This window comes from Pantoea ananatis LMG 2665, from assembly GCF_000710035.2.
Lineage (GTDB): Bacteria > Pseudomonadota > Gammaproteobacteria > Enterobacterales > Enterobacteriaceae > Pantoea > Pantoea ananatis.
The window spans coordinates 57,672-173,014 of sequence record NZ_JMJJ01000017.1 but is presented as its reverse complement, the minus strand read 5'-3'; the positions used below and the strand labels follow the sequence as shown (position 1 = coordinate 173,014).

97 protein-coding genes and 5 pseudogenes (2 of these 102 cut by a window edge) are annotated in these 115,343 nt (G+C 51.4%); 56 read left to right on the top strand and 46 right to left on the bottom strand.

Going from position 1 to position 115,343, the window contains the following annotated elements; all coding sequences use genetic code 11:
• Positions 1-234, bottom strand: partial view of a hypothetical protein gene (locus EL29_RS22375; RefSeq protein WP_013028026.1) — the 5' portion only. 99 nt of this gene lie to the left of the window's left edge; the window shows 234 of its 333 coding nt (coding positions 1-234); the start codon lies at positions 232-234; its stop codon lies beyond the left edge, outside the window.
• A 335-nt stretch (positions 235-569) separates the two neighbouring features.
• Here EL29_RS22375 and EL29_RS22370 point away from each other — a divergent pair, with 335 nt between their 5' ends.
• Both EL29_RS22370 and EL29_RS22365 read left to right on the top strand, forming a co-directional pair.
• Positions 570-1,298 carry a YoaK family protein gene (locus EL29_RS22370; protein ID WP_014598206.1) on the top strand — a complete coding sequence of 243 codons (729 nt, stop codon included), beginning with the start codon at positions 570-572 and terminating at the stop codon, positions 1,296-1,298.
• Positions 1,299-1,667: 369 nt separating this feature from the next.
• On the top strand, positions 1,668-1,862 hold the full coding sequence (locus EL29_RS22365) for a hypothetical protein (RefSeq protein WP_013028028.1): 195 nt from the start codon (positions 1,668-1,670) through the stop codon (positions 1,860-1,862).
• A gap of 88 nt (positions 1,863-1,950) precedes the next feature.
• Here EL29_RS22365 and EL29_RS22360 read toward each other — a convergent pair whose 3' ends face one another.
• The 4 genes from EL29_RS22360 to EL29_RS22345 form a co-directional block, all read right to left on the bottom strand.
• The gene (locus EL29_RS22360; protein WP_014604571.1) at positions 1,951-2,205 is read right to left on the bottom strand and encodes a biofilm/acid-resistance regulator YmgB/AriR; all 255 of its coding nucleotides are present in this window, start codon (positions 2,203-2,205) and stop codon (positions 1,951-1,953) included.
• A 142-nt stretch (positions 2,206-2,347) separates the two neighbouring features.
• Positions 2,348-2,635: a hypothetical protein gene (locus EL29_RS22355; protein ID WP_013028030.1), complete on the bottom strand. Its 288-nt coding sequence runs from the start codon at positions 2,633-2,635 to the stop codon at positions 2,348-2,350.
• Between the two features lie 169 nt (positions 2,636-2,804).
• Positions 2,805-3,050, bottom strand: a complete 246-nt coding sequence (gene ycgZ / locus EL29_RS22350; protein ID WP_019105874.1) for a regulatory protein YcgZ — start codon at positions 3,048-3,050, stop codon at positions 2,805-2,807.
• A gap of 229 nt (positions 3,051-3,279) precedes the next feature.
• Positions 3,280-3,570, bottom strand: a complete 291-nt coding sequence (locus EL29_RS22345; protein WP_013028032.1) for a hypothetical protein — start codon at positions 3,568-3,570, stop codon at positions 3,280-3,282.
• Positions 3,571-3,928: 358 nt separating this feature from the next.
• Here EL29_RS22345 and EL29_RS22340 point away from each other — a divergent pair, with 358 nt between their 5' ends.
• The 9 genes from EL29_RS22340 to EL29_RS22300 all read left to right on the top strand — a co-directional run bounded on the left by EL29_RS22340 (position 3,929) and on the right by EL29_RS22300 (position 12,903).
• Positions 3,929-4,804: a metal ABC transporter substrate-binding protein gene (locus EL29_RS22340; protein WP_227008753.1), complete on the top strand. Its 876-nt coding sequence runs from the start codon at positions 3,929-3,931 to the stop codon at positions 4,802-4,804.
• The gene (locus tag EL29_RS22335; RefSeq protein ID WP_028716059.1) at positions 4,801-5,619 is read left to right on the top strand and encodes a manganese/iron ABC transporter ATP-binding protein; all 819 of its coding nucleotides are present in this window, start codon (positions 4,801-4,803) and stop codon (positions 5,617-5,619) included. The genes EL29_RS22340 and EL29_RS22335 overlap by 4 nt, the downstream gene beginning before the upstream one ends.
• Complete coding sequence (gene sitC, locus EL29_RS22330; RefSeq protein ID WP_019105871.1) at positions 5,619-6,479, top strand: iron/manganese ABC transporter permease subunit SitC; 861 nt, start codon at positions 5,619-5,621, stop codon at positions 6,477-6,479. Before EL29_RS22335 ends, sitC begins: the two co-directional genes overlap by 1 nt.
• A complete protein-coding gene (locus EL29_RS22325; RefSeq protein WP_033766321.1) occupies positions 6,479-7,306 on the top strand; it encodes a metal ABC transporter permease in 828 nt (275 codons plus the stop codon). The genes sitC and EL29_RS22325 overlap by 1 nt, the downstream gene beginning before the upstream one ends.
• Before the next feature lie 216 nt (positions 7,307-7,522).
• Positions 7,523-8,011 (top strand): (2Fe-2S)-binding protein, encoded by a 489-nt coding sequence (locus tag EL29_RS22320; RefSeq protein WP_024471490.1) that lies wholly within the window; start codon positions 7,523-7,525, stop codon positions 8,009-8,011.
• Positions 8,008-9,000 (top strand): FAD binding domain-containing protein, encoded by a 993-nt coding sequence (locus tag EL29_RS22315; RefSeq protein WP_024471489.1) that lies wholly within the window; start codon positions 8,008-8,010, stop codon positions 8,998-9,000. Before EL29_RS22320 ends, EL29_RS22315 begins: the two co-directional genes overlap by 4 nt.
• Entirely contained in the window at positions 8,997-11,333 is a 2,337-nt protein-coding gene (locus EL29_RS22310; protein ID WP_024471488.1) for a xanthine dehydrogenase family protein molybdopterin-binding subunit, read from the top strand. The genes EL29_RS22315 and EL29_RS22310 overlap by 4 nt, the downstream gene beginning before the upstream one ends.
• A 2-nt stretch (positions 11,334-11,335) precedes the next feature.
• Positions 11,336-11,935 carry a nucleotidyltransferase family protein gene (locus tag EL29_RS22305; protein ID WP_024471487.1) on the top strand — a complete coding sequence of 200 codons (600 nt, stop codon included), beginning with the start codon at positions 11,336-11,338 and terminating at the stop codon, positions 11,933-11,935.
• Positions 11,932-12,903 carry an XdhC family protein gene (locus tag EL29_RS22300; protein WP_014333023.1) on the top strand — a complete coding sequence of 324 codons (972 nt, stop codon included), beginning with the start codon at positions 11,932-11,934 and terminating at the stop codon, positions 12,901-12,903. The genes EL29_RS22305 and EL29_RS22300 overlap by 4 nt, the downstream gene beginning before the upstream one ends.
• Positions 12,904-12,958: 55 nt before the next feature.
• On the opposite strand, the gene EL29_RS22295 is transcribed toward EL29_RS22300, so the two are convergent.
• Both EL29_RS22295 and EL29_RS22290 read right to left on the bottom strand, forming a co-directional pair.
• Entirely contained in the window at positions 12,959-14,095 is a 1,137-nt protein-coding gene (locus EL29_RS22295; protein WP_028716058.1) for an ABC transporter substrate-binding protein, read from the bottom strand.
• On the bottom strand, positions 14,082-16,211 hold the full coding sequence (locus EL29_RS22290; protein ID WP_050442562.1) for a TonB-dependent siderophore receptor: 2,130 nt from the start codon (positions 16,209-16,211) through the stop codon (positions 14,082-14,084). Before EL29_RS22290 ends, EL29_RS22295 begins: the two co-directional genes overlap by 14 nt.
• Before the next feature lie 500 nt (positions 16,212-16,711).
• On the opposite strand from EL29_RS22290, the gene EL29_RS22285 reads away from it, so the two are divergent.
• From EL29_RS22285 to EL29_RS22265, 5 genes are all read left to right on the top strand, one after another.
• Positions 16,712-17,590 carry a MurR/RpiR family transcriptional regulator gene (locus EL29_RS22285; protein ID WP_014598196.1) on the top strand — a complete coding sequence of 293 codons (879 nt, stop codon included), beginning with the start codon at positions 16,712-16,714 and terminating at the stop codon, positions 17,588-17,590.
• A 289-nt stretch (positions 17,591-17,879) separates the two neighbouring features.
• Positions 17,880-19,856 (top strand): autotransporter domain-containing esterase, encoded by a 1,977-nt coding sequence (locus tag EL29_RS22280; RefSeq protein WP_028716057.1) that lies wholly within the window; start codon positions 17,880-17,882, stop codon positions 19,854-19,856.
• A gap of 208 nt (positions 19,857-20,064) precedes the next feature.
• Complete coding sequence (gene rluF / locus EL29_RS22275; RefSeq protein ID WP_014598194.1) at positions 20,065-20,937, top strand: 23S rRNA pseudouridine(2604) synthase RluF; 873 nt, start codon at positions 20,065-20,067, stop codon at positions 20,935-20,937.
• A 15-nt stretch (positions 20,938-20,952) separates the two neighbouring features.
• Complete coding sequence (locus EL29_RS22270) at positions 20,953-21,468, top strand: GrpB family protein (protein ID WP_028716056.1); 516 nt, start codon at positions 20,953-20,955, stop codon at positions 21,466-21,468.
• A 260-nt stretch (positions 21,469-21,728) separates the two neighbouring features.
• Positions 21,729-22,400, top strand: coding sequence for a hypothetical protein (locus tag EL29_RS22265; protein ID WP_014333033.1), 672 nt, complete (start codon positions 21,729-21,731; stop codon positions 22,398-22,400).
• Positions 22,401-22,447: 47 nt separating this feature from the next.
• Here EL29_RS22265 and EL29_RS22260 read toward each other — a convergent pair whose 3' ends face one another.
• Entirely contained in the window at positions 22,448-24,244 is a 1,797-nt protein-coding gene (locus EL29_RS22260) for a sensor domain-containing phosphodiesterase (RefSeq protein WP_028716055.1), read from the bottom strand.
• Between the two features lie 690 nt (positions 24,245-24,934).
• On the opposite strand from EL29_RS22260, the gene EL29_RS22255 reads away from it, so the two are divergent.
• Positions 24,935-26,128 (top strand): diguanylate phosphodiesterase, encoded by a 1,194-nt coding sequence (locus EL29_RS22255; RefSeq protein WP_013028050.1) that lies wholly within the window; start codon positions 24,935-24,937, stop codon positions 26,126-26,128.
• A gap of 486 nt (positions 26,129-26,614) precedes the next feature.
• The gene (locus EL29_RS22250; protein ID WP_014333036.1) at positions 26,615-27,385 is read left to right on the top strand and encodes a DeoR/GlpR family DNA-binding transcription regulator; all 771 of its coding nucleotides are present in this window, start codon (positions 26,615-26,617) and stop codon (positions 27,383-27,385) included.
• Between the two features lie 267 nt (positions 27,386-27,652).
• On the opposite strand, the gene EL29_RS22245 is transcribed toward EL29_RS22250, so the two are convergent.
• Positions 27,653-27,892 (bottom strand): hypothetical protein, encoded by a 240-nt coding sequence (locus EL29_RS22245; RefSeq protein WP_014598192.1) that lies wholly within the window; start codon positions 27,890-27,892, stop codon positions 27,653-27,655.
• Positions 27,893-28,715: 823 nt separating this feature from the next.
• Here EL29_RS22245 and EL29_RS22240 point away from each other — a divergent pair.
• Positions 28,716-30,482: a sensor domain-containing phosphodiesterase gene (locus EL29_RS22240; protein WP_013028054.1), complete on the top strand. Its 1,767-nt coding sequence runs from the start codon at positions 28,716-28,718 to the stop codon at positions 30,480-30,482.
• A 108-nt stretch (positions 30,483-30,590) separates the two neighbouring features.
• On the opposite strand, the gene EL29_RS22235 is transcribed toward EL29_RS22240, so the two are convergent.
• A complete protein-coding gene (locus tag EL29_RS22235) occupies positions 30,591-32,021 on the bottom strand; it encodes a 6-phospho-beta-glucosidase (protein WP_028716054.1) in 1,431 nt (476 codons plus the stop codon).
• Positions 32,022-32,050: 29 nt separating this feature from the next.
• Positions 32,051-33,499 carry a PTS cellobiose/arbutin/salicin transporter subunit IIBC gene (gene ascF, locus EL29_RS22230; protein ID WP_028716053.1) on the bottom strand — a complete coding sequence of 483 codons (1,449 nt, stop codon included), beginning with the start codon at positions 33,497-33,499 and terminating at the stop codon, positions 32,051-32,053.
• Positions 33,500-33,811: 312 nt separating this feature from the next.
• On the opposite strand from ascF, the gene EL29_RS22225 reads away from it, so the two are divergent.
• Positions 33,812-34,819: a LacI family DNA-binding transcriptional regulator gene (locus EL29_RS22225; RefSeq protein ID WP_013028057.1), complete on the top strand. Its 1,008-nt coding sequence runs from the start codon at positions 33,812-33,814 to the stop codon at positions 34,817-34,819.
• 5 nt (positions 34,820-34,824) lie between these two features.
• On the opposite strand, the gene EL29_RS22220 is transcribed toward EL29_RS22225, so the two are convergent.
• Together EL29_RS22220 and EL29_RS22215 are read right to left on the bottom strand one after the other, a co-directional pair.
• Positions 34,825-35,583: a DeoR/GlpR family DNA-binding transcription regulator gene (locus EL29_RS22220; RefSeq protein ID WP_033766318.1), complete on the bottom strand. Its 759-nt coding sequence runs from the start codon at positions 35,581-35,583 to the stop codon at positions 34,825-34,827.
• A 36-nt stretch (positions 35,584-35,619) separates the two neighbouring features.
• On the bottom strand, positions 35,620-36,879 hold the full coding sequence (locus EL29_RS22215) for a DUF1479 domain-containing protein (RefSeq protein WP_028716051.1): 1,260 nt from the start codon (positions 36,877-36,879) through the stop codon (positions 35,620-35,622).
• Positions 36,880-37,102: 223 nt separating this feature from the next.
• Between EL29_RS22215 and EL29_RS22210 the strand changes: the two genes are divergently transcribed.
• Entirely contained in the window at positions 37,103-37,924 is an 822-nt protein-coding gene (locus tag EL29_RS22210) for a Cof-type HAD-IIB family hydrolase (RefSeq protein WP_014604586.1), read from the top strand.
• 289 nt (positions 37,925-38,213) lie between these two features.
• Here EL29_RS22210 and EL29_RS22205 read toward each other — a convergent pair whose 3' ends face one another.
• The gene (locus tag EL29_RS22205) at positions 38,214-38,900 is read right to left on the bottom strand and encodes a RipA family octameric membrane protein (protein WP_014598185.1); all 687 of its coding nucleotides are present in this window, start codon (positions 38,898-38,900) and stop codon (positions 38,214-38,216) included.
• A 170-nt stretch (positions 38,901-39,070) separates the two neighbouring features.
• Here EL29_RS22205 and EL29_RS22200 point away from each other — a divergent pair, with 170 nt between their 5' ends.
• Together EL29_RS22200 and EL29_RS22195 are read left to right on the top strand one after the other, a co-directional pair.
• Positions 39,071-39,382 (top strand): hypothetical protein, encoded by a 312-nt coding sequence (locus tag EL29_RS22200; RefSeq protein WP_014333049.1) that lies wholly within the window; start codon positions 39,071-39,073, stop codon positions 39,380-39,382.
• Between the two features lie 189 nt (positions 39,383-39,571).
• Positions 39,572-40,630 (top strand): diguanylate cyclase, encoded by a 1,059-nt coding sequence (locus EL29_RS22195; protein WP_028716050.1) that lies wholly within the window; start codon positions 39,572-39,574, stop codon positions 40,628-40,630.
• A 98-nt stretch (positions 40,631-40,728) separates the two neighbouring features.
• On the opposite strand, the gene map is transcribed toward EL29_RS22195, so the two are convergent.
• A complete protein-coding gene (gene map / locus EL29_RS22190) occupies positions 40,729-41,514 on the bottom strand; it encodes a type I methionyl aminopeptidase (RefSeq protein ID WP_013028064.1) in 786 nt (261 codons plus the stop codon).
• Positions 41,514-41,756: a ParD-like family protein gene (locus EL29_RS22185; protein ID WP_013028065.1), complete on the bottom strand. Its 243-nt coding sequence runs from the start codon at positions 41,754-41,756 to the stop codon at positions 41,514-41,516. Before EL29_RS22185 ends, map begins: the two co-directional genes overlap by 1 nt.
• Before the next feature lie 637 nt (positions 41,757-42,393).
• Between EL29_RS22185 and EL29_RS22180 the strand changes: the two genes are divergently transcribed.
• The 3 genes and pseudogenes from EL29_RS22180 (at position 42,394) to EL29_RS22170 (ending at position 44,555) form a co-directional block, all read left to right on the top strand.
• Positions 42,394-42,687, top strand: a complete 294-nt coding sequence (locus EL29_RS22180) for a hypothetical protein (RefSeq protein WP_033766331.1) — start codon at positions 42,394-42,396, stop codon at positions 42,685-42,687.
• Positions 42,688-42,817: 130 nt separating this feature from the next.
• Positions 42,818-43,019, top strand: a pseudogene (locus EL29_RS22175) (methyl-accepting chemotaxis protein); the annotation flags it as partial.
• Positions 43,020-43,454: 435 nt separating this feature from the next.
• Complete coding sequence (locus EL29_RS22170; protein WP_028716049.1) at positions 43,455-44,555, top strand: tyrosine-type recombinase/integrase; 1,101 nt, start codon at positions 43,455-43,457, stop codon at positions 44,553-44,555.
• Between the two features lie 61 nt (positions 44,556-44,616).
• Here the strand turns inward: EL29_RS22170 and EL29_RS22165 are convergent, their stop codons facing one another.
• A complete protein-coding gene (locus tag EL29_RS22165) occupies positions 44,617-45,012 on the bottom strand; it encodes an H-NS family histone-like protein (RefSeq protein WP_013028069.1) in 396 nt (131 codons plus the stop codon).
• Positions 45,013-46,189: 1,177 nt separating this feature from the next.
• Here EL29_RS22165 and fhuE point away from each other — a divergent pair.
• From fhuE to EL29_RS22145, 4 genes are all read left to right on the top strand, one after another.
• The gene (gene fhuE, locus EL29_RS22160) at positions 46,190-48,403 is read left to right on the top strand and encodes a ferric-rhodotorulic acid/ferric-coprogen receptor FhuE (RefSeq protein ID WP_028716048.1); all 2,214 of its coding nucleotides are present in this window, start codon (positions 46,190-46,192) and stop codon (positions 48,401-48,403) included.
• 213 nt (positions 48,404-48,616) lie between these two features.
• Positions 48,617-49,177, top strand: coding sequence for a non-canonical purine NTP pyrophosphatase (locus tag EL29_RS22155; RefSeq protein ID WP_013027794.1), 561 nt, complete (start codon positions 48,617-48,619; stop codon positions 49,175-49,177).
• On the top strand, positions 49,174-49,968 hold the full coding sequence (locus EL29_RS22150) for an SIR2 family protein (protein ID WP_013027795.1): 795 nt from the start codon (positions 49,174-49,176) through the stop codon (positions 49,966-49,968). The genes EL29_RS22155 and EL29_RS22150 overlap by 4 nt, the downstream gene beginning before the upstream one ends.
• A 136-nt stretch (positions 49,969-50,104) precedes the next feature.
• Positions 50,105-50,431: a YebG family protein gene (locus EL29_RS22145; protein ID WP_014333057.1), complete on the top strand. Its 327-nt coding sequence runs from the start codon at positions 50,105-50,107 to the stop codon at positions 50,429-50,431.
• Between the two features lie 333 nt (positions 50,432-50,764).
• Here EL29_RS22145 and EL29_RS22140 read toward each other — a convergent pair whose 3' ends face one another.
• Positions 50,765-51,103, bottom strand: coding sequence for a cupin domain-containing protein (locus tag EL29_RS22140; RefSeq protein ID WP_019105854.1), 339 nt, complete (start codon positions 51,101-51,103; stop codon positions 50,765-50,767).
• Between the two features lie 159 nt (positions 51,104-51,262).
• On the opposite strand from EL29_RS22140, the gene EL29_RS22135 reads away from it, so the two are divergent.
• Positions 51,263-53,194, top strand: coding sequence for a methyl-accepting chemotaxis protein (locus tag EL29_RS22135; RefSeq protein ID WP_019105853.1), 1,932 nt, complete (start codon positions 51,263-51,265; stop codon positions 53,192-53,194).
• 55 nt (positions 53,195-53,249) lie between these two features.
• Here EL29_RS22135 and EL29_RS22130 read toward each other — a convergent pair whose 3' ends face one another.
• Entirely contained in the window at positions 53,250-54,524 is a 1,275-nt protein-coding gene (locus EL29_RS22130; RefSeq protein ID WP_028716047.1) for a Glu/Leu/Phe/Val family dehydrogenase, read from the bottom strand.
• Positions 54,525-55,054: 530 nt separating this feature from the next.
• On the bottom strand, positions 55,055-55,948 hold the full coding sequence (locus tag EL29_RS22125; protein ID WP_013027800.1) for a LysR family transcriptional regulator: 894 nt from the start codon (positions 55,946-55,948) through the stop codon (positions 55,055-55,057).
• A 104-nt stretch (positions 55,949-56,052) separates the two neighbouring features.
• Between EL29_RS22125 and budA the strand changes: the two genes are divergently transcribed.
• The 4 genes from budA (at position 56,053) to EL29_RS22105 (ending at position 59,990) form a co-directional block, all read left to right on the top strand.
• A complete protein-coding gene (gene budA / locus EL29_RS22120; protein WP_028716046.1) occupies positions 56,053-56,835 on the top strand; it encodes an acetolactate decarboxylase in 783 nt (260 codons plus the stop codon).
• Positions 56,836-56,851: 16 nt separating this feature from the next.
• Complete coding sequence (gene alsS, locus EL29_RS22115) at positions 56,852-58,531, top strand: acetolactate synthase AlsS (RefSeq protein ID WP_014604595.1); 1,680 nt, start codon at positions 56,852-56,854, stop codon at positions 58,529-58,531.
• Between the two features lie 24 nt (positions 58,532-58,555).
• Positions 58,556-59,329: a (S)-acetoin forming diacetyl reductase gene (locus EL29_RS22110; RefSeq protein ID WP_028716045.1), complete on the top strand. Its 774-nt coding sequence runs from the start codon at positions 58,556-58,558 to the stop codon at positions 59,327-59,329.
• Between the two features lie 223 nt (positions 59,330-59,552).
• Positions 59,553-59,990, top strand: a complete 438-nt coding sequence (locus EL29_RS22105) for a hypothetical protein (protein ID WP_019105848.1) — start codon at positions 59,553-59,555, stop codon at positions 59,988-59,990.
• 226 nt (positions 59,991-60,216) lie between these two features.
• On the opposite strand, the gene EL29_RS22100 is transcribed toward EL29_RS22105, so the two are convergent.
• Both EL29_RS22100 and EL29_RS22095 read right to left on the bottom strand, forming a co-directional pair.
• Complete coding sequence (locus tag EL29_RS22100) at positions 60,217-60,690, bottom strand: nuclear transport factor 2 family protein (protein WP_014333065.1); 474 nt, start codon at positions 60,688-60,690, stop codon at positions 60,217-60,219.
• Positions 60,691-60,771: 81 nt separating this feature from the next.
• Positions 60,772-61,206 carry a 6,7-dimethyl-8-ribityllumazine synthase gene (locus EL29_RS22095; RefSeq protein ID WP_013027806.1) on the bottom strand — a complete coding sequence of 145 codons (435 nt, stop codon included), beginning with the start codon at positions 61,204-61,206 and terminating at the stop codon, positions 60,772-60,774.
• A gap of 435 nt (positions 61,207-61,641) precedes the next feature.
• Between EL29_RS22095 and EL29_RS22090 the strand changes: the two genes are divergently transcribed.
• Entirely contained in the window at positions 61,642-62,349 is a 708-nt protein-coding gene (locus EL29_RS22090; protein WP_014333068.1) for a phage antirepressor KilAC domain-containing protein, read from the top strand.
• Positions 62,350-62,405: 56 nt separating this feature from the next.
• Here EL29_RS22090 and EL29_RS22085 read toward each other — a convergent pair whose 3' ends face one another.
• On the bottom strand, positions 62,406-63,203 hold the full coding sequence (locus EL29_RS22085; protein ID WP_013027808.1) for a MetQ/NlpA family ABC transporter substrate-binding protein: 798 nt from the start codon (positions 63,201-63,203) through the stop codon (positions 62,406-62,408).
• Between the two features lie 248 nt (positions 63,204-63,451).
• Between EL29_RS22085 and EL29_RS22080 the strand changes: the two genes are divergently transcribed.
• The gene (locus tag EL29_RS22080) at positions 63,452-63,853 is read left to right on the top strand and encodes a cupin domain-containing protein (RefSeq protein ID WP_028716044.1); all 402 of its coding nucleotides are present in this window, start codon (positions 63,452-63,454) and stop codon (positions 63,851-63,853) included.
• Between the two features lie 185 nt (positions 63,854-64,038).
• On the opposite strand, the gene EL29_RS22075 is transcribed toward EL29_RS22080, so the two are convergent.
• The 6 genes from EL29_RS22075 to EL29_RS22050 form a co-directional block, all read right to left on the bottom strand.
• On the bottom strand, positions 64,039-64,719 hold the full coding sequence (locus EL29_RS22075) for an SDR family NAD(P)-dependent oxidoreductase (RefSeq protein WP_014333071.1): 681 nt from the start codon (positions 64,717-64,719) through the stop codon (positions 64,039-64,041).
• Position 64,720: 1 nt separating this feature from the next.
• Positions 64,721-65,191 carry a NanQ anomerase/TabA/YiaL family protein gene (locus tag EL29_RS22070; protein ID WP_013027811.1) on the bottom strand — a complete coding sequence of 157 codons (471 nt, stop codon included), beginning with the start codon at positions 65,189-65,191 and terminating at the stop codon, positions 64,721-64,723.
• 4 nt (positions 65,192-65,195) lie between these two features.
• Positions 65,196-66,353 carry a sialidase family protein gene (locus EL29_RS22065; RefSeq protein ID WP_028716043.1) on the bottom strand — a complete coding sequence of 386 codons (1,158 nt, stop codon included), beginning with the start codon at positions 66,351-66,353 and terminating at the stop codon, positions 65,196-65,198.
• Position 66,354: 1 nt separating this feature from the next.
• Complete coding sequence (locus EL29_RS22060) at positions 66,355-67,776, bottom strand: sodium:solute symporter family protein (protein WP_028716042.1); 1,422 nt, start codon at positions 67,774-67,776, stop codon at positions 66,355-66,357.
• A 76-nt stretch (positions 67,777-67,852) separates the two neighbouring features.
• Positions 67,853-68,737 carry a dihydrodipicolinate synthase family protein gene (locus EL29_RS22055; RefSeq protein WP_013027814.1) on the bottom strand — a complete coding sequence of 295 codons (885 nt, stop codon included), beginning with the start codon at positions 68,735-68,737 and terminating at the stop codon, positions 67,853-67,855.
• A 19-nt stretch (positions 68,738-68,756) separates the two neighbouring features.
• A complete protein-coding gene (locus EL29_RS22050; RefSeq protein WP_013027815.1) occupies positions 68,757-69,902 on the bottom strand; it encodes an iron-containing alcohol dehydrogenase in 1,146 nt (381 codons plus the stop codon).
• Positions 69,903-70,391: 489 nt separating this feature from the next.
• On the opposite strand from EL29_RS22050, the gene EL29_RS22045 reads away from it, so the two are divergent.
• The 3 genes from EL29_RS22045 (at position 70,392) to EL29_RS22035 (ending at position 74,874) form a co-directional block, all read left to right on the top strand.
• A complete protein-coding gene (locus EL29_RS22045; protein WP_029571511.1) occupies positions 70,392-71,354 on the top strand; it encodes a D-threonate 4-phosphate dehydrogenase in 963 nt (320 codons plus the stop codon).
• Between the two features lie 743 nt (positions 71,355-72,097).
• Positions 72,098-73,468: a tyrosine phenol-lyase gene (locus tag EL29_RS22040; protein WP_028716041.1), complete on the top strand. Its 1,371-nt coding sequence runs from the start codon at positions 72,098-72,100 to the stop codon at positions 73,466-73,468.
• 155 nt (positions 73,469-73,623) lie between these two features.
• Positions 73,624-74,874 (top strand): aromatic amino acid transporter, encoded by a 1,251-nt coding sequence (locus EL29_RS22035; protein WP_014598168.1) that lies wholly within the window; start codon positions 73,624-73,626, stop codon positions 74,872-74,874.
• A 418-nt stretch (positions 74,875-75,292) separates the two neighbouring features.
• On the opposite strand, the gene EL29_RS22030 is transcribed toward EL29_RS22035, so the two are convergent.
• Entirely contained in the window at positions 75,293-75,487 is a 195-nt protein-coding gene (locus EL29_RS22030) for a hypothetical protein (protein ID WP_013027819.1), read from the bottom strand.
• Between the two features lie 740 nt (positions 75,488-76,227).
• On the opposite strand from EL29_RS22030, the gene EL29_RS22025 reads away from it, so the two are divergent.
• On the top strand, positions 76,228-77,685 hold the full coding sequence (locus EL29_RS22025) for a mannitol dehydrogenase family protein (protein WP_029571510.1): 1,458 nt from the start codon (positions 76,228-76,230) through the stop codon (positions 77,683-77,685).
• A 41-nt stretch (positions 77,686-77,726) separates the two neighbouring features.
• Here EL29_RS22025 and EL29_RS22020 read toward each other — a convergent pair whose 3' ends face one another.
• Positions 77,727-78,761 carry an alpha/beta hydrolase gene (locus EL29_RS22020; RefSeq protein ID WP_019105845.1) on the bottom strand — a complete coding sequence of 345 codons (1,035 nt, stop codon included), beginning with the start codon at positions 78,759-78,761 and terminating at the stop codon, positions 77,727-77,729.
• A 193-nt stretch (positions 78,762-78,954) separates the two neighbouring features.
• Here EL29_RS22020 and EL29_RS22015 point away from each other — a divergent pair, with 193 nt between their 5' ends.
• Positions 78,955-79,110, top strand: coding sequence for a hypothetical protein (locus EL29_RS22015; protein WP_014333085.1), 156 nt, complete (start codon positions 78,955-78,957; stop codon positions 79,108-79,110).
• A 288-nt stretch (positions 79,111-79,398) separates the two neighbouring features.
• On the opposite strand, the gene EL29_RS22010 is transcribed toward EL29_RS22015, so the two are convergent.
• Complete coding sequence (locus EL29_RS22010; protein ID WP_013027822.1) at positions 79,399-79,680, bottom strand: hypothetical protein; 282 nt, start codon at positions 79,678-79,680, stop codon at positions 79,399-79,401.
• A 166-nt stretch (positions 79,681-79,846) separates the two neighbouring features.
• Positions 79,847-80,731, bottom strand: a complete 885-nt coding sequence (locus EL29_RS22005; RefSeq protein ID WP_014598165.1) for a helix-turn-helix domain-containing protein — start codon at positions 80,729-80,731, stop codon at positions 79,847-79,849.
• Positions 80,732-80,900: 169 nt separating this feature from the next.
• Between EL29_RS22005 and EL29_RS22000 the strand changes: the two genes are divergently transcribed.
• Complete coding sequence (locus EL29_RS22000) at positions 80,901-81,806, top strand: DMT family transporter (protein ID WP_013027824.1); 906 nt, start codon at positions 80,901-80,903, stop codon at positions 81,804-81,806.
• A gap of 20 nt (positions 81,807-81,826) precedes the next feature.
• Here EL29_RS22000 and EL29_RS21995 read toward each other — a convergent pair whose 3' ends face one another.
• Positions 81,827-82,174 carry a gamma-glutamylcyclotransferase family protein gene (locus EL29_RS21995; protein WP_014333089.1) on the bottom strand — a complete coding sequence of 116 codons (348 nt, stop codon included), beginning with the start codon at positions 82,172-82,174 and terminating at the stop codon, positions 81,827-81,829.
• A 332-nt stretch (positions 82,175-82,506) separates the two neighbouring features.
• On the opposite strand from EL29_RS21995, the gene EL29_RS21990 reads away from it, so the two are divergent.
• Complete coding sequence (locus EL29_RS21990) at positions 82,507-84,165, top strand: methyl-accepting chemotaxis protein (RefSeq protein WP_014333091.1); 1,659 nt, start codon at positions 82,507-82,509, stop codon at positions 84,163-84,165.
• Between the two features lie 180 nt (positions 84,166-84,345).
• Here the strand turns inward: EL29_RS21990 and EL29_RS21985 are convergent, their stop codons facing one another.
• The 4 genes from EL29_RS21985 to EL29_RS21970 form a co-directional block, all read right to left on the bottom strand.
• The gene (locus tag EL29_RS21985) at positions 84,346-87,423 is read right to left on the bottom strand and encodes an efflux RND transporter permease subunit (RefSeq protein ID WP_014598164.1); all 3,078 of its coding nucleotides are present in this window, start codon (positions 87,421-87,423) and stop codon (positions 84,346-84,348) included.
• A complete protein-coding gene (locus EL29_RS21980; RefSeq protein ID WP_014333093.1) occupies positions 87,420-88,550 on the bottom strand; it encodes an efflux RND transporter periplasmic adaptor subunit in 1,131 nt (376 codons plus the stop codon). Before EL29_RS21980 ends, EL29_RS21985 begins: the two co-directional genes overlap by 4 nt.
• Before the next feature lie 133 nt (positions 88,551-88,683).
• On the bottom strand, positions 88,684-89,871 hold the full coding sequence (locus tag EL29_RS21975; RefSeq protein WP_013027829.1) for a sensor histidine kinase: 1,188 nt from the start codon (positions 89,869-89,871) through the stop codon (positions 88,684-88,686).
• Complete coding sequence (locus EL29_RS21970; protein WP_014604612.1) at positions 89,868-90,560, bottom strand: response regulator; 693 nt, start codon at positions 90,558-90,560, stop codon at positions 89,868-89,870. The genes EL29_RS21975 and EL29_RS21970 overlap by 4 nt, the downstream gene beginning before the upstream one ends.
• A gap of 105 nt (positions 90,561-90,665) precedes the next feature.
• Here EL29_RS21970 and EL29_RS21965 point away from each other — a divergent pair, with 105 nt between their 5' ends.
• Entirely contained in the window at positions 90,666-91,472 is an 807-nt protein-coding gene (locus EL29_RS21965; RefSeq protein WP_014598162.1) for a MipA/OmpV family protein, read from the top strand.
• Between the two features lie 88 nt (positions 91,473-91,560).
• Here EL29_RS21965 and EL29_RS21960 read toward each other — a convergent pair whose 3' ends face one another.
• Positions 91,561-91,980 carry a hypothetical protein gene (locus tag EL29_RS21960; RefSeq protein ID WP_235193346.1) on the bottom strand — a complete coding sequence of 140 codons (420 nt, stop codon included), beginning with the start codon at positions 91,978-91,980 and terminating at the stop codon, positions 91,561-91,563.
• Positions 91,981-92,023: 43 nt separating this feature from the next.
• Here EL29_RS21960 and EL29_RS21955 point away from each other — a divergent pair, with 43 nt between their 5' ends.
• Positions 92,024-92,332 (top strand): hypothetical protein, encoded by a 309-nt coding sequence (locus EL29_RS21955; RefSeq protein ID WP_028716039.1) that lies wholly within the window; start codon positions 92,024-92,026, stop codon positions 92,330-92,332.
• Between the two features lie 35 nt (positions 92,333-92,367).
• Here the strand turns inward: EL29_RS21955 and EL29_RS21950 are convergent, their stop codons facing one another.
• Complete coding sequence (locus tag EL29_RS21950; RefSeq protein ID WP_014598159.1) at positions 92,368-92,754, bottom strand: bleomycin resistance protein; 387 nt, start codon at positions 92,752-92,754, stop codon at positions 92,368-92,370.
• Positions 92,755-93,290: 536 nt separating this feature from the next.
• Between EL29_RS21950 and arnB the strand changes: the two genes are divergently transcribed.
• From arnB to arnF, 7 genes and pseudogenes are all read left to right on the top strand, one after another.
• The gene (gene arnB, locus EL29_RS21945) at positions 93,291-94,427 is read left to right on the top strand and encodes a UDP-4-amino-4-deoxy-L-arabinose aminotransferase (protein ID WP_014333101.1); all 1,137 of its coding nucleotides are present in this window, start codon (positions 93,291-93,293) and stop codon (positions 94,425-94,427) included.
• A pseudogene (gene arnC / locus EL29_RS21940) lies at positions 94,428-95,407 on the top strand (undecaprenyl-phosphate 4-deoxy-4-formamido-L-arabinose transferase). It begins immediately after the preceding gene.
• Positions 95,407-97,389, top strand: coding sequence for a bifunctional UDP-4-amino-4-deoxy-L-arabinose formyltransferase/UDP-glucuronic acid oxidase ArnA (arnA, locus tag EL29_RS21935; RefSeq protein ID WP_014598157.1), 1,983 nt, complete (start codon positions 95,407-95,409; stop codon positions 97,387-97,389). The pseudogene arnC and the gene arnA overlap by 1 nt, the downstream one beginning before the upstream one ends.
• Positions 97,386-98,279, top strand: coding sequence for a 4-deoxy-4-formamido-L-arabinose-phosphoundecaprenol deformylase (gene arnD, locus EL29_RS21930; RefSeq protein ID WP_013027838.1), 894 nt, complete (start codon positions 97,386-97,388; stop codon positions 98,277-98,279). The genes arnA and arnD overlap by 4 nt, the downstream gene beginning before the upstream one ends.
• A gap of 5 nt (positions 98,280-98,284) precedes the next feature.
• Positions 98,285-99,946 (top strand): lipid IV(A) 4-amino-4-deoxy-L-arabinosyltransferase, encoded by a 1,662-nt coding sequence (gene arnT / locus EL29_RS21925; RefSeq protein ID WP_014598156.1) that lies wholly within the window; start codon positions 98,285-98,287, stop codon positions 99,944-99,946.
• Positions 99,946-100,269, top strand: coding sequence for a 4-amino-4-deoxy-L-arabinose-phosphoundecaprenol flippase subunit ArnE (arnE, locus tag EL29_RS21920; RefSeq protein ID WP_014333104.1), 324 nt, complete (start codon positions 99,946-99,948; stop codon positions 100,267-100,269). The genes arnT and arnE overlap by 1 nt, the downstream gene beginning before the upstream one ends.
• On the top strand, positions 100,266-100,643 hold the full coding sequence (gene arnF, locus EL29_RS21915) for a 4-amino-4-deoxy-L-arabinose-phosphoundecaprenol flippase subunit ArnF (RefSeq protein ID WP_013027841.1): 378 nt from the start codon (positions 100,266-100,268) through the stop codon (positions 100,641-100,643). Before arnE ends, arnF begins: the two co-directional genes overlap by 4 nt.
• 138 nt (positions 100,644-100,781) lie before the next feature.
• Here the strand turns inward: arnF and EL29_RS21910 are convergent, their stop codons facing one another.
• Positions 100,782-102,710, bottom strand: a complete 1,929-nt coding sequence (locus EL29_RS21910; protein ID WP_028716038.1) for a methyl-accepting chemotaxis protein — start codon at positions 102,708-102,710, stop codon at positions 100,782-100,784.
• A gap of 569 nt (positions 102,711-103,279) precedes the next feature.
• On the opposite strand from EL29_RS21910, the gene EL29_RS21905 reads away from it, so the two are divergent.
• Entirely contained in the window at positions 103,280-103,819 is a 540-nt protein-coding gene (locus EL29_RS21905; protein WP_013027843.1) for a chorismate mutase, read from the top strand.
• Positions 103,820-104,247: 428 nt separating this feature from the next.
• On the opposite strand, the pseudogene EL29_RS21900 reads toward EL29_RS21905, so the two are convergent.
• Positions 104,248-104,507: pseudogene (locus tag EL29_RS21900) on the bottom strand (IS30 family transposase); the annotation flags it as partial.
• Between the two features lie 304 nt (positions 104,508-104,811).
• On the opposite strand from EL29_RS21900, the gene EL29_RS23250 reads away from it, so the two are divergent.
• Positions 104,812-104,970, top strand: coding sequence for a YnfU family zinc-binding protein (locus EL29_RS23250; protein WP_217267919.1), 159 nt, complete (start codon positions 104,812-104,814; stop codon positions 104,968-104,970).
• 157 nt (positions 104,971-105,127) lie between these two features.
• Positions 105,128-113,710, top strand: a complete 8,583-nt coding sequence (locus tag EL29_RS21895) for a glycoside hydrolase family 94 protein (RefSeq protein WP_028716037.1) — start codon at positions 105,128-105,130, stop codon at positions 113,708-113,710.
• 165 nt (positions 113,711-113,875) lie between these two features.
• Here the strand turns inward: EL29_RS21895 and EL29_RS23245 are convergent.
• The 4 genes and pseudogenes from EL29_RS23245 to EL29_RS21880 form a co-directional block, all read right to left on the bottom strand.
• Positions 113,876-114,028 (bottom strand): annotated as a pseudogene (locus EL29_RS23245) (SMP-30/gluconolactonase/LRE family protein); the annotation flags it as partial.
• Positions 114,029-114,127: 99 nt separating this feature from the next.
• Positions 114,128-114,591 (bottom strand): annotated as a pseudogene (locus tag EL29_RS21890) (DMT family transporter).
• A 14-nt stretch (positions 114,592-114,605) separates the two neighbouring features.
• Positions 114,606-114,824: a hypothetical protein gene (locus EL29_RS23495; protein ID WP_029571509.1), complete on the bottom strand. Its 219-nt coding sequence runs from the start codon at positions 114,822-114,824 to the stop codon at positions 114,606-114,608.
• Between the two features lie 414 nt (positions 114,825-115,238).
• Positions 115,239-115,343 carry the final stretch of an ROK family protein gene (locus EL29_RS21880; RefSeq protein ID WP_013027850.1) on the bottom strand. 591 nt of this gene lie beyond the right edge of the window, so the window shows 105 of its 696 coding nt (coding positions 592-696); the start codon falls outside the window, past its right edge; it ends in the stop codon at positions 115,239-115,241.

Here is a 115,343-nt window from a genome sequence, read left to right as displayed (position 1 = left end):
AGCGGCCAGGCCAGGAACAAAATGTATTTTTTGCAACGCATAGTCTGAATTACTGCCTTCTATAACGTTTTTCATGTCTTTCTGCAGCTGTTGCTCATTTTGCTGAGGTACGGCGCAGAGCACAGAAATGTAGTAGTTTTCATCTTCAGCGTCATAATGAGGTGTCAGCCACCACCCCAGGAACCCAACGACAAGGGCGGCAGGGATAAGAAAAGCGGGTTTTAGTACTGTCATCTATCCATCCAGAGTCATTCTTCTCACTGGCCAACAGGGGCATCAGTCCGGTCGCATATCCTGCCATAAATAGCGCTATTAGTTAAATCCTCTGCCTGGATTAGGCTATCAGGTGACACCAAGCACCAGCCCTGGTCATGCGCAGCATAAAAAATATGACCGGCATTGACGTTTTATGAAATCAGTCAATGAAACTATAAAAATCAATAAAATTAACAGGTTACAGACCCAGACTTATCTGTATTCCCCGCTGAGTTTTTAAAAGCATACTACTATTAGTTGTCTGGAGCCTCAGGATCCAGACTGATATTTATGCACATTTATAGGGGAACCGCGTGCTGATAAAGAAGAAGAAAATACGGTCACATACCGAGGATAGATATCTGGCTCTGGCACTGGCAACGACTGCCGGGATACTCAACGCAATGGCTTTAGGCGCGTTTGGTTTTTTTCCGTCACACATGAGCGGTAATACTTCTCAGATTTCTAACGAAGTTTTCACTTCTGACTTTGATAGTCTGGTTTTCCTTGCGGGTCTGATTTCTGCGTTTGTGATCGGTTGTACTACCGCGAGATTGTTCATTATTGCCGGCGAAAGACGGAAAATCAGAACCATCTTCTGCCTGATCATTCTGGCTGAAGGGTTTGCACTGACGGCAGCCTCACTCTTCGAAAAATGGTTTTATTCACCCAGCTACAACGGTGAAGTATTGTTGATGCTGGGCTTCCTGATGGGCTTACATAATGCGACTTCTACGCAACTGTCGAACGGCCGTGTCAGATCAACCCATATTACCGGTACGCTAACTGACGCAGGCATCGCCTTAGGTTCCTATTTATCATCTTTTATATCCCGGGCAGAACCTTGCGACAGACGATTTGCCCAGAAGCAGCTCTATACACATTTAACAACGGTATTATCTTTTTTAACGGGGTGCATTGTCGGACTATTACTGTTTAAAACCTATGCATTTAACGCTATGATTGGACTGGGAATTTTCCTCATCGCCCTTGCAGCTGGCGCGATTGTTATTACATTGTATAATGCAAAAAAGCTTTACTAGTTGATTTTTATAAATGGCGGTTTCGTGAGATTTTATTTCAGGTGCCGCCATTACTAGCAGGAATAATTAATTTAAGACTGTATTTTAAAAGTGGTATAGCAAATTAAATAGAGGGATTAACTTCCAGAATATGACCGGTGAACAAGTCCATAAAACTGACAAAAAGTAATAGAAATTTACGTTTTATCCGATTTAGAAAAGAATTACCATTTCACTAGATTGGTCGTGGAAAAATAAAATTATTGTATAACTAAATCAATAATATAAGTAGATTCTACCGCTTCGCTTAAGGTTTATTTCCTCTGCTGGCTTTGTTTTCCTGACCACAAAAGTGTTAGTCTGTATATACATACACCGGTTGGAGGTTATGTGAATAACCATGAAGACAACGACATTCGTGCGCTGATTGGGGCGGTGGTGAGTGAACTTCTGAAGGTAGGTGAGCCCGTGCAGTTTCACCAGATCACAGATGCATTGTTTCGTTTAAGTCAGGACAGCCGAGACAAAAGATTTAAAGTACTTTGCCAGCGCGCAATCCATTTTTTCTCACGCAAAATGCATTAAGAGTGACCTGCAATCTGGCTGCGTTGCAGGTCAACAAACTCACGCTGACTTAGGATAAACGCCCTCACCACAGATGTCAGATGCGAAACTACACACCTGCATCGTCTGGCGTACGTCCTACCACGATTTCAAGAGTTCTGCGTAACAGTTCGATGTGGAACTCATCATCCGTCGATTCGAGTTCTGCGATGAGGTACAGGATGATCGCTTTATTGGTTACGCGTTTTTCGTCACTGACAATATTTCTGATAACTCTGCCAAGCAGCTCAGTCTCCTGAGCAAGATGCTCTCCCTCACTGCGAAAAAACTCGATGATGGCTAAATCTGATGTGCTCTGTTGCATAGTTATCATTCTCTAAGAATCGTCAGTTGCGTCTTAAGGAGTCAGCCGACAAGGTCATTAAGTAGTAAGGGTTACCAGGCATAACACACTTTGATGCCCATCTTTTCTCTCGCTGGCACAGCTTAAATCTTAGACGCCAGCGTCAGTGTTTTTTAGAGCCTTCTGGTGGGCCGTCGTTGTTCAAACGGTGTTTATCGCGCTCGGGAAGATCCACCCGGCGGCGACTATTCGCTGTGGCCATGCCTTTTTGTACTTCAACAATCGCAACTTTGATGGCTTTCAGCCTGGTTGCGTCCTCGGTTTCACTTGCCATTGCTTCAAGTTGAGCAATAAGTGCATTGCTGGATATCGGACTTTCTGATTTCAGTAAGATCAGAACGGCCTCACCAATCATGACATCCGTTATTTTTTCTTCTTCACTTCTGTACATACTGGCTTCTCTGATTACGAATTTGTAGCCACGCTCCGGCTACGATGACGGGGGACAGCTAACCTTCCCGCGTCAGCTGTGGGCAGTACTATCCCTGTGAGTAAACATGGTACTGCCCGATCAGAAATTACTTCAGGTAACGAATTAATTTTAAAGCGTTAAATTTATATTAGCTTTCGCGACTAAACAGTAATCCAATCAGCTCCTGGTAATGACTTTGCTGCTCTGTGGCATCACAACCGTCAAGACGATGGAGCAATTTACTGCAAATTGCTTTGCGTGAAAGTGTTTGGCCTGCGCGCAGTAGCTCAACAACAATCTCACCCAGCGTTTCCTGCTGAGAGGGCAAATTTGCCTGGCTGAAGTAACGGGCGATGTCGCTGGTATTATCCGGTGCATGTCCGTTCTGACGCATACTATTATCCTCAGGTGGTTAAAATGTACTTTGCCATAGAGCGAAAGTTATACATCTTTCAAAAACTTGTACAGAATTTTGATGGTCTTAACGGGAGTTTTTTGTGCAAAAAATGCTAATTGATTAAAAACAGAGAGTTACAGAGGTGTGAAGTAGGGCGGATGTTATCAAGCATTGTGCCAAAATTAAGCTTAAAAGTTAACACAATGCGTAAAAAATGAGCATAGAACTATTTTATGACAATGTCATCGCCGTCGTTGTCTGAAGATCCTGAAAACGCTGATTTGCGTGCAGACCAGCCTCTGCCTGAAGTCAGGCGCGAACCAATTTGCCTGAAACCCATCAGCCATTTGGTTGCATCATCAAGTTGTGACAGCCTGGCTTCATCCACTTCAGACCGGGTCATTACTTTAAGCTCATCGACAAGAGACTCCACACTGACGTCCTGATTGATGGCGATCAGGTTCAGAGCGGCTTCTCCGATGATCGTGTTTGTCAGGTGCTGCTGGGAAAGTAACAAAATGACCTCCTTTGCCTTTCATACGACAAGTTTATTTTAGCAAAGCATAGCGTTCCTGTTTTACCCTGCGCGCGCTCAGCGTTGATCCATCCACTTTATGGACCTGCATCAGGAAGGTTTCTTCATTATTCGATGGCGCTACACTGCTGGACTTTTACTTTCAGAATAACTAGTTAGCCACTCTGCATTACAAAACTTAAAACTTCCATTCATTTCATTAAAAAACTTCACAAAGTGTTTCTGTGTGAATTTTATAGCCTGTGCTATAAAATTTAGCACGGGCTAAATTATTGGCGCTTTCTTCATTAATCTCAGGATGACGAACATGGTGAGTAAATTATCGGTTTCAACACTTGGCATGATGTTGAGTGTTTTTATTAGCCTCAACAGCTATGCGGCTGATAAATTTAAGGTCGTCACGACCTTCACCGTTATTGCTGACATGGCAAAAAATGTGGCAGGGGAGGCGGCTGAGGTCACGTCAATCACCAAACCTGGTGCCGAAATTCATGAGTATCAACCGACCCCAGGCGATATTAAACGTGCACAGGGTGCACAGCTGGTGATGGCTAATGGTTTGAATCTGGAATTGTGGTTTCAACGTTTTTATCAACATCTCAAAGGCGTTCCTGAAGTTGTTGTTTCAACGGGCGTTTCTCCGATAGGAATAGGGGAAGGACCTTATAATGGCAAACCCAATCCTCACGCATGGATGTCACCGGATAACGCACTGATCTATGTGGATAATATTCGTGATGCGCTTGTAAAGCACGATCCGGCCAATGCCAGCACCTATCAGCAGAACGCAGCCGCCTATAAGCAAAAGATCGTTGCAGCACTCGAACCTGTTCGTAAGCAACTCGCCGCCATACCAGAAAACAAACGCTGGATAGTGACCAGCGAAGGCGCTTTTTCCTATCTGGCACGTGATTTAGGGCTTAAAGAACTTTATCTCTGGCCAATCAATGCCGATCAGCAGGGAACGCCACAGCAGGTTCGGAACGTCATCGATCAGATGAAAAAGAATGCCATTCCCGTCATCTTCAGTGAAAGCACCGTCTCCGATAAACCTGCACGCCAGGTCGCGCGCGAAACGCACTCACATTATGGCGGTGTGTTATACGTTGACTCATTAAGCGCGGCCAGGGGGCCTGTGCCAACGTATCTTGACCTGTTGAAAGTTACCACCCAGACGCTGGTTAACGGCATTCAGGACGGGATGAAAACACCATGAACCCCACAATTGTCGTTTCGGACCTCTCGGTAACCTACCGTAACGGGCATACAGCGTTGCACAACGCCAGCTTTAGCGTGCCAGCCGGGTCAATTGCTGCACTCGTCGGGGTAAATGGTTCGGGTAAATCTACGCTTTTCAAAGCGCTTATGGGATTTGTACCTGCGCGATCGGGCCATATCAGCGTACTGGGATTGCCAACGCGTAAGGCGCTTCGCCGTAGCCTGGTCGCCTATGTGCCGCAGGCCGAGGAGGTTGACTGGTCTTTTCCGGTTCTGGTGGATGATGTGGTTATGATGGGGCGCTATGGACATATGGGCCTGATGCGTATCCCTAAACGGCAGGATCGCGATCGGGTGACTGACGCGCTGGCACGCGTTGACATGCTGGATTTTCGCCATCGCCAAATCGGTGAGCTTTCCGGCGGTCAGAAGAAACGCGTTTTCCTTGCGCGGGCCATTGCGCAACAGGGCGAGGTGATTTTACTGGATGAACCCTTCACCGGCGTTGATGTTCATACCGAGGCCAAAATCATCAGCTTGTTGCGTGAGCTAAAGGAGGAAGGAAAAACTATGCTGGTTTCGACCCATAATCTTGGCTCCGTGACCGAGTTTTGTGATTACACCGTCATGGTTAAAGGCACGGTTCTTGCCAGCGGCCCCACGGCGACGACGTTTACGCAGCAGAATCTGGAGCGCACATTCAGTGGCGTACTGCGCCATGTCATGAATGAGGGCGGTATCACGCAGGTTATCGCCGATCATGAACGGCCGGTTAATGCATCCACGGACACGCATTCATCATGGGGTAAATGATGACCGCGCTCGTTGAACCTTTTGGTTATCAATATATGTTGAACGCCATGTGGATTTCAGCCATGGTCGGCGGGCTGTGCGCCTTTCTGTCCTGTTATCTGATGTTAAAGGGCTGGTCGCTTATTGGTGATGCGCTGTCACACTCTATTGTTCCCGGTGTCGCGGGCGCTTACATGCTCGGACTGCCGTTTGCGTTGGGCGCTTTTTTATCAGGGGGCTTAGCGGCAGGGAGCATGCTGTTGCTCAACCAGCGCACGCGGCTGAAAGAAGATACCATCATCGGCCTGATTTTTTCTTCGTTCTTCGGCCTTGGGCTGTTTATGGTTTCCCTCAATCCCACTTCGGTAAATATTCAGACTATCGTGCTGGGCAATATTCTGGCTATTGCGCCTTCCGATATCATTCAGCTGCTTATTATCGGACTGACTTCTGTCGCCATTTTGTTTTTCAAATGGAAAGATTTAATGGTCACCTTTTTCGATGAAAACCATGCTCGCGCCGTTGGTTTAAATCCGGTGCGTCTTAAGATCTTATTTTTCACTTTGTTGGCCGTTTCGACCGTGGCTGCGTTACAAACTGTGGGCGCGTTTCTGGTTATCTGTCTGGTTGTCACGCCAGGGGCAACGGCCTGGTTGCTGACCGATCGCTTTCCCCGGCTACTTGCCATCGCGGTTGCCATTGGCAGCATCACGAGCTTTATGGGCGCGTGGGCAAGTTATTATCTTGATGGCGCAACGGGCGGCATTATTGTCGTTGCGCAAACGTTACTTTTTTTACTGGCCTTCATCTTTGCGCCTAAGCACGGTGTGCTGGCGAATCGTCGTCGTGCCCAGGCGCATGCTGTGCGGGAGACAAGATGATGTGGCTGGAACCTTTTCAGTTTGGTTTTATGAATCATGCTTTACTCATCGCGGCGGTGGTTGCCGTGCCTTGTGCGCTGCTGTCAGTCTTTTTGGTCCTGAAGGGCTGGGCGTTGATGGGTGATGCGATGAGCCATGCTGTCTTTCCAGGCATAGTGCTGGCGTGGATGATGGCATTACCTCTGGCAGTGGGCGCATTCAGTGCCGGTTTGTTTTGTGCTGTCGCCAGTGGCTACCTTAAAGAGAACAGCAGAATCAAGCAGGACACGGTTCTGGGTATTGTTTTTTCCGGGATGTTTGCGGTTGGCCTGATTTTGTACATCGCCCTGAAACCGGAGATCCACCTCGACCATATTTTATTCGGCGATATGCTGGGGATCAGCCAAAGCGATATTTTTCAGACGTTAGGCATTGCCGCTGTGATTGTCGCTGTCGTCGGCCTGAAATGGCGCGATTTCATGCTGTTTAGCTTTGATCCTCAACAGGCTCAGGTGTGCGGGCTTTCGGTGCGCTGGCTGCATTATAGCCTGTTGTGTATGGTGTCTCTGACCATTGTGGCAACGCTTAAGGCAGTAGGGATTATTTTATCGATTTCATTGCTTATTGCACCCGGAGCGATTGCCGTTTTGCTGACGGATCGGTTTTCCCATGCGTTGATACTGGCGACGTTTGTTTCGCTGTTTGTCTCACTCTGCGGCGTTTATCTCTCATTTTTTATTGACAGTGCTCCCGCACCAACCATTGTGGTGCTTTTCGCTCTGGTCTTTATCGTCAGCTTTATCACCACTCACTATAAACTTTCTCGTCTGTCTAAATCCTCCTGCTGATTACTGTGATGGTCGCCTGAATGAACAGGGCGACCAGCCGTGTTAATTAACGCAATCATCGTCTTTTTACCTCTTACCCTGAAAATAAGTGCTAAACCTAATGACGTACATACGCATGTAAACATCAGGGTTATCCGGCTTTCCCCGTTCTTATCTCGCCCGTTATGTATAAGTAACCGATCACCTAACTGGCCCTGCAACCATGGGAAAAAGACAATGTCAGAAACAATACCGTTAACGATGCAGGTCAATGGTCAGACCCGACAGATCAGCATCGATCCTCGCGTAACCTTATTAGATGCGCTGCGCGATCATCTAAACCTGACCGGTACCAAGAAAGGGTGCGATCAGGGGCAGTGCGGTGCCTGTACCGTACTGGTAAACGAGCAGCGGGTACTGAGTTGTCTGACACTGGCCGTGCAGACGCAAGGTAAAGCCGTGACCACAATTGAAGGTCTGGAACAGTCCTCGGGTGAACTGCACCCGGTGCAACGCTGTTTTATTGAGCATGATGGTTTTCAGTGCGGCTACTGTACGCCAGGTCAGATTATGTCTGCGGTGGCCTGCATTAAAGAAGGCCATACCGGTTCTGACGACGAAATTCGGGAATATATGAGTGGCAACCTCTGCCGCTGCGGTGCTTATCCTTTCATTCTTGATGCCATTAAACAGGCCGCGGCGGAAATGGCGGAGGAGGCACGATGAATGAATTTCACTGGCAGGTTGCGCAGTCCGTTGAGGATGCTGCTGGCGCCAAACAACATCCCCAAAATCATCTTATCGCGGGTGGGACGACACAACTCGATTTAATGAAATGTGGTGTCTTTACGCCGTCCCGGCTCACTGATATCGCTGGATTACCCAACCTGTCTGCGATTGATTTTGGTCAGGATAACATCACCATTGGTGCTCTGGTCACTATGAGTGAGCTGACGAATCATCCGGCCTGTGAACGCGAAGCGCCGGCTTTGTACGGCAGCTTATGGCAGGCGGCGTCGCCTCAGATTCGCAACATGGCTACTATCGGCGGCAATTTATGCCAGCGCACACGCTGCGCGTATTATCGCGATCCGGCCACCTTCTCTGCGTGCAATAAACGCGTGCCTGGCTCCGGCTGCGCTGCGCGGCATGGTGTGAATACCAACCACGCTATTCTGGGAAACAGCGACCACTGTGTGGCGGTTTATCCCGGCGACCTGGCGGTCGCTCTGACGGCATTCGATGCAACGGTTGTGGTGCAAAACAGCCAGCAGCAGAGCCGACGCATTCAGATTGAAGATTTCTTTCTTCTGCCAGGTGATACACCCCATCATGAACATGCGTTGCTGGCGGATGAAATCATCGTAGCCATTGAGATCCCATGCTCCCCGGCGCTTAAGCAGTCTCACTATTTAAAAGTCCGCGATCGCACCTCCTACGAATTCGCCAGCGCCAGTGCAGCCGTTGGACTCACGCTTAATCAGGGAATGATCGAAACGGTCCATATTGCTTTAGGTGGTGTGGCAACAAAACCCTGGCGCGCGCGCCGCATTGAACAGGCACTGACAGGACAGCCTTTTGAGCACCAAACGCTGTATGAGGCTGCAGAGCTGATTAACCAGGAAACACAGGCGCTCTCCGGGAATGCACATAAAATACAGCTTACACCGCGGGTAATCGCACGCGCCTTGATGGCGGCAGGAGAAATCGTATGACCCATGACCAAAACGACCTGCTTCACAGTGGGAACGCCGTGGATTCCACAGGCGATCACAACGAACGCTATCGCCGCGAACCTGCAAGCCTGTCAGGACTGGGAACGCCGCGCACCCGGGGTGATGGTGAGGTTAAAGTGACAGGAAAAGCGCGTTACGCGATCGAACATACACCCGAGAATGCTGTGCACGGCGTGGTCATCCAGTCCACCGTCGCCAGCGGTCGCATCAGAAACATGGATACCACTAAAGCAGAAAGCGCAGCGGGTGTTATTGCCGTTTATACGCATCTCAATTCACTGAAAATTCATCAGCCGACGGCAATCGCTGACGGGGGCGCCGCGCAGACAACCTATACGCCGATCCAGGATGACGTGATTATTCACAACGGTCAGAACATTGGCCTGGTGGTGGCCGAAACCTTCGAACAGGCAACTTACGCAGCTTCGCTGGTAGAGATTGACTATGACACCACGCCTGCGCTGATATCACCGACAGATGAAGGGGTGGAACCCAAGCCGCTCCCACCTCAGGATATTGAGATGGGTGATGCGCAGAGCGCCATGAACCAGTCTGAAGTCCGCATCAATCAGCGTTACACGACCCCGCGTGAATACAATATGCCCATGGAACCCCATGGCTGTATTGCACAGTGGGAGAACGATCATATGACCGTCTGGGAACCCAGCCAGTGGGTGATGGGCGCCCAGGTCGAAATTGCGGAATGGATGGGCATCTCACCCAAACAGGTGCGTATCATTTCGCCCTATGTGGGGGGCGGCTTCGGTTCTAAGCCCGTGCCTTACACACATGTTGCGCTGGCCTGTGTGGCCTCGCGCGCGCTCAATCGTCCGGTTCGTGTGTCACTGACGCGACCGCAAACCTTCACGGGTTTGGGCGGACGTCCGGCAACCTCACAACAGCTGGAAATGGGGGCGACGCGGGAAGGAAAGATTCAGTCCGTTATCCTGCGCAGTTTTAGTGAGACATCACTTATTGACGTGTTCGCCGAAAACTGCAGCAAGGTCACTGGCCGCATGTATGCCATCGAAAACCTCTCTGCCCAACATCAGGTCAGACCTATTAATACGGTGACGCCTGGCTGGATGCGCGCACCGGGTGAAAACCCCAGCGCGTTCGGTCTTGAAGTGGCGATGGATGAGATGGCTTACGCACTGGATCTTGATCCCCTGGCTTTTCGGCTACTTAACTGGGCCGATCGTGATTACCAAAAAGATCTTCCCTGGAGTTCGCGTCGGCTTAAAGAGGCCTACCAAAAAGGGGCTGAGGCGTTTGGTTGGGATAAACGCGTCATGGCGCCCCGATCGATGCGTGAAGGACGCGAACTGATTGGCTGGGGAATGGCCTCGGGGACCTATCCGGTCAACACCATGCCAGCGGAAGCTAAAATCCTGCTTTCTCCGCAAGGTCAGTTCGTTGTGCAGTGCGCAGGAGCGGATATTGGTACCGGTACTTACACCATACTGGCGCAAACCGCCGCAGATATTCTGGGCGTTGATTCACAGCGCATTGATGTTGAATTAGGCGATACGCAACTGCCCCGGGCTGGCGTTGCGGGCGGCTCCCAGCTGGCAGGGAATCTGACCGCTGCCGTAGACGTTACCGCGAAAAAGCTGCGCGCCCGTTTACTGGCGTTGGCCAGTCAGACCTCAGGTTCCCCTCTTGCCGGCATTTCGCATGACCAACTCACTCTGGCCCAGGGTGGCATCCATCTCACGGCTAAACCGTCTCAGGCCATTGATTTGGGGGCGCTGCTTAAGCTGGCTAACCTTAATGGGCTCAGCGTTGAAGGCGGCACGTTTTCACCGGACATGTCTGCGCAGGAACGGGACAGCGTTACCGGTAGCCTGAATGAAATGAGCCGACCGGATACGGTCTCGGCCCACAGCTGGAGCGCACAGTTTGTTGAGGTGCGGGTGGACGAAGACTTTGGCACCATACGGTTGAAACGTATGGTCGCGGCCTTCGACAGTGGCCGACTTTATAATCCTAAACTCGCCCGAAGTCAGTGGGTGGGCGGCATGATCATGGGGGTAGGTCAGGCATTACTCGAAGGTGGCATTATCGATCCGCGTAATGGTCGGGTGATTAACAACAATCTTGCCGATTATCTGATTCCAGTGAATGCGGATATTCCCGAGATCACCACCATTGATGTCGGCGAACCTGATTATCAGGCCACCAGCATGGGCGGAAAAACGGTCGGTGAACTGGGCATCGTGGGCGTGGCTGCGGCTATCAGCAATGCGGTTTATCACGCGACCGGTAAGCGCGTCAGGGATTTACCCATCACGCTGGATAAAATCCTTTAAATATGGGCAGCGAGGTTGCCGGGACGGCGGATGTGAAGACGGCGATTTTGCTCACGGCGGCGGGGATGAGCCGCCGGTTTCGACAGGCAAGCGGCCAGCATAAACTGCTGGCGGTACTGCAAGGAAAAGCCGTCCTCCGGCATTCGCTGGAACAGGCAAGGGCAAGCGGTATGGATATCATTGTTGTGACGCGCCCGGAAGATAAGGCTATTCATGTGCTGCTGGACAACGTGCGTGCTGTTTTCTGTGTCAGTCAGGGGCTGGGAGATTCCATAGCAGCAGGCGTCAGCGCCTGCCTGGACTATGATGCCGTCATTATCGCGCTCGGTGATATGCCTTTTGTCACGACTGACAGCTATCAGGCGGTGGAGCAGGCGTTGCATGCTTCACCGCTTGTACGCCCGTGGGTAAAAGGACAGCCAGGCCATCCGGTTGGCTTCCAGCGAGCATTTTTTCCCGCGCTGCAACAGCTTTCAGGCGATACGGGGGCACAACATTTGCTGTTAAACCAGCAAATCCGCTATGTGCCGCTCAGCGATCGGGGCTGCCTGGAGGATATTGATTACCCGGAAGACTTACTGCGAGTAAGGAGCAGCTCATGATTACGCTGGATCAGCGGGTTATCGAAACGGCCTTGAACTGGCATCAGGCGGGACAGGCGATTTGGCTGTGCACCGTGCTTCGCACCTGGGGTTCGTCCCCACGCGCGCCGGGGACAATGATGGCGATTAACGCCTGCGGTGATTGCTGTGGCTCGCTTTCTGGCGGCTGCATCGAAGAAGATTTCCTGGCACGTCTGGCGGAAGGGCATTACCGGATAAGCAGCCAGGTTGTCCGATATGGTGATGGCGGACGGCAAACCCGGGTGCAGTTGCCTTGTGGCGGCCGTCTGGACGTGCTGGTGGAACATCTGCTTCCTGACATGCTCAGCGGCGCGTTGTTAAGTGCGATGCATCAGGCGCTTATCGGCCAAACCCGGATGATCAAAAAGTTGTCCGTGGGCGAGCGCGCATCGTGGGAGAGGGTTGCAACGTCGGCCGCGTTACCCGTGCTTAGCTATCAGGACCCCGACATCGTGTTGCCAGTCGGCGCGATTCCTGAACTGTTGGTGGCAGGGTATTCCACGGTTGCGTTTGAATGCATTCGTCTTGGGCAACTTCTGGGTTTTCATGTGCGCGTCTGTGAGCACCGTTCGGCAATGTTAAGTGAACTGGAGCGTCATTTTTCGGGTGAAGACAACGTGACGATTGTGCCGCAGCATCCTGCGCGCTGGCTGGAGTTAAACGGTGCCCATGCTGCTGTTGCCATTGTGTCGTTAACACACGATCCCCGTATTGATGAGTTAACCATGATGGAAGCGGTCAATACGCACGCTTTTTATATCGGCATCATGGGATCGGTAAAAAACAGCGCTAAGCGTAAGGCACGCTTAACGACGATAGCCGGATTGGCTGAGGATGAGCTGGCCAGGATTCAGGCACCGATAGGTTTGGCCATTGGCAGTAAAACGCCTGCGGAGATAGCGTTATCAGTGATGGCCGATATCGTAAGGGTCAAAAACCAACACTGATATTATACCAGCCGGTTCTGGCGGCGCGATGTTCAGTCTGCCGCCAGACCGCGCTTTAAGGCGATGCTTTCTCCAGCGAATAAAAGTAGGTTCCTGAATAGGGAACAGGCAGGAACGTGGTGAATATCTGCTGCAGGGTGTGTTCCGGATCAACGTCTTTAAACCGATCCGGATAAAGGGTTTTAGCAAAAAATTCCGCTGCCGCAACGTGCCACGGGCTGAGATAAAAGTTGTGCCACAGCGCGGCAGCATGACCGTTATGAAGGGCCCGAAGCTGCTTAAGGCCATTTTGTTGCGCAGTCAGCTGGATCAGGGACGCGCGTGTTTCAGCCGAACTGATGGCGGGACCGATCTTCAGATCCGATGAATCGCCGCTGTCTCCGCTACCTGTCGCAAAATAAAAATCCGGATGCGCGACAATCACGGCTTCTTCATTCAGTCGGCCAAAAACGCCAGCCAGGGTTTTACCGGCAATGTTATCTCCCCCTGCCAGCGACAACACCTCGCCGAGACTGCCATTCACAGCGGTGACGCAACATTCATTGCGGCGGCCCAGGTGGAGCTGTAGCAGCACGGTAGGTTTAGGGCCTTGATAACGGGCAAGGCGCTGCTGAATAACCTGCATATGTTGCTGATAAAACTGGTTGAACGCCGATGCACGCTGTGGCTGATCCAGTACATCCCCAAGGATGGCAACACTCCGCGTGGTGTTTTGCAGTAAATGGACCCGCAAATCGATTTTAACCACGGGAATGTTTGCCGCTTTCAACGCCTTTTCCAGCCGTTGCCCGGCATCACTGCTGCGGGCGAACTCGGGCAGGATCACCACGTCTGGTTTTAACGCAATCACCTGTTCAGGATTAATATCATTTATTCCATCAAAACCTAACGACGGTATGTTGAGCATCTCTGGAAATTTGTGCGCGAAAATATTCCATGTTTGCCGGTCATACTTCTTCAGATCCTGGGGCCAGCCGACCAGCCTTTTGAATGGGTTGCCGGGTTCCAGCATGGCGAAGGTGTACAACATTCTGCTTTCGCCAAGAACAATACGCTGAGGACGATCGGGAATATCAACCCGATCGCCATTAATATCAGTAATCGTCTTGCCCCAGGCGACGCTGCTGACTGTCATGGAGAGCAGCAGGAGCAGGAGCCGCCAGATTGTTTTGCAGGGATTAGAATTCAACACGGGCTTGCACCATCAGGTTACGGGTTTCACCTTCACGTACGCGCAGGTTACCGCCGCTCGACGTGTAGTAGTGTTTGTTAAACAGGTTATTAAGATTCAGTCTTAACTGCGTTTTTGTACCCAGTAGCTGATTGTTCCAGGCAATAAAGCCGTCAGCGACAACGTAATCCGGCAAAGAGAAGCTGTTATCCGGATCGCCGGCGCGACTGCCAACATAGCGTGCGCCACCACCTACACGAAAATCACCGGGTAAACTGCGTATCACCAGGTTATGACTCAGGTAAAGCGCCCCGGCATGTTCAGGTGCATTCTGTAGGCGATGGCCGTTGTTGGCCGGATTAATTCTGTCATCGACGATTTCGGCATTGTCATAACTGTAATTGGCACTGATGTCCCAGTCGGGCGCCACTTCACCATTAACCTCAAGCTCAACCCCTTGAGACCGCGCCTTGTTAATAGGGCGGGTGGTGCCGTTAATGCTCAACGACATCTGCCTTTCATCAATGTTGTAGAAGGCGACCGAGGCGAAAAGGCGAGGGGTGATTTGCCATTTGCTCCCTGCTTCCCATGTCGTTCCCTGTTCGGGTTGACTCACATTGCCCGCATCATCAACATCGGTTGACGGGGTAAAGGATTTACTTATGCTGGTGTAGAGCGAAATATCTGGCGTGATTTTATAAATCAGCCCGGCCTGCGGCAGGAATTTATTCCCTTCATCATCCAGTGTCTGAACGACCGGGTTAAAACCTTTTGAAGCCCGTTGCTCATAATGTTGGTAACGCCCGCCCACGACGGCGATCCAGTCGGATGTCAGCGAAATGCTGTCTTTGACATAAACCGAGCGGCTGTGGATACGGTTTAAGTTGTTGGCATTCGCCGTATTCTCTGTCGTGCTGTCGGTGACGGGAGAAAACATGTCATAAACCGGATTGAAATAGTTGAAGCGCCTGTCATTCTTGCCCTGATACTGATGCGCCCGATAGGTTTGGTTCATTTCATAATCGGTGCCAAACACCAGCGCATGCGTCATGCCAAAAAGTTCCGGATTGCCCAGAACATCCCAGGAAACGTATTTGGTTTTTTGATTAAAGCCGCGATTGGCATCCGCGCGCCGGGTGACAACGCCGCTGGCAGGATCAATGGCCGTTACCCGCACCTCATTATTGTCATAACGGCGCTGATTCCAGCCAAGCGTCAGGCGCGTGCTCCAGCTGTCGTTGAACTGCCAGTCATAATGGGCGTTCAGCGCCTGATTGCGTCCCCAGGCATGATTGGCTTTATCGTCCAGCCGCTGTTTGTAGGGCAGTGAGAGGGGTGAGCCGTTGATAAACGCTGTGCCGCGATCGTAGGGAATATCGTAACGATAATCGCTGTAACTGATTAACAGGCTGGCCTTCTCCCCATACCACTGAAGAGAGGGAGCCAGCAGCGAGTGTTCATCACTGCCAAAGTTACGCCAGTAATCCTGGCGTTGTTTTTCCGCGATGAGCCTGAAGGCAACGCCGTTGCCCAGTGGGCCCGTAACATCCAGCGTACCTGCACCGCCGCCTTCGCTTGCGTAGCGGCCACTGACCGCTGAGTGCCAGGAATATTGCGGCTTTTTGCTGATCACGTTGATGATCCCACCGGGATTCTGAATACCGTAGAGTAACGAAGCCGAACCCTTTAGCACCTCGACGCGTTCCGTGGTGGCATCCAGATTGAGTCCCTGGCTGCTGCGGATGCCGTCGCGATAAACAGACCCATCAGAATTACTCCCAAAACCGCGCCGCACAAAGCCATCTTCCGTGCCTGCCAGGGTGTTTGCTTCAGACACGCCACTGACAAAACGCATTGCATCACTCAGGCTGCTGGCCTGGTAGTCATCAAGCTGTTGTTGTGTCACGGTACTGACAGACTGTGCCTCATCCAGACGCGCCACCGGGGCTTTGCTGGCCACGCTGGTGGTGGGGATGGTGTAGCCATCGTGACGATCTGCGTCACTGGTTACCGTCACCGTATTATCACTGACCGCCGCCAGGCCTTTACCCGAGGCAAGCAGCGCGCCAGAACACATCGCCAGCATGACTGCCTGCTGAATCCCCAGGTTTTTAATCTCGTTGGAACGTTTTTTCATTATTTTTTCGCTGATCATCAATGACAGAAATAAAGGGAATAACCCTGTGTATTGCGTGTATTTATTCAGCGACGGGCAGATAACCTCATCACCTCGCCCTCGCTTTTTTGTAATTGATAATCATTCAATCATTGGCTGATGTAGTAGTAAACAGAAAAGAGAGGGTTTTCACTACATTCTGAAATGTTACCTGGCATGCAGTAAAAGCGGTGCATGAAGGACTTTATATATTGAATTTAATGATTTTTTTAATTCATACTAGGCGAGTGAACGCGTAAGCTGTCCCAGGAGGAGGATCCTGTGGGCGATGAAATTGCTTGCTGACTACATTGTGCAGGGCCATTATCTGCAGGCGGGAAATGAGAAACATTATCCTTTATCCGGCTTATTGGGGCCTCCTGCATTCAGGTTTCCGGCACTCATGTCGCTTCAGGATCAATACGTGCGGGAATAACATCACATGTTTACTAGTGAAAATGATAAGGCGGACGATCATCGCAATGCAGACTAAAAGCCGCGTTGATATCGTGGGTGAGCGTATCCGGTCACGTGAGCATCAACTCTCTCCACGCCTTCTGGCTGTCGCGCATTACATCAATAGCAACCGGGAAACGGTGCTTGACAGCACGGCGATGGATATTGCTGACGCCAATCATACCTCTGACGCCACCGTTATCCGCGCAATCCAGGCGCTGGGGTTTTCGGGCTTACGCGATCTGAAAAAAGTGCTGCAGGCCTGGTTCGGCCCTGGCATGTCTTCAGAGGAGAAGATGACAACCACGGTCAACGACGTAACGCGTGATGTCACCTCGTCAATAGACTTTGTTTTGCAGGGGCATCTTCATGCCTGCCATGTTTTATCCTCTGAGCAAAACCGTCAGGCGCTGGCCGAGGCTACCGGATTGATGATCGAAGCCCGTCAGGTTGCCATTTTTGGCATCAATGCCTCAGGCATCCTTGCGGACTACAGCGCCCGCCTGTTAAACCGAATCGGCCTGGCGTCATTCTCACTTAATCGGGCAGGGATAGCGCTGGCGGAGCAAATGCTGGCCTTGCAGCGCGGCGATGTGCTGATCATGATGGCGCAGAAGTCTGCCCACCGTGAGGGAAGCACCGTGGTGCGTGAAGCCAAAAGACTCGGCGTGCCCATTATTTTACTCACGAATGCCACTGACTCCTTTTTTGCCCGCGAAGCGGATGTGGTAATCAACGTTCCACGCGGTGGAGAGAAGGGGCGAATTCCGCTCCATGGCACCGTAATGGTTTGCCTGGAGATGATGATTTTGTCGGTTGCCTCCTCCCTGCCTGACCGCACCGTGAAAACCATGAAAAGACTGCAGGACCTTTACCGCGGGCTTAAGCCTGCGGCTAAAAAATAGCGCCTTCGTTGGGTGTCACACAGCTCCAACCTGATGATGCCTGTCCACGGCCGCCAGGGTTGACGACATTGCCTCCGTCCTGGCCTCGCCGGGCACGTTTTTCGCGCTCCGGGCTCAGGTGCGGCTGTGGCTGGCACTTTTCGGAATTTTAAAAAAAGTTTTCGTTTTTGCGAGCGCACCCCAGCTCTCACCTGGAGCCTTTTACTCTCAACGGCTATTACTGAGCCGTGATGTTATTTGCTGTTCTTCGATTTATCCATCCTTGTTACATCCCTGAGCGGAGCAAATGATGAAGAGAGCGCGCGTGTGGTTTCCTGTATCCTTAGTGGCGCTGGCCACGGTGAGTGCCCTGACAACACCGCTGCCGGCCATGGCATGGGACAGTCTTACCGTATTCGGTGACAGCCTGAGCGATACCGGAAATGTGGGTCGGTTTACCTATAATTCTGCAACCAATCCGCTGTATGACGAAATCCTTGCGCGGCAGGCAGGGCTTACGCTCCAGCCTTCTTCCCAGGGCGGCAGCAACTACGCGGCAGGCGGGGCCGTTGCCGTACCCGCTATTAATCCGCAGTTTAATACTCAGGATCAGGTGGCGCGTTACCTCGCATCGACCAACGGTCGGGCCGATCCCAACGGATTATATATTCACTGGATAGGCGGTAACGACCTGGCCGCAGCCGTTGCGCTTCCTCCGCTGGCAACCACCCTCATTGACAACAGTGCCGGTGCGGCCGCCAGTCAGGTGAAAGCGCTGCTCAATGCTGGCGCAGGCACCGTGATTGTGCCGACAGTCCCTAACGTAGGCGCCACGCCCGCGCTGATCGAGGCGATTCTTCAGCCGTTTAGTGCCGCAGCCGTGTCCGCTGCCTTTCAGTCACTGGATGCTGCCGCAACGCCCAACAGTGCCGCCAGACAGCAGGCTATTCAGGCTGCGTTCAATCAGGCAGCCGGACAACTCTCCGGTGTCCCGGCGGTTCGCGATCTGATTGCACAGCAGTTATTCGCCGCCTGGCAACAGCTGAGCGCTCAGGCGGCAGTCTTGACGGCGCGGTACAATCAGCTGGAGGAAAACGCGCTGGCAAATACCCAGGGAAATATCGTCCGGGTTGATATTAATGGGCTCTTTAGTGAAGTCATCGACAACCCCGCGGTTTATGGATTGAGTAATACCGCAGGCATGGCCTGTCCGCCCGGAACCTCCTCCGTTGACTGTACCTCATCAACGGCAGGTTTTTCGTCCCAGCAAAATTATCTGTTCGCCGATCGCCTTCATCCCAGTCCGGCGGTACATGCCATCATTGCCGACTACATTCAGTCGATTCTGGATGCACCCGCGCAGGTTGCGGTGCTGACGCAGGCCCCACTCGCCATGCTGCATGACATGCACAACACACTGGATGGCCATCTTCAGCAGCAGCGCAAGCAACCCGCTGAGTCCGGTCAGTTCACCGTATTTGGCGGTTATGCCGGTCAGCATGCCCGCAATAAAAACGATGTTTTCAATGATGGCGACACCGATACCGCCAACCTGTCTGTGGGCATCGGTTATCAACTGAGCGATAACTGGCAGGCCGGTGCATTGCTGTCGACCGCCAGTCAACGCCAGCATCCCTCTGATCGGTATGATTACCGGCTGCGTGGCAATATGGTTGCGCTCTGGAGCCAGTTGCAGCTGGTGGATCGGCTCTGGCTTAACGCCGACGTCCACTATGCGGATCTGGATTACGACGCAATAGAACGGCGGATAAAACTTGGACCTGCAACGCGAACGGAGCAGGGAAGCAGCGGGGGTAAACTGATGGGGCTGCGCGTCCAGACAGGCTGGGATTTACCGTTAGGCGAGGTTATCACTACCGGTCCGGTAGCCAGCTATGCACTGGACTACGTGCAGGCAGATGCTTATCAGGAACGGGGCGACAGCAGCAGCGCCATGCGTTTCTCCGATCAAACGCGGCACTCACAGATTGGCGCAGCGGGCTGGCGTATCGACACCCAAGGATTATGGATAAACCCCTGGGCACAGGTCAGCTATAACCACCAGTTTGGCGACACCGACTCAGCCGTGAGCGCGGGGTTAAAATCTACCCGCACCACCTTCCGGCGCACCAGCGCAGGCCAGGATAAAGACTGGGTGGATATGGCCGTTGGCGCCAATGTGCCCTTGGGCGAGGCGGTGACCGCATTTGCCGCTGTTTCGACGGTGGTGGGTGACCGTGATTATCGCGACGTCACATGGAACCTGGGCCTGAGCGCTCGTTTTTAAGAGGATGTTGTCGCAGGGACGCGATAAAGGTTTGCTTGCTCATGAACCCGGGCGCTGGACTGCCGGATACCCCGGCCTGTGTCCTGAGGTCATCGCCACGAGATAAATCGTTACCTGGCTGAGGGAGGGTGAACGGCTCAGAAAGTTTGACGGATCCCGCTTCGCAAGCGGGTTTCGGTAAGGTATAGTGCGCGTTTTTGGAGGAACCATGCTGACCCAATCATCTACACGGCTCAATAAATACATCAGTGAGAGCGGAATATGCTCCCGCCGCGATGCCGATCGCTTTATCGAACAAGGCAACGTTTTCATCAATGGCAAGCGCGCGGCGGTAGGTGCCCAGGTCTTTGCAGGCGATGTCGTAAAAGTGAATGGTCAGTTAATTGAGCCACGTGATGAAGATGATTTGGTGCTGATTGCGCTGAACAAGCCAACCGGCATTATTACCACTATGGAAGAAGGCGAGCGCGATAACATCAGTGATTTTGTCAATCACAGCAAGCGCGTTTTCCCTATTGGTCGGCTTGATAAAGATTCTCAGGGCCTAATTTTCCTGACCAACCATGGCGATCTGGTCAATAAAATTTTGCGTGCCGGCAACAACCACGAAAAGGAATATGTGGTGACCGTCGATAAGCCTGTTACCGACGAATTCATCGCGGGCATGGCGTCAGGTGTTCCCATGTTGGGTACGGTAACCAAAAAATGCAAAGTAAAGAAAGAAGCGCCTTACGTGTTTCGTATTACGCTGGTTCAGGGGCTTAACCGGCAAATCCGTCGCATGTGCAAACACTTTGGCTATGAAGTGACTAAGCTTGAACGCACGCGCATCATGAACGTCAATCTTAAAGGCATCCCTTTAGGAGAATGGCGCGATCTCACGGATGATGAACGGGTTGAACTGTTTAAGTTACTCGAAAATTCCTCTTCAGAAGACAAGCCAGCGAAGAAAACACCACAGAAGAGTCCGGCGGCAAAGAAACCGGCAAAAAATGCCGTTAAACAGGGCGAAAAGTCAGAGGATAAACCGGCGTCACGCAAGCGCTTTACCCAGCCGGGTCGTAAGAAAAAAGGGCGCTAGAACGGATGCGCATCAATGAGTCGTTTCCCTTTGATTATCCGTGAATACCGGCCCGAATGGGCGGATCACTTTTCTACCGAAGCTGCTGTTATCGCGGCGGCATTGGGTGAGCATCTTGTGGCTATCCACCACATTGGCCGTACGGCTGTTGAAGGGTTATCAGCCAAACCTGTCATCGATATTCTGGCAGAAGTGATGAATCCTGATGCGCCAACAGCAGAGTCTGGGCTAATACAGGCAGGCTATCAACCGCGCGGAGAAAACGGTATTCCGGGAAGACGCTATTTTACTAAAGGTGTTCAGGCGCGTACCCACCAGATTCATGCTTTTCTCCCGGGGAGTCCGCATATCATACAGCACCTGGCGTTCCGGGATTATTTGCGACACTTTCCCGCGATTCGCCATGAATATGCTGCGGTCAAATACGCCGCACAACGTGCCTGCCAGGGCGATATGAAGATCTATTGCGCATTGAAACATGATTTTATTCAGTTTCATCAGCAACGCGCACTGGCGCTCTTTCCCTTCTGATTTCTTCCACAGCCTCGCTCTCCATTATCCGCAACTTTTCTGGAATTGTGTTTCTGCCCTCTACACTTTTTCATTCAGCAGCAAGCGCGTACTGGCGTTTGGCGAAAGTGCCTGAAACGATGAGATAAAGCATGTGGGAACAGCCAATGCGTGCGAGAAAGCGTCAGGCCAGTGCCTCAGGCCGCATAATCAGAAGACGCCACCTTTTCAGGATGAAAACGACATGGCAGGATAAGCCAAATTACTAAGGAGTGGGCCTGATGTTACTGAAAGGTATGAATGATCCGTTACTTAAAGCGTATCAGCATCCAAAATCAAGGTTGATGATCAGTCGTTTCAGAGGGTTAGCGGGGGATCGTCGTCTCAGTGACTGGCAGGTTTTTTGTATTCTGGTCAATGGATTTACTAATTACTGGTACGTATTATCCGGTAATTTCAACATCCATGTTGAATATACTAAAACGCGGCAGTTCGATTTCATGCAGGATTTTTTGCATTTTTCTGTCACGCTCGATGGCTTATTAAGCGACGCGCACTTTCGCTGCCCCGATTTTATTTTGCCGCATTATGATGTTCCTTATGAATTTTGCCGCTGGCGCAGCAAGCGCGGTTATGATTCTCCGGTGACGTATGTTGGCAACCACGGTGTTAAATCCCATAAAGGTCTGTTTATTGCCAGCCACGATGCGACGCGAGATGAGTACCTGATGAAATGGGAAGGAACAGTCACGGTTTTTGATAAAGCCTTTTTTAAAATGGGAAGTTTTCAGACTACCTGTGACTTTTTAGTGAATGATATGACAAAAACCATTCGTGAAGGCGTGATCAAGCATTTGAGCCTGTATCGTGACCTGTATAATTATATTTTTCCCTCGCCCGTGGAAGCGCGTATTCAGGCGCGTGACAATAAACGTTATTTGGCAAAGAAATAAACAATCGGCCAGACCTCTCCTCGCAATCCGTTCAGAAGGGTAAACCGTTAGTGTCCGGAAGGCTCGCCAGGTAACTTCCAACGCAGCCAGGCATCCAGTTCAGTTTCGGCCATGGGCTTGATATTGAAATATTCATATGCGACATCATTATCTTGCGGGGGAGCGGCAAGGGGTGACGTCGCAGCGGGAAAGCCGGTTTCATCCGCTAAGACGATCGTATTAAACTCTTTTAAGGTGCTAAAAATACTGTGCGCTATCAGACGTGAAGTGATTTTTGCATTGATCGCGTTTGCCAGGACGTTATTAAGCTTGATGATGACAGGCGGGCTTTGGCGAAGGTAGCGTATTTTGCTATAGCCTTTAGCGGCATCCTCCCACGTCATACTGAATCCCAGACGTCTGAGCATTTCCAGCCCCAGCATGGCGGCCGGACTGTCAATGATATGCTCCGTTTTCACTATCTTGATGATGAGCAGTGAGACCGGCAGCCCTGCCTTTAGCATTTTCTCCGCCAGCTTTTCTGCAAAAGCGACGTCAGCAACATCTCGCTCGTGAAGACTTATCGTTACAGGTAACTGAATAGGGTGATGCCGGAGACGCTTAAGGCGGCAAATAGCGCGGTCGACCAGCCAGGCTGTGAGCTGTTTGTCCAGCTCTGTTCCCTCAGCCAGCGTGACAAAATTATCTGCCGGCAGGTCGCCGCGCAACGGATGGTGCCAGCGCATCTGTGCTTCAAGGCCCACAGGTTTGCCGCTTTTCAGGCATACCTTGGGCTGGAAAACTAAATATAAACCGTGATTGTGTCGTAAGGCTTCTGCCAGTTCGCTCATCAGGGTAAAATCTGGCGCACAGCCTGAATCGCTTAATTCATCAAGACGAAACGGCGAGACCTTTTGGTCACTCTCATATTCCAGCGCATTGACTGCTCGTCGGAGAACCTCATGGGCGGGGGCATCACCGGCAACAAAATCTGTTTGCCCGACGCAGGTGGTCAGGGCCATAGTCAGACCATCACCGACATCAGCACTGATTCCATTAAGACGCTCGACCACCCAGCGCGCACTGATGTGGCTGTCAGTATGGGTTAAAATCGCAAAACGCCCGGTGGCGATAGTATAAAGCATGCCGCCACTGATTGGTCGAAGGCGTAAAGGCAGAAGCGTCGCCACATCTTTAAGCAACGACTCCAGCGATGCCATACCTAACGATCGGGATAATTCGAACGCGCGTGACATATCGATACAGTCAATCAGCACCAGACGGCGAAAAGCCGTGTCGTTCAGATTAGCAAGGAGCTGTATATCACGAACAAGACGTTCCCGATTCGCCAGGCCAGTAACCGGTTCGACAAAAGCCGCAGAGTGCCAGGCGTCAAGGAATGCGATAACTAACGCTGCCAGGGATTCAAAGATATTTTTTTGCTGGTTGTCGAAAGGGCGCGGTACCGTATCCGTTACGCACAGCGTCCCCAGCATCAGGCCATTTTTGTTTTTTAGCGGCGTGCCGACATAAAAGCGGATGAAAGGCGCATGCGTTATTAACGGATGATGAGCAAAACGTGCATCACGGCAGGTATCCGTGACAACGACCGTTGCGCCGCCTTCGACCACGTGCCGGCACAAGGCCTGCTCGCGAGATGAATCTTGCAGCTCAATATTATAACTGGCGCGAACAATATGCTGTTCATCGGTCAGAACGGTAATATAACTTCCATGGGTGCCCAGCAGCTGGCTGGCCAGACGCAGAAATTTCTTCAGACCTTCATCCCGGCCGCGATCGGAAATGCTGAGTGCATTTTTTTCACTGGTGCGGTGAGGTTCCTTTTTAGTGTATTCCATAGACATTCCCGCTCCTGCCCGTTTGCTGAATAGAACTGCAAAAAAAGAGTGTACGACAAATGCTGGAAATAAAACCCAATCAATATAAAAGGCAAAAGCAATTAATTTATTTCTTGTGGAGAGTGAGGGTAGGAATTATAAAGTTTTCATGTCTTTTTACTTAATGCAAATTGTATCCGTTTTTTTGGCGTTGTTTTTTGGTTAAGAAGTTTGACGCTGAAATATTATAAATAATAGTGCGGCCATTTTAATCAAACGATTCACTTTTATTTTATCATTCAGCCCTAAATTAAATTTCAGGTATTGTTCGTTTTTTTTAATGTATACATGCCGGGTCTTATGTCATTTATGCGTTGTGCATTACGCCGCCTGACGGGATGGCACTCAATGGTTACGTCTGCAATGTCAGCTAATACAAGGCATTATCTTGTCTCAATGGCGGGCGGTAACGAGGCGTTAAAGTCAACCAATAAGCCATGTCGGGATCTTTACGGTGAATAGGCATTTTTAAATAAATAACCTTAATGAATAGGTTTCACGACGCCACAAGATTAATCCGGATCGTGCCGCGATGAAGCGTCGTCACCGTAGTATATTAATGTAAATTATTGTGCCTGTTCGCGAACCGATACCTGCATGTTTGGACAATAACTGATAAGCTATCTTCTACAATCACGACGACGTTGGAGCTGCCCTTTGCTGACCACCATTATTTACCGCAGCCACATTTCGGATGACGTTCCTGTTAAGACGCTTCCAGGAATGGTGGATGATGCCAGCATACTTAATGCTTCCCATGAAGTGACAGGCATTTTGTTGTTTAATGGCACACATTTCTTCCAGTTGCTGGAAGGCCCGGAAGAGGGCGTTCTTGCTATTTACCAACGTATCTGTGCCGATCGCCGACATCACAACGTGGTAGAACTGATGCGTGACTACGCGCCATCCCGTCGCTTCGGTAACGCCGGAATGGAGTTGTTCGATTTGCGTGAACACGATCGTTCAACCGTGCTTCAGGCGGTTCTCGATAAAGGCACCTCCAAATATCAGCTGACCTATGCTGACAGAGCGCTGCAGTTCCTGCGTACCTTCGTAGAAGCACGTGAAAAAGAAAACTACTACGAGGTATTACCGTCAGAATACTGGGAATTCATTCCTGAAGCGCCTGCCTCAAGCGCGGCAAAATCCTCTCCTTCGGGTATCACCTTCCGACCGGTTGTTGATCCCCTTGCCAGGCAGGTGACGGCTATTGAGGCGATTACGGATACGCGCCACAGCGGCAGCGATCCCAACGGGTCGGATAAAAAGTTACATGATGCCGACCTCGATGCCGTGATTAAAGCTTTCGAGATGGCAGGCAGGGCCTGTCCGGATGAAATGACCCTGTATGTCAGCCTGCTTCCTATGACGCTGGTGGTCGTGCCGGACGCCGTTGCCAGAATTGTTGCAACCATCAACGCCTCAGGTCTGGTGCCGGAGCAGGTGGTCATTGGCGTCAGTGAAACCGAAGTTATTTCACGGCTGGAAGCGTTTTCCGTGGCTGTCAGGGAGCTTAAAGCCGCCGGTATCAGCCTGTCCGTTGATAACTTCGGTGCGGGCTCGGCAGGATTGTCATTGCTGACCCACATTCAGCCCGATCGCATTCGTATTGATTCCAGTATCACCACGGATGTTCATCGAAGCGGCCCGAAACAGGCAGTTGTTCAGGCGATCATCAAATGCTGTTCAGCATTAGAAATCACGGTAATTGCCGCAGGCATCGTGAAAGCGGAAGAGTGGATGTGGCTGGAAGCCGCGGGCGTGATCAACTTTCAGGGCAGTCTGTTTGCGTCGCCAGATTCGGGGCAGTCCGATGCGGTTGCCTGGCCAGAATATCGTGACGCAATGTAAGTATGCTCATGCCGTTATAACATCATAGTCTGAACGTTTATCGGTAATCTATTCCTGGCAGCACGGAACGCTGCTGTTATTCCACTTATGCTCTACGTACCCGCCCTGTATTATCCTTCTCTCCTGCTACGCATTTTGAATTCAGCCTGAATATTGCCATTTTTACCGATCCGCTATCTTCTATCGCGAGTCATTGTTAATCGTCAGGCAGCCAGCAAGAGTGCGGGTGTGGTGTTGCGAAAGGGATGAATAACGATTCCTCGTACTCCGCGACAATATTTAATGTCTCCACTTTTCGTCAGAGAAATTAAAACGATTTTACCTGAACAGTCTGAGCAGGGTGGTCAGGAGGCGGGCGCATAAAGCGGTATTACTCACCAGTGAGCTGAGTTAATCACCTTTCCAGAGATTACCTGGACACAAAAAGCACAGTTTGCGATCATGGCAGCATTACGGAAAATAAAAACCTGTTCAGGTACACATAACATGAAAGAAAACAGTCGCTTAGAATCGATCATGAATTATCTTAAAGGCAACAATCTGGTCACGGTTGAACAGCTTGTTACGGTGACCGGTGCGTCACCTGCGACCATAAGACGCGATCTGATTAAACTCGATCACGAAGGTGTCGTCAGTCGCACGCATGGCGGCGTTACCCTGAACCGGTTTATCCCTTCTCAGCCCACGACGCTGGAAAAGTCGTCGCGCAATCTGGCTGAGAAACACGCGATTGCCCGCGTTGCGGCCAGTTTTATCAAAGCCGGTGATGCGGTGATACTGGACGCCGGTACTACCATGTTTGAGCTGGCGCGACAGATTACCCATATGCCTTTGCGTGTGATCACCAACGATCTCCATATCGCGCTGTTTTTGTCTGAGTTCAAACAGATTGAAGTGACAATTATTGGCGGTCGCATTGATGAAAGCAGCCAGTCGTGCATTGGTGACCACGGGCGAAAACTGCTTAATAATATTCATCCGGACATTGCCTTCCTGAGCGGTAACGGATGGGATGGGGTTAAGGGCGTGACGTCGCCTACAGAAGAAAAGGCCGCGCTCAAACGGGACCTGATCAGGAACGCCCAGCGCCGAATTTTACTGGCAGACAGCTCAAAATACGGCGCATGGTCGCTGTTCAACGTGGTGCATTTGAAGGAGCTTACGGATATTGTCACCGATGCCAACCTGGATAATGAGATCCGGCAAAGGTTGCTGTCAAACCCACTCCCTGCGCTGACGATCGCGGAACCCGTGTAACACGCCGTTGCCTATGGCGGTGTTGCAGACCCATCGGGTGCGGATGAGTGCGTGGCGGAACAGCGCGTTAACCGCGTGGCACAGATTATTGCCCGGGCATGGCATCAAGATTTGCCCAGAGGAGCGCGCGGCTGAGAAAGGATTAAGGGTTTGCGACAGGATAAATGCGTCAGGCAGGTACCAGGGTTGGCGCCAGAACACGACATCGCTGAACCGGCTGATAAAATACGCGCCTGGGTCACGCAACCGTTATCCCGCCAGCGAGCGTTACTCGTCTATCAGGGGTTTGAGATACAAGCGTGTATCGCCGTCTTCACCATGTTTTGGGTGCCAGACCATGGCTGCATTTTCATCGCCGATGTAGGTCATCCCCAAAGGTTCTATGACTGCATAGGGCCGCGCGAAAGCGGCCCGGTAGGCCAGTAACTCTTTTGCCATTGCCACAACCTGATGAGAAACGTCGTCGGGGTGGGTGACAATGTGATTCAACTGTTCTTCAGTCAGCATACTTCCATTCCTGAACACCCAGCCCATAAACGAAGCCATCTGGCAGGGGTTTTAAATCTGTTAATTATAGTCAAACGGGTTACCGTCAGCTTTCGTCATTGCTCAACGCTCAACGCTCAACGCTCAACGCTCAATGGACATGACCCATATTGGCTGTAGGGCGTAGCTTACTACGGGAAGGACAGATTTCGAAGGCCTGTTGACAGCCGTGCAGAAGAAAGGAAAGGGCAGCAGGACAGGCGTTACCTTATGCGTCGATAAATCAGACAGAAAAGACGCGACAGGTGGCCTGCGACATCTTGACTATTTATAGCCATATGATCGCGGTTGGTGTTGTTGGCTTCAGCAACAGGGTAGCGCGCGTTTTACGCTTGTGTATGAGCCGCCATTTTCGCTTCCGCCCCGTCAGGCCCAGAGAAGGAGGCGGTAACGCGTTACACAAAACGATCTGAAGATATTGCTGAAAGAGCGGTAAGCGCAACAGCTGAACGCATTTCATGTTATAGCCTGCGGTTATTCAGGCAGGCAGCTGCGCTTTTGATGAGGTGAATGATAAATATGCCCGGAATAATCAGGTCGTTTATTGGCGCGATTGCTTCACTTTGGCTTGCAGTCATGTGTGATATCGACATAGCTGAAAACGCCAGGCGCGAGGCTGACGGCGCGGTTTCTCGTTAAAAATCTTAGAAAAAAGTTCCGGTCATGTTATACAGTCTCGCATAGCCCTTGTTTGCGATAAATCGTCCTTTAACAGGGCGCTAAATATTTAAATTTAGGCTAAATTAGTTTCTGCGTTTTTGCACCCGCACAAGGGGAGGCTGTTGTGCACAATAATCAAAGTGGCAATGACGAAAATCGTCTCAAAGCGGTTAAAGCACTTTTGTCACCTGATGTTACCAGGGATGAGGTGCTGGAAAAGTTTGTTCATCTTGCCGCGCAGGTACTGGGCATTTCAGGCAGTTTTATTTCTATTATTGATGATAAAAATCAATATATTAAGGTTTCCCGTAATTTCAATCTTAAAGAATCCGCACGAGAAGTTTCCCTTTGTCGTCACGTGATTGACGGTGACGGACAGCTCGTTGTGCAGGACACATTACAGGATAACCGCTTTACCTTTCATCCACTTGTTGAGGGTGAGCCGCACATTCGGTTTTATGCAGGCGTGTCGTTATCTAATCTGGAAGGGCTGGTTTTAGGCACGCTTTGCGTGACCGACACAAAGCCTCATACGTTTAGTGATGAGCAACTGGACACCTTAAAGTCGCTGGCAAAACTGGTTAGTTCTTTTCTGGATGCCTGGAATCTTGCCAGTTTCACGGACCTGATCACGCTTTTACCCAACCGGCCCCGACTTATTCGCGACATGCAGCAGTTGGCCGTCAATAATCCCGATCGTCGTTTTCGCCTGATCCTCATCGACTGCCTTGATATTCCACAGGCGTATGAGTTATCCCGTACTTTTGGCATTGCGCCGGTAGAAAACCTGCTCAGACAAATTGCCGGACTGGTCGGTGTTCGTCTTCAACTGCAGTCAGATGACATGCTGTATTCATTTGCGCCCGGCCGGTTTGCGTTAATACAACCTTATCTTGGTGGTTATAATGCGCAAAGCACCGTTGAGGTATTAACCAGCCTTAAAGCAGATTTAGCGGATAACATTACGATTGATATTGATGTTTATACGGGTGAGACAGAGTTTGTTTCCCGCGACATCGATGCGAATGAAGTGGTGCGCCAGGCGGTCAGTGCATTACACGAATGTATCCATCAAAACATGGGCGCCATGACGTTCGATCATGCTTATGATTCGCGTCGCACTGAAGATTTTTTGATTATGAACGATCTGGCTCAGGCGCTTAAAAAAGATGAAGGCCTGTACCTCGCTTATCAGCCAAAGGTCTGTTTAAAAACGGGAAAAACCGTAGGGCTTGAGGCTTTGATCCGCTGGCACCACCCAGAGAGAGGCGAACTGTTTCCGGCCGACTTTATACCGCTGGCCATTAAAACCAACCTGATTTCTGTCCTCACTGACTGGGTTATCGATCGCGTCATTATTCAGCTTAAGCAATGGAACAACGAGTTTGAACTTATCCCGGTATCCGTGAACGTCAGCGAGCGTGACTTTTCCAGACCAGAGTTTGCTTCTGGCTTAGCCAGTAAAATGCAGGCGGCAGCCTTGCCGACAGCACTACTGGGCATTGAGTGTCTGGAAAACGAGCTCATTACGGAGAGTGATATCGCCATTAACGGGCTGGAGGCGCTTAAAGCTCAGGGATTTGTTATTTCGCTGGACGACTTCGGTACGGGCTACAGTAATATCAGTTATCTGCAGGAAATACCGCTAGATGTCATTAAGGTCGATATGTCTTTAATTGGCCGAATGGATGGCGATCATGCGTCAAGAATCATCGTGCGGAGTATTATCATGATGTTGAAAGAGCTGAACTATACGGTACTGGCAGAAGGCGTTGAAACTGAAGCCACGTTGAGTTTGCTGAAGCAATACGGTTGTGACCAGATACAGGGTTACTTCTTTTCGAAGCCGCTCCCGGCCAGCGATATCGAACACTGGTTGCTGCAGAAGTAAATGCCCTGAAGGCGACAGTCAGTGTCGCCTGAAAAGCAGGACAGCCTGCTTCAGGGGGTTTTGCCAGCAGCGCTTCAGTCGGTTAAGAGGCTGAAGCGCGCTGTGCGATTAATCCAAATCCCTGCCGTTACTTTCTATCACCTTTTTATACCACCAGAAGGACTTTTTCCGCCGCCGGGCCAGCGTGCCTTCTCCACGATCGTCACGATCCACATAAACGAACCCGTAACGTTTGCTCATTTCGCCGGTTGATGCGGCAATCAAATCGATACAGCCCCATGTGGTATAGCCGATAACATGAATACCGTCTCCGATCGCATCGGCCATCGCCCGGATATGTTCGCGCAGGTAGCTGATACGATAATCGTCAATAATTTCGCCTTTCTCCGTTAACTCATCGCGTGCGCCCAGGCCATTCTCGACCAGGAAAAGCGGCTTCTGATAACGGTCATACATCATATTCATGGTTATGCGCAGGCCAAGCGGATCGATGCCCCAGCCCCATTCACTCCGCTGAATATGCGGGTTGGTGAGGGATTTCACCACGTTTGCCGCGCTGCTATTGTTGTCATTCATCTCGGCCGAAGCACATCGGGATGCATAATAGCTGAACGACACGAAATCGACGGTATGCTTGAGTATATCCGCATCACCGTCTGCCATTTCAATCTGAATCCCTTTTTCGCGGAAAAGGCGCGCAGCGTAGGCGGGATAAGCACCTCGCGCCTGAATATCAATGAAAAACAGGTTTTCACGATCTTTTTGTAGCGCCGCCCAGACATCTTCAGGTTTGCTCGACCAGGGATAAAAATTGCCACCAGCCAGCATGCATCCCACCTGATTATCAGGGTTGATTTCATGCGCGATTTTTGTCACCAGGGCGCTCGCGACCAGTTCGTGGTGAGCTGCCTGATATTTAACCTGCTCACTGTTTTCACCGGGTTCAAACACTAATCCGGCACCCGAAAATGGGCTGTGCAGCATGATGTTAATTTCGTTAAAGGTCAGCCAGTACTTCACTAAACTATCAAATGCGTCAAAACAGGTGCGGGCATAGCGGGTAAAAAACTCAATCATTTTACGATTACGCCACGAACCGTATTGCGTAACCAAATGCATGGGAACGTCAAAATGGCAGAGCGTCACTAAAGGTTCAATGCCATGTTTACGACATTCGGTGAACATATCACGATAAAAAGCCAGGCCCTGTTCATTCGGCGTGCTTTCATCGCCACGCGGAAAGATACGGCTCCACGCAATTGAGGTGCGAAAGACGGTAAAGCCCATTTCTGCCATCAAGGCAATGTCTTCCCGATAACGATGATAAAAATCGATCGCAGTATGGCTGGGATAGAATTCGTCATCGCGCAACTCAACGCGTTTTTCCTGCCCCAGCTTTACTGGCATACGCGTGGTGCCAATGGGGATCATGTCAACGGTAGTGAGTCCTTTCCCGCCTTCAAGAAAAGCGCCTTCTGACTGATTGGCGGATAAGGCACCGCCCCATAAAAAGCCTTCAGGGAATGTTGCTTCAGACATGAAATCCTCTTTAACAGGGTCATTAATGATCAGCTGGCGTTAGCCGCTTTCGTTTGTTCGGGGGATGCGCCAGGTTGTGATGGCGCCGGAGGGGTGGTTTCTGGAATATCTTCAAAACCCAGAATCAGGGTAAGAATGAACGACAGCACCACGGAAAGTACCATTACCGCGACAACCCAGACAATCGACAGGGGATTGGTCGGGTCAAAAAACTGGACGCTGGTAAATAAACCCGGTGAGGCCATTGAATGGCTGGCCAGACCGCCTATGCCGGCCACGGCACCGCAGATGAATCCACTGATCAAACTGGCAATTAAGGGGCGTTTTAATCGCACTGCCACGCCGTATAGAGCAGGTTCGGAAATGCCAGCCACAATAGCGGAGGCCGCCGCCGCCAGCGCGGTTTGACGTAATTCGCGGTTTTTTGTTTTAAAGGCCACCGCCAGCGACGAGCCGCCAAGCGATAAATTGGCGCCAATCTCAGAAGGCATCACCATGCCTTCTTTACCCGTTTCGGCAATGGTCTGGATGATGGTGGGAGTAAAAACCCGATGCATACCTGTCATGACCAGCAACGGCCACAGCCCACCCATAATGGCCACAGAAAGCCAGCCCAGATAACCGTGAATGGTGTAAACCAGAGCGGAAATCCCGCTGCCGATCCAGATACCAATCGGGCCTATCAATACAATGGCGATCGGCGCGGCGATTAACACGATCAACATAGGCTTAAGGAAGTTTTTTGTCACTGCAGGGGTGATACGATCCACCCCGCGTTCAATGTGAGACAAAATCCAGGTCATCACCAGCGCCGGTATCACCGTATAGGTATACTTCACCGCCGTGACCGGGATAAAAGCAAAGTCGACGTGTTGTCCCTGTGCGGCTTTAGCCATGAGGTCAATAAAGTTGGGATGCACCAGCACGCCAGCAATGGCGATAGCCAGTGACATATTGGTTTTGAATTTCAGCGCGGCAGACGCCGCCACCATAATGGGCAAAAAGAAGAAGGCACCATCACCCATCACGTTAAGTATGATTAGGGTTGATGAGCCTTTCTCAAATACGCCAGCCATATCCAGTATCATGGCCAGTAGCTTGACCATTGAACCGCCGATAATAGCCGGAATCAGCGGTGACATGGTGCCAACCAGCGCATCCAGAATGCCGGCGCCTACGCTTTTAAGCGTCATTTTGCGTTTTACGGGCGCGGCGCCGTCCGACTGCGGTTCGCCTAATGCCAGCACGGCCTGATAAGCCTTTGCTACCTCATTACCAATAATCACCTGTAACTGAGTATCGGTATGAACAACGCCCATGATGCCGTTAATGGCTTTCAGGCCGGCAAGGTCAACCAGATGGTCGTCCTTCACCACAAAACGCAGGCGGGTCATGCAATGGGTTACCGCACTGATATTAGTCAGGCCACCCAGCTTACTGACGATAGCCTGTGAAATCTCTGCATAATTTCCTGGCATGATTTTATCTCGTAGGGAAGAGGAAAGTGCGCTCGGGTTTCCGCTCTCACCGTCGTGTTGTTGTTTTACTTCGCCAGTCAGCCTGCCTTACTCTGCATCTGACCCACGGTGCGGCTAAATAGGAAACCGGTTTCACAAAATCATGAAGAGATTTCACCTTTTAAACAAGAGTGTAAAATAGGCTGATGTTATTTTTGTGATGATAATCACTTTGAGTGGCGAAGCACGCGGCACGACATTAAGGCTAAATATTTCAAATAATGAAAGGCTTAGGTAAACTCCATTTACTCAGAAGATTCTGGCAGCGATAACATGACAACCATTTCACAAGTAGCAAAACGCGCCGGCGTCTCAAAAGCGACAGTTTCGCGGGTGTTGTCAGGTAAGGGTTATGTAGGGCAGGAGAAGCGGGAACGGGTTTTGCTGGCCATTGCGGAGACAGGCTATCGACCTAATCTGCTGGCACGTAATCTGGCAAATAAAAGTACCCAAACCATCGGGCTGGTTGTAACCAATACACTGTACAGTGGCAACATTTTCAGTGAGTTAATGTCTCACTCTGCCAGAATTATGGAGCAGCAAAATCGGCAGTTGATCCTGGCCGATGGCAAACATACCGCTGAGCAGGAGCGCGCTGCCATCCAGTTTCTGCTCGATTTACGTTGCGATGGCGTTATCATCTATCCGCGTTTTCTCAGCATCGACGAGCTGGATGCGATTATTTCGCAGCACAAGCAGCCTGTGCTGGTCATTAATCGTCGTCTGCGAATTAATGACAGCTTCTGTATTTACAGCGATCAGCAGGCAACCAGCCAGAGGGCCGTCAGTTACCTGATTGAACAGGGCCATCGCAATATTGCATTTATTACGGGATCACTGGATTCGCCGACCAGTCAGGAGCGACTTGCGGGCTATAAAACCGCGCTTCACACTCAGGGAATCGCAGCGAATCAGCAGCTAATTGTGCAGGGCAAATGGACGGCGCAAAGTGGGATGCTGGCGGTGAAAACATTGCTGGCGAGCGGACAGCCCTTTAGTGCTATCGTCGCCAGCAATGATGAAATGGCTATCGGGGCGATCAAACAGCTTACAGAAAATAATATTGCTGTACCTGGAACCGTCTCGGTCATTGGCTTTGATGACATTCCGCTGGCCCCTTATATAACGCCTGCGCTCTCCAGTGTTAAATTTCCCGTTACCGATATGATCAATGACACCATTAATCGACTGGTCTTTATGCTGGATGGCGGTGAATTAACGCCGTTTACTCCCTATCAGGGCAGCCTCGTTGTGCGTGATTCCATTACCGGCATCACCTGATGCCTTTACTGTGCTGAGTCGATCGCGACCTGTATTAACCCGATACCTTGCGCCGCGAGTCCGGCCACCACGTCCTGAGAAAGCCCCTTTTCCGTAATGACGTGACCGGGCTGAAAACCGGAAGACAGAGGATAAGGATGGATCTGCCCGAATTTAGAACTATCGGTCAGAACGTAGCTTTCTGCACCTTTAGCCAGCACGGCGTCCACGACATCACATCGCAGCATATCCCGCCCGGTGAAGCCGGTTTCCGGGTGCCAGCCATCTGCACCAATAAAGGCCTTATGGAAGTGCATTTGCTGTACGCAATACCGGGTTAAGGGCCCCGTCATTGATTCGCTGCGCTTTTGCAACATGCCGCCCAGAATAATGACTTCACAGGCCGCGTCTTTAAGCAGATGGCCGATATAATGGCTTACGGTGATTAACGTCAAATTTTTGCGGCTGGCCAGCATACGTGCCAGCAGGGCGTTGGTGCTGCCGCCTTCGATCAATACAGATTCGCCATCGTTAATCCGCCCGGCTGCATAACGGGCGAGCGCCAGTTTTATCCCATAGCGGGTATGCATTCGCACGCCAACGTCGTCGCTGTCTAATGCCTGAGCCGCACCGTGAACCCGACGTAAAACCCGCTTTTCTTCCAGCAGGTTGAGGTCCTGGCGAATGGTAACCTCCGACACACCGGCCAGCCCAGCCAGTTCGCTGACGGCGACATTGCCTCGGGTATTAACCAGTTCAATAATTTTCTGCTGACGCGTATTCATCATGGTTCTCTGCTCTGACGTTGAGTCTCACTGGTTTCAGGCTAAACCCAGTCCACGTTTACCCACCGAATTGAGATCGGCGAGGGTAAACCGGTTCTTCCAGCCGGCCTCGTAATGTTCAGGCGGAAAATCAGCAGGGGAATGACCCTGCTCAAGTGCACTCGCCACCTGATGCGCATAAGCGCGGTTTTTATCACACATTGGCGCCGCGGGAATATACATAACGTTTCCCCATCCCTGTTGATTTTCAACCGGTGCGACCGCATGAATCAGGTCACAGTGCCACCATACCGAATCGCCTGCGGTGATCGCCGGTACGGAGCATAATCCTTTTACCAAATGCGGGTGCCATTTTTCACTAATCGGGAGTACGCGCCCCGGTTTAACACCACATAATTCATCGTCAGCGACATCCGATAACAATGGGCGCAGCAGCACATATGCAATGGCCTCCGGTACGGGAACCACGTGCAGTAAGCCCTGACCCGGCATCATATCGGACAGCGCCGTCCAGCCCTGAAACGTCCGGAAAGCCGAGCATTTTGTGGTATCAGGAACATCAAACTCATCCACTTCGCTGCGATGTGCGGCATGCCATGGGTCGTAATGCTCAAGATTGCCGTCAAAAATCGATCGAAAAACGCATTGGTAAGCGGGCAACAGCCAGCGTTCCAGCGCGCCGGAGTCAGTGTGTGCGCCCAACCCTTTCGAGGTCGTTCCTGGCGGTCGCCGACGAATGCGATCCGGATAGATAAGATTCACGTCCGGATCGAACCATTGCTGGCCCCCGGATTCAAACGTCCACAGGCGATTTAAACATGACTGCACCTGGGCCATTTCAGGACTCTGACGCGCCTCCATTTGTGCGTGAGACCAGTAAATGGGATAGATTTCAGGGCGGGATGCTTCCAGGCTGCCGAAGAAATTATCGCCCGGGCCGCGGTACTGTGCATCAAACTGATTTTCGTCCAGGTAACGCAGCATGGAGGTATCCCATGCCAGCGCCTGTTCCCGAGGGAAATGCTGCTTAACCACTACACAGCCACGGCGCTTGATGCTTTCTCGGGTTTCAGGCGTCAGCCCTTGGGTGATCTCCTCGGGTGAAATAACCGGCCAGGCGCTGCCGTTTAGCCGCTCTTCCGCTTTTGCGTCGCTTATCGCCTGCTCGGTTCTCTGGCAAACCTGCCTGAATAAGCCTTCAACATCGCCAATCTGCTGACGGATCTGCTGTTTAAACTGGCGGATGGCGGCTGAAATATCCGTGGGTAACGCTGTGTGCTGAAGCTTTACATTCATGACTGCGCCCTTAACAGTGTTTTCATTTTACATATGAAGGTTTATTTCATTTCATTCGAAAGTCAGCACTATGTTTAACAGATTGCTGTTGGTGAAAACCGGAACTGGCGCACAATATGAGCGAACAGAAGGATTTTTGATGACTGGAATTCTCATTATCCCCTTCAACGAGTAAGCTTAAAAATGAGTGAGCCTGTTCAGGCCGGGAAAAAGGGGGATGACAATGGCAGTAAGGATGATTGCAGTGGATATGGATGGGACGTTTCTGGACGAAAACAAGCAGTACAACGTCCAGCGCTTTTCACGCCAGTACGCCCTGCTAAAGCAAAAAGGTATTCACTTTGTTGTCGCCAGTGGCAATCAATATTATCAGCTACAGCGCTACTTTCCTGACATCAAAAACGACATTGCGTTTGTTGCCGAAAATGGTGCGTGGGTATCAGAAGGCGATGATGAAATTTTTTGTGGTGAGCTGGCAAAGGAAAGCGTGCACCGCGTGTTGGATATCCTGGCAAAAGAGCCGGATATCAGCACTGTCGTTTGTGGACGCAAAGGCGCTTATGTCCATTCTTCAATGCCAGACAGCGTTATTCAGATGCTTAACAATCATTATTACCGACTTGAAAAGCGCGATAATCTTTATGATATCGATGACACCATTTTTAAGTTTTCGCTTAACCTGGCCAACGAAGGCATAGACAGCCTGATGGATCGTCTGCATAACCAGCTCGGTGAAATCGATCATATTATGCACCCCGTATCGAGCGGCTATGGCTTTATTGACCTGATTATTCCAGGCTGTCACAAGGCACATGGTATTGCTTTGCTGCAACAAAAATGGGGCATCAGCGATTGTGAGGTGGTGGCCATCGGCGACAGTGCAAACGATATCGAAATGTTGCGCCAGGCCTGTTTCAGTTTTGCAATGGCCAATGCTGTTGAGTCGGTTTCAGCCGTTGCGCGGTTTAAAACGGAAAGCAATCAGGATGAAGGGGCGCTAAACGTCATTGCCAGAGTGCTGGCGCGCGAATTCCCTTTTGATTAACGCCGCAATGGCGGCTTTTCAATCATGAGCGCGGAAGGGGAGCCTCTTCAAAAACAAACTTAACGTGACGATGTCACTTATTTTGCCTGCTTCTGATCTTTTCGGACTGTATAAGGTGCTGGCAGGGGATGTCAGTGCCGCGCAAAGAAACCGCATGCAAAGACAGGTTAATGGTAATAGTTACAACATACTTTAAATGATTTTCTTAACACCGTTCGGTTAGATCGACGTCGTCTTTGTCTGGGCAAGAAAATCACGAAAAGCCCGGTCCAGGCCGGGCGGGCAGGCATTATTTATCCGCTTTCTTCTCATCCTCAGCGCCTGACGGCTCCGCTTCAGCAACGGACAGCCAGGGCTTGAGGAGTTGAATATCCAGAATGACGTAAACCATCGTGCTAATAAATAACGAAATCACGCTACCGAATACGCCGCTGGTGGTGAAGGTCAGATAGTTATAGATAATCAACCAGGTCAGGCAAATGAACAGGGAAAGGGCAAGCATAATCGATGAGAGTGAATAGTTGCTGGTGCCGGCGCCTTGTTGGTGCGTCAGTTTAAACAGGTTCCCGAGGGTGTATTTTTCCAGCATCAAAATCGTTTTTTGCCAGTTACGGCGTTGGCGTGAACCTGCGCGAACAATAAACAGATACAGTACGGAGATAAAAAAGCCTGAAAAGGCAATCAGTACCGGAACAGCCTCCAGAGCATACTCAATGCTTTTGTGGCTTGCGCCAGCCGGGCTCAGGTCCAGCGTTAATGAGGCACCCAGTGCGGCATACAGAAAAACGAATAGCGCCAAAAAGGTTATCGTGCGCTTCCAGTCCGCCTCTGCTTCGCGGTTCTGTTGCTGGAGGGCGACGGTAAAGGCGCGTTCGATATGTTCAGCCTGAGGTGAGTGCATTTCAATCGCCTCTACCGTTTCATCCAGCAGGGCAGTGATAAAAGGTTTGTGGTCGTTGTGCAGGGGAATTTTCATGACGTCGATTCTCGTTGAAATTTCCGCTTATTTTAGTCTGCCTGAAGGGAAATGATACCTGCTTAACGTGATTAACCTTGTCAGACTGAGCCACTTAACTCGCAGGTAATGCGCTTTGCGAGCACGGCATGATGTACACTGCTTATGAACTCACCACGAGGAAAGCGATTATGAATGACAAGAAAATGATTTCCATCGATCAGTTCAGTGATGAAGAGCGACTCGCCGTTAATGAAGTTCTTCAAAACCTGATGCAGAAGCACCGTCAACGCACCGGCAAAGAACCTGATGCAAAAAAAGAGAAAGAGTTAAACAGCGAAGCTCGTCAGCAGGTCATGGCCGATAAACTTCTTAATGAAAAGTTAAAAGCAGAAAAAGAAAGTAAAAAACCGCTCAGGAAAAAGAAACCCTCTTCGCTAACGGCCAGTGAAGTCGGCGATTTCAACTGGTCCGCCTCAGTGGCTAAAGGCCGCAGAAGATAAAGTAACGCCCAGTCGCGCTAAGGCCTGACGATATAACATGGATCGTTGGGCCATGTGGACCCGGCCAAATCATCGGCATAAGTCATCATAACGGCAATAACAAATAAAGGGTAAAAGTCTTAAAAATTAAAGCGCAGGACGTTTTTTGTGGATAAACTGCGCTAAATATATTGTCAATTACGCGTGCGAATGACCTATTACTCACCTGATGATCATCATCTTAAAATGCGATCCACGCGATTTGTCCGTCGCATGTTTGCCATGCGCCAGCTTGGCACGCTTTTATGTTTTTTGCCGATTGCATCCGTTCTCCTGGAACTGGGGAAAGAACCAGCGATATTGGTATTACTGATTAGCAACGTTCTTATCTGGCCTTATCTGGCATACCGCCTTGCCGTAAAATCACGGGACTCCACCGCGCGGGAGCGTTCAAATTTAACGCTGGATGCCGCATTTGGCGGTATCTGGATTGCGCTGATGGCCGTGAGTCCTATGCCGTCCTTTGTCATCATCGCGGTTTTGATGGCCGACCGTTACGCCGCAGGAGGCTGGCCTCAGTTGCTCTCTGCTACGCAGGCATTTCTGTTTGCCTTTATTCTGGTATGGACGATTGAAGGCGCGCCGGTTTTGATGGAGTTTAGTACGCGCACAGCATGGCTTACCCTTCCACTGGCCACATTCTATATGTTGGCACTCAGCGTTGTATCACACAATTTGACGTTGAGCCTGCGTCAGAAGAACCGTGAGCTGGAGAGAATTGCGCTGATGGATCCCGGTCTGGAAATCCCTAATCGTCGTTTGTTCGAACGCCGGCTTGAAAGCGAGCTTTTGCGCACCTTGCGGGGTGACACCAGAGCGTATCTGATACTGATAGATGTCGACCATTTTAAAAACGTTAACGATACGTTCGGTCACGAAGCCGGGGATTTTTTGCTGGCTGAAATTTCCGGCCTGTTACGTGACAGCGTAGGTATGAAAGACATTCCGGCACGCTTTGGCGGAGATGAACTTGGCGTTATCATTCGTGATTCGAATGACGTTGACATCATCAGACTGGCCGAATCGCTTCAAAGAAATATTGGGCAATTACGCCTGCCTGCTTCTGTAACGTTCAGGTGTTCAGTCAGTATTGGCATTGCCAGTGCTGATAAAGCCGACTCAATACATGAGTGGCTGCGGCGCGCTGATAAAGCGTTATATGAAGTGAAACGATCAGGGCGGGATGGCCTGAAATTATGGCGGGCCTGATCCCCAGCGGAACAACGCATCGCGGAGTTCGGTAACGTCCACCCGTAGTGCATCACCAGACCGTCATCAATGCCGCCTCCTCTGAGGCGGCATAAGTATCAGATAGCCGGATAGTCGCCAGTGCCTTCAGGCCAGGGCGTGAGCAGGTCAAAGCCCGTCTCGGTGACGGCGACGGTATGCTCCCACTGGGCAGACAGCGAGCGATCTTTTGTAACCACCGTCCAGCCATCAGAAAGCACACTGGTCCCTGCTTTTCCAGCATTGATCATGGGTTCGATGGTAAAAATCATCCCTGCCTGTAAAGGCATTCCTTCGCCCGGCGTGCCGTAGTGAAGAATTTGAGGTTCGGTATGATAAATCTCGCCGACGCCATGACCGCAATATTCCCTAACCACGGAAAAACCCGCGCTCTCAGCAAGGCGCTGAATAGCGGCGCCAATATCGCCCAGTGTCGCGCCCGGGCGAACCGTTTTAATGCCTGCAACCATGGACTGATAGGTAATATCCACCAGCCGTTTTGCACGCACGGATGGCGTCCCCACAAAATACATTCGGCTGGTATCGCCATACCAGCCATCTTTAATAATGGCGACATCGATATTCACAATATCACCTTCTTTTAATGTTTTGGCCGCCGGGATCCCGTGGCAAACAACATGGTTAACGGAAGTACAGGTGGTACGGGTGTAACCGTGATAACCGATATTGGCGGGCGTAACGTTGAGTTCATTGACAATAAAATCATGACAGATATCGTCCAGTTGCTCTGTCGTGATCCCCGGGCGTACATGAGGGGTGATCATCGCCAGCACCTGGGCGGCAGCATGCCCGGCAGCACGGGCTTTTTCAATTTCTTCTGCAGAATGGATCTTAACGTTCCCCATTACACTTCTCCTTGTGGGGTTAAATCGGCATGATGTAGTACCTGGCGAATATCGGCACCGCCGTTCATTTCGATGCGGATTAATGTTTGAGCAAGCTCGTGTTGTGTCAGCTGGGGATACAGCTCGGCCAGCATGCCCAGTTTTAACCAGTGCTCAGCCTGCGCATTTATTGAGCGGCTCATCGCCTGGCTGGCGATGCGTAAGTTTTCATGCATCAGATCGGATATTTTAACAATGCCCATGCGAAGCCTATATGGAATGTATACGTTTTATATATAGATTATGCTTTTTGGGGTGACAGTGAAAGCTGAATTAACCGGTCATAAAATGCTTAGAGCGCCATTCTTACGGTAGCGCGATGAATTTCTAACTTCATGGCACAGTCTGAGTGCGTATTTAATCTGTTCTGATCCCGCGCCTTTTATTGGCGTGCCGGGCAGAGTTAGTCTTTGATGTGACCGATCAGCAAAGTCGAACACCATTCTTTGACCGAGTTAAACTTCATAAACCTATGCGGTATTAACCAGGTTAACTTTTCATGTTACTTCGCAGATCATGAACCATAATCTACTGTTGAAAATCTGCGATATTGACGCATCACGCCTGTTCCGTCCTGGCCATCGCGCTAAGGTCTGCAATTCATGGGTTGGGTACAATCAGACAAAGATTTGTCTTTGTCTGATTGTTGCCGCTGCTTCAGTTACACGCCGGTTGCGGATGTCCGTTGACAAGACGCGGTGTGGATTGTGCAGAGTGGCGGTAATGTGCGGGAGGTTTAACGCAGGCGGTGGTATTTTATCCGGGGCTCTTACGCCTTAAAACAGCATCATAAAAGGATTACGCGTGTTCACGTTGCACTTAACCACCGGGATTAACCTTATGAGAGCACTCTTCGTCACAGGCCTGATCTTTGCGCTAGCCGCATGCTCCAGCTCAGTGGGTCGCAATGTTGATACAGCAACCGTTCAGAAAATCAGGCCAGGCCTGACAACCCGAGCGGATCTGATCGCGATGTTTGGCCCGCCTGACACGGAATCCCCGTATCCCAACGGACAACAGTTACTGATGTGGAAATACAGTAAAGCCCGAGCGCTGGCTACCTCGGCAGGTGAAACGCTCACGGTACAGACAAAAAATGGCAAAGTGTTTAACTACACCTTCAGTAAAAGCTGACGTTTTATCCCGATATCTCTGCGCACAATAAAAAACGTGATTGTATTGCCAGGTTAACACAATCGCGGATCTGTGCAGGGAGTTAACGTATTCCTCTTCGTTCAGGAGGGATGTGATGAATAAGCCCATCGTGGCAACCGGCACCGGAAAACGTATTCTGAAAATTGTCGGTATGGCCGGTGAGCTGGCCGATGCCATGGATAATATTTCGCTGTCCTTATCAATACAGGCAGGACATTTTTCAGGTCAGTATTGCCGTTAGCCAGATGGATGCTGCCACGCAAACGCACGCTGTATTTGTCGAAGAATCCTCTCCAGTCTCGCAATCTTAATCTGAGCAGATGTACGCTATGGTGAAAACCTCCGCTTAGCGCGCCCGCCCCGTCATTAACGTGTTTCCCGTTGTCTCGTCAGCGATGACGGGGCAACGCCATGTTGCGCTTGCTGCACAGCGCCGCGTAAAGCCCCCACATCCTTCGGCGTGTTAAGTGCCGGGCAATCCAGTGAACACCTTATTCCTCTCTGAAAATACCGACGGCAATGCCGGCGTGTAGAAAAACGTCTCTCCTGGCGAATGTCACGGGGAAGGGCAGTCTCTCTGCGTAGCGTCGAGGCGTTAACACAGTCATTGCCGTTTTGCTCTTTGCCTTGATTCCTTTTCAGAATCAGCGTAGCGACGTCTTTGTGACTCCAGACTTAACAGGTCTGGAGTCACAGTCGGCAGAAAGGTAGAATCTGCAATACGGCTTTATTATCTGGGAAGGGCAGTGGCTGAAATCAGCATAAATACAAGGTCGCCCCATGTCGGCCATCACGTTATGGTATGGCTGGAGCAGATCAGAAAGGCTTCGCTGTCTGAAGTCGATAATTTTGGTGACGAGGGCACGGTCGAGCAGGTCATTAAGGTCTGGGTAAAGCTGTCATTACTCGTTACGCGTCGCCGTCCTGAAATCGCGATTTCCTCCCTTCTCCGGCATGTCTTACCGAATATTGGCTCACTCCCGCTGAAGAATCTGACGCGATTACGACTAAACAGACTATATAACATACTGATTTCAGAGGGTAAAAAGGAAGAGGCGCGGCGCGTATTCGCGTTGACAAAACAGTTTTTATCCTGGGCAGAAATGCAGGGTTATCTTGAGCATTCCCCTGTTGCTTCAATAAAAAAACGTGACATTGCAGGCCGTGCGGCCTCACCGCGCAGTCGACAGTTGTCGGATGCTGAGATTTGGGTGTTCTGGCATGGGCTGGACAACTGGGCGCTTTCTGAACAGGCCCGTTGGGCACTGCGGCTTTGCCTGGTGAGCGCGCGACGACCAGACGAGATCGTTCAGGCTCGTAAAGCAGAATTTAATTTACAGTCAGGACTGTGGAAACAAGGTACGCGAAACAAATCGCAACGTGAACATACGTTGCCGGTCTCTTCCCTGATGCGCCTGTGTATCGAGTCATTGTTAAAGGCCAGCGATCCTGCTTCGCCCTGGCTGGTACCGGCACCACGCGATGTGATGCAACCGCTGTCAAAAGGTGCGCTTAATCAGGCTCTGCGACGCATGTTGCGCGCACCGCGCGGCCTGGGACTGGAACATTTTACACCACGAGACCTGCGGCGAACGGCACGCTCAAAGTTATCTGCACTGGACACGCCAAACGACGTGGCAAGAAAAATCATGAATCATGCATTAGAAGGGATAGATCGTGTTTACGATACGCACGACTATGTCGTGCAGATGCGCGCTGCACTGGAAAAGTATTCGGAATCATTACAGGTAATTATCAACAGTGATAGTTACCATTTTCTACATCATCGTTATGAAGGCGAAAGGCTGAAATTAGACAGTTCCTCTGTCATGGTCATGAGCCTTTAACGGGACAGTCAGGCTGTTTCCAATAAAAAAGCGGTGTCCTCATCAACACCGCTTAATTATGTCAGATCAGGAAGTCATCGAGAGAACCGCCTGCATCCAGGGCCTTTTTAATAGGCGATGGTGTACGGCCCTGACCTGTCCATGATTTCTTTTCACCGTTTTCGTCGGTATATTGATATTTAGCCGGGCGCGGGGCACGTTTAGCTTTTGTTTTAGTTTCTGTAGGTAAATCCATCAGCTCAGAAATATCGATGCCGTCATTCATCAGCATTTCTTTATATTTAGCCAGCTTGTCTGCTTTTTCACGCAGCAGGGCTTGCTCAGCTTCTTCTTCTTCACGGCGTTCAGCGACAACGACAGAAAGCTTTTCGAGCATCTCATTTAACACATCAAGCTCAATTTCCCGGGCTTGTGCGCGTAAAATACGAAGGTTATTTAATGCTTTGAGCGCATCCATTGATTAATCCTTAAATTACAGCGAATATTTTAAACAGAGCCATTCTACGAAAAATATTCCCAGAAGGAAATATCTCTTCAGTCCGAAATGTACAAATTTGTTACTGTAAAGATTATTACTGACTTTCAGAACCTGAGAAACGGCATAAAGTTTAGGAATACATTGATGTTTTAAACATATTTAAACCGCCTCATGCCAATGAAAGGCGAGCAGGTTCTACACAACATGAATTATAGAATCTCTTTTTTAAGTTAAAAAATCAATGAAAATCAAAACCTAATACCTGGCTATCTTGATTTGTCGTCACGTTGTAAACCTGGAATGATGTGATTTGTCTCGTCAGAGAGAAATGATAACGTATAGTTAATAATAGCCACCCTTAAATAAAAGCTGGTCTGAGCGGACGAAATGCCTTACTAAAAAAACCGCTATTGAGGATAACGTTTTGTTATATGTAAACCCTGATTTTGATGCCAGACATCCCTCGAACCTTCCATAACCCGACCGTTGCAGCTGTTGGCTGCTTTGCAAAGATGAGAAACGGCTTTACCCGATCTGAGAAAAATAGCATTCCGGATTTCGCAATTACACAAACTCGATAAAGCAACCTGTAACCTGTGCCAGGCTTCATGCCAGGCTGAACGTTTTCTCTGTCAACCCAACGGCCATAAGTCTGTATTATCTGAACATAAGCGAAGCGTCAATAAGGGCAATAACGTTCACATCACCGTTGTCAATAACAGCCTTTACCCATTTTTTCCATATTGTTTAAACCTGCAGTTCACCTGTCTCAGATAATGACCGCATTATATATAAGGAAAAAAGACATAAGCGAGTGTGAGAAATAATTCTGTTCACACAGGGGTAAAACGGATGGCTCAAAAATATCCAGGCCAGCTAATTTCAGCGTTACGTCACGCGCTCGGGTTCAGAAGTACTGTGCCCGACTTGCGCTAAAACATCTGCATTATCAACAGAATACACACATCGGCTTTTCTGACGCTTTTAAAGATAAATGTTAACAATAACTTGCAATGATAATCTAAATGAGTATATTTCTCATTTGTTTTTACATGTTGTTGTTTTTGTCCTTATTCCTGATGGCCAGCCCGCACGGTAGTTAACTGGGACTGATGCAGGGCAGTGGCAGCTAAAAAAAAGAAAACGAGGCGTTAGAATGTTTCTGAATATCCCCCTCCTGAACAGGGATCGCGTGAAGCCCACTTTTCCTCTGGTTCCCTCACGCTTATCACTTTTGGCAACCCTTGTGGCAGGCGTATCTTCACATAATGCGTTTGCAGAGACGCCATCGGATGTGAATACGAGCAACCCGACGCTTATCGTTACTGCGGCTGAACAGCCGGTTTCCGAAAATACTTCCTCGGACTACAGCGTACCTGTTACCCGCGCGGGCAATAAGTTACTTTCGACCGTGCGCGATATTCCTCAGTCTGTAAGCATCATCAGCGCGCAGCGCATGAAAGACCAACAGCTACAGTCGTTAAATGATGTTCTGGACAACACCACGGCTATTCAGACCAGCACAGCGGATATGGATCGTAAGACCTATTATTCTCGCGGGTTTTTAATCGACAATTACCTGATTGACGGTATTCCTACTGTATTCGAAGAACGCTGGAATTTGGGTGATGCACAGACGGATAGCGCATTATATGAACGCATTGAAGTGGTCAGGGGTGCAAACGGGTTATTGACCGGTGCCGGTAATCCTTCCGCTGCCGTTAACATGGTACGTAAACATGCCGACAGTCACCAGCCAGAAGGCGAGATATCCGCCAGCTATGGCAGCTGGAATAAACAGCGTTACGTTATGGATGTGCAGTCCCCGTTGAATGCTGCAGGAAATGTTCGAGGCAGAGTGATTGCGGGTTATCAGGATAATAATAGCTTTATTGAGCGTTATGGTGCTGAAAAGAAATTTGTTTATGGGGTGATTGATGCCGATCTCAATGACGCCACCACATTATCTGCAGGCTATGAATTTCAGCAGCTGAATACTGACAGCCCAATGTGGGGCGGTTTACCGCGTTGGTACACAGACGGTAGTAAAACCCATTTTCGTCGCGGCTTTAATACCGCCCCTGACTGGACTTATAACGATAAAGAGAGCAGAAAACTCTTTGCCCGGCTCAAACACACTTTTGCAAGTGGATGGCAATGGACCCTTAACGGCACCCATGATCGGTCAACGCTTAACAGCAAAATGATGTATATCGCCGGCTATTTTGACAAAAATACGGGTGCAGGCGTTTCTCCCTATGCGGATTATCCTGTCGTTGCGGGCACGGGATATAATGCAGCCAAACGTCAAGTCGATGCTGTGGATACTTTTGCCAGTGGCCCTTATCAACTCTTCGGGCGCACCCATGAATTAATGGTCGGTGTTAGCTACAGCAAACAAAAAAACACTTACTACGGTACTTTTGCGAATATCTCGCCAGAAGAATTGGGGAATTTTAACCTTTTTGACGGCCAGTTCCCGGAAACGGATTGGGCGGCGCGCACCCTGTCCCAGCAGGATATTACCCGACAAAGCTCGGGCTACCTTGCCACCCGTATTTCACTGGCGGATCCGTTAAATCTGATACTGGGCGCACGTTACACCCGTTGGAGCAAAAATACACTGACCAACGATATGGAAAAAAATAACATCACGCCTTATGCGGGTCTGATTTATGACATTGATGAGAACTGGTCAACGTACGCCAGCTATACTTCCGTGTTTCAACCGCAGTCATATCGTGATCTCTCAGGTGCCTATCTGGCGCCGGTTATTGGTAAGAACTACGAAGCCGGCGTTAAATCTGACTGGTTCGACAGCCGCTTGACCACGTCAGTCTCGGTCTTTCGGGCTGAGCTGGATAATGTGGCACAGACCACCGGTCGCATTATTCCGGGTACCACCGAGTCAGCGTATGAAGGCAAAAATGGTACGGTAAGCCGAGGAATTGAATTCGAAATTAACGGCGCAATCACAGATAACTGGCAGATGACCCTGGGAGGCACGCGTTATATTGCCGAACAGCGTGATGGCACGGCGGTAAAACCCGACTTACCGCGAACGCAGTTAAACGTCTTTACGCGCTACCGTTTACCCATGTTCCCTGATCTGACTGTGGGTGGCGGAGTGAAATGGCAAACGCACGTCTGGAGCGATAATTCGGCACCGGAAGGAAACGGAACGTGGCGTGCTGAGCAGGGCAGCTATGCGTTAGTCAATTTATTTAGCCGCTACCAGGTGACGAAAAATTTTGCTGTTCAGGGCAATATTAATAATCTCTTTGATAAAACCTATGACACGAATGTTGCGGGGGACATCGTTTACGGTGAACCCCGCAACGTCTCTGTGACTGCCAGCTACCGTTTCTGAAGACGCGGACTTTCACCAGTGAGCGCCTCACCCGGGGCGCTTGCTTCCCCTGCTTTCTCCCCTTCGGCCCGGCGCAAATCGCTGATCCATCACGTTTTGACGTAATTGCCAGGCCAGAAAGTCAGGGATTTGCGCTACACTGACCAGCGTTAATCCTCCATTCTGCCGCTATGATAGCGCTGTCTGAGGCAAACTAATTCACCTGGAAGAAGTATGAAAATCAGATTCCTTTCGGCTAATGAGCAAAAACTGGCGGAGGTGCGTGAAATCCTGGAGCCAGTGGGCGTCGAAGTCTTGCCGATCGCTCGTCGTATTGAAGAAATTCAAACAGAGAATGAGCTGGATTTGGTGCGGGACAAACTCACAAAAGCCTTCTCAATTATTGGGCGTCCTCTCTTCGTTGAGCATACCGGACTTTATCTCGATGGGCTGAATGGCCTGCCTGCGGGGCTGACGCGCATATTCTGGAACCGGCTGGATGCCGATCGTTTTGCCTCCCTCGTTAATGGCCTCGATAGCCAGGGTGTCACGGCCAAAACCGTACTGGGCTATTGTGACGGGCGCAAAATGTATCAGTTTTACGGCGAATTACGTGGCACTATTGCCTCAAAACCGGCGGGCCCGCGTGGTTTTCAGTGGGACTGCGTGTTTATTCCTGAAGGCTACGATCAAACCTTCGCTGAGATGGGCGACAAGAAAAATGAAATCTCAAACCGTCGCATTGCACTGGACCGCTTCGCGTCCTTCTTAAAAACAGCACGAGGCGTGGCATGAAACCTGAACTGAAGCGGGCTTATGACTCCGGTAAGCTGATACTCTTTGCCGGTGCAGGCCTGTCCCGCAATCTTGGCCTGCCAGAATGGCATGAGCTCATTGCCCATCTGGCCAACGAGCTGGGGTACGATCCCAAAATTTTTAATACCTATGGTACGCACCTTTCCCTGGCCGAATACTATAAGCAAAAAAAAGGATCGCTAGGGCCGTTGAGAAGCTGGATGGATCGCGAATGGCATCGGCCGGATATTGATGTTCGTAGCTCTGAAATTCACACCATGATCACGCAGGGCAACTTTTCGCGTATCTATACCACCAATTATGACCGCTGGCTGGAAGCGGCACATGAGGCGCACGGTGTGCCTTACTCAAAAGTCGCGAATGCGGCCGATCTGGTGTCATTAACTGAAGACAAGCGCCACATCATTAAACTGCACGGCGACTTTGATGATGATACCTCCATCGTTTTAGATGAAAGCAGTTACTTTGAGCGCCTCTATTTTGATTCGCCGCTGGATATCAAACTGACCCATGATGTCATGGGGAATTCGGTGTTGTTCGTGGGCTACAGCATCAGTGACTTTAATATTCGTCTGCTGTTTTATCGCCTGACCAAAATGTGGGGGCGCACGGGCCTGGCCACTGCGCGCCCCAAGTCGTACCTTTTCACTAACCGCAATAACCCGGTGGCAAAAGAAGTGCTGGGTCAGTGGGGCATTGAAATGATCGTCTCTGAAGAAGACGATCCTCGAAAAGCCCTGGCCGATTTTATGCAAGCGCTTCTGGCGTGATGCGCGGGGCGGGGCTGACCACGTCGTTGTAAAATCTGAACCGCATGTCAGGTTTATCGGGCGTGGTGATTCTTCTCTGGAAAATGCGGATTACTGTGGTATGCTGTATAAATACACAGTACCTGAGGGCAAAACTATGGCTGTTGAGACAAAATTTGTAGTGGTCAGAAAAGGTGAAGAGAAGATGACATTTGCCAACAAAAAAGAGGCTGATGCCTACGACAAAATGCTGGATATGGCGGAAGCGTTCACCGACTGGTTGCTGACTCATCAGGCGGAGATGGATGAATCTCAGGCTGAAACACTCGGCCTGTTGCTGGCAGAACAAAAAGACGCCGTGCAGCACATTCTTCGCACCAGTAAACTGCCTCAGTCAACCTCAGGCGGTAGCGCCCCTGAAGCGACGGATGCTGATCATGCGCCGCAAAGTGACAAGAAAGTCCGCGCCGTCAAAGCCGCCTGACCGGGTTATGCTGGAAGCCTGCTTCCAGCATAACCACTCTCGTTTCCTGTCTTTTATCCGTCAATGACCGACTCAGCGTGGGTCTTTTGATCCTTCTCAGCGAATCAAATGCGTTACGGCAAAAGCATAGTGATGAAGGTATCTGGCCATGCACGTCATGCAAAGTACATAACCATGAAACCAGCCTGATTTGTTTAGCATGAATGGGTTCCCGGTTCAGTTATGCCTGGTTAGAAGAGGGCACAGACTGCCATTTAATCCTCGCCTATGTATTGTTTCATATCAATACTATTCAGATCAGTAACGGATTCCTGCGTATTATTATGGCCATGTTCAGGTCAGATCGGTACGATCGCCTCGGGTCGTCGGATGGGAAATAACTAAAAAAGTGACACTGTCATTTCCGTCGTTACGTGCCTGATGTTTCGCACCCGGTGAGATCTCAATGCCTTGCTGCGCCTGCAGGAGATGCACGATGCCCTCAATTTCCATCGTCAGCTCTCCCTCTAAAACGAAAAAGAACTGGCGAGACTGAACGTGAAAGTGTCGGGTTTCAGCAGTCGCAGGCGGCATATGTTCATGAATAATGCTTAAATCCTGGCGTTTCAGCAGATGCCAACCATCACAGTTATTTCCCCAAACATAATGTTCTGCGTTGTCTTTCGAAATCATAAATCCTCTTTTTGCCCGCAACGGATAATGTGAGCCGATTCTGGCTTTGATTCATCTTATTAAAGTTAAATTCTGGCGCGCCGATAGTTATTCCAGGGACATGAAAGATTGTATCTGACAGGGTGGTTAATTTAGCCGGTGTATTCCAGGGGAATCAATATGACCACTCAACCCATTAAAAAAACCATGAGTACCCGCACGCAGATGCTTCTTGCGGGCGGCCTGACGATTACGCTTGGGTTTACCGTGACGATTGGTGTTCTGAGCTGGCAGTCGGCAAAAGAACAAAAAACGCTGGCCGAAAATTATCTGCAGCAGATCGCTCAAAGTCGCGGGCTGCAAATTCAACAAGAGCTGAGTTATGCCCTTAATATGGCGCACAGCTTAGGCCAAAGTCTGATTGCTCTACCCAAAGCGGGCATTAACGATCGTAAAGTCGCTGACAGAATCATGGAATATTCACTCAGAGCCAATCCTGATTATCTCTCGATGTCTGTGATTTTTGAACCCAACGCGTTTGATGGTCGTGATGCTGAATTTGCAGGTCAGAGCGGACAGCCGCCACAGGGCCGTTATGCCTGGTTTGTTGACCGCGATCAGGCCGGTAATTACGCCATGCATCCGTTACTGTCCTTTTTAACGCCGGGTCAGGGTGATTATTATCTGGTTCCCCAGCAGACAAGAAAAGATACGCTGATTGAGCCCTACAGTTATGCCTACAATGGTATACCAACGTTATTGACCTCTGTAGCCTCACCCATTATCGATCAGGGTAAACTTTACGGCGTGGTGACTTCCGATATCTCCCTTGCCTCACTACAAAAGAAAGTTAACCAGATAAAACCCTGGCAGGACACCGGTTATGCCCTGTTGCTCTCTAACACAGGCAAAGTCGTTTCCTCGCCAGATAAAGATGAGGCGGGCAAAGCGTGGAAGGGGGAAAAAGACAATTTCACCCAGCAAATTGTGGAACATGACGACCCTGTGCTGGGCGAAAAAGCCATGTATACCTGGTATCCGGTCACGGTAGGCAATAGCGATAAGCCCTGGTACGTTGGGATTGTCGCACCGGTCAGCCAGGTGATGGCTGCGGCGAATCGCCAACTCTACTGGGCTATCGGACTGATGCTGGTAAGCATCCTGCTGGTCGGCGCGGTACTGGGGCTCTTGTTCAATCGCAAAGTCATGCGTCCGCTCGGCGGCGAGCCCGCAGAGGCAGCCAGAATAGCGCTGGCGGTTGCGGAAGGTAAGCTCAGTAACCGCTTTCACGTTGCACCGGGCGACAACAGCAGCCTGTTTTATGCGCTGCATACCATGCAAAGCCAGCTGCAATCTATTGTGGGCCAAATCAAAGATGCCAGCGCGTCGGTGCGAGAAGGGGCTAGCGAGATTGCCAGTGGTAACCTCGATCTGGCATCGCGTACCGAACAGCAGGCGGCTGCGCTGGAGGAGACTGCAGCCAGCATGGAGCAAATCAGCGCAACGGTTCGCCTGAATGCCGATAATGCTCAACAGGCCACGAATCTGACCGAAAATGCCACCTCAATCGCCAGCCGGGGCGAAGCGCTGGTTGGGCAGGTGGTGCAGACCATGTCACAGATTGATGACAGCTCGAAGAAAATTGGTGACATTACTACGATGATCAACAGCATCGCCTTCCAGACGAATATTCTGGCCCTTAACGCTGCGGTTGAGGCGGCGCGCGCTGGCGAGCAGGGACGAGGCTTTGCTGTCGTGGCCTCTGAGGTGCGTAATCTTGCGCAGCGAAGTGCGGGCGCGGTGAAAGATATCGCTGCCCTGATTGAAGAATCGAGCGTTCGGGTTCAAAGCGGCGTGAAACTGGTTAACGAAGCAGGCAAAACGATGCATGAGATGACGCAGGCCGTATCGTCAGTGCAGAGCATCATTGATGAAATCGTTTCTGCCTCTGATGAACAGGCGCGCGGTATCGGTCAGGTCACTGTCGCAGTTAACGAGATGGACGGTACGACACAACAAAACGCCGCACTGGTGCAGCAAATGTCTGCAGCCGCCAGCTCGCTGGAAGATCAGGCGCAGCAGTTGGCGCAAACGGTGGAGCAGTTCCGCTAACGCGCGGTAAACCGCTAAAACACAACCCGCACGGTGCGGGTTGTGTTTTCAGTCATTAACCCGGATAGATACCGCGATCTTTACGTGCCATCAGGATACGTTCGCAGGCCACGATATAGGCTGCGGTACGCAACGAGCACGCTTTCTCTTTGGCTTTTTCCCATACGTGAACCATGGCTTCCGTCATGATCTTGTCTGAGCGTTTATTAATTTCCTCTTCGCTCCAGAAGAAGCTGGCCATATCCTGCACCCATTCGAAGTAACTGACTGTCACACCCCCGGCGTTACAAATCACGTCGGGTACAACAATCACACCGCGGTTTGCCAGAACATCATCAGCATCCGGATAGGTCGGACCGTTAGCGCCTTCGAGCACCAGCTTACAGCTCAGGATCTCAGCACGCTCCCGCGTGATTTGTCCTTCCAGCGCGGCAGGGATCAGAATATCCATTTCCGTATGCCAGAAACGCTCTTTCTCGATGTTTTGTGCACCGGGGAAGCCTGCGATCTGCTTGTTTTCAGTCTGCCATTGTGTCAACGCATCCATATCCATGCCGTCAGCGTTGAACAGCGTTGCAGTGTGATCCTGAATCGCCACAACGCGCGCGCCCGCCTGACTAAACAACCGGGCGGCTTCACTGCCTACGTTACCAAATCCCTGTACGGCGACACGTGCGCCTTCAATCTGGATGCCGGCTCGGCCAGCAACCTCACGGCCAGTGACGAACACACCACGGCCGGTCGCTTTTTCACGGCCGAGGGAGCCGCCAAGGTGAATAGGTTTACCTGTCACCACACCCGTCACCGTGGTGCCCAGATTCATGGAGTAGGTATCCATCATCCAGGCCATCACTTTGCCATTGGTGCCGACATCGGGGGCCGGGATATCTTTTTGCGGTCCAATGATGATACCGATCTCGCTGGTATAGCGGCGCGTCAGACGTTCGAGTTCGCCTTCAGACAGTTTAAAAGGATCGACACGAATCCCACCTTTTGCCCCGCCGTAGGGCAGATTGACAGCGGCACACTTGATGGTCATCCAGGCTGAAAGGGCCATAACCTCATTTAAATCGACATCGGGATGATAGCGAATCCCGCCTTTACCCGGACCGCGTGAAAGGTTGTGCTGAACACGATAACCCTCAAAATGACGAATGGAGCCGTCATCCATTTGCAGAGGAATATCAACAATTAATGCACGCTTAGGATGACGTAAAGTATCAATCCAGCGCGTAAGGTCGCCCAGGTAAGGCGCAACGCGATCGATTTGTTGTAGGTAGGTGGACCAGGCTGAAGTACTACTGTCAGACGCGTAAGATAACTTATCCATACAAAACCTTTCTTATCGAAGTTATTTATTGTGTTGAGCCGTGGGATGACGCGCGCTTAAGCGCGCCGACATAATTTATCATTACCAGAGAAAATATGATGTCGACCAGGCGGTCATTATCCCCATGCTATTTCGATTAACGGTGAATAAGAGTGAATAATATTTCGACTTATCTGCCCCGGATGCGGCTGTTTCGTGCATAAATAAGGCATTGTTAGTGCATAAACCAAAAATTTTATGATTTATCAGTTCTTTGAAGGGGGTCAAAAAGTTAATGAATTGTTTCAAAGGATATTGACTTTGTTGCACCGCCAGGGTGCATAAATAAAAGTAATGCGAAGGTTACTTTCACTTATGCGAAGAGGCTAACGGACAATATCTCACGCTTTTTTCATCGGCGGCAGAGCAGAAAATAAGACGTGCCAGCAAAATGTGTTTATTAAAACGGGATGGAACTCAACCGCTAAATTTTTACCCTGAATAAGGAAGACGGCCGTGAGCGGATGAAAAAGGCTGCTTACAGCAGTGCATCAGTTTACGCTTTGACCTTCTGAAATCAGCGACAACAGATGGTTAACCGCTTTAGACGCATTATTCCGCCGCCAGGCAAAAGCCACATCGGTAAAAAGCGTATTGTTGGCGATTTCCCGGAAGCAAATCTGCGGATTCTGCACGCAAACCATCGATTCCGGTATAAGGGCTATACCGCAACCTGCGCCAACCATACCTAGAGAAGAACTGATTTGCGGAGCCTGCTGAAAAGACGATGAGGAGAAACCCGCGCGCAAACAGGCACTGACAATAAGCTCATACAGGCTGGGTGAAACGTCTCGCGGAAAAATAATTAAGGTTTCCTGCACCAGTTCGCTCAGCGCGATGCTGGATTTTTGTTGCAGAGGATGCGCAGCAGGTAAAGCCAGCAGCATCCGTTCGGTAGAAATGACGCGCAAATTAAACGATTTACTGCTTTCGCAGGGAAGACGAAGAAATGCCGCGTCCAGCAATCCCTCCTGGAGATCCTGAATAAGCAATGACATGTTCTCTTCCCGCGTCATCAGCTCCAGGGCGGGATAGCGATCTTTAAATCGCCGAATAATCTCAAAGACGTTGGGATCAAATGCCACCGAACTGGCAAAGCCCAGCGACATTTTGCCAGAGATCCCCCGGGCAACGCCTTTCGCCTTTTCCAGCGCATGATCGGCGAGTTGAATGATTTCAATCGCATCCGCCAGAAATGTTTTTCCTGCATCCGTCAGTTCCACACCGCGCGTCAGTCGTTTTAACAGCGGCGTACCGATTTCATGCTCCAGTCGCTGAATTTGCTGACTGAGTGGCGGCTGCGAAATGCCAAGCAGTTCGGCCGCTCGGGTAAAGTGCTGCGTTTGAGCGACAGCAACGAAATAACGTAGATGGCGCAGTTCCATATTAAAAACGTCTCAAAGTTTACAGGTTTTGCTATTGGATTCTGTCCGCAAACAGGGTCACCATTATGTTAACACGGCTTAACAGTTAACCTACGAGGCATCCGATGAGCAATTTTGTAACTGATTGTTCCTGCGAGGATCAACTAAAAGATACCGTTCAAAAGCTGCGAAAAAACATGCCAGAAAGTGTTATGTATCAAACCTCTTTGATGAGTGCGCTGCTGAGTGGTGTTTATGACGGTGAAACCAGGATTGCTGACTTACTGCGCAAAGGTGACTTTGGTCTGGGAACCTTCAATCAGCTGGATGGTGAACTCATTGCGTTCGACAGCAATGTGTATCAGCTGCGCGCCGATGGCAGTGCCCGGCCTGCTGATCCTGACCAGAAAACGCCATTTGCGGTAATGACCTTTTTTCAACCCAAGCATAAACACGTTTTTGAACGCGCGGTTCAGCGCGATGCGCTGCACCAGCTTATCGACAGCGAAATCACCTCCGACAACCAGTTTTGTGCACTGCGTGTAAGCGGACATTTTTCATCCGTCCAGACGCGTACCGTTCCGTGCCAGTGCCGGCCTTACCGATCGATGCCTGAAGTTCTGGGAAACCAGCCCATATTTGAATTCACGCACCGCCATGGCGAGCTTATTGGCTTCCGCACGCCGCAGTACATGCAGGGTATCAACGTCGCGGGATATCACGAACATTTCATCACAGACGACAGAACCGGCGGTGGGCATATCCTGGATTATGTGCTGGAGCAGGGCACGCTGACTTTTGGTGCCATCAGCAAGCTGGTGATCGATTTACCTGAAAACGCCGACTTTCTTAATGCCAACCTGACGCCGGAAAATCTGGATGATGCCATCCGTTCTGTCGAAAGCTAATCACGAGGCCTGAAATATGAAAACTCTCTCTGATACGACACTCTGGCACTGCGGTGCAGACCTGGTTGTCGCGCAACTTGAAGCGCAAGGCGTCAGCCATGTGTTTGGCATCCCTGGTGCAAAAATTGATAAGGTATTTGATTCCCTGCTGGATTCTTCAATTCAGACCATCCCCGTGCGGCATGAGGCGAATGCCGCCTTTATGGCCGCGGCAGTAGGCCGTCTGACGGGTAACGCTGGCGTGGCGCTGGTCACATCCGGCCCGGGCTGCTCAAACCTGGTAACCGGTATGGCTACCGCAACCAGTGAGGGCGACCCGGTGGTGGCTATTGGGGGCGCGGTCAAACGCTCCGACAGCGCCAAGCAGGTTCACCAGAGTCTTGATACCGTATCCATGTTCCGCCCGGTGACAAAATATGCGGTTGAAGTCACCGACTCGTCGGCACTGGCGGAATGTGTATCAAACGCGTTTCGTCACGCTGAACACGGTCGCGGCGGCGGTGCGTTTGTCAGCCTGCCACAGGATATCGTTGATCAGCCGGTCACGGGTAAGGTGCTGAGCCATCACGGCCGCATCACGCTGGGTGCGGCACCGGATGTGATGATTGATGCGGTCAGTCGTGAGATCGCCCACGCAAAAAATCCCGTGATCTTGCTGGGCCTGATGGCAAGCCAGCCTGAGAATAGCGAAGCCATTCACGATCTGTTAAACCGCAGCCATATCCCGGTAACCAGCACGTATCAGGCTGCGGGTGCCGTTCGTCAGGAGCACTTTTCCCGTTTTGCCGGTCGCGTGGGACTTTTCAACAATCAGGCAGGCGACAAGCTGCTGCAACAGGCCGACCTGATTATTACCATCGGCTACAGCCCGGTTGAGTATGAACCTGCCATGTGGAACAGCGGGAATGCCACCTTAATCCACATTGACGTTGTGCCAGCGGAAACGGACAACCGCTATTTGCCAGATGCGGAGCTGGTCGGCAACATCGCCGCCACGCTGCGTAAACTGGCACAAAAGGTCAGCCAGCCGTTACAGCTCAGCAAGGAGGCTGCCAGTATCCTTGAGGACCGTCAGCAGCAGCGGCAGTTACTTGCATTACAGGGCGCGAGCCTGAATCAGTTTGCTCTTCATCCGCTGCGCATCGTGCGTGCAATGCAGGACATTATCAACAGCGACGTCAGCCTCACCGTTGATATGGGCAGCTTCCATATCTGGATTGCCCGCTATCTCTACAGCTTCCGCGCACGCCAAATCATGATTTCTAACGGGCAGCAAACCATGGGCGTGGCCTTGCCCTGGGCGATTGGTGCCTGGCTGGTCGATCCACAGCGTAAAGTCGTCTCGGTTTCAGGAGATGGCGGCTTCCTGCAGTCAAGCATGGAGCTGGAAACCGCCGTCAGGCTCAACGCCAACATTTTGCACATTGTCTGGGTCGATAATGCTTACAACATGGTGGCGATGCAGGAAGAGAAAAAATATCAGCGTGTTTCAGGCGTGAACTTTGGACCCATTGATTTTAAAGCCTATGCGGAAGCATTCGGTGCGGCGGGATTCGCGGTGAACAGTGCCTCCGAACTGGAACCCACGCTGCGCAAAGCGATGGATGTTCAGGGGCCTGCTGTTGTGGCAGTGCCAGTGGATTACGCCGATAACCACTTGCTGATGGGGCAGCTTCACCTCAGCCAGTTACTTTAATTTCAACGGAATAAGGAAACGATGATGAAAATGCGGGTTGCGCTTGTGACAGGTGCGGGTCAGGGCATTGGTGAGGCGATAGCCTTACGTCTGGCAAAAGACGGATTTGCCGTGGCCGTGGCTGATTATAATATTGAAACCGCGTCGCAGGTTGCGGAAAAGATCAAGAAAGATGGCGGCCGTGCGTTGGCCATCAAGGTGGATGTAACAAAACGGGATCAGGTATTTCATGCCGTAGAAGAAGCGCGCAGCGTATTGGGTGATTTTAACGTCATTGTGAATAACGCAGGTGTCGCGCCCTCAACGCCCATTGATGAAATCACCGAAGAGGTCATCAACAAGGTTTACGACGTTAATGTCAAAGGCGTGATCTGGGGCATGCAGGCCGCGATAAAAGCATTCGCGTCTGAAGGCCATGGCGGAAAAATTATTAACGCCTGCTCTCAGGCCGGGCATGTCGGCAATCCCGAGCTGGCAGTTTACAGCTCAAGCAAGTTTGCTGTTCGGGGCCTGACACAAACTGCCGCACGGGATCTGGCACCGGCGGGGATCACCGTAAATGGCTTTTGTCCTGGTATTGTTAAAACACCGATGTGGGCGGAGATCGACAGGCAGATTTCCGAAGCGGCAGGCAAACCCGTGGGTTATGGTACTCAGGAGTTTGCGAAAAGAATCACGCTTGGTCGGTTATCAGAACCCGCAGATGTCGCAGCCTGTGTCGCCTTTCTTGCCGGCCCGGATTCTGATTACATCACCGGACAGTCGTTACTGGTAGACGGCGGCATGGTGTTTAGCTAACCGGAAAAATGTCTGGCGCTACGGCGCCAGACTGCCCGGTATTCTGTCACCTCGCATGAGGTAGGCTGAGATCCTGCATGACGTCCTGTAAAAAAATAACGCCGCTTACTTTTTCCCTCATTTCCTGACAATTTTAAGAGCATACCGAGCGTTTCCGGGCTTCCATCGTTCAGTGAAACGGCTAAAATAATGCGTTCATTTGCCAGGGAGTAAGACAGCTATAATGCGTTATCGTAATCTTTTTACCGCACTTGCGGTCGCCACAACATTAGCCGGATGCGCCCGGCATCCCGCCGCCAATCCCCCCGCTGCGGCAGCGGATGATTTTACGACCGGACAGACCCAGATCGATGTTTCACACGTGATTACGCGTGCGGATGACGGTTCACATATTTATCTGACGGTAGATGGTAAAGATGCAGGCGAACTGCCCAATGGTGAAAGCAAAATCCTTCGTGTTCCCGCGGGTAAACATGAAGTCGGCGGTTACGTGCGCACGTTGTTTGGCCTGGGGCGGGTAACTATTGATCCCCTTGAAGTGACAACGTCACCTGAAGACGTTAAAAAAGTGGCTTATACCGTGACTCGTAATAAGGCGACCTTTGTTGAACAACCTAAACAGAGCGAACCCCAGCCGGCACAGACGCAGGAACAGGGCTAATCTGTCCTGCTAACGCCAGGTCGTGAATTTCACTGCCTGGCGATCGTTCAGATAGCGTTACGACGGCAGCAGGTTATCTCTCTGCTGACGTCGACCTGCCGTGTAGTGCCCGCGACCTCAGTGCTTTATGGCGTTAATCTCGCCCTTGACGACAGCCGTTGTGCTTTTGATGACACATGAGGCACGATGGCAATTTGGATCACCCATAGCGCCTGTTAATGAATGCCTATAGCCCCAGTTCACTGAGAGAGGGATGATCGTCCGGTCGGCGGCCCTGAGGCCAGTGAAACAGTCGCTGACTGTCGGTAATGGCCACGTCGTTAATGCTGGCATGGCGTTTCACCATGTAGCCATTCTCATCAAATTCCCAGTTCTCATTGCCGTAGGAACGGAACCAGTTTGCCTGGCTGTCATGCCACTCATAGGCAAAGCGCACGGCGATACGATTTGAATGAAAACTCCACAACTCTTTGATCAACCGGTACTCTGCTTCCCTTTGCCATTTGTCTCGTAAAAACGCCACAATTTCGGCCCGGCCCGTAATAAACCTATCGCGATTTCGCCATGCGCTGTCGGGAGAATAGGCCAGAGAAACACGTTCGGGATCCCGGCTGTTCCAGGCATCCTCTGCCAGGCGCACTTTCTTTATCGCATCCTGTACATCGTTAAACGGGGGTAAAGGCTGACGTGGTGATTCCATAAGGTCTCCTGAAACGCTGGCAGACTCAGCGACACTTCAGCATTGGAGTGCCGGCTGATGACATTCATAAACGGGCAGGTTTTAGAGCGAAATGGCGTGAACCTGACAAACGGCGCGTGCCGCTTCTTTACCTTTTTTCACAAAATGCTCGGTATAAAAACGCACGAATTCGTCGGCAGGCTGAAAATTATGCGGCGTCAGTGAAACAGAAAACACGGGAACATTGGTAGCCAGCTGAGCCTGCATGAGTCCACTGACCACAGCCTGCGCCACGAAGTCGTGGCGGTAAATGCCACCATCAACGACCAGGGCCGCACAAACAATGGCGTCAAACTGACCTGTTTGCGCCAGGCGCTGCGCCAGTAAAGGCATTTCAAAGGCACCAGGCACGTCCCAGGTTTTAATTTCGTAAGGCGTGCCGCTGTTTTCCATTTCCTGATTAAAGCCAGCCAGGGTTTGAGAAACAATGTCGCTGTGCCAGTTTGCCTTGATAAAGGCGACTCTTAACGGTTGCATAACTTACTCCAGTAAACGTGACATCCGGTGCACGTGAAATCGCGAAACGATCGCATTCTTCCGAATCAAAAATAAAGCTGTCTAATGAGCAGCACAGTAAATTCGCTCAGCACTTCTTGAATCACCTGGCTACCTGAGCGCCGGAGCCGGATGACGTCTCTTGCTTATGGCCGACATTATAAACTGATGTCAATAATCCGTGCTTATCTTTAATCCGCTTTTACCGCCATCCACCGTTACGGACGGCACCGATCTTGCGCGGATCATCCGCCAGAGCGCTGTCGTGTTTTATCCGTCTGGCCAATGCTCGCTTTTTGCGTAACGCTTTCCATTAATATATCAGCCTAAAAATAGTACTGGATATTTAAACAGGTAGTTGTATAATTATTCCACTGCCCGTTGGGTGTTGTCTGGAATGATTAGGGGGTAAAGCCCATGATGATATCGACAGAAATCTTCAAAGCAACGGATCATGCCATTACGATGACAAGCCGTGAAATTGCCCAAATGACCGGCAATACGCACGGCGAAGTTAAACGCTTAATTAAAAGTCTTGAAACGGCGCAGCGCCTTTCTCAGCCGCTTTCAGTCAATCTCTATGAGCGCGAAGGCCAGACGCGTGAGGAGTTCTGCCTGAATAAACGCGACTCTCTGCTTGCTGTCGCCCGACTTTCGCCGGGTTTTACGGCCGATGCGCTCGATCGCTGGCAGGCCCTTGAAGAGCGTGTTCATCTGCCTGATTTTACGAATCCTGCTGAAGCCGCTCGTGCCTGGGCTGAACAGTTTGAACAGCGACGCGCAGCAGAGAAACAACTGGCCGAATCGGCACCAAAAGCCGCTTTTTTTGACCACTTTGTCAACGTTGAAACGTCTCTGGGTTTCCGCCAGTTGTGCAAAATGCTGAAAGCCAAAGAGCCAGATTTTCGCCAGTTCCTGCTGGAGCGCAATATTATGTTCCGTGACAAGGGAGCCTTGAGGCCCCAGCATTACCACCTGCAGGCAGGTTACTTTACGCTGCATTCAGGTACGGCGGACAATCAGCATGCTTTCTCGCAGGCTCGCTTTACCGCCAATGGTGTCAGATGGATTGCCAGCCTGTGGGCCGGACATCTCTCTGCTCAACTCAAAGGTGCGGCGGCTTAGCCTCACTTCTAGCGTGGAACAGGCCGCTGACGATGCGGCCTGTTTCAGCCAGCCTTTTACCAGCCTTTGATCGCATCACCTTTGTAAACTTCTTCTGCTTTGGCCGCGACTTCCGGAGACTGTAACGCAGACTTCAGCTTTTGGATTTTATCGCTGTCTTTGTTGTCCTGACGTGATACCAACGCATTGACGTAAGGCGATGAGGCGCTTTCCATAAACAACCCATCGCGACGCGCCGACAGGCCAGCCTGGGCAGAGAAGTTGGTATTTATGATTGAAAGCGTGACATTTGGATCGTCAAGAGTACGGGTTAACTGCGGCGTATCCACCTCAACCAGCTTCAGATGCTTAGGGTTTTCGATGATATCCAGCGAGGTCGGCAAATAGCCCACGCCGTCTTTGAGCTTAATTAAGCCCTGAGCCTGCAACAGCAACAGACTGCGGCCCAGCGTTGTGGCCTCATTAGAAAGGGTAATCGTATCGCCATCTTTGAGTTCGCTGATGTTTTTAATCTTGTGAGAATAGGCAGCGATAGGGAAAACAAAGGTTTTACCGACAACGGCAAATTTGTAGCCACGCTCTTTAGACTGTTCTTCCAAATAGGGGAGGCTCTGAAAGGCGTTGGCATCAACTTCTTTATTGTTCAGCGCTTCGTTTGGCAGTACGTAATCGTTGAAGTTAAGCACTTCAACATCCAGCTGATACTTGTCTTTGGCAATTTTCTGAACTTCCTGCCAGATAGCTTCGTCGGGACCGGTGTTGATCGCCACTTTAACTTTATGATCGTTATCAGGTGAGCAGGCGGACAACAGTAATACGGAACTGGCGATTAGCGCCGTAAATAAACCTTTCATTAGTAGCGATTCCCATCAGTAAAAGATGTCAAAAGCCTAATACAATTTATCCGCCTTGCGTACTGACGCGGCGATATAAGATATAACCATTACTGCATGATTTGTCTAAAAATTCACCGCATGGTCATCAGGCGCTATCCTGGCGTTTTTAACCGCTGGCAGGGTAATTGACGTCGTCGAACACGATCATAGGCTACGTTTAAACACGTTATTCAATTCAGTATTGCCGACGCGAGTCAGGAGAAACCATGTCAGGGAATCATTCAGATAAATCATCAGATAATAAAATCGTTGCCGTACAGGTGTTAAAAAGTAGTGAAGCATGGAACGGTCAACACATTGACGCTTATCCGCAGGGTGAACCCGAACTGACCGTGATGCGCCTGACCATTCCGGCTCATTCTTCGTTACCCTGGCATATGCATCCCATGCCGAATGCGTGTTTTATCCTGTCAGGTACGCTTGTAGTTGAGGATAAAGAAACGGGTGAGCAGCAAACCTTTCAGGCTGGCGAAGCGTTAAATGAAACGGTGAACAGCGCACATCGCGGCTTTACGCTGAACACGCCTGCCGAGTTGGTGATTACCTATGCGGGGGTGAAAGGGATGGAGCTGACCGACCCGCTTCCCGGCGAACCTGAGGAGTTCTAGCGTGAGAATGCCTACCGGTACAGTTTCGGGTTAAACACTCGCTGGAGCCAGTCCTTTGCAGATCGCGTGAACGGGGCAGAAAACCTGATTCAGGGTGCGCATTTGGCATCTGGAATACTGTGTAGGGTCATGGCGCAAAAAAAACCAGCCGGTGAAGGCTGGTTTACGTTTGTATGCAACTCTCATTACGCTTTCAGCGAGGCGCCGCCGCAGATAACCAGTTCCTGGCCCGTAATGGCTGCGGCGGATTCGCTAAGTAGATAACCCACTAGCGAGGCGACTTCTTCTGGTTGAATGAGCCGGCCAATCGGCGGAACCATAGGGGCCGACGACGTACGTTCAGGTCGGGTGAGCATGGGGGTTTCGGTCGCACCAGGCGCAACAACGTTAACAGTGATGTTACGCGGTGCCAGCTCCATTCCCCACGAGCGAACCATGCCAACCAGCGCCGCTTTGGTTGCAGCGTACTGCGAGCGGTTGGCGGCACCTCGCGACGTGCGGCTACCTATAATGACAATCCTACTGCCAGGCTGCATCATCGGCACAAAGTGGTTCACCAGGACTTCCGCCGCCTGAACGTGCAACGACCACAGGCGCGCGCCGGCAGCGCTATCAAGTTCGCCTAACGGGGCGGCCACCATCATCCCTGCTGCATGTATCAACGCATCCGGGGTACCGAGTGTGCTGATAACCGACTTAAGCTGTTCCGCATCCGTTAAATCCACGGCAACCCAGTTAAGGTTCGGTGAGGCCATCTCTCCCTGGGTTCTGCTAAGTCCCGTCACTTTCCAGCCGTTATTCAGCAGATGATGGGTGATGGCCTGGCCGATACCGGAACTGTATCCCGTGACGATAGCGTGACGCATCTCAGTCTCCTAACATAGATTTTGGCACTTTAAACACCGCTTTGCGGACCGTCATCGGTTCGTTGACCGCGCACAGCGCCTGATGAGGCTCACCGGGCAGAAACACCGCAAAGTCCCCTTTGCGTAGCGTTATGCTCACGGGCCATTCGCGGGGGCGGGTGATGAACAGATCGGGTTTCTTCTCTTCATCATCCGTCTTCGCGACGGACTGCGTACCGGCGTTGATAATCTCTTCGCCTTCCAGCATCACCTGAATATCCGCCCAAAGATGGTGATATTCGGTGTGCCGTAACGCGGCATCTTCGGTAGTGGCCTGCTGAATATTACAAAACCACGCAACATTTTCTGGCTGCCATTTACCGATATCTTTTGCTGCCAGTGCCTCAAACGTGCATGAGGGTAAACGGAGCAGGGCCAGTAAGGGTTCAGGTAATCCTGCCAGGGCCAGGTTGTTCAGGTTTCCAACAATCATCAGATTACTCCTTCACCCACTCAGGCGTGACGCGCGCGTATTTAATTGCCTGACGAAAATAGGTATAAGCGATATGCAAAGTCCCCCCAGCATCCTGCTTGATGCTGGGATAGGAAAATTCACGGTTGCGTTTTTCCTGAGAGTTATTGGTCATACAGTATCCATCGCCTTCATCGAGGTTTTTCTGCCATGGCCAGGTCTTGCCCCCATCCGCTGAAATAGCCACGGTCATGGGCGCGCGCGGTGCCCCCCAGAATGCGGTACGGCCTGTCGTTTCCGGCTCTTTTCTGCCATCACTGTCATCGATCTCATCATATAGAGAGGCACGACGTTCTGTGGCCCCGGCCGCACTCATATTGTTAAATACCAGCGCCAGCTCGCCGCTGTGCAGCGTCGTCACCTGAATAGAAGAGTTGTTGTTAGGTAAAACAGTGGCCTCGGGCGCTGACCAGGTTTCTCCGCCATCGGTGGAGCGGCTCAGATAGATATGATCCGCCCAGCGGCTGCGGTAAAGGGCAACCAGCGAACCATCCTGCAAGGCGGTGATATTCATGTGTACACAACCCAGGCTGTCTGGCACGACCACATCTCGCCAGCTTTTGCCCTGATCAGACGAAATTTTCACCGCGCTGATATCATCATTACCTACCCATTTTTCACCTGGCTGGGTGCGGCAGTAGAACACGGGCAGTAACCAGTTACCGTTATCCAGAACGGTAATGGGCTGACGGATAAAGGTGCCTGGCTTATCTAACAGCGTATCGATCGGGCCCCAGGTTTGGCCAAGATCGCTGGACTGGCGGTATCGGACAATCGCCGTATCCTGATTGCCGGAGATCTGCGCCGTCCACAATAGCCAGAGAACATTATTGGGCGCGAGAAACAGCACAGGGTTTTGCTCAGACCGCGTGGGATCGTCAGACAGTTTGACGGCTTCGCTCCAGGTGTCAGCGCCTGCCGGCAAGCGAGAGCACCAGACGGAGATATCGGCAATCCCTTCCTGTGTTCCGCCAAACCAGACGCAGAGCAGGGAACCATCCTGCAGTGGCAAAATATTGGCGGCGTGGTTTTGCGGGCATGACGAAGGCAACATTGCCGTCATTACTCGACCATCTTTTTCCCATGGCTTCAGATGGCCATCACGAATTACGGTTACGGTCATTTTATTCTCCTTTGCTTGCTGCATTTTTTGCCTCTTCAGCGGCCTGGGTCCGGGCTTTACTTGGGATCATATGGTCAATAGCCATAATCAATGCCGGTGTCAGTAGCGCGATATACATGTTGTTGATACCAAAAGGATCGCCTAACAGATACCAGATGGAGGTCACCACACAGGCGCCCACCAGGCCCGCATTTGCCCCACGCGTACTTCTGTAGAACGGCGCGTAGAAGGCAATCACCGCAACAACGGTAATAGACAGACGAATAGCACGTGTAAAGAAAGAGAGTTTTAAGACTTCAGGCACGAACAGAACAAAAATCAACGGCAGGAAACCAATCAACAGTGATAACCAGCGCGTTGTTTTAAATTCCTGATCGGGCGTCGGTTTGAAATAAGGCACATAGAAATCTTTCACCACCAGTGAGGCGATCGCCAGAGCGACGGTACTGACGCTGACAAAGATGGAGGCCACCAGCGAGGTCGTTACCAGACCCGCCAGCCAGGGGTTCATGTCCTGCAAAAACACCGGCATGGCGTACAGGCTGTTAATCTCTGGATGCAGGTACTTTGCGGCCACACCGATCACCGCAATCGCCAGTGCAATCGGCATACAGAACAGGAAAGCAATCCACGTGGAGCGCTGTGCAGATTTCACGTCTTTAGTTGAGGAGATAGCCTGAATAACAAACTGTGTGCAGAAAATCGAACCAATAGTACCGATGAGCCAGGCAACGATGGTTGATACGCCGATATTACCATCCCAGGTCCAGTAATAGGCGGGCATTTCGTCGATCATAGGTTTGAAGCCGCCCGTTTGCGACAGTGCAAAACACAAAATAGCCAGAATACCAAAATACTTCAGCGCGCTGTGCAGCATGGTGACCCAGGCAATTCCCTTTAAACCACCAAACGCAAAGTAGAAGGTACTGACGATAGCGGTGATAAACGCAGCAATGGGCAGGGTAACGTGTAAGACCGTCGCGATAGCTGCGGCACCACTCACATAATTACCCACGTTTACCAGCAGCAGGGCATAAATCATAATCAGTGAAATGATATTCTTGGTACTGCTACCGTATTTTTCAGCGATGGCGCCCGAAATGGTAATTTTGCCGGTGTTATAAATACGTTTAACCAGAATCATACCAAATAACGGAAAACCGATTGCCGCACCAATAACAGACCATGACGCGGCAATACCGCCTTCAAAAGCGGCCTGCGCGGTGCCGATGGTCGACTTTGCCCCTATATATTCTGACATCAGCAGAATACCAACAATAAAGGCGGGCATGGCGCGTGAGCCTTCCATAAAATCGCCAGAGTTTTTACTGCGTAAGCGAAACGTTAGCCAGGTGGTAAATAAAATATAAGCCACCACGATGCCAATAATTATCAGGGTGTCCTGAGCGTTGAAAGTTTTCATTATAGCCTCAGATATAACAAGATAAATTCGGGGAGCACAGCGACTCCCTGTCTTTACGTTTTATTACTTCTTATTATCATTTCAGGTACAGGTTGATGATTCTGCGGATTTCATCTTCCTGTGCGGTATCAAAGTGAACGGCATAACGGCTTTCGCCCACGTTATAACCTAAAATCTGCAACGCTTTTTTAACTGCTGCGGGTGAAAATGCCACTTTATAAAGGTCTGTGCGTAAGCCCGTGACCTGCTCTTGCGCCAGCCGCGATCCTTCACGATCTCCGGCATGGAAGCGAGACCAGATAGCATTGATTTGACGCGGCGCGACGTTAGCCAGGCCTGAAATACAGGCTGAGCATCCCTCGACATAGCCCTGGTGAATCAGTGAGTCCGGACCGTTCAGAACATCGAAGTCTTTACTGTCCTTAACGGCATCCAGATAACCTTTCAGGCTTTCATAGCTTCCGGCGCTGTCTTTCACGCCAATAATATTCGGGTGTTCAGCAAGTGTGCGGGCCGTTTGTGGCTCGATCGTATTACCCGTCCTGGCCGGAATGTTATACAAAAACACCGGAACGGAAAGGGCATCCGCAATGGCCGTGTAATGATGAATGAGTTCGCGCTGATTAAGCGGCACAAAATAAGGCGTAATCACCGAAACTGCGTCCACGCCCAGTTTTTCGATTTGTTTGCCCAGCCGAATGGTTTCGCGGGTGGAAATCTCACCAATATGCGCCACAACGTTTCCGCGCCCCGATACTTCATTAACACAGGTTTCAGTAACAGTGAGTTTCTCTTTCTCATTAAGGACAAAAAACTCACCGTTAGTGCCGCCACAGAAAATACCGTTGCCCGCATTAAGTTGGCGAATAACCTGACGCTTAAGTTCATCAAGGTTAAGTCCGCCTTCTTTATCAAAAGGGGTAACAATAGCTGTTAACACACCTTCAATTTTCTTACGCATTACCCACTCCTTTTTTAAATTAAATCCTGGGGAAAAGTGTCCGGTAAATTGCAGCCACATCCTGATGGCTGACTACGCAAGGCGAATTGTTCATCAATCGCTTCACGTTCAGAGCCGCTTCACTGAGGGAATCGATATCATCGGATGGCACACCCAGGGCTTCCAGGTTATCAGGCAGGTTGAGGCGTTTGACTAATTTGGCCAGATAGTCAACCAGCGCATGTGATTTCTCTTCCTGACTCAGCGTGGTATCGGCTTCCGGGATCAGATCCCAGACGTTGGCAAATTTCTCCACCGCAAAGGGCCGCACTACTTTCATGCAGGGCGCCAGCAGAATGGCGTTAGCGACACCGTGAGGCAGATGCCAGGTACCGCCTAAGGGATAGGACAGGGCATGAACAAGATGGGTACCGGCATGGGCAATGGCTGCACCGCCATAATAAGAGGCCCACAGCATTTCCAGCTTGGCTGTCAGGTTATGCGGTTCATTAACGGAGGTTTCCAGATGACGGAATAATTTATACAACCCCATGAGTGCAACATTGTCACCGACAGGATTCGAAATCGTCGCGGTGTAGCACTCAAGTAAATGGCACAGCGCATCAATTCCCGTTGAGGAGGCGATATGCGCGGGCATGCTGGTTGTCAGCTCAGGTATCAGGGCAACATAATCTGGCAGCATGACAGGCGAAATAATACCGACTTTGGTATTTTGCTCGGGAATGGCCAGAATGGCATTTGGGGTCGATTCCGATCCTGTGCCCGCAGTAGAAGGAATGAGCAGCGACGGCAAGCGCGCTTCAATTTTCTGACCGTCCAGCAGAGCCTTGAGCGAAGGACGGGACGCATGGCATAAAACCGAGAGGAGCTTCGCCACATCCAACACGCTTCCGCCACCAACACCCACGACCAAATCATAGGCCTTACCTGCCGTGCGCGTCAGCACTGTTTCAACGTCAGTATGCGTCGGCTCTGCCGGAACATCGTCAATGAGCTCTACCTGACGAGCATCCTGCCCCAGTAGCGTGAGGATCTGCGCTGTTGCCGGCAAATTCACAATGTTTTTATCTGTTAAAACCAGCAGTCGTTTTCTGCCCGCCACGACGGGCGCCAGTGCGTTTATCGCATGAGAACCGCTTAATATCGTGCTGTTAATTATGGCCACATTCTTCTCCCCGTTTATGACTGAAATTCATCATGCTGCTGTAGCGCAATCACTCAGCGACTAAATTTATAAATAAAATAGCGCTTTATTAAATTGATCTTGCTCACATATAATCGATTGTGATTGAATATAATCAAATGATCGAGCGGATGATTTGCACACCTGGTCGCTGTGTGTAAACGCGCCTTTAGCTGAAGCCGTCAGTGAGCAGCACGCGATTTGCTGCCTGGTGCGTGTTCCGTTGGTGATGCGCAGCGCACCGTCAAATGCGGTATTACTCAGGTGCGGAGATTGCGACGGCATCGTGCGCGACGGGATTCAGAATTGAGGGCCGGGCGGGTGATTGTGCGCCATACAGATACTTTCCCGGTCGCGGCCGGAGTCTGACTGTATTGATTAAAGTCGGTGTTTTCGGAGATGAAACCACCCTTTCAGAAATATTGAGCTTCGTTGAGGAGAAAACAGGTGACGAATACTGTTGCTATAACAATGGGAGATCCTGCCGGGATCGGTCCTGAAATCATTATTAAAGCGTTAGCCGAAGGTGCATTGAATGGTTCACCCGCGGTTGTTATCGGCTGCGCTGAGACTTTCCGCCGCATACTGGCCATGAACATCACACCTCAGGTTGAACTCCGGGTGATCGACCAGGTTTCTGAGGCACGGTTCACGCCCGGCATCCTTCATATTATTGATGAGAAGGTGGCGCATCCCGAAGCGTTGCAATGTGGTGTGGTTCAGCCAGAAGCCGGTGACGTGGCCTACCGTTGCATCAAGCGCGCGACAGAAATGGCGCTGCGTGGTGAGGTAAAGGCGATTGCGACTGCGCCGCTGAATAAAGAAGCGCTGCATCTGGCAGGGCATCATTATCCGGGCCATACCGAATTACTCGCGAAGCTAACGGACACCAAAGATTATTCGATGGTGCTCTACACCGATAAACTGAAAGTCATTCATGTCACCACACATATTTCCCTGCGCAAGTTTCTGGATACGCTGAGTCAGGCGCGGGTGGAAACGGTGGTCAGGATTGCCGATACCTTTTTACGCCGGGTCGGTTTCACCCAACCGCGTATTGCGGTGGCAGGAGTAAACCCACATGCGGGTGAAAATGGTCTGTTTGGCGATGAAGAGATCCGTATTCTGACGCCCGCTGTCGAAGCGATGAAAGCGCAGGGCATGGATGTGTACGGCCCCTGTCCACCGGACACCGTTTTCATGCAGTGTAACGAAGACATGTACGACATTGTTGTCGCCATGTATCACGATCAGGGGCATATTCCGCTTAAGCTGCTTGGCTTTTACGACGGGGTGAACATCACGGCAGGATTGCCTTTCCTGCGTACTTCAGCCGATCACGGTACGGCATTTAACATCGCCTGGACAGGTAAGGCTAATCCGGAGAGTATGGCGATATCAATTGATATGGCCATGAAGATTACCCGGGAGTAATAATTTATCGAAAGCTAATGCTTTCTGGTCACTCAGGCGATGGCAAGACATCGCCTTTTCTCCACCGGGCTGAAGCGTCATCGCTGTCCACAACCCATCCACCTCAGCACGTTACCTCCACTTCGCTTGCAAATGACTACGAGCAGATAGTCATGCTCTATTACATAAGTTCTCTTTATTTAAGTTTTGATCGGCAGCGACCTGCCTCAGTGGGATAATATGAATGGATTGTCTCAGTGCTGTAGCGACTTTCTTATTTCAACGTCATTAACATTCGCCGCTCAGTTAATAACTCGGTGATGTACATTGAAGTTTACGGATTTTAAGCAACCGCTGTGATTATTCATTTTTTAGGTGATCGCTGCCTCATATTATCTGGTTAAAAATGTCACATTTATTACCAATAAAGAAAATGGAAAGATAAGTTTTCATTGTTATCAACCTTAACCGACTTTTCTGTTTCTGTATGACCGACGGCCGTTACGCTAACGCTATGAATATTCAGCATACATGGCCGATCTTTTTTGATGTTTAATCATTTTTACGTTTTATACATTGTCAGAAAGGCGCGCATAGTGACGCGGCTATTTTCATCGCATGATAAATCCCGCATGATGGTGTCGTATTATTTCCACCTCAATTCTGAGGTTATTGTTATATCTTCCTGTGCATTTCATCTATCCACCAGACTTATTCGACGCGCATTTTTCTGCGTATGAAAATGGATAACTGGAGAAATAAACATGAACTATCCTGCCGAGCCTTTCCGCATTAAAAGTGTTGAAACCGTATCAATGATCTCACGCGATGAGCGTGTTAAAAAAATGCAAGAAGCGGGCTATAACACGTTTTTACTGAATTCAAAGGATATCTACATCGATCTGCTGACAGACAGCGGTACAAATGCCATGAGTGACAAGCAGTGGGCAGGGATGATGATTGGTGATGAAGCCTACGCAGGCAGTGAAAACTTCTACCATCTCGAAAAAACGGTGAAAGAGTTGTTTGGTTTCAAACACATCGTTCCAACCCACCAGGGACGCGGGGCGGAAAACCTGCTCTCGCAGCTGGCCATTAAGCCCGGTCAATATGTCGCAGGAAATATGTACTTTACAACAACCCGCTTCCATCAGGAAAAAAATGGCGCAACCTTTGTGGATATTGTCCGCGATGAAGCACATGACGCCAGCCTGAATCTCCCCTTTAAAGGTGATATTGACCTGAATAAATTAGCGACGCTCATTAAAGAAAAAGGCGCCGAGAACATCGCCTATATCTGCCTTGCGGTCACCGTGAATCTGGCGGGTGGGCAGCCCGTTTCAATGGCAAATATGCGCGCCGTACATGAAATGGCCAGCACGTATGGCATTAAGATCTTTTACGATGCCACCCGTTGCGTTGAAAATGCCTATTTTATCAAAGAGCAGGAAGCAGGCTACGAGAACGTCAGTATCAAAGATATCGTGCATGAAATGTTCAGCTATGCCGATGGGTGCACCATGAGCGGTAAAAAAGATTGTCTGGTGAATATCGGCGGCTTCTTGTGTATGAACGATGAGGAGATGTTCTCAGCGGCAAAAGAGTTGGTTGTCGTTTATGAAGGTATGCCGTCATACGGCGGGCTGGCCGGTCGGGATATGGAAGCAATGGCTATTGGGCTACGTGAAGCCATGCAGTATGAATATATTGAACATCGGGTCAAACAGGTGCGCTATCTGGGCGATAAACTCCGTGAAGCCGGCGTACCCATTGTTGAACCGACGGGCGGAAATGCGGTATTTCTTGATGCTCGTCGTTTCTGTCCACACCTGACGCAGGATCAGTTCCCTGCGCAGAGCCTGGCAGCCAGCATCTATATGGAAACCGGCGTGCGAAGTATGGAACGTGGAATTGTTTCCGCCGGTCGCAGCAAGGAAACGGGGGAGAACCATCGCCCCAAACTGGAGACGGTACGTCTCACTATTCCACGCCGTGTTTACACTTACGCGCACATGGATGTTGTTGCCGATGGCATCATTAAACTGTACCAGCATAAAGAAGATATTCGTGGTCTGACGTTTGTTTATGAACCTAAACAACTTCGCTTCTTTACTGCGCGTTTTGACTTTATTTAATACAACCCTGGCCCCGCAGGGGCCCTGTTTCTCTCCTATCACCCTTCCTTTATTTCAGACCTGCCGCCATGGCAGGTCTGCAGTCGAACCGTTATTATCCAGCGGATTCAGAATGACGCCAAAATGATAATAAAGAGTCAACAGGAGAATTTCTCATGGTTATTAAGAAAACAACACCCGGTTTAATGAGTGGAACGATGCTTATCATTGCCACCGTCATAGGTGGCGGAATGTTCTCACTGCCGATTGCTATGGCTGGCATATGGTTTCCAGGCGCATCAATTATTTTAACGCTCATTGCCATAATGATGCTGTTAACCGGACTGATGCTGGTTGAAGTCAATCTCCATTATGGTGGTGGTGCGAGTTTTAACACCTTCACACAGGATTTATTAGGTCATAAATGGAATGTTGTGGTGGGTATCGCATTTGGCTTTGTCTTGTATATTTTAACTTATGCTTATATTTCTGGCTCTTCTGCTGTCATCTCTCAGACGGTAGAAAAATACAGCGGATTTTATCTTCCAGCCCGCTTATCTGTGATCATCGTAAGCGTGTTGGTCGGTGGCATCGCATGGTACAGCTCGCTTTTGGTTGGCCGTATTACAACGGTGTTAATTATCGGGAAGTTTGTTGCCTTTTTTGCTACCTTCTCTGGCCTGATATGGCATGTCGAAGGCGCTAAACTTATTGACAGTGCCGCCTGGGCGCTGCCTGATACGCAATATCTGCCATATATTTTAATGACGCTACCTTTCTGCATCATCTCTTACGGTTTCCACGGCAACGTGCCCAGTCTGGTGAAGCTGTATGGCACTCAGGGGGTTAAGAATATCACCCGGTCGATTTTTATTGGCACGGCTTTCGCTCTGCTGCTTTACATATTCTGGTTGGTCGTCACCATGGGCAATATCAGCCGCGCCGATTTTTCGCCCATTATCGCCAAAGGGGGGAATATTGATGTATTTGTCGAGGCAATAGGGGGCTTATTTACCAGCACGTCTATGGATCTGATCCTCACTTTCTTTGGTAATTTTGCGGTAGCCAGTTCATTGCTAGCCGCGACGCTGGGGCTTTTCGATTATATTGCCGATCTGTTTCATTTTTCAGACGACCGTTCTGGCCGGTTTAAGACGGCCCTGGTAACGTATTTGCCACCCGCTGTCGTTTGTTTCATCCTGCCCGGTGGCTTTGTCTATGCAATTGGCTATGCCGGTCTGGCCTTTACGATCTGGAGCGTTATTCTGCCGCCTTTTCTTGTGAAAGCGGCCCGCAAGCGTTTTCCCACTGCAGTCTATACCGCACCCTGTAATAACATGATCCTTAATCTGGTTATCGTGGTGGGGGGATTCGTTTACCTGACGGTGGTACTTGATGTATTCCGGCTGCTGCCTTCGTTTAGCTAAAGTGAAGCGAGCGCGATGTGTGCACCTTATCACCATCACCATCCTGTGCTCTCATGCTGCCTGATTAGACCAGTGTCCCTTGCCGGGGGCTGAGCGAATCACGTCTTCAACACTTCTCAGGCTTCAGCCGCGATGCTCCCACGGACAAGCTGGCTGAAGCTCAGTGTCAGGGCTCAGTGAGCCCCGATCGACAAAGCGTATAACGACCTGTTATTCAAGGTGTGATGACAGGCAGCAGGCTAAAGGGTAATACCCTGCTGCTGCAGTCGCGTTGCGCGGAATCTTACCTGAAGGCAAACATGCATCTCTTCATGGCAACATCCTGAGATGAGGTCTGAGCAATGTGAATTGGGGTTTTAACAAGAGCGGCCCTCATTAAAACCAGTCAGAGGGCCAGGAGAGATCGGGACAGTGGTATTTATTTTGCTGATTTATTATTGATTTTTACTCGTTCAGTTAACAGACTGGTTTCAAGATCAGAAAAATTCAGGGTTCTCAAGAAGGCAGGATTAATATTCTTACAGGGTAACAGTCGGGTATCACCAAGGTTATTGACAAGAATGAGGTAAGGGTTTGTTCCTTGCATATCAATCACAGAGTTCAATTTCCACATAATTTCCTCCTTGGTTCATGGATGTCATGAACACAGCTGGAATTATGCGTGGTAATCCGCCGGAAAAATGAGGAATCAGTGCTACCTGATGCTCTGTTTCCCTCATGGTAAGCATTAAATTATAAATACTTGATGTACATCTATGTCATTAAATTGTCACAATGAAAGCCATCGCGAATCGCGTAAGAAATAACTAACTCAAACTTGATCGGACCGACGATGAAACAGTGTTGTCATAATGGAGCTAGTTATGAAGGGTTCATTTTCCTGCATCACACGTTTTGAATAAATTTGAATTTATTTTACATAACGCCCTGTCAGGCATTACGCCTTTTTCCGGATATAAGCATTTTTCGCCAGAGACGGTGCTGTCTCTGATTACTTATGTCTTAAAATATTAATAACATAAAAACCACCAATTTAACCTCATGGAAACAGGCTTGTGAGGTGTATTCCTTAAATGCGTGTTATTTATTTCGCTATCTCATCCCAGCACATGTCACAATTCAGGTGTTGCTTCTGGTATGGTAGTGGACTTGCATATTTTCATAGCGATAATCTTGGTTTTGACGAAAAAATTGTTCAACGCACAATCTGCAATCCACTAATTGATCATTTTGTCGCGGCGGTCATTTAATTTTAATTACCCTTTTTTCATCAATGCTGTTATGTCACGCAAGGACACAGCGAATCATGCCGGAAATAACCAAATAATAACTTTAATTAACAGTGAGATTACAATGCCAAATAAATTACTCAGTGCTAACGCCACCGTTCCACAGTGGGATCGCCATAATCTGGTTCCGAGAATCGTTCATCTCGGATTTGGTGCGTTTCACCGTGCCCATCAGGCTGTCTATGCAGACGTTCTTGCTGCTGAACACAGCAGCAACTGGGGTTATATTGAAGTCAATCTTATCGGCGGTGAGCAACAGATTGCCGATCTCAAGCGTCAGGATTTTCTCTATACCGTGGCAGAAATGTCCGCCAGTGCGTGGTCAGGCAGGGTGGTTGGCGTCGTCAGGCAGGCGCTTCATGCGCAGGTTGATGGCACTGAAGCCGTGCTGGAGGCGCTATGCCAGCCGCAGGTTGCCATTGTGTCGTTAACGATTACCGAAAAGGGCTACTGCCACGCGCCCGCGACAGGCGAACTGATGCGTGACCATCCCCTAATCGTAGCTGACTTAGCACAGCCCCATCAGCCCCATTCCGCCCCAGGCATCATCGTTGAAGCGCTGGCCCGCCGCAGAGCGGCGGGGTTAGCCGCCTTCAGCGTCATGTCCTGCGATAACATTCCTGAAAATGGCAGGGTGATTGCCGGGGTCGTTTGCGCCTATGCGCGGCAATGCGATCGCGAACTGGCAAGCTGGATCGAACAGCACGTCACCTTTCCCTCTACCATGGTGGATCGTATCGTACCCGCCGTCACCCAGGAAAGCCTGAATAAAATTGCGCAGGTAACAGGGGTGCAGGATGCTCTGGCGGTGGCCTGTGAACCCTTCAGGCAATGGGTGATAGAGGATAACTTCGTAGCCGGACGTCCTGAGTGGGAAAAGGCCGGCGCAGAACTCGTTAACGATGTTGTCCCGTACGAAGAAATGAAGTTGCGCATGTTAAACGGCAGCCACTCATTTCTGGCCTATCTTGGTTATCTGGCGGGCTATGAACATATTTGTGACTGCATGGAGGATCCCGATTTCAGACGGGCAGCACGAACGTTGATGCTGCAGGAGCAGGCACCGACATTGCAAGTTAAGGGCGTGGATCTGACGCGTTATGCTGACCTGCTGATCGCGCGCTTTGAAAACCATGCGTTAAAGCACCGTGCCTGGCAGATAGCCATGGATGGCAGCCAGAAACTTCCTCAGCGCTGGCTGGGCTCGATTCGTTGGCATCTCAGAAACGAAAGTGATTTTGACCTGCTCGCCCTGGGCATTGCCGGTTGGATGCGCTATGTCTCAGGCGTAGACGAGCAGGGAAATCCGATTGAAGTGATCGACCCGTTATTACCCACTTTGAACGCTGCTGTGGGATCCAGTGCTGATGGCGAGGCGAGGGTGAAAGCATTATTAGGTGTCGATGCCATTTTTGGTGAGGCGCTGGCAAATAATGCGTACTTTGTGGAGCAGGTAACCCGTGCCTATCAGCTTCTGCTTGATAAAGGGGCGAAAGGCGCGGTAGCCGCTGTTGCGCATTAATCTTCAGTGAGGCAAGCCACGGGCAGTGGCTTGCCTGGCGATTACAGGTTATCGTTTGGACGGCCAGATTGGTCGGCAACGACGCCCGTATCTGGTTTGAGTTCGCGCGTAAACCAGCTTACGACTTCCTGGATAACCTCCGGCTGGTACCAGGTGAGGTCGGCATGCTCTGCCCCTTTCACCACAACGTAGTCCACTTTCTCACCGGCTTTCCTGAGTGCATCAAACAGCTGCGCACTTTGATGGGGCGATACCAGAGAATCTTTATCACCGTGCATAATCAGGAAAGGCGGCTTGCTGTTTCGTAAATGTCCCATAGGGCTGGCATGCCGTGCTTTTGCCGTGTCGTCCATGATGCTTGCGCCAGCAAACTCACGAAAGGCTGGACCGTGCACCAGCAATGCCTCGGTTACCGCAGGTGACTGATGAACTTTTTGAATTTCATCGGCATAACCTTCGCCAATGTTAAGGAGGTCGGATATGCCATATAGCGTTGCCACTGCCTGCACATCAGAGGATTTATCGGTGAAATCACCGCGATCAAACGCCGTTTCCCCCTGTGTGGTGCCGAGCATTTGCACAAGCCATCCCCCAGCCGAATCGCCGAGTACACCAATGCGCGCGGGATCAATGCCGTATGTCTCGGCATGTTGTCGCAAATAGCGCACTGCCGCTTTACCATCATTTACCGGAGCCGGGAAGGTATCCGGTACAACGCGATATTCCGCAGCGGCCACAACAAAGCCAGCCTCTGCCAGCGCCATACGCATCTGGATGTACTTATCGTGATTGGCACTGGTAAAACCGCCACCGGGAAAATAGATGATGGCGGGTTTAGGCGCGTCGGTGCGGGGCACTAACAGCGACATATGGAGCGGCCTGGTCTCTCTTGCCGTCGTGATTTGTGAATAAACGATGCCACTTATGGCATCTATCTGATTGCGTGTTGGTTTGACCTGAATAACCTTTGCACCCTCACGATAACCCGTCAGATCGTTATGCTCTGTCGCCATCGCGCTCCCCATTGTCATCATTACTGCTAACCCACCAATTAAAAAATTGTGGCATAGATTCATAATTTTTCCCCAGACGTTGAGAGAAATGCTCTCAATTGAACAAAAAAACCTGCATTGAGGCTGTCATTTTCAGCAATCAGACGGTAATGCATAAACGGCAAAGAGAAGTTGAGCGAGATTATGAAAGCCGGATTTTGGGGGAAAGATTGCGGAGTGATGAGGCGCGAGCCAAACCTTGTGGCGGTCTGGCCCGATGAGATTAGCGAATGACGATGGTAAGCAGGATAAAAACGACTGCGATAGCTACCACCTGAATAAAAATCCGATCAAGCGTGAATTTACGCATAGCGTCACCTCACGGCGTGAGTATTTGCCAGATACCCAATCCTGTCAGGATCAGGCCGGTTAAAAGAAAAATGAACGAAATTGCGCTTTCAGATGAAAACTTCATGATGTGCTTCCTTGTCATTATGATGACGGTTAATCGCATCCGTTGATGTGAACATTAACGTCACCTGGTGAGACAGCGTCCGGCTTCTGCCTGTCAGAAACCTATGCCGTTATCCCGGCCCGAGTGCGCTGATGTTTCGGCGGCAGGCACCTCTTTATTACGCCGCTCGATATCAATGTTGCATCAGGTGATAAGTCTGACGGTTTAACGATAGGCGGTAAGCCTCTTTATCGGCTGATTTTGGCGTCATGTTCCTGTGCGGCTATCCGCATGCATGGCGACAAAAAAGGGATGATCCAGCCTGCTGTTAACGCTGCTCGTGTAGGAATAACTGCTGCGACAGCAAGACATCGCGTCAATAAGGCTTACAGCGATTGCACTCGCTTTGCGGGAGGAGGGAATAGCGCGTTTTTGAACAGTAACATGACCACAGTCCTCATTCGTTAACTGCTGGCTGACCAGAATGGCGATTGTCATGCGGGTAATCATGGTCGGCTTTGCGAAACAGCCATCCGAACCTTCAATCACGCCGATACCATGAAGCCTGAATGAATGCGTGCCCAGTATAATCAGGATGCAACGTGAGTAAAGCCAATACCTGTGGGTGAGTGAGGATAGGTTTAAGTTACTCAGACATGAAATTATCGTTGCTGATTTCCGGTCACGGTTATCAGCCCTTACCAGTGCCTCTGATTCAGGGCGCTTTCACGCCATTCGCCATTCGCAGTTGCGAAGGGGTCAAGCCTGTCACCTGTTTGAAGCGGTGGCTGAAATGACTTAGCGAACTAAAGCCAGTATCCAGTGCGATTTGCGTCAACGGCAGCGAGGTTGACTGCACCATCTGCTGTGCTTTTTCCATGCGGCGCTGCATGACGTACTGATGCGGCGCAATACCGAGCGACTGGCGAAACATCCTGGCAAAATGGTACTCACTCAGGTTTGCCTGAGTGGCCAGTGCATCAAGCGTGAGGGGCAATGCCAGGTGCGCATCAATAAAAGCCAGCGTATTGCGTAATACAAAGGGGGCCAGTCCACCCGTTACCGCCGGAGGCCGCCACTGAACGCTGGAATAGTGCTGGATCAGATGAGTTAATAACAGGGTGCTGGCAGTGCTCAACATGAGGTGATTTGCGGGCTGCTGCCAGTCACAGCTGAGTAAGAACTGGCGATACAACGTGGTGATACTGGCATCACTGCAAAATATTTTCTCATCCAGTGCAATCGACAGCGGGCTGCGATCCCATATTTTCTCGCCCACATCGCGTAAATGCTCATCTGTGCAATAGAGATGCACAAAAGAGAGGTTATTACGTACGTCCCATGTGGATTCGCTCTGCTGCGGCATCAGGCAGAATTTATCTGGTCCACCGCCGTTTCGCCAGCCGGAAGCGGTTTTGTGGTAACTCTCATAGCCATCGGCAACATACAGGCTTAGCGTGTGATGGTTACTGTTTACGGTAATCCTGTCTTGCTTGTTGTGCCATGCTGCCAGCCGGATGCCGGAGTTAAGCATGACCGATTCGCGCAACACAGCTTTATTTTGACGCAGTATTTCAAACGTGTCGTAAACGCGAGACATAACTCTTTTCCGCCCGTTCATCAGAGGCTCAGTCTAGGGCGAGAGCCAGCAGGTAGCCAGATCTGTATCGTTAAAATGCGCAAGATTTTGCAAATCAGACGCAGGTTCATAGAAGCGTGCGTCCTCATCAGTTGGGACACTGTGTTCTGCTTCGTTTAAAGGAAAAAGCATGAACGCATTACTCTATGCTGTGGTCGTGGTTATCTGGGGTACAACCTGGATTGCCATCTTTTTGCAACAAGGGCCCGTTGATGTCACGGTGTCCGTTTTCTGGCGCTTCGCCATAGCCAGTATTTTATTGCTGACGCTCCTGCAGATAATGGGGCGCCTGCGCAGATTATCGCCGCGCGATCATCTGTTTTGCGCTTTGCAGGGCTGCTGTGTATTTTGCTTTAATTTTTGGTGCTTTTACACCGCCGCCGGTTATATCAATACCGGTTTAGAGTCCGTGATTTTTTCCATGGCGGTGCTGTATAACGCAGTAAACAGTTATCTGTTTTTTGGGCAGCGCCCCCAGCCGCGTTTCTGGTTTGCGGTCACGCTGGGATTAACGGGCATGATCCTGTTGTTTTGGGACGATCTGCACATCAGCGGCGCAAGCGGTGGACTGTGGCGAGGCATCGGCCTGTCGGCGTTGGGCACGTTTGGCTTTTCTCTGGGCAACATGATCAGCCTGCGGCATCAGCGCAGACAGCTGGAAACCATGACCACTAACGCCTGGGCTATGTTATACGGCGCAATGGTCATGGGCATTATCGCTCTACTTCGTGGCGTGAGTTTCTCACCGCTCTGGACACTGAGCTACCTCAGTGCCTTGCTTTATTTGTCCATATTCGGTTCGGTCATTGCGTTTTGGGCGTATTTCACCCTGGTCAGACGTACGGGCGCCGCTAAAGCCGCATACACAACACTGATGTTTCCGTTGGTTGCCCTCACCTTATCGACGGTTTATGAAGGCTATCACTGGCAAAGCCACAGCGTGGTGGGATTGCTGATGATCCTGGGCGGTAACCTGGTGATGTTCGGACGTCCCTTGCGCTGGCCAAAACCGAAACCCATGCCGGGCACGCTATAAAGCAGTGATCAGATAAGGCGTTATTCACTGGCTTGCGGAATGCTCTGCGGCTGAAGTTGATATATCCATGCGGTGACACTGTCACCGTTTTCCAGGGCCACCTTAACGCTGATCCGGTCATAACCCTCCTCAAATTCATCCAGCATCGGCCAGTGTAGGTACAGATTGTCCGAGGAAAAAAGAAAGCCCTGCACTTGTGGCCCGCGATCGTCCACAACAATACCGGGGAAGCCTGCAGCCGCGCCGCGCCCTTCAGTAAAAAAAACGCCCCGGACAACTCCGGCCTGCCAGGCGCCACCGATGTTCTCCAGAAGAGAGGCGTTACTGCGGCCCGGACACAGGGTGCCATAAACAAACAACCTTTCCATATTCGTCTCTGTCACAAAAAATGCCACCTTACCTGTCTGGAATGTCGTTGTCATCAGGCAGGGGCGATCAGGTCACGAGTCTGTATATCAGGCTGATAAACAACAACCTTATGCAAGGCAACGCGCAAATAGAACAGGGTTTAATCGCTAAAGGCTGAGGCAAGTCATTATTTTTTATTCCCGTCAGCGGTTGAGTGACTTAGTCTTTATTTTCTATTTATCAAGTTTTAGAAATTAAATATATCTCTGATTAACAGGTAAAGCTGGTTTGTACTGTGCCGATAAGAATGCATTGCGATAACCTTTTTTCAATTTCACACTCAGGGGCTTTTATGACTATTACCCAGCGTTTGGTGCTGGCATTTTCATTGCTGGCGTTATCACTTTGTGCGCTCGTTGCTGTTTCATTATCCGTGATATCCGGTTTCCAGTCGCGCTTTGAATATGTTCAGGTGAATGCGATACCCAGCATTAAAGATCTGAACAAGTCAATCAGTGCAACTAACCAGCTCGGGCTGGCATTGTATCGTCATCAGTCGATGGCCGACAGCGCGAAACAGTCCGCAGCTGAAGATAAAATCAATGGCATTCTTGATAATATTAAATCGCTGAATGACTACTATATGGCGAATGATATTTCCAGTGATGAAGATAAAGCGATGACGGTACAGGCGCAACGTAACCTTGACGCGGTTCGTAGCACGCTTCCGGCATTTCTTGCAGCTTCGCGCAGTCACGATAATGCCCTGTCGCTAGAACAGCTTCAGGGCGAAAACGGCATTGGCGCCGCTGCCCGCAAAATGGAGTCTGACTTCACCAAACAAATCGATTTGAATATTAAAATTGGTGATGGATTAAGAGCAGAGAATAACCGTATTTATTCACAGACGTTTTGGATGATGACAAGTGCATCCGTGCTGGTTATTGTGTTACTCGGCCTGTTCTCTGTCAGTATTATTCTGGGAATTAAAAGAAGCCTGACCAGCATTAAAGATACGATGTCGACCGTCAGTAATAACCTTGATTTAACCTGTTCAGCGCCTGTCCTCAGAAACGATGAAATAGGCCAGACCGCATCAGCGTTTAATGATTTGTTGAAACGTGTATCCACCACTCTGATGTCTGTGAACCATTCAGCGCAATCTGTCAGTACGGGCGCGACGCAAATCGCAGCGGGCAATGAAGACCTGTCATCGCGTACGGAACAACAGGCGGCTTCACTGGAAGAAACGTCAGTCAGTATGGCGACGCTGAGCGATACCGTGCGTCAGAATGCGGAAGGTGCGGTACAGGCCAGCAATCTGGCAAATAATGCCAATACGCTGTCCAAACAAAACGGCTCCGCAGTCAGTCAAATGTTGACGACGATGGGCGACATTCGCGGCAGTTCTGCCAAAATTTCTGAAATCACCGGGCTTATTGAGGGGATTGCTTTCCAGACCAATATCCTGGCGCTGAATGCCGCGGTAGAAGCGGCACGTGCCGGTGAACACGGTAGGGGGTTCGCGGTCGTCGCCTCTGAGGTCCGTAATCTGGCACAGCGCTCTTCGTCCGCAGCCCGGGAGATTAAAGATCTTATCAACGTGTCAGTTTCACAAGTTGAGCAGGGCCTTGAGCAGGCAACAAGCGTGGGCAGCAATTCAGACAACGTCAGCAATGCTATTCAACAGGTCGCTGATTTAGTCAATGAAATTGCGGCCGCTACGGCCGAGCAGAGTAAAGGCATTGAGCAGGTTCATCTGGCCATCGGGCAAATGGATGAAGTGACGCAGCAAAACGCCTCACTGGTTGAAGAAGCGTCTTCGGCGTCTAAATCTCTGCAGGAGCAGGCAGAAACGCTATCGAGACTGGTTTCAACCTTTAAGGTTAATGACAGTGTCACCCAGGTTGCTTCACCAGCCAGTGTGCCGGTGAGCCCGTCAGTACCCGCACTGAAAAGGCCGGATTTGAAAGCAGTCAACGTCGATAAGGTTAACTGGGAAAGTTTCTGATGCCTTCTTTAGGGATCTAAGCCCGCCGGTGCCTGCTGGCGACAAAAAGCGCTGTGTACGACAGCGCTTTTTTATTGCCCGATGCACGTCTTTTCTGCCAGTAAAGCGGGTGAGCGTGTCGCTTGTTGTCCTGGGTAACAGGCAGGCCTGATCAGGCCCCCTGTTACTGCCGGTTATCACTCACTGATCTTGCACCTGATTCTGACGGCGTCCTTCTCTTTGCATGACCAGGCTGAGCGAGGCCGGTAACAGCGTTAACGTGACCAGCGTTCCGGTGACCAGACCGCCGATAATGGCGTACGCCATTGGCCCCCAGAACACCTGCCGGGAGATGGGCAACATGCCGAATATCGCCGCACAAGCCGTCAGTAATATTGGTCGGGCGCGATGAATAGCCGCGTGATAAATCGCCTCGTTGTGCATCATGCCTGCCTGAGTATTACTGTCCACCTCACTGATCATGATCACCGCGTTACGGATGATCATGCCTGCCAGCGCGATAATCCCTAACAGCGCAACAAATCCCATTGGCGTTCCACTCGGCAACATGGCGATAACGATGCCGGGTAAGCCGAAAGGGGCCATCAGCAGCGCCAGCAACATTCTTGAGAAGCGTTTCAACTGCAGCATCAACAGGATAAGCATCACACTCAGCGTGACCGGCAACACCGCAAACACCGATCGGTTACCTTTATCCGATTCGGCGACGGTACCGCCTTCTTCAATATGATAGCCGGCAGGCAAGGACGCGCGGAATGTATCCAGTTCGGGCTTCAGCTGATCTGAAACGTTTTCAGCACGCGCCGTAGGGGCAATATCGGTTTGCACCGTAATGTAAGGCTGGCGCTGACGTCGCCAGATAACCGGATCCTCAAGCTGCCATTTCAATGTCGCAACCTGACCCAGTGGGATTTTCTGTCCAGAGGCGGTATCCAGCATCAGACCGTTGAGGATATCGGTATTTTGCCGTTCCTCATCGTTTCCCCTGAGCACCACATCAATCAGTCGGTTACGGTCACGGATCGTGGTTACTGTACTGCCTGACGTCACAGTATTCAGCATGGAGGCGATGCTTTCAGAAGAGACACCAACCGCACGCGCTGCCGTCTGATTGACATCAAGTCTGATAACCCGCTCGGGTTCACCTGCTGTCATATTTACCTCACGCGTATTTGGCGATCGTGACAGCTGTAAGGCCAGTTTTTCCGCAATTTCACGAACCTGCCTGTAGTCGGGGCCTGTAACGCGGTACTTTAGCGGCCAGCCAATCGGTGGCCCCAGTTCAAGGGGCGAAACGCGCGAGGTGATATCACTAAAGTCACGTGCCAGGATGTGATCCAGCTTGTTGCGCACTCTGTCACGAGCGTCAAGGCTCTTCGCAACCACCACCAGCTGGGCAGTATTTTCATTGTCCAGCAAGACCTCCATCGGCAAATAGAAACGTACCGCGCCAGAGCCGACATAACTGGAGAAATGATCGATGTCGTTATCGCTGCGTATCAGGTTTTCCAGTTGTCCGGTTCGCCGGGTGGTTTCGGTTTGAGAGGCATTCGCGGGCAATGTCAGGTTCACTAACAGCTCAGGGCGGTCTGAAGCGGGGAAAAATTCCCCCTGCATCAGCGTTGTGCCGAAGATCCCCATGCCCAGCAGCAGGAGGGCGAGAGTGACCGTCGTCCAGCGATACCTAAGCGTTTGATCGAGCAGGCGGCGATAAAATCGGCCCATCAGCCCCGGCTGTTTGTGCGTTGCGTGGGCGCTATCTGTCAGCAGCCAGGTGCCTGTCACGGGTGAAAACAGAATAGCCACCACCCAGGAGCAGAGCAGAGAAATCAAGACAACCGCAAAAAGCGAGTAACAATATTCGCCCGCGCTGGAGGCGGCAAAGCCCACTGGGATAAAACCGGCTATCATCACCAGCGTGCCCGTCAGCATAGGGAAGGCCGTGGTTTTAAACGCAAATGTTGCCGCCTGCCATTTGCTGTCGCCTGCTTCAATGCGTGACACCATGGTTTCCACCGTGATCATCGCATCATCAACCAGCAGCCCGAGTGCAATAATTAAGGCACCCAGTGAAATACGTTGCAAACCTATCCCTGCAAACGTCATTCCGACAAACGTCATGGCCAGCACCAACGGGATCGCCGCCGCGACCACCAGCCCCGCCCGAAAACCCAGTGAAAAAAAGGATATCGCCAGGACAATGATGACGGCTTCCGCCAGCACCTGAACAAATCCGCTAACCGCCGTTTTGACGACGGTGGATTGATCGGCGACTTTTATCATATTGATACCATGCGGTAACTGGCTGGCGATAATTGCCATCCGCTGATTGAGTGCCTGGCCAAATCTGAGCATGTTGCCAGAAGGGGCCATGGAAACCGCCAGCCCAATGGCGGGCTCACCATTGACACGAAAGGTGGAAGAGGGTGGCTGTGAGGGCTGAAGCGAGATCGTCGCAATATCCGACAGCGGGATAAAGCGCTGACCAATGCGCAGTGTAACCGCCTCCAGGTTTGCCACCGTCGTCAGCGCACCGCTGACACGAAGCGCAATATTCTCTTTATTGGTGCGTATTTCCCCCGCGGGCGCCACGGCATTCTGCGCCGTTAATGCATCGCTGACTTGCTGAAGCGTAAGGCCCATACCATCCAGCTTCCTGGGTGAGAAGGCGATAACAATCTGCTCCTCCTGTTCACCCAACAGGGTAATTTTGCCCGTGTCAGGCACATCCATCAGGTCACGACGAATATTATCGACCTTATCGCGCAGTTCACGTGGGCTGAAGCCATCGGCGGTAAAACCATAAATGGTGCCAAACGTATCACCAAACTCATCATTGACGCCTGGGCCCTGAACGCCTTGCGGCAGGCTTGGGGCGATATCCTGCATTTTTTTCCGGATCTGGTACCAGATGGTTGGAACCTGTGCCGGGGGCGTATCATCGCGCAGATTAACAAATATCACCGTCTTGCCAGCCCGCGTTTCACTTTCAATAAAATCCAGCGAAGGCGTTTCCTGAAGCTTTTTTTCCAACGTATCGGTGACCAACTGCATGGTGTCTTCGACCGTGGCGCCAGGCCACTGTGCCGACACCACCGCCGTTTTAATCGTAAAGGCGGGATCTTCATTACGCGGCAGATCGATGTAGCTGAGAACACCCGTCGTCATCACTAACAGCATAAAGAAGATCACCAGCTGCTGGTGCGCTAGCGCCCAGGCGGACAGGTTAACGCCGTGCAGAGTGCTGTCCGGTTTCATTTGTCGTTCTCCTCAAGCCTGACGCGCTCGCCTGGCAGCAATGTTTTTACGCCTGCGGTGACCACGCGCTCGCCCGGCTGCACGCCAGCGCTGAGATAGATCTGCTGTGCATCAAACCGCGTCAGTTGGATGGGCCTGACCTGAATCTGCTGGGTTTTGCTGTTAACGACGAAGACGGCAGGCCGCTCCCCGGCTCGCGTGAGTGCACTGGCTGGCAGCGCAATGACCTGGTCCACTTTTCCGGGAAAAGTGCCCAGTACCGTTGAACCCAGTGCCATATCGGCTGGCGGATTGGTCAGCGTCACGCGAAGCCGCCAGGTGCGGGTTTGTGAATCGGCCTGCGGGCTGATATCACGAAACTGCCCGTCCGCCTTCAGCGCAGGATTGGATAACAGCGCGATCCGGATCGGCGTGGTTGTCGCCTTTTCTGTGAGTGTAGGTTCGGCGAGGTCAAACACGGCATCGCGCTTGCCGTCGGCTGCCAGCGTCATGACCGTCTGCGCCGCACTCACCACCTGCCCGGGCTGAACGTTTATCGAGGTGATCACGCCGTCACGCGGTGCGGTGAGCTGTGTCCAGGCCATATTATCGCGCGCATTTTTAAGCGCAGCCTCACTGCTTTGACGGCGGGAAACGGCGACCTGCCAGTCACCTTGCGCGCTATCTAACTGCGCGCGGGAGATGGCACCGCCCGGCATGAGCAGCTTCATACGGTGAAGCGTGAGAGCGGCAACGCGCTCCGATGCCCGTGCACTGTTGAGATCGGCCGTCGCGCTGCTGAGCTGATTTTGGGCAGCGTTACTCTCTAATGTCGCAAGCACCTGACCTGCGGTAACGTGCTGACCCATATCAGTCGTTCGGGCGGTTACCCGACCCTCCAGTCTGAACGCTAATGCTATTTCTTCGTGCGCCCGGAGCTCACCCGTTTGCGTCATAAGACCGCCACTGGAAAAGGGCGGTACCGTCAGGGTACGGACGGGACGTAGCGTGTCCCGCTGGGCAGGCTTTTCATCTCTACACCCTGCAAGTATCAAGATGCCCACCACGAACAGTGGCGGTACAGCAGCGTTGAAGAGGGTGAGGTGGCGCAGCGCCTGGCGAGCAAAACAAGGAATAAAATCTGTCATAGCCGGATTCCTTAAATGAGACAGCCTCATTTAACGTGGCTTATGTCCAGAATCCTTTTATGAATCATCAAGAAATGGTCAAGGTCAGCAAAAATGCCTGGCGCAGGGCGCGCAGGCTTCACTTTTGCCGGTCCTACTCTGCTGGCAGGCTTTCTATTATGGGCAGCGTAATCATGATGTGTAATCCTCCTTCAGGCGGCAGGCTGGCACGGATAGCACCGCCGTGAGCCTCAACGATGGCTTTCGCAATAGACAATCCCAAACCGCTCCCGCCAGAATGACGGGCCCGGGAGGAGTCTGCCCGGGTGAAACGGTCAAAGATAACGCTTAAGAACTGAGGATCGACACCCGGACCATAATCACGAAACTGCAGGGTGATGGCGGAGTCTGAGGCGTGCGCATCAATGGAAATTCGCTTGCCTTCGGCCGCATAGCGCAATGCATTCTCCATTAAAATCGTGATCACCTGACCGAAGCGGAAAGCATCGCCCGTATAAGGCAGCGATGTTGGTGACTGAACATCTATTTCCACCTGCTCAGCCTCCGCCTGTAGCGCCAGCCAGGAAGCCCTTTCCCGCATTAGGTCAGCAAGATTAAACCGGGACAGATTCAGGCTCAGCTGACCGGCATCGGCTAGCGACAGCAGATGGAGCTCGTCTGTCAGCCGGCTCAGTTGCGTCAGCTGCTTCATAATCATGGAAAACTGCCGAGGTTCGGGTTCAAACACGCCGTCCACAATGCCCTGTAGTCGCCCCATGGCCGCGGTTAAGGGCGAGCGGAGTTCATGGGCAATCGCAACATGTGAGGCTTTAAGTTCACGCTCATAGCGCGCCAGCTGCTGGGTCATCAGGTTAAAGTCATCGGTGAACCGCACTAACTCCTGCGGCGCGCCTTTTACCTGACCGACCGAGGTGCTGAATTTTCCCCGTGCGACATCACGCGCCGCGTGCGCCAACTGGCTGAATTGTTTTGCCAGCGGCAAGGCAAAGCGCAATCCCATCACCACAAAAAAGGGAATAATGAAAGCGACCAGCACGGCTACGGTAATCCAGTCCGAAGACGCAATAGAAGGGTCGGAAAAGCCAACGCCCCACCATTGATCGACGATCTGATGAAAGCGAGCCGGATCCTGCTCCGGATGCAGGCGCAGTTGGGAAAACTCTGCCCAGAGTGCGGCGGGCATACGGTAGTAAACCCAGAGTATTTGCAGGGCAAATCTCAGCCACATGCAAAAGGCGATAAGAATCACGCCGCCTAAGCCGAGAATCAGTATGCGGATACAGATCCAGCGCCACATTGAATCGTTGCTGTCTGGCTTCATGGTTGTCTGAACCTGTAACCCACGCTGCGCACTGCGGGTAAAATCTCTGTCATCCCTGCGGCCTCAAGCTTGCGGCGGAGATTGTAGACGTGCGTATCAACGACGCGTTCAAGCGCATCACTCTCTGGCAGACAGTTCTCGAGCAAAAACAGACGGCTGAACGGGCGAGTGGGTGCGCGCATTAAGGTCACCAGAATGGAAAATTCCGTTGGCGTCAGATCGAGTCGGTGAGTGCCTTGTGCATTGTTAACCACCGCGGTCAGGGAGTCAGGATCGACCTCCAGCCCTGCCCAGCAGAGCTTATCATCCGCCACTTTCGCTTGCCGCGCGCGGCGCAGTACGGCCTGAACACGCGCGACCACCTCGCCGGGATGGTAGGGTTTAACGACATAGTCATCTGCGCCATAGCGCAACGCGCCGATTCTGTCTGGCGCGTCTCCCATCGCGGTTACCATAATAACGGGCGTGTCACCGCTGCGTCTGATCGCGGCCAGCACTTCGGTGCCATTCATCACCGGCAGCATGACGTCCAGCAATATCAGGTCAGGTTGCCAACGCCCGACCTGTTCCAGCCCCGTCATGCCGTTACTGGCGACCATCACGTCATAGCCATCACGTTTCAGATAGGCTTCCAGTACGCTGGCGGCATCAGCGTCATCTTCAATAATCAATACGCGTTTTGTTTTCATTTGGGCCACCTTGACCGTTTCTCCATCGTTTCCTGGGCTTTTGTTGACACGCTGTTTTTATACTCCAGCCTGGTCGCGACAATGTCGCCTTCATGACACCACCTGATGAGATCAAGCAAAGTGATAATAACCGGAAAACATGCGCTTCACATGGTCAGTTTAATGCTGACGCTAAGTGTTCTGAATGCCAGGGCAGATGACAGTTCTGCGCCAGAAAACAGCCTGACAGTGGGTTTGGCGGCAAACAATGCACCACGTTACAGCGGGGCGAAACAGCATCACTGGCAAGCCGTTCCGGTTATTCAGTGGCGCGAGGGGCCGATATTTTTTGATTCTCAGAAAGGGATAGGTTACGACTTACAGGCTGAAAACGGCCTTTACCTGGAGCATACACTGGGATTGAGTCTGGGTCGCTCAGACCGTGATTCGTCGTGGCGAGCAGGGGACGACAGCCTGAAAGGCATGGGGAATATCGATCCGGTTGTCAATACCGCCCTGGCTCTCGGCTGGTCGGTAACGCCCTGGTTTATCGTGGAAGGAAAAGCGACGCTTCCGCTAAGCGACAGCCAGGGTGTTCAGTATCAGACATCGGTCACCCTCATTCCATGGCAGACGAAAAGTGACACTGTAGCATTGCAGATAGCAGGACTGTTTGGGGATGCGCGCTATATCAACACGTTTTACGGGGTAAGCAGGGAGCAGCATGTCCGAAGCGGGTACGCCGATTACACCGCCCATGGCGGCTTCTATGGGACGGATGCCAGTGTGACATGGAGCCATCAGTTTGCTTCAGGATGGGGAACCAGTTTAATCGGCGATTACAGCTGGCTGGATAAAAACGCGGCGGACAGTCCAATTGTCTTCCGCCGCGGGGGGGCCTCCGTGACGGCGGCAATCACCTACTCATTCTGACAGGCCAGACCAACAGGATTGTCTGGCGGCTACGGGCGCTGAGTTCCTGTGAGGGTTAAGCCAACCCCCAAAACAGGTCTGTCAGCGCTTAGCCTTTATGGCATGCAATCCGGTCATAGCCTGTTGGCGATTTCTTTGCGGCTGCTTTGCGCTTTTTGCTGTTGATCTTAGGCAGCCAAATCCTGAACTGCTCAGCCAGCAGTCTCGCCTGTTGTTCATCAACCGTCCGGCAAATAAACAGCTTACTCTTGGTCTGATGCGTCACATCAGTGGCATAAATTTCGTAGCTGCTGCCGCGCTGATCGTATTCGATGTCGGTGAAATGCATGTGTGGCCACAGGCCAGTTCTGACCTCAAATTTGCTCAATTCCATGTTTGTTACCGTTAAGTTATTGCTGTGATTAATGTCGTTATCCCTGGTCGGGCCAGTAAATGTAGAACAAATTAGGATTTGTGCCAGTGCGAGGCAAAATTTTTCCGTATTTTCAAGAGTGATGTGTAAAATCAAGGTATTACCCTCTAATGCAGACTGGTCTTAAGGAGAAAAAAAGATTGTCAGGACATGGCACGGATGCGTTCCGCGAGAACATGCCGAAGGGTTTGCCCGCCATCTACAAAAGACGGGTGTTGAGCACGCCCTGGCGACGCCAGGGAATAAAGCCGCTTTCGTGCATCAGGAAGCGCAGGGAGAGTGGCAGCATTTTTTTCTGGCGACGTACTGGGAGGATTTAACTGCAGTGAAAAAGTTTGCGGGTGAAAATTACCACGTCGCCGTGACCTGGCCGGATGATAAGGCCTTTGCCTTAGTCTCTGACCCCTATGTTTTCCAGCATCAGGTGAGCGAAATCGTGCCGCTGTAAATGCTCAATATCGGTGCGCCCGTCGGTTGATGAAATCAGCCGACAGGCTGACAAAAGCGGAGAAGATAGCCGTCGGGGTCCTGAACCAGGAACTCTTTTTGACATTCGACGCGTTCCCCCGTGTCGTAACAATTTTCGCATAGCGGCCGAAAGAGGGGCGTACTCAATCTGAGCAGACGACTGTAGAGCGTCTCGATGTCCGGAACGTCAATCTGTAAGTTTATTCCTCGTCCCAGAGGATAGGCCATTTCAGCGGTGAGCCAACCGCCATCGTGCACCTGTTCAATCATTAGCTGTGTTTGACCATAACAGAGATAGGCAAAGTCAGGATTCTCGCGCCTGATTCTCACCTTAAAACCGATCGCCTCCACATAAAAAGCCCAGGATGCCGCAAAATCCGTCACGGCAAGTTCAGGCACCATCGGGTTCCAGTATTGAGTGGCTGAGGTTTCATTGGGACACATGGTTACGGGTAACACCCTGAAATTCAATAAAATTGTGGTTAAGTGAAATTTTCTGTCGAATAAAGCGGGCCAGACGACTAATAAATAACGCGATTCACCTCTGTGACTTTCCACGATCGTAGCGATTCTGTCAATTTCGTCCTCAGCCTTTTTTGAACGCCAAACTGTCTTTTTAATACCTTCACGCAACTGTCAAACATATCTGTTTATTTAATGTGATTAGTCTGGTAAAAGTGAGAAATATCATGTCAATTTGTTAATTTCTCAAGGTGTTTAATGTTTGGTTAAGGTTCCGGGCGTATGATTTGAGACGGGTGTGAAATAAATATTTTTCTAATGTTTTATTTCTCTTGCCAGATTTTTGTGATTTTGCCTGTTTTTTGCCGATTTTGACGACGTTTGATGAACGTTCAATTGCATTTTTCTCACTTTTGCATTTCAAACTTCATCTCAGTTTGTAGAAAAACGGCAAAACAGTTTAAGGATATTACTTGATGGCGTTTCTTCCGTTTTCCCGCCCATCTCTGGGTGAGACTGAACTGTCTGCAGTACGTGATGTGTTTGCATCGGGATGGATTACTACCGGGCCAAAATGTGCAGAACTTGAGCGTGCATTTTGCCAGCTGACCGGAAATCAACACGCTATCGCCGTGACTTCCGCCACCGCCGGTATGCACGTCATGTTGATGGCGCTGGGCATTAAGGCAGGGGATGAGGTTATTACCCCTTCACTGACCTGGGTTTCCACACTCAACATCATCACTTTACTGGGCGCCACACCGGTCATGATCGATATTGACGTCGATAACCTGATGGTCACGCCTGAAGCCATTGAAGCGGCAATCACCCCAAATACCAAAGCGATCATCCCAGTCCACTACGCTGGCGCACCCGCCGATATCGATGCCATTTATGCTATTGGCAAACGCCATGGCATTCCGGTCATCGAAGATGCGGCACATGCGGCCGGCACGTATTACAAGGGCAAGCATGTTGGCGGGCATGGCAATGCTATTTTTTCATTCCACGCTATCAAAAATATGACCTGCGCCGAGGGTGGTCTGGTCGTGACCGACGATGCTGCCCTTGCCGATCGGATCCGTAGCCTCAAATTTCATGGCCTTGGCGTCGATGCCTTTGACAGACAAACCCATGGCCGTCAGCCGCAGGCGGAAGTCATCATGCCCGGCTTTAAATACAACCTGCCTGATATCAGCGCGGCCATTGCGCTGGTCCAGCTTGAAAAGTTGCCTGAAATCAACCAGCGCCGCGCGGCCATTGCGCAACGCTATCTGGAGGCGCTGAAAGATACGCCCTTCAAGCCGCTGGTTCCGCCCGCCTGGTCGCACCAGCATGCGTGGCATCTCTTCATCATCCGTGTGGATGAGCAGGCATGTGGTTTCTCTCGCGATGCGCTGATGCAGAAGCTTAAAGAGCAGGATATCGGAACCGGCCTCCATTTCCGCGCGGCCCACACACACAAATATTACCGCGAGCACTATCCGCAATTATCGTTGCCCGCGACTGAGTGGAACAGCGAGCGCATTTGTTCGATTCCGCTGTTTCCCGACATGACAGATGATGACGTTGAACGCGTTATCAGCGCACTACGTGAACTGACTGGGGTTTAAATGTTCGACGATAAAGAGATTGAAAAAGTATCGGTAGTGATCCCGGTCTATAACGAGCAGGAAAGTTTACCGGCATTAATTCAGCGCACGAATGATGCCTGTAAAAGTCTTAATCTGGACTATGAGATCCTGTTGGTTGACGACGGGAGCCAGGATGCATCAGCCGTAATGATTGCTGACGCCGCCTCGCTGCCGACAGCCATATTGTGGCTGTGCTACTCAACCGTAATTATGGCCAGCACTCCGCGATCATGGCGGGCTTCAGTCACGTCAGCGGAGATTTGATTATCACGCTGGATGCAGACTTGCAAAATCCACCTGAAGAGATCCCGCGTCTGGTGGCTGCCGCCCAGGAAGGCTATGACGTTGTGGGCACCGTTCGCCAGAATCGCCAGGACAGCTGGTTCCGCCGTCAGGCATCACGCACCATCAACCAGATGATTCAGCGCGTGACCGGAAAATCGATGGGTGATTATGGTTGCATGCTGCGGGCTTACCGTCGCCACATCATTGATGCCATGCTGAACTGCCACGAGCGCAGCACGTTTATCCCTATTCTGGCGAATACCTTTGCACGACGCACGATCGAATTGCCCGTCACTCATGCTGAACGTGAGCACGGCAGTTCAAAATACAGCTTCATGCGCTTAATCAACCTGATGTATGACCTGGTGACCTGCCTGACCACGACCCCGTTACGCATGCTGAGCGTGCTCGGCAGCCTTATTGCGCTGACTGGTTTTGCCTTCTCCGTGGTGTTGATTCTTCTGCGACTGTGTTTCGGAGCAGCCTGGGCCGGTGATGGCGTCTTCGTGTTATTTGCCGTGCTGTTTATTTTCATCGGCGCGCAGTTTATTGGTATGGGGCTGCTTGGCGAGTATATCGGCCGTATTTACAACGATGTTCGTGCCAGACCTCGCTATTTTATTCAACGTGTTATCAATCCTCAGAAAGACCGTTCTGTACAGGAAACCGAGTAATGAAAACTATCGTCTTCGCTTATCACGACATGGGTTGTGCGGGCATCAATGCGCTGTTAAAAGCGGGCTTTACCATCAGCGCGATCTATACCCATGCCGACACGGCGTCAGAAAATCACTTTTTTGGCTCAGTGGCGCGAATCGCGGCTGAAAATTCTATCCCGGTTTATGCTCCGGATGAAGTTAACCATCCTCTGTGGATCGATCGCATCAAATCGGCTGAACCCGATGTGATTTTCTCATTCTATTACCGTAACCTGCTGTGCGATCAGATTCTGAACAGTGCGAAGCAGGGTGCCTTTAACCTTCACGGCTCACTGCTGCCGAAATATCGCGGACGCGCACCATTAAACTGGGCGCTGGTCAACGGAGAAACCGAAACCGGTGTCACTTTACACCGCATGGTTAAAAAAGCGGACGCGGGCGAGATCATTGCTCAGCAGCGTGTCGCCATCGCCGATGAAGATAACGCACTGACGCTGCACCGCAAGCTGGTTGACTGCGCCAGCGCGCTTCTTGAAAGTGCTTTACCTGCCATGAAACAGGGCAACATCGTTGGCACCCCGCAAAATGAAGCGGACGCCACGGTAGTGGGTCGTCGTACGCCAGAAGATGGCCGGATTAACTGGGCGCTGCCTGCCAGCCAAATTAATAATCTGGTGCGTGCGGTGACCGATCCGTGGCCGGGCGCGTTTGCCTTTGCCGGCACCACCAAATTCGTGGTCTGGAAAGCAAAAGTACTCTCCACCCCGCATAACGTCAGGCCCGGCACCGTGCTGTCTGCAGAGCCATTTGTCGTGGCCTGTGGAGAAGGCGCCCTGGAGATTCAGACCGGCCAGACCGCAAACAGCGTGTACATGAACGGTGTTCAGCTGGCTCAGCATCTGGGCATGGTGAATGGCGCACTGCTTTATTCACAGGCCGTTGCAGCCGTAAAACGCCGTACCCGTGTCTTAATTCTGGGTGTGAACGGGTTTATCGGTAACCATCTGACCGAACGTTTGCTGCAGGATGACAATTTCGAAGTCTTTGGTCTGGATATCGGTTCTGATGCGATTAGCCGGTTTGTCGGACATCCACGCTTCCAGTTTGTTGAAGGCGACATCAGTATTCACTCTGAGTGGATTGAGTATCACATCAAAAAATGTGATGTGATCCTGCCCCTGGTGGCCATCGCAACACCGATTGAATATACCCGTAATCCGCTGCGCGTTTTCGAACTGGATTTTGAAGAAAACCTCAAAATTGTTCGCGACTGCGTTAAATACGGCAAACGCATTATTTTCCCCTCGACGTCTGAAGTGTACGGCATGTGTACCGATGCGAATTTCGATGAGGATCACTCAAATCTGGTCGTGGGTCCAATTAACAAACAGCGCTGGATTTATTCCGTTTCCAAGCAACTGCTGGATCGCGTTATCTGGGCTTACGGGGAAAAAGAAGGGCTGCGCTTTACCCTGTTCCGTCCTTTCAACTGGATGGGCCCGCGCTTAGACAACCTGAACGCGGCGCGTATTGGGAGTTCACGTGCGATCACTCAGCTGATCTTAAACCTGGTGGAAGGATCGCCCATCAAGCTGTTTGATGGTGGTCGCCAGAAGCGTTGTTTTACCGATATCAGCGACGGTGTCGAAGCGCTGTTTAAAATTATTGAAAACAAAAACAATAATTGCGACGGACAAATCATCAACATCGGTAACCCGGATAACGAAGCCAGCATCAAAGAGCTGGCTGAGCGTCTGCTGGAAAGCTTTGAACGTCATCCGCTGCGTGCCAGCTTCCCACCATTTGCCGGCTTCCGCGAAGTGGAGAGCAGCAGCTACTACGGCAAGGGCTATCAGGATGTTGAACACCGTAAGCCATCAATCCGTAATGCTAAACGTCTGCTCGGCTGGACGCCTACCGTGGAAATGAACACCACGATTGATAATACGCTCGACTTCTTCCTGCGTACCGTTGAGCTTCAGGACGACAAGGAATGAGAAAGGTTGGTCTGCGTGTTGATGTAGATACCTGGCGCGGGACAAAACTTGGCGTCCCCGCGCTTCTGGATCTGTTCAATAAACATGATCTCCAGGCGTCGTTTTTCTTTAGTGTCGGACCCGACAACATGGGACGCCATTTATGGCGTCTGATGAAACCACGCTTTCTGTGGAAAATGCTGCGCTCACGCGCAGCATCCCTTTATGGCTGGGACATTCTGTTAGCCGGAACGGCCTGGCCAGGAAAGCGGATCGGGGCAGGGATGAGCGATATCATTCGCTCAACCGCCGATCGCCATGAGGTCGGTCTGCATGCCTGGGATCATTTTGCCTGGCAAACCTGGGCGGGCGTCTGGAAAGCGCCGCAGCTCATTCAACAGATAGCGTTAGGGCGCGACGCGCTGGAAGCCATAACCGGACAACCGGTGACCTGCTCAGCGGTGGCCGGATGGCGCGCTGATGGTCGCGTAATCCAGGCAAAAGAAACGTTTGGCTTTCAGTACAACAGCGACTGCCGCGGTACCAGGCCGTTTCGCCCACAGTTAAGAAATGGCGAGCTGGGTACGGTTCAGATCCCTGTCACCTTACCGACATGGGACGAGGTCGTTGGACCCACGCTCAGCGCCGAACGTTTCAACGACTACATTCTGGAAAAAATTCAGGCTGACCAGGGCACGCCGGTTTATACCATCCATGCCGAAGTGGAAGGTATCAGCCAGCTTAGTGCGTTTGATACGTTGTTGCAGCGCGCCCGTGAGCAGGGAATACAGTTTTGCCCGCTGAGCGAACTCTTACCTGCAGACCTCGAAACCTTACCGGTGGGTAAAGTGGTTCGTGGTCATATCGCTGGCCGGGAAGGCTGGTTGGGTTGTGAGAATTTAACAAGGTAAGCACCATGACTGCCACCAAAAAGACCCTATTACTGGTTTCACTTTTTATCCTCTATTATTTAGTCCCTCTGGAGTTCCGTAATCTCTGGCAACCTGACGAAACACGTTATGCCGAAATCAGCCGGGAAATGCTGCAAAACGGTAACTGGATTACGCCGCATTTCTTCGGTCTGCGTTATTTTGAAAAACCGATAGCCGGATACTGGTTCAACACCGTAGGTCAGGCCATTTTTGGCCACAATAACTTTGCGGTCAGGATTGGTTCGGTCTTTTCAACGTTGATGAGCGCAGTGCTGATTTTCTGGCTGGGCTGCCGTATTTTTGCGCAGCGCAGCGTGGCGCTAACGGCCAGCGTGATCTTTTTAACCTCGCTGCTGGTTTACGGCGTCGGAAGTTACGCGGTGCTGGACCCGATGCTGACATTGTGGATGGTGGCCGCCATGTGCAGCTACTGGTATGCCAGTGAGGCACAAACTAACCCGCAAAGGGTCGTGCGTTATCTGCTGTTAGGGCTGGCCTGCGGTATGGGCTTTATGACCAAAGGTTTTCTGGCTCTTGCCGTACCGGTGATAGCGATCCTGCCTTGGGCCATCTGGCACCAGCGTTTCCGCGAGCTGGTTATTTTTGGCCCGCTTGCCATCGTCAGCGCGGCATTAATCAGTGCGCCCTGGGCGATCGCGATTCAGCAGCAGCAACCTGACTTCTGGCATTACTTTTTCTGGGTCGAGCATATTCAGCGTTTTGCAGAAGAGAATGCCCAACACAAAGCGCCTTTCTGGTATTACGTGCCCGTCCTGATCGCCGGTGCGCTTCCCTGGCTGGCGCTGCTGCCTGGCGCATTGCGGTCGGGCTGGCGCGAACGCAAACAGTCTCCCGGTGCGCTTTATCTCCTGAGCTGGGTGGTCATTCCTCTGCTGTTTTTCAGTATCGCAAAGGGCAAACTGCCAACGTATATCCTGCCCTGCTTTGCGCCGTTGGCCTTGCTGATGGCCAGCTATGCCTGGCAAAAAGCCCGCCAGAACACGCGAGTCTTTACCATCAATGCGTGGATAAATATCGTATTCGGTACGGCCTGTATTATTGCGTTATTAGCCGTATTTGCGCCCTGGGGTTTGAGTCATCGACCACTCTATGGACCGCATCAGTTGCTGGCGCTGTCTATGGCCGTGTTGTCCTTTGCTGGCTGGGCAATTGCGGGGCTTTTCAGCCTGAAATCGCCACAAAGTCGTTGGCTGGCAGCGGCACTATGCCCGCTGGCTCTGGCACTCTGTGTGGGTTCGGGCATTCCTGAGGGCGTTGAAAACACGAAGCAACCTCAGGTGTTTATTCGCAGCATTGAAAGCAGCCTTGCCAATAGCCGCTACATATTAAGCGATAATTCAGGCGTCTCTTCTGCGATTGCCTGGACGTTGCAGCGTAGCGATATCATTGCATACAGTCAAAAAGGCGAACTGCAATATGGCCTCAGCTTCCCTGATGCGCATTCCTCCTATGTCAGCAGCGAAGATTTCCCGCAGTGGCTTAAGGCACATCGTAAAGCGGGCAATGTCTCATTGATTTTAATGCTGGATCGTGGAGAAGCGACGCCAACAGACTTACCGCCTGCGGATGCTGTTTACCGTAACGGTCGGATGCTTTTGCTGCAATATAACCAGGCTGATGAGTGATGAGTTTGTTGTTGGTCCTGCTGACCAGTCTGCTTACCTGTGCCGGTCAGCTCTGCCAAAAGCAGGCGGCGCGTCAGACCAACCGGGCACGACTTACAGGCTGGCTGGTTGCCAGCCTGGCGCTGCTGGCGCTGGGGATGGTCGTCTGGCTGTTAGTGCTGCAGCGGTTGCCCGTCAGCCTGGCTTATCCAATGCTGAGTATTAATTTCATCCTGGTCGCGCTGGCCGCGCGCTTTGTCTGGCAGGAAAGAATGACCCGCTGGCAGTGGATGGGCACCGTACTGATTGTGGTGGGCGTGGCCATCATAGGGAGTTACGCATGAGAGGCTACCTGCTGGCACTGTGCAGCGTCTTACTGGTGACGCTGGCCCAGCTGATGCTGCGCTGGGCAATGCACCAGTTGCCCGCGCTGCCGATGTTGATAACGCAATACGCGCTTTACTGGCTACCGCTGCTGGTGCTGTGTGGTGGATTAACGGCGTATGCCTGCTCGATGGTGAGTTGGTTTTTAGCACTGCGCCACCTGCCGCTGAGCCGGGCTTATCCGCTACTGAGCATCAGCTACGTGCTGGTGTGGTTGCTGGCGATCAGCCTGCCGCTGTTTGCAGAGCCGTTCCATGCGGGCGCGATGGCGGGGGTATTTCTGATCCTGGTGGGTTTACTTTGTCTGTGCGTCAAGCCAGGAAAAACGAGCTGAAAGCACGGTTTCGCTCTGAGCCATGTCAGGCAGTTAACGTCTGGCTATGCCGAAAGAGCAGGGGCAGGGTTGGTGAACCGCGTTGATGCGTATCAAACACAAACGCCGGCATTATGCCGGCGTTTTTTATCATCACAGTCAGAACGTTTCCCAGTTACCCTCGGCTGGATTGGGCTGACGAAGAGAGACAGGCGCTTTGGTCACAGATTTTGCTGTGCTGTGGCTAACGGCCATTCCACTCTTGTTCGCGGGCAAACGGAACACGGCGACCGTTTTTTCCAGCTCTTCTGCCTGAGACTCCAGCGAGCTGGCGGCGGCTGAAGACTCTTCAACCAGTGCGGCGTTTTGTTGTGTTGTGGTATCCATTTCTGTCATTGCCTGAGCAATTTGTGATATGCCGCGGTTTTGCTCATCGGAAGCCGCCGCGATTTCGCTCATGATGTCCTTCACCTGCGTGACGGACAAGACTATTTCATCCATCGTCGATCCCGCCTGATCGACCAGCGTGGACCCTTCGTTAACACGATGCAGTGAATCACGGATCAGCGTCTCGATTTCCTTCGCCGCCACAGAACTGCGCTGCGCAAGATTTCTGACTTCGCCGGCGACAACTGCAAAACCCCGACCTTGCTCGCCCGCCCGTGCCGCTTCAACAGCTGCGTTCAGCGCCAGAATATTTGTCTGGAAAGATATTCCATTGATTACGCTGATGATTTCGCCAATTTTACCTGAGCTGGTTGTAATGCCTTGCATGGTGGTGACTACGTTACGAATGATGTCACCGCCCCGTCCGGCATTCGCCGATGCTTCCGTTGCAAGCTGGCTGGCATGGTGCGCGTTTTCAGCATTTTGCTTAACGGTGGAAGTTAACTCTTCCATACTGGCAGCGGTTTGCACCACGGCGGCAGACTGCTGCTCAGTGCGCGATGACAAGTCCATATTACCGGCGGCGATCTCAGAAGAGGCACGCGCCACACTGTTCACTCCGTCGCGCACGTTGGTGATGATGTTTTGCAGACTTTCGTTCATCACGCTGACCGCCTGCATCAACTGGCCCAGTTCGTCGCGCCGCGTGGTTGAAAGCGTGGCGGTAAGGTCGCCTTCAGAGATGCGCTGAGCCACGCTCAACGTTTCTTTCAGCGGTACCGTAATGGCGCGCGTAATACGCCAGGCAACCAACAGGCTGAGCAGGATACACAATGCGGCAACGACGGCGATCTGACGTTCAGCGTTAAGTAGAGCGCTGGTAGATTCAGATGCCTGGTAGTCAAAGAGCTCAGCCACAGATGTATTTAACTTTTCGGCCACTGCACTGAGTTGTGAAGAGGCAGCGGCCTCTGCACCCACGGCAGTCATATAGTCCGTGAAAGCCTGCTTTAATTGCGTCAGATCCGTTTTTTGCGTATTAAGGACCGTCTGGATCTCAGGAATGGCGAGCGCCGAAAGCTGAGTTCGGATCTGCTCAATGAACGTAATATTACCGTAAATTTCGACTTTACTGGCTTCAGTGGGCTTGTCAATAAAGCGCTCGACGTCACCGGCGACCTCCTTCAGTAATGAGGCTAAGCGTAATACCTGCAGCATTGCCTCTGGCTGAGCGGGAATATTCACCCCATCAAGACTTTGCCCAAGCGTGAGCAGATCGTTACCCTGAATAACCGCAGAAGCCGCAAAGGTCTTTTTGGAGGCGAGATAGAATGCCTGGCGCAGGGTTTGATAGCTTTGTAACGCGCTCCCCAGAACGTCAAGCTGTTGTTCACCCTGAGCGTTCCAGTCAAATTTCTTTAACGTGTCAAAATGGGCGCTTAATTCGTTGAGTGCGCGGGCGTTGACCTGAGCATACTGCTCGTCTTTCGTGTACTGATACAGTAAACGGTTCATGCGCGCTTTACTGAGTGTATTGACCATGTTGACGGTAACGTCTTGTTTTGCTGAATTCTCTTTAATGCTCTGGAAACCTTTGAAGGCCAGAAGCGCTATCGCGAGGGTCGCAACGATAAGCACGCCAAAACTCAACCCCAGCTTTTTTCCTATTTTCATATCGGAAAACGTACGTGTAATAAACATAATTTCACCCTGACAGGAAGGAAAAAGAAAGCGTGTTTTGCAGCCTGTATTAACCCCACACTGCTTAATGAAACTTATCGACTACCACCATGAAAACTTTAAAGACAATTTGAAATATAAATTCACAACTGTGACATCAGTCTGTTTAGGCGCTGTTTTACGACTTTTTTATGGTTTAGTATTAACAGTTAAGCCCATAATAGTTAGGGGGCGAATAATTTAAGCAGGTTTTTTGCTGACTTTTTTTTACATTTGAAACCAGAAAAAATATAAAATTTAAAAATCCTTACCAAGAATAAAAGATTTTAAAATCAATAAGTTGGTTGATCTGCCTTCCGGCGGGTATTTATTAACATCTTAAAGATTTGATAATCACCCCTGAAACTTAAATTCGCAGAAAAAATACGTTACTTTCTCTTAACATCGCCAGCTTAGTGATTAACATTCTAGTTATAATTTGTATTAGTTAATTACAGAGATTAAATAATATTTCTATGAAACTCGCTCCCTGAGAGGTACGTTTAATCTGATTAATCTTTTTCAACTATTTGGAAACAGGCTAACCAAACATGCAATATATGACCTTTCTTCTTGCTGCATTAATTTTCTGCGGCTCTGCCGCCGCCGCGCCAGCGTCAGAACCCGTTTCACTACTCTCTCGGGCACTGCATGAGAGAATGCTGTTAATGAAGGATGTTGCAGCCTTCAAAAAAACGCACAATAAGCCGATTGAAGACCTGGCTCGGGAACAGGATGTGTTAGCCGAAGCCAAAGAGAAATCGGCAAAAGCTGGCCTCGATCCACAGTCTGTGACCGCTTTTTTCCAGGGACTGATGGATGCAAGTAAAGCGATTCAGTATCGTTACCTGGCAGACTGGTTGAGTGCTCCGCATGCCGTCCCACCCGCCAAAGATCTGGCAGAGTTGCGCCAGCAGATTAATCTGTTAGACGGACAGATTTTGCAAGCCATCAACCAGCAGCTGTCGCAGGGTGGTTTTACCAAAGGCGATTTAGCTCAGCTACATCAGCAGCTAAATGTCCAGCATCTGAGTGATAACGACATCAATAACGTTTTGCTGGGGCTGGAGCACATTCGGCTCAAAAAATAACGGTCCGCCGCGCGCGGCGGAATGCACGTCCAACATCCTTGAACGTCTTCTCATACGTTTGCAACGTGACAGGTTATCTACCTTAACGGGTACCGCAATTTTTACTCTAAGAATCCTTAACTCCCCGAAGCGTCAGCAGGAAGTTGACGCTTCGTAACCCGGCAATTGCGCCTTTCGCGGCGAAAGCACGCTCATCCGGGTTACCTGCGTTTCTTCATTGCTGAAAGCCTGCAGGGCTGTTTAAAGAAAGGTAGGGAATGTCACGATTTATATGGCTGTAGCCGACTACGTCGGGCGTAAGGGGCCGTTCATCATCTGCGCCATCTTTTACGTCCTCTGGCGCCGTCATGCCGCTTAAGCGCCATACGAAACACGGCTCTCACTGCAGGGGTTAATTCAGATTAAAACGTCCGCTTTGTGCTGTGAGTTCAACCGATAGATGCAACACATTTATTGAACCCTTCTGCGGGTGATTCATAGTCTGGCGTTTTTCTCGGCCTTTCGTTGAGCTGTCTGGCAACGCTGTTTAGTCTTTGCTGGCTGTGAACCGATAAGTCAGTTCCCTTTGGAAAATATTGTCTGAGCATCCTGTTCGTATTTCCATTTGAGCCATGTTGCCAGGGGATTGAGGATCGCAGAAGTAAATCTGGATGTCTGCTGCTACAGTAAACCGGGTGTGGCGGGTCATCAGTTCTTAAAGGAGCCTCACCCCTGATTGTTTAGAGCGTTGATACTCTCGGAAGCGCTTAAAAACAGGGCATAAATAACCGTCGCAAGCACTTTTTTTTGACAGTGAGTAAAAAACTGAGGTTTTTAGCAATAATATTTTTTTAGAAAAAGTATGAAAGTGACGCCTTTTTCCAAGGGCAAAATTAAATAATCCTCCCACTTTATGTAACTGCTCACTTGCAGGCAGGTAACAACGAAACAAATCGATTGGAAATTAATCAACTGTGATAGTATGAGTTTCATTCCTCTAAAGGGTAACCACCATGTCTCTTCTCGATTACGCCAGGAAGTTCATGAGTGCTCCGTCCACGGTAGTCTGTCCTGCCTGCGGTTTAAGTTCCTCCCAGCCTGCCTCAAAGATTCGCCTGAAACAGGCTATGCTTTGTCCGGGATGTAAATCTCTCTTTGTCTCTCCACGTTAGCACCTGACTTTCAGATCCGACGATCTTCCCTGTTATACCGTAAAGACCTGGACCTGCAGCTGATAAATCCCTGATGCCTTACGCCCATCCTGAGAGAACGTTTCTGAACTGATTTCTCAACTGCTCCTGCGCGTTAATGTCGCATGAGAGCAAGACTATGAAAATAAATCCTGGGGCATGGTTTCGCCGCGCCCGTATCATGACAAAAGCGCCAGGGCGCGCATCGTTTTCTTCCAATGACCCTATGGGGGAAAACACTCCGCGCCCGGAGCTGTTCTCAACGCCTCAGCTTGAGCGTTATGGTCAAAAGCTGGCGCATACGCATAAATTGTCGCCGGACAAGATGCCGTACTACCTGCTAAAACGATTAAGTGATAACGAAGCCGTTATTACACAAAACTGTTACACCCTTAACGCCGGTAAAAAAACCAGCATTATGCCCGCTGGGGAGTGGTTGCTGGACAACTACTACCTGATTGAGGAGCAAATTCGCAACGTCCGCCAGCACTTGCCGACCAGCTTTGGCAAAGGTCTTCCTTCACTCGCGTCTCCGCACCCTTGTCCGCGTATCTATGATATTGCTACCGAGGCGGTTGCGCATGGTGACGGACGCTGGGACACCGCCAGTCTGACCAGCTACATCGGCGCCTACCAGCAGGTCACGCCGCTGACGTTAGGGGAAGTCTGGGCGTTGCCCGGTATGTTGCGACTGGCGCTGATTGAAAATCTGCGTCGGGTCAGTATTGAGGTGGTTCAGGCTCAGCAGGAACGCAGCCTTGCTGACAGCTGGATAACGCGGATGACCGACTGCGCCGAACATGCGCCAGCTGACCTCATTCTGGTGATCGCCGACATGGCGCGTTCCCGGCCGCCACTGAGCAGTGCCTTTGTCGCGGAAATGGTTCGTCGTCTGCACGGGCAGGGGAATGCGCTGGCATTACCCTTGGGCTGGGTAGAACAACGCCTTGCCGAGCAAGGCCTCACAACCGAGTTACTGATCCATCGCTTCAACCAACAGCTTGCGGCCAGTCAACTTTCCGTCAGCAACAGTATTGCCGGGTTACGCCTGCTCAATGAAACCAACTGGGCTGATTTCGCCGAGAACATTAGTGTGGTTGAGCAGACGTTACGTCGCGATCCGGCGGGCATATATTCCTGTATGCATTTTGATACCCGCGATCATTATCGCCATGTGATTGAGATTCTGGCCCGGGAAAGTCAGCTCAGTGAGCCCGACGTGGCAAGCCGCATACTGGCGTTGTCAGCATCAACCCAACCGGGCATGCCCTCTCATCACATTGGATATTATCTGATGGGAGAAGGGCGGCGTCAGTTAGATCACCATTTGTCGGTGGCGAGCTCTGGCCTCAAACGCTTGCGGCACAGTCTCAACAGATATCCTCTGTTATCCTGGCTTGGTAGCATGAGCCTGTTAACCACGGCGGCCACCGCCGCAATATTGTATGACACAGCGAGTCTGGGCATGGCCTGGTGGTTGTTACTGCTGGCTTTACCTTTGATTGTGGCGTTGAGTCAGTTGGTCAGCGATATACTCAGTGAAGCGACGACCCGCTTTCGGACTCCCCGACCGCTGCCACGAATGGACTTTTCTGACGGGATTCCGGTGACATACTCCACGCTGGTGGCGATCCCCTGCATGCTGACGAGTCACGCCGGCTTCAGCACGCTCCTCACAAGCCTTGAAGTGTGCTGGCTTGGCAACCAGGACGATAACCTCTGTTTCGCGCTTCTTACCGATTTTGCTGACGCGGCGACTGAAAGTACGGATGAACAACGCGCACTGTTTAGTCAGGCGATGTCAGAAATGCACCGGCTTAACCTGCGCTATCCTTGCCGCCATCAGCGCTTTTATTTGCTCCACCGCTCGCCTGAATGGAATGCATCGCAGGGGATCTGGATGGGTTATGAACGCAAACGGGGCAAGCTGGCGTTGCTGAACAGCTGGTTACGTCATCCAGACACGCAATTTTCCAGCGTTGCGGGCATGCCCGCGAACCGCTTACCCGGACAGATTAAGTATGTCATCACGCTGGACAGCGACACGCTCCTGCCACGTGATACCGCGCATAAGCTGGTCGCAACGATGGCGCATCCGTTGAACAAGCCGGAATACGATCCACGATGTCAGCGGGTCGTCAAAGGATACGGTATTTTACAACCGGGGCTGGCAGAAGAGATGCCGCGTAACGGTCAGGGCCGCTATGCCGCGATGCGCAGCAGCGTACCGGGTAATAACCCTTATTCCATGATGTCTTCAGATATCTATCAGGATCTGTTTGAAGAAGGCTCCTTCGTCGGCAAGGGAATTTACGACGTGGATATTTTTGTCCAGGCCACGGCCAACACCTGCCCGGAAAATCTGGTGCTCAGTCACGATCTTCTGGAAGGATGCTATGCCCGCGCCGGGCTGCTGAGCGAGGTCTTACTCTACGAGCAGTACCCGAACAACTATCTGTCCGACGTCGCACGCCGTACGCGCTGGATCCGTGGCGACTGGCAACTGCTTAACTGGCTTAAGCTGCGGGTCCGAAAAGCGGATGGGACGCGGGATAAAAACCCATTGTCAGCGCTCTCTCGCTGGAAGCTGTTTGATAACCTGCGCCGCAGCCTGGTCGCCCCCGCATTACTGGTGCTGCAGTTTAGCGCGCTGCTGTGGGTGCCGAATCCGGGATACTGGCTGGGCGTTCTGGCCCTGGTCTGGCTGCTGCCTGCTGCGCTCTGTATCCTTATCGATCTTGCCAACAAGCCGCATCGTCGTCCTCTGAGGCAACATCTGGTGCTGGTTACGGCGGGGGCACTGAAGCGACTTTCTCGGATCGGACTCAATTTTATTTTATTGCCCCATGAGGCGGGCTATTCGCTGTATGCGATCGCCGTAACGCTCTGGCGCCTTGGCATCAGCCAGCGCAACCTGACGCAATGGCCCAGCCACAGTCCGGACAGCCTTCAGTCCCAACTTTCTGCCTTTCGTTTTTATCGGGTAATGTGGCTGAATGTGGCTTGTGGTGCGGCACTCACGCTTCTGACGCTGCTACTGGCGCCACAATGGCTGACCCTGGCCCTGATCATCAGCCTGTCATGGTGCCTGGCACCGCTATTATTGAGTGGACTGAGCCGCCCGCCAGCGCGTAAGGCGTTTCTGCCTGACCCGCAACAGAAACGACTTCTGCGTCAGACCAGCAGAGAAATCTGGGCGTTTTTCGAGACCTTCGCGACGGCGCAGGAAAACTGGCTTCCCCCGGACAATTATCAGGAAATCCCGGAGCCAAAAATCGCGCATCGCACGTCACCCACCAATATCGGACTGTCCTTGCTGGCGAACCTTACGGCCTGGGATTTCGGTTATCTCTCTGGCGCGGATGTCCTGCAGCGCATCACGCAGACGCTCGACACGCTGGATAAGATGGAGCATTACCGGGGACATTTGTATAACTGGTATGACACCCGCACGCTTGCGCCACTCAGCCCGCGTTATGTTTCCAGCGTTGACAGCGGCAATATGGCCGGCCACTTACTGACACTGCGCGAAGGGCTGTCAGCCATGCGTCATCAGCCCGTTTTCAACGGCGTACGCCTACTGGAGGGGCTGAATGATACTCTGCATGTGCTGGAAAAATATTGGGGCCATAACGCGCCAGCCAGCCTGGGCGTGCTGCGCACGCAGTGCCTTAATGCTGCATCGTTACCTTCAGGGCAGTTGTTAAGCGAACTCAAAAAAATGCAGGTGCACGGCAACGAACTGGCCCGGCTGTCTCAGGAGGAAAGCCGCGTGGTGGTGCGCTGGACGGCGCATCTGGTCAGTCAACTGCAGCAGCTTTGTGATGAATGGACGACGCTGCTTGGCTGGCTACCGGTGACATATCATGCACAGGCCCTGCCTACGCTGAGTGAGCTGGCTGGCGGAATCACCCTTGAAGCGGTTATCGCGCCGACAGCCGTTATGACCCAGGCCCGGCGGCGACTGGCGATTATCAGCGAACTTGAACAACGTCTCGCTGACCATGCGCGAATGGATTTTACGTTTCTGTATAACACGGCTACCAGCATGCTAAGTGTGGGCTACAACTGCGATACCAACACGCTGGATAAAAGCCACTACGATCTTTTGCCTTCAGAAATCCGCCTGACCAGTTTTGTCGCTATTGCGACGAATCAGCTGCCGCTTAAAAGCTGGTATGCACTTGGCCGACTGTTTACCACCATCGATCATGAAACTGCCCTGATGTCCTGGAGCGGTTCAATGTTTGAATATCTGATGCCGAATCTGGTGATGCCAACCTGGCACGGCAGTCTGCTGGATGAGATGAGCAAATCTGCGGTAATCAGGCAGATAAACTGGGGCAAAGAGCGTGGCGTGCCGTGGGGCGTCTCTGAGTCTGGCTACCATGCGTTTGATGTTCAACATAATTATCAGTATCAGGCATTTGGCGTACCCGGCCTTGGTCTCCGGCGCGGTCTCGCCGACGATATGGTGGTAGCCCCTTATGCCACGCTGCTGGCGCTGTTGGTTTCACCGCAAAAGGCCTGCGACAATCTGCTCAGGCTGCAGGAAAACGGCGCGCGCGGCGAATATGGTTTTTATGAAGCGTTGGACTATACGCCATCGCGACTGGCAACCGGGCAGCTTTTCCTGGTTGTTCAATCCTGGATGGCGCACCATCAGGGCATGGCTTTCCAGGCGCTGGGGCATCTGCTGCTTGATGCCCCTATGGCCGGGCGATTCATGTCGAGTCCGGCGTTCAGATCGGCCAGCTTGCTGTTACAGGAGCGCGTACCCGATGAGGTTGAACTCTACAGCCCGCGTCGTCATTTTGAGTCCCATGAGGGAAGAATTAAGCCTGTGCGCTATGAACCGCGAATCTTCATGCATGCGGATACGCCGACCCCCGAGATACAATTATTGTCCAACGGGCATTACCATCTAATGATAACGCCAGGCGGTGGGGGATACAGTCGCTGGAACAACATCGCATTGACACGCTGGCGCAGCGACAGCACCCGTGATAACTGGGGAACGTTCTGCTATATCCGGGATCCGCTCACTGACGAGGTGTGGAGCAATACCTGTCACCCTCTGGGGGCCAGTGCGGACATCAGCGATGAAATCATCTTTACCGATGCGGGGGCCGAGTTCAGGCGCGTGCTCGGCTCGCTCAGCGTGAAAACCCGGGTTGTGGTCTCACCGGAAGATGACATCGAACTGCGTCGTGTCACCCTGATGCATCGAGGCCGAAGCCCACGAACACTCGAGCTGACGACCTATGCTGAAGTGGTGCTTGCCTCGGACATCAGCGATCAGGCGCACCCGGCGTTCAGCAACCTGTTTATTCAGACGGAAGCCGATCCCAGGCATGATGCCATTTTGTGCCACCGGCGTGCACGCTCGCCGGATGAACAGAGCCCGTATCTGTTTCATATGATGGTGGTGCATGGCGATTGTTCAGAGAACGTTTCATTCGACACCGACAGAGCGGGATTCATCGGCCGGGGAAAAAGCCCGGCTGATGCCCAGGCGGTCAGCATGAACGGACCGCTCAGTAACACGTCCGGTGCCGTGCTGGATCCGATACTGTCGATACGCCACGCGATTACGCTCCAGCCCGGACAGCCGGTGACCATTGATATCGTTTTTGGCGTCAGCGAAAACCGTCAGCAAAGCCTCGCGCTGATGGAAAAATACCGCGATCATCCTATCGCCGATCGTGTGTTTGAACTGGCCTGGTCCCACAGTCTGGTTGTGTTACGGCAGATGAATGCCAGCGAAGATGACGCAACTTTGTTCAACCGCCTCGCCAGCGCGGTACTTTATCCCTGTCAGGAACTGCGCGGTGACGAACAGGCCATTAGCCGAAACCGACGTGGTCAGTCGGGCCTGTGGGGTTGGGGGATCTCAGGTGATTTGCCGATTGTGCTGATCAGCCTGACCAGCGAGGAAAAAATTGCTTCTGTCACCACGCTGATTCAGGCACATCGCTACTGGCGACTGAAAGGGCTGGAGGTGGATCTGGTGATTCTTAATAACAGCCCTGGAGGCTACCAGCAGGCGCTGCAGACGCAGATTATGGATTTAATCTATGCCGGTTCTGAAGCCAGCCTGTTAGATAAACCCGGGGGGATTTTTGTCCGTAACGGTGAGCATTTGTCTGCCGAAGACAAGCAGTTGCTGATGAGCGTGGCCTGTCTGAGCCTGGACGATCGCGCTGACGGCATCAATGAACAACTTAACCAGCGTATTCATGCGACAAAAAAACGCGTCAGGCCTTTTGTGCCCTCGGTGACGTCAGAGAGCAATCATCACGCCGACTGGATACCGGAAACTCACCTGTTGCGCCATTTCAACGGATACGGTGGCTTTTCTCAGGACGGTCGCGAGTATCAGATCCTGCTGAGAGAAAACCAACCGACGCCAGCGCCCTGGTCAAACGTGCTGGCAAACGAGAACTTTGGCAGCGTGATTTCTGAAGCAGGCCAGGCCTACAGCTGGTTCGAAAATGCGCACGAATATCGCTTAACGCCGTGGGAAAACGATCCGGTAAGCGATCGTAGCGGGGAGGCATTCTATCTGCGTGATGAAGAAAGCGGCGCATGCTGGTCACCCATGACCCTGCCCGTGCGCGGTCAGGGCGATTATCTTACCCGCCACGGTTTTGGTTACAGCGTGTTTGCCCACCGTGAAAATGGACTGGACAGCGAACTGACAGTCCTGGTGGACGAGCAGGCGCCGGTTAAGCTTGCAATACTGAAGCTCAGCAACCATTCGGGCCGTACACGCAAATTGTCTGTCACCGGCTACGTGGAATGGACACTTGGGGCAACGCGCAACCACTCTGCTGCGCATATCATCACGCATTCGCCCGGCCTCGCGGGGGGAAGTGCGGTCATGGCCAATAACTTCTACGGTGCTAATGGCGGGGAACGCACCGCCTTTTTCGCCGTTAACGATCCTCAGAGTACGGTAACGGGCGACCGCCGCGAGTTTATCGGGCGTAATGGCTCACTGCGCGCCCCGGCCGCCATGACGCTTCGCAGACTCTCGGGTAAAACGGGAGCCGGGCTTGATCCCTGTGCCGCGCTACAGTCGACAACCTCCCTTATTGACGGTGACCAGAAAACATATGTTTTTGTCCTCGGCGTGGCCGATAACCCGGCACAGGCACAGGAAACGCTTGCCCGTTTTCTGCATGAGGATCATGCGCGTCAGGCGCTGAATCAGGTTCACCATTTCTGGCACAACGTGCTTGATAAGGTCGTTGTGCAGACGCCCGACAGCAGCGTTGATTTGCTGGTAAACGGCTGGCTGCTGTACCAGACATTAGCCTGTCGCATCATGGCGCGCAGCGGCTACTATCAGTCCGGTGGGGCATTTGGTTTCCGCGATCAGTTGCAGGATACGCTGGCGCTGAGCCACGTTGCACCGGAGCGACTGCGCAGCCAGATCCTGCTGTGTGCCTCACGGCAGTTTATTGAGGGGGATGTGCAACACTGGTGGCATCCTCCGCAGGGTAATGGCGTGCGAACCCGCTGTTCGGATGACTACCTGTGGCTTCCGCTTGCGGTTTGTCACTATGTGGATACAACGGGAGATACTGGCGTGCTGGCGCAGCAGATTCCCTATCTTGAAGGGCGTCCGCTCAAGCCCGGCGAAGAATCAGTTTATGATACGCCGGTTATCAGCCACCTCGAAGAGACGTTGTGGCAGCACTGCGTAAAAGCGATTGAGCGGGGGCTAAACTTCGGCCAGCACGGCCTGCCGCTAATGGGGGCAGGTGACTGGAATGACGGGATGAATCTGGTCGGTATTGAAGGCAAAGGTGAAAGCGTCTGGCTCGGCTTTTTCCTCTACGATATTTTGCAACGCTTTGCGGCGCTGGCTGAACAGCGCCAGGATGAACGCGTGGCAGCATTGTGCTATTCAGAAGCGCTGAGCCTGCAAAAAAATCTCGAATCTTACGCCTGGGATGGTGCATGGTATCTCCGCGGCTACTTTGACGATGGTACGCCGCTGGGGACAAGAGAATCGCAGGCGTGCTGGATCGATGCGATTGCACAAAGCTGGTCCGTTTTGTCCGGCGCAGCTGATCCAGTGCGCAGTGCGCAGGCTATGAAGTCACTCGACAGCTATCTGGTGGATAACGATGCAGGATTGATCAAGTTGCTAACGCCACCGTTTGATGGTCATGGTCCTAATCCCGGTTACATACAGGGTTATCTTCCGGGTGTGAGGGAAAACGGCGGGCAGTACACGCATGGCGCCATCTGGGCGGTCATGGCGTTTGCCCGGATGGGACAAAAAGCGCGAGCGTGGCAACTATGGTCAATGATCAATCCGGTAAACCACACGCTGCAGACTGAAGGCGTTAACATCTACAAGGCGGAGCCCTATGTGATGAGTGCAGATGTGTACAGCGTTGCACCTCATACCGGCCGTGCCGGATGGAGCTGGTACACCGGTTCCGCAGGCTGGGCCTACCGTCTGGTGACTGAAGAGTTACTCGGAATAAAACGGCACGGAGGAACGCTGGTTATTCGCACTCACTTACCTGATGACTGGCCTTCGATCAGCCTGACCTATCAACACGGGGGCAGTCAGTATTACATTAGGATTTCTCGTCACGACGGTGAACCTCGAGTGACTATGGATGGCACGCTCCTGCCGGATGACAGCATTCCTTTGCGGGATGATGGACAAAATCACAATGTCGATATTATTCAGCGCTGACCGTCCGCTCTGTGCCAGAAGCGGACCTTATAAACACTAAGGTTCGATCGTTTAGGGGCAGTCTATGGAGAGTTATTATAGTGAGAACTCATCACGACCGAAGAAGATCGTAACAGATTCAGCCCCCTTGAGAGCGCAACATATAAATCAGTTGTGGACAATCCATCCGAGGCGTTCAGGCAGAGGCCAGCGCATGACTTCGCCGGTCTCTTCCTGAAAGGCAAGCATCAATATCTGTCCAGTAAAGTCTGCGTGTTCTTTGGGACCAGAGGGGCACTCGCCCAGCAAATTGCTGACATGGGCTGCTACTGAAAATATGTTATTTCTCCAGGAGGATAAAAGTTGCGAGGGTGAACGAACTGAAGGTCAGGCACGTCTGCGACTGGACATACGTCCCTAACCAGCAGTGTCGCTTGGTTAATACAGAAAATGCTCGGTAAGCCGGTCGCTAAAAAGCATGATGCCGAGCCCGGTCAGCATGACCAACACGCCACCCATCTTGATGAGCGAAACCGGCCGTCATATGGCGCCCAGCAGACCAAAATGGTCGATCACCTGTGATGAGCGACAATCGCCAACCCGAGCGGGGCTGAAAAACCGATTTTTGGTGCAAGTACCACATAGCTGAATAACGCACAGGCACCGATCTGTCCGCTCGCCAGACTCCACAGAGGCTGTGAAGGGATGGCAGCAAGGGCGGTGAAAACCCCTCCACGTAGCAGAGAGTAAACGCCTAGGCTCAACGCTCCGGCCGTAAAGGAAAACAACGCGGCGGTGACCGGGTCGCCCTCGAGCCCTTTTGCAAGCTGGCTGTTCAATGTTGTCTGCAGGGTAATACCCAGACCTGCTGCAAAAGCCAGTACGTAATAAATCGCGCTCATGCTGTTCATCTCAGTTAGTTTGCCTGCACCAGCGGCAGGAATTTTTCCGCAAAGATGTCAGGCTCATACCCTGCTGCCGTAAAAAGGTGTTCGCTTGATTCATCAATGGCTGCGCGAAGGCGTTCACTGTCCACACCCGCTTTCCCGGCTAACGCGGTCTGAAACGCAGAATGGAGGTCGGAGGTAAAAAACGCCAGATGGCGGGGTGTAAAGGTATTGATCCCGTCGAACATAAATTCAAACACCTTGCCGGTTTCAGGGCTAAGGAGGCCGCTGAAAGGATAGCGCTGGCGCAGGTCTCCGACGTTTTCCGGCGCACACCTGGTCTGTCAATGAGCTCGGGAGATGTCATCAGGGCGTGATGAAGCCGGGTGATGAGCCTGACAATGACGTTTGGGTTTGGCTCCCGCTCAATACGAATCCCCATGTCTATAAGGGTTTGGCAAGGGGGAACGCATGATGGAGTTATGGCGCGCATAGCGCCCCCGCTTTTTTGCTTCTGTTGTGTCCATAAGATGCGCGTCTGTGGAGGAGGATGGGGGCATTTTTTTCAGGCGGGCTGAACCAGGATGGTTGCTGCTGCTCCGCCAGAAAAAAGGCTATTCGTGATTCAGGAAAATATTTCCCATCGAATCAACGCGTTGAAATCAAGTAATTAATCTCGGATCGTTCCAGAGACGAAATCCCCCCTCGAATGCCAGTGTGTTGTCGCCTTTCCGGCACTTTGGCGGGAGTGAGTCAAGTTCATCTAC

Coding starts and splice junctions, on each gene's coding strand:
- EL29_RS22040 (WP_028716041.1), top strand. CDS start 72,098: ATGAACTATCCTGCCGAGCCTTTCCGCATTAAAAGTGTTGAAACCGTA.
- EL29_RS23495 (WP_029571509.1), bottom strand. CDS start 114,824: ATGTTCGACGGGATCAATACCTTTACACCCCGCCATCTGGCGTTTTTT.
- EL29_RS22290 (WP_050442562.1), bottom strand. CDS start 16,211: ATGAAAAAACGTTCCAACGAGATTAAAAACCTGGGGATTCAGCAGGCA.
- arnF (WP_013027841.1), top strand. CDS start 100,266: ATGAGAGGCTACCTGCTGGCACTGTGCAGCGTCTTACTGGTGACGCTG.
- EL29_RS22155 (WP_013027794.1), top strand. CDS start 48,617: ATGAAAATCAGATTCCTTTCGGCTAATGAGCAAAAACTGGCGGAGGTG.
- fhuE (WP_028716048.1), top strand. CDS start 46,190: ATGTTTCTGAATATCCCCCTCCTGAACAGGGATCGCGTGAAGCCCACT.
- EL29_RS21990 (WP_014333091.1), top strand. CDS start 82,507: ATGACTATTACCCAGCGTTTGGTGCTGGCATTTTCATTGCTGGCGTTA.
- EL29_RS22250 (WP_014333036.1), top strand. CDS start 26,615: ATGAAAGAAAACAGTCGCTTAGAATCGATCATGAATTATCTTAAAGGC.
- EL29_RS21970 (WP_014604612.1), bottom strand. CDS start 90,560: ATGAAAACAAAACGCGTATTGATTATTGAAGATGACGCTGATGCCGCC.
- arnT (WP_014598156.1), top strand. CDS start 98,285: ATGACTGCCACCAAAAAGACCCTATTACTGGTTTCACTTTTTATCCTC.
- EL29_RS21905 (WP_013027843.1), top strand. CDS start 103,280: ATGCAATATATGACCTTTCTTCTTGCTGCATTAATTTTCTGCGGCTCT.
- EL29_RS22220 (WP_033766318.1), bottom strand. CDS start 35,583: ATGAATACGCGTCAGCAGAAAATTATTGAACTGGTTAATACCCGAGGC.
- map (WP_013028064.1), bottom strand. CDS start 41,514: ATGGGGAACGTTAAGATCCATTCTGCAGAAGAAATTGAAAAAGCCCGT.
- EL29_RS22360 (WP_014604571.1), bottom strand. CDS start 2,205: ATGCAACAGAGCACATCAGATTTAGCCATCATCGAGTTTTTTCGCAGT.
- arnA (WP_014598157.1), top strand. CDS start 95,407: ATGAAAACTATCGTCTTCGCTTATCACGACATGGGTTGTGCGGGCATC.
- EL29_RS22195 (WP_028716050.1), top strand. CDS start 39,572: ATGACCTATTACTCACCTGATGATCATCATCTTAAAATGCGATCCACG.
- ycgZ (WP_019105874.1), bottom strand. CDS start 3,050: ATGCGTCAGAACGGACATGCACCGGATAATACCAGCGACATCGCCCGT.
- EL29_RS22080 (WP_028716044.1), top strand. CDS start 63,452: ATGTCAGGGAATCATTCAGATAAATCATCAGATAATAAAATCGTTGCC.
- EL29_RS22145 (WP_014333057.1), top strand. CDS start 50,105: ATGGCTGTTGAGACAAAATTTGTAGTGGTCAGAAAAGGTGAAGAGAAG.
- EL29_RS22110 (WP_028716045.1), top strand. CDS start 58,556: ATGAAAATGCGGGTTGCGCTTGTGACAGGTGCGGGTCAGGGCATTGGT.
- EL29_RS22205 (WP_014598185.1), bottom strand. CDS start 38,900: ATGAAAATTCCCCTGCACAACGACCACAAACCTTTTATCACTGCCCTG.
- sitC (WP_019105871.1), top strand. CDS start 5,619: ATGACCGCGCTCGTTGAACCTTTTGGTTATCAATATATGTTGAACGCC.
- EL29_RS22090 (WP_014333068.1), top strand. CDS start 61,642: ATGATGATATCGACAGAAATCTTCAAAGCAACGGATCATGCCATTACG.
- EL29_RS22135 (WP_019105853.1), top strand. CDS start 51,263: ATGACCACTCAACCCATTAAAAAAACCATGAGTACCCGCACGCAGATG.
- EL29_RS22125 (WP_013027800.1), bottom strand. CDS start 55,948: ATGGAACTGCGCCATCTACGTTATTTCGTTGCTGTCGCTCAAACGCAG.
- EL29_RS23250 (WP_217267919.1), top strand. CDS start 104,812: ATGTCTCTTCTCGATTACGCCAGGAAGTTCATGAGTGCTCCGTCCACG.
- EL29_RS22305 (WP_024471487.1), top strand. CDS start 11,336: ATGGGCAGCGAGGTTGCCGGGACGGCGGATGTGAAGACGGCGATTTTG.
- EL29_RS22280 (WP_028716057.1), top strand. CDS start 17,880: ATGAAGAGAGCGCGCGTGTGGTTTCCTGTATCCTTAGTGGCGCTGGCC.
- EL29_RS22000 (WP_013027824.1), top strand. CDS start 80,901: ATGAACGCATTACTCTATGCTGTGGTCGTGGTTATCTGGGGTACAACC.
- EL29_RS22015 (WP_014333085.1), top strand. CDS start 78,955: ATGAGATTAGCGAATGACGATGGTAAGCAGGATAAAAACGACTGCGAT.
- EL29_RS22030 (WP_013027819.1), bottom strand. CDS start 75,487: ATGTGGAAATTGAACTCTGTGATTGATATGCAAGGAACAAACCCTTAC.
- EL29_RS22005 (WP_014598165.1), bottom strand. CDS start 80,731: ATGTCTCGCGTTTACGACACGTTTGAAATACTGCGTCAAAATAAAGCT.
- EL29_RS22025 (WP_029571510.1), top strand. CDS start 76,228: ATGCCAAATAAATTACTCAGTGCTAACGCCACCGTTCCACAGTGGGAT.
- EL29_RS22140 (WP_019105854.1), bottom strand. CDS start 51,103: ATGATTTCGAAAGACAACGCAGAACATTATGTTTGGGGAAATAACTGT.
- EL29_RS22085 (WP_013027808.1), bottom strand. CDS start 63,203: ATGAAAGGTTTATTTACGGCGCTAATCGCCAGTTCCGTATTACTGTTG.
- EL29_RS21895 (WP_028716037.1), top strand. CDS start 105,128: ATGAAAATAAATCCTGGGGCATGGTTTCGCCGCGCCCGTATCATGACA.
- EL29_RS22180 (WP_033766331.1), top strand. CDS start 42,394: ATGAGAGCACTCTTCGTCACAGGCCTGATCTTTGCGCTAGCCGCATGC.
- EL29_RS22225 (WP_013028057.1), top strand. CDS start 33,812: ATGACAACCATTTCACAAGTAGCAAAACGCGCCGGCGTCTCAAAAGCG.
- EL29_RS22095 (WP_013027806.1), bottom strand. CDS start 61,206: ATGCAACCGTTAAGAGTCGCCTTTATCAAGGCAAACTGGCACAGCGAC.
- EL29_RS22100 (WP_014333065.1), bottom strand. CDS start 60,690: ATGGAATCACCACGTCAGCCTTTACCCCCGTTTAACGATGTACAGGAT.
- EL29_RS21995 (WP_014333089.1), bottom strand. CDS start 82,174: ATGGAAAGGTTGTTTGTTTATGGCACCCTGTGTCCGGGCCGCAGTAAC.
- EL29_RS22065 (WP_028716043.1), bottom strand. CDS start 66,353: ATGACCGTAACCGTAATTCGTGATGGCCATCTGAAGCCATGGGAAAAA.
- arnD (WP_013027838.1), top strand. CDS start 97,386: ATGAGAAAGGTTGGTCTGCGTGTTGATGTAGATACCTGGCGCGGGACA.
- EL29_RS22075 (WP_014333071.1), bottom strand. CDS start 64,719: ATGCGTCACGCTATCGTCACGGGATACAGTTCCGGTATCGGCCAGGCC.
- EL29_RS21980 (WP_014333093.1), bottom strand. CDS start 88,550: ATGACAGATTTTATTCCTTGTTTTGCTCGCCAGGCGCTGCGCCACCTC.
- EL29_RS22060 (WP_028716042.1), bottom strand. CDS start 67,776: ATGAAAACTTTCAACGCTCAGGACACCCTGATAATTATTGGCATCGTG.
- alsS (WP_014604595.1), top strand. CDS start 56,852: ATGAAAACTCTCTCTGATACGACACTCTGGCACTGCGGTGCAGACCTG.
- EL29_RS22235 (WP_028716054.1), bottom strand. CDS start 32,021: ATGTCTGAAGCAACATTCCCTGAAGGCTTTTTATGGGGCGGTGCCTTA.
- rluF (WP_014598194.1), top strand. CDS start 20,065: ATGCTGACCCAATCATCTACACGGCTCAATAAATACATCAGTGAGAGC.
- budA (WP_028716046.1), top strand. CDS start 56,053: ATGAGCAATTTTGTAACTGATTGTTCCTGCGAGGATCAACTAAAAGAT.
- EL29_RS22035 (WP_014598168.1), top strand. CDS start 73,624: ATGGTTATTAAGAAAACAACACCCGGTTTAATGAGTGGAACGATGCTT.
- EL29_RS22260 (WP_028716055.1), bottom strand. CDS start 24,244: ATGTCTATGGAATACACTAAAAAGGAACCTCACCGCACCAGTGAAAAA.
- EL29_RS22265 (WP_014333033.1), top strand. CDS start 21,729: ATGTTACTGAAAGGTATGAATGATCCGTTACTTAAAGCGTATCAGCAT.
- EL29_RS22325 (WP_033766321.1), top strand. CDS start 6,479: ATGTGGCTGGAACCTTTTCAGTTTGGTTTTATGAATCATGCTTTACTC.
- EL29_RS22340 (WP_227008753.1), top strand. CDS start 3,929: ATGATGTTGAGTGTTTTTATTAGCCTCAACAGCTATGCGGCTGATAAA.
- EL29_RS22070 (WP_013027811.1), bottom strand. CDS start 65,191: ATGATTGTTGGAAACCTGAACAACCTGGCCCTGGCAGGATTACCTGAA.
- EL29_RS22320 (WP_024471490.1), top strand. CDS start 7,523: ATGTCAGAAACAATACCGTTAACGATGCAGGTCAATGGTCAGACCCGA.
- EL29_RS22165 (WP_013028069.1), bottom strand. CDS start 45,012: ATGGATGCGCTCAAAGCATTAAATAACCTTCGTATTTTACGCGCACAA.
- EL29_RS22200 (WP_014333049.1), top strand. CDS start 39,071: ATGAATGACAAGAAAATGATTTCCATCGATCAGTTCAGTGATGAAGAG.
- EL29_RS22055 (WP_013027814.1), bottom strand. CDS start 68,737: ATGCGTAAGAAAATTGAAGGTGTGTTAACAGCTATTGTTACCCCTTTT.
- EL29_RS22300 (WP_014333023.1), top strand. CDS start 11,932: ATGATTACGCTGGATCAGCGGGTTATCGAAACGGCCTTGAACTGGCAT.
- EL29_RS22020 (WP_019105845.1), bottom strand. CDS start 78,761: ATGAATCTATGCCACAATTTTTTAATTGGTGGGTTAGCAGTAATGATG.
- EL29_RS22210 (WP_014604586.1), top strand. CDS start 37,103: ATGGCAGTAAGGATGATTGCAGTGGATATGGATGGGACGTTTCTGGAC.
- arnE (WP_014333104.1), top strand. CDS start 99,946: ATGAGTTTGTTGTTGGTCCTGCTGACCAGTCTGCTTACCTGTGCCGGT.
- EL29_RS22315 (WP_024471489.1), top strand. CDS start 8,008: ATGAATGAATTTCACTGGCAGGTTGCGCAGTCCGTTGAGGATGCTGCT.
- EL29_RS21985 (WP_014598164.1), bottom strand. CDS start 87,423: ATGAAACCGGACAGCACTCTGCACGGCGTTAACCTGTCCGCCTGGGCG.
- EL29_RS22335 (WP_028716059.1), top strand. CDS start 4,801: ATGAACCCCACAATTGTCGTTTCGGACCTCTCGGTAACCTACCGTAAC.
- EL29_RS22045 (WP_029571511.1), top strand. CDS start 70,392: ATGGGAGATCCTGCCGGGATCGGTCCTGAAATCATTATTAAAGCGTTA.
- EL29_RS22355 (WP_013028030.1), bottom strand. CDS start 2,635: ATGTACAGAAGTGAAGAAGAAAAAATAACGGATGTCATGATTGGTGAG.
- EL29_RS22310 (WP_024471488.1), top strand. CDS start 8,997: ATGACCCATGACCAAAACGACCTGCTTCACAGTGGGAACGCCGTGGAT.
- EL29_RS21950 (WP_014598159.1), bottom strand. CDS start 92,754: ATGGTGCCTGAACTTGCCGTGACGGATTTTGCGGCATCCTGGGCTTTT.
- EL29_RS21965 (WP_014598162.1), top strand. CDS start 90,666: ATGAGATCAAGCAAAGTGATAATAACCGGAAAACATGCGCTTCACATG.
- EL29_RS22150 (WP_013027795.1), top strand. CDS start 49,174: ATGAAACCTGAACTGAAGCGGGCTTATGACTCCGGTAAGCTGATACTC.
- EL29_RS22105 (WP_019105848.1), top strand. CDS start 59,553: ATGCGTTATCGTAATCTTTTTACCGCACTTGCGGTCGCCACAACATTA.
- EL29_RS22215 (WP_028716051.1), bottom strand. CDS start 36,879: ATGAATGTAAAGCTTCAGCACACAGCGTTACCCACGGATATTTCAGCC.
- arnB (WP_014333101.1), top strand. CDS start 93,291: ATGGCGTTTCTTCCGTTTTCCCGCCCATCTCTGGGTGAGACTGAACTG.
- EL29_RS22285 (WP_014598196.1), top strand. CDS start 16,712: ATGCAGACTAAAAGCCGCGTTGATATCGTGGGTGAGCGTATCCGGTCA.
- EL29_RS21975 (WP_013027829.1), bottom strand. CDS start 89,871: ATGAAGCCAGACAGCAACGATTCAATGTGGCGCTGGATCTGTATCCGC.
- EL29_RS22130 (WP_028716047.1), bottom strand. CDS start 54,524: ATGGATAAGTTATCTTACGCGTCTGACAGTAGTACTTCAGCCTGGTCC.
- EL29_RS22245 (WP_014598192.1), bottom strand. CDS start 27,892: ATGCTGACTGAAGAACAGTTGAATCACATTGTCACCCACCCCGACGAC.
- ascF (WP_028716053.1), bottom strand. CDS start 33,499: ATGCCAGGAAATTATGCAGAGATTTCACAGGCTATCGTCAGTAAGCTG.
- EL29_RS22270 (WP_028716056.1), top strand. CDS start 20,953: ATGAGTCGTTTCCCTTTGATTATCCGTGAATACCGGCCCGAATGGGCG.
- EL29_RS21910 (WP_028716038.1), bottom strand. CDS start 102,710: ATGTTTATTACACGTACGTTTTCCGATATGAAAATAGGAAAAAAGCTG.
- EL29_RS22185 (WP_013028065.1), bottom strand. CDS start 41,756: ATGGGCATTGTTAAAATATCCGATCTGATGCATGAAAACTTACGCATC.